The sequence below is a fragment of the Marivirga arenosa genome (assembly GCF_030503875.2).
GTDB lineage: Bacteria > Bacteroidota > Bacteroidia > Cytophagales > Cyclobacteriaceae > Marivirga > Marivirga arenosa.
In genome coordinates, this window is sequence record NZ_CP129968.2 from 749,730 (window position 1) to 865,072 (window position 115,343).

The following is a 115,343-nucleotide window of genomic DNA, read 5'->3' on the forward strand; positions in this document are numbered from 1 at the left end:
ACAGGTGGTAGTGTGAATTTTTCAATTGGACAATTAACATTTGACAATTATACTGGAGCAAATGGCACTGTAAATCAAGGAATACAAAATGCTTATGAAATTTCGCTTTTAACTAGCTCTGAAATAAGTTTAAAAAGATTTTCTTTTACAATATTTCCAAATCCAGTTAAGGATGTTCTTAATTTGGAAATTGGTAATCTAGATAATAAGAATATGACTTATCATCTTTATAAGAGCAACGGTAGACTTTTGGAAAAGAAAAATATTAAAAGCAATAATATCTCAATCGATATGAAAGAGAGGATTCCTGATATATATCTTTTAAAGATAAATAATGGAGACCAAGTTTTAAAAATTTTTAGAATAGTAAAATATTAAAATAATGAAATATGTACTAACAGTTTTATTTTGGCTATCATTTTGTATTTATGCCATGAGTCAAACTCCACATAAAATGAGCTATCAAGCTGTTGTTAGAAATAGTAATGGGGAATTGATAAGTAATCAAGTAATAAGTGTTCAAATTAGTATTTTGAAAGGATCAGTTGAAGGGGAAGCAGTATATAAAGAAACTCAAAATCCAGAAACAAATTCAAATGGTCTTATGAGTTTAGAGATCGGAGGAGTAAAGGCAGAGGTTGTTTTAGGAGATATATCTGAAATTAATTGGTCGAATGATACTTATTTTATCAAAACAGAAACTGATCCGAATGGAGGTATTGATTATACAATTAGTGGAACAAGTCAATTGTTAAGCGTTCCTTATGCTTTACATGCTAAAACTGCTGAACAAATATCTGGTGGAATTAATTATGAAGAATTAGACCCTGTTTTTCAAAATTCATTAGCATCAAAAATAAATGAAAGAGATACTGCAAGCTGGAATGCTAAGTTAGATTCTTTTATAGAGACTGATCCTGATTTTAATTCTTCCATAGCTTCAGGTATTTCTGAAGCAGACACTGCTAGCTGGAATGCTAAGCTTGAGGTAGAACAAGATGGTTCAATTGAAAATGAAATCCAGAGATTTAGAGTTTCAGAAACTGGGGATACACTATTCTTGAGTCAAAGTAATTGGGTGATAATATCAGGAATTAGTAATGATAATAATTTGGACCCTCAACCAATTGCTCCTCGAGTTTATAGTAGTTCGGTTTCAGTAGAATTAGTAACTGGTGGGAGAAATGTAACTTTAACTGCAATTATTGATAACGTAGATCATGTTGAAATAAATAGAGTAGGTTTGGCAGTTTTATCTCCTTCTCAGGAGATCTTTCATTCTCATTCAGAAGATTCGCCAACCCTTTCTGAAACTGATCCTGGTTGGTTTCCATATGTATATACCTTTTTCATTCCAAGTACAGCTCCTACTGGGGATTATACATGGATAGACTTTTCAATTGATTATGAAGGGGGGCAAAGTATTGGATTAGATGAGACACAATACTTTTTTATTGATAATGGTTAAGTAAAACTTTCTAAAGGCTTATTTTTGTTTAATAAATAATAGATCAGATTTTACCCCTCATATTCAAACTCCCCATGCTCACTTTTAATAGTGACTTTTTTGCTCTCAGATGCTTCTACTCGACCGATTACTTGAGCTTCAATGTTGAATGATTTTGAGATATCAATAATCTGTTGAGCATCTGCCTCATCAACATATAATTCCATTCTGTGGCCCATATTGAATACCTTATACATCTCTTTCCAATCTGTATTTGATTCTTCTTGAATCATTTTGAAAAGAGGAGGAGTAGGTAGCATATTATCTTTAATCACATGTACATTCTCTACAAAGTGTAATACCTTAGTTTGTGCACCGCCACTACAATGAACCATCCCATGCACTTTCCCAGGTAATTGTTCTAATACTTTTTTAATAACGGGGGCGTAGGTTCTTGTAGGAGATAAAACTAGTTTTCCGGCATCCAATTCTACTCCATCTATTTGGTCAGTTAATTTTTTACTTCCTGAATAAATCAATGCTTTATCTACGGCAGGATCGAAACTTTCAGGATATTTCTCCATTAAATACTTATCGAACACATCATGACGAGCTGAAGTAAGTCCGTTACTTCCCATCCCCCCATTGTATTCATTTTCATAAGTTGCCTGTCCATATGAAGCTAAACCTACGATTACTTGCCCCGCTTTGATATTATCATTTGAGATAACATCGGCTCTTTTCATGCGAGCGGTAACTGTACTATCTACTATAATTGTTCTTACTAAATCTCCAACATCAGCAGTTTCACCACCTGTGCTGATAATATTAACCCCATTGTCTCTAAGCATCTGCAAAACCTCTTCCGTTCCATTGATAATTGCAGAAATTACTTCTCCAGGAATAAGGTTTTTATTTCTTCCAATTGTAGAGGAGAGTAAAATTTTATCTGTACAACCCACGCACAATAAATCATCAATATTCATAATGATGGCATCCTGAGCAATCCCTTTCCATACTGAAACATCTCCTGTTTCCTTCCAATACATATAAGCAAGTGAAGATTTTGTTCCTGCACCATCAGCATGCATGATGGTGCAATAGTTATCATCTCCAGCTAAGTGATCTGGTACAATCTTACAAAAAGCTTGAGGGAAAAGCCCTTTATCTAGATTTTTGATGGCATTATGTACATCTTCTTTGGAGGCCGAAACTCCGCGTTGGTTATATCTATCAGACATGGATTTAAAATTTATCCAAAATTAAGGGGATTGCCTATTTTAAACTAATAATGAATAGATTTTATCGTTTATTGATCAAAACAGATTCTGTTATCTAGTTATACATACTTTCGACTAAGCATAGTTGTAATTTTAAATTAAAAAGCTGAATGCAATCTTCATTAATCAAATGAGTGCATTTTAAAAGGTTTAATAAAGTAAATAAGATTTACAGAATCAATAAAAAATTACATGATTTAAATGGATGGTGTGATTGATTTTCTTAATCAGTAATATTGTAAGTGTTTGAAATAGAATTTTTTATAAATTTAGTACTTTTAATATCATAAATAATTATATTGAAGATGTGTAAAATATTACACGATTAAATTTTATAACTAACCAAAATCACTAATTATGAAAAAGTATCACAAGGCTGGAGTAAAGCCATCACGATCATTGCAGTCCATTCAAATGTTTTCCTTTTCTCTGGTAGCATTTGCTTTATTTTTCACATCTTGTTCCCAAGAGAGTGAGTTTAACACAGATCAACCAATTGAACAAAAAACAAAAATTGAGTTAGCTCAATCTGATCAGTGGATAGAAATTCAAGCTGAGCCATCTAGCTCTTTAAGAACAACCGAAGCTGCAGGTGTAGATAGAGGGCGTTTTAATATTACTTTGAAATATGTAGTTCCTGTCACTGAAAGACAAGAACAAGTTTTTGAGGCTGCTGCTGCTCGCTGGGAAAGAATTATCATTAAAGATGTCCCTTCATTTACAGGAGTGCTTCCATCTGCTTTCGGTGGTTTTCCTCCTGCAGTCGATGGAACTGTGGATGATATTATTATCGAAGTTGCTCTAGCGCCAATAGACGGTCCTGGAAGAATATTAGGTCAGGCTGGGCCAAGGTTTGTGAGAACAATAGATAATTTAACTTTATCTGGTGTAATGTTTTTTGATGTTGATGATCTGTCATTTTTAGATGAGATTGACTTATTCGAAGAAGTGATAGTTCATGAAATGGGACATGTTTTAGGAGTTGGAACCTTGTGGAATTTTAATAGATCATTATTAGCGGATGCTGACACTAACCCTTACTTCACAGGAAAAAAAGCAAACGTACATTGGAATGCTGAAGGAGGAGATGGAGAATTACCTATAGAAAATATGGGTGGTCCTGGAACTGCTTTGGGTCATTGGAGAGAGTCTGTCTTAAATAATGAATTAATGACAGGGTTTTTGAATTTAGGTGAAAATCCATTAAGTAGAATAACTGCTGCGTCTATGAAGGACTTAGGCTATGGTGCAGCTGTAGTAGGTGATCAATATGATTTACCAAAAGGAGCGCCAGGTGTAGATGTTCAAGGAGGGGCTTCCACAGCAGAAGGTCTTGACATTGCAGCTATGGAGGTAACATTACTACCGATAGGATCAGTAACTACAAATTAAGATTTTGACCCGTCCTAAAATAAGTTGACGGTTTTTAAGATAAATTAATTAAACCTGTGGAGCTTTCTTCACAGGTTTTTTATGTATAAAACTAGGTGATTTAAAGTTCAAACTAAGATATTCTAGATCATTGTCAGGGTTCAACAACCGCATTAAACCCAACCAATAAGGTAATAAGATGATTGGTTAAAAAGCATTAACAAAGAAGAGTAAAATACACTATGAGGTGAAAAATAGAGTTGTTTCAGTTAATAATTAGTATTATTCTGAGCCTATACAGTTTTTTAAAATGAGTTATAAAACCTTTATGAAAAAGCTTTAAGCTATCCAATTATGTTGCAGGGTTTTAACCTTTTAAGATAAGAATTAAGCTATTGACTGAATGATGTAATCAGTAATTTTCATACATAACATACATAGCAACTATCCAAACATTATTTTATAAGGATGATTTCCGGGTAAAAATCAGTGTTTTGTCATAAAATTACTCCTTTTAAATTACGTCCTACCTAATGAAAGTGTGAGCTTTCAAACTTGCATAAGCCAATATTTTTAAGCTATTTCAAAGCTGTTAAAAAATTAAGTGTATGATCAATAATATTAAGAAGAGTGTTCAAAGTTTTATTACTTCATTAAAGCCAACATATGCTGTTGAAGTAGATTTGTATCACGTTATCCCTGGTGTACCTGTGAAATCTAACAAGGAGCGTCATGATTTTGACAAGGGAGAATTTCAACAAGCCAAAACCTTTTTTGACAAAGCTATTGTTAAGACCTCTGATCTAAAGCTAGCGCCTGCTGAAATTAAATTGATAAAAGGTAAGAAAAAAGTTCTAGAATTTAAGCATTTTGGCCCCGTAGATGACATTAGGCCGTCAAAACGTAAAAGAAGATAATATTTTCAATCACTTGTTGAATAAAAAACCTTCATTGAAAAATGAAGGTTTTTTATGTCAAAGTTAAATTTACTTCTTCTTAAACTCAGTAATCGTTTTCTCAATGATATCACAACATTCGTTGATCTGCTCTTCAGTAATTACTAAAGGTGGCGCAAATCGAATAATGTTACCATGAGTTGGTTTTGCTAATAATCCATTTTCTTTTAATGCCATACAGATATCCCAAGCTGTAGAGCTATCTTCTGAATCATTGATCACTATGGCATTTAATAAACCTTTACCACGAACTAAGGTCACCAAATCAGATTTCTCGATGAACTTTTGCATACGCTCCCTGAATAATTCACCTAATTTACGAGCATTTTGAGCTAGTTTCTCATCTTTAACAACGTCAAGTGCAGTTACAGCAACTGCAGTTCCTAATGGGTTACCTCCAAAAGTAGAACCATGCGTACCTGGTGTTAGTACTTCCATAATAGGATCATTTGCTAAAACTGCCGATACAGGATAGAATCCTCCTGATAGTGCTTTACCTAATATTAAAATATCGGGTTCAACATAAGTAGGCTGCTTTTCGCAATGCCCCTGGCAAGTACAATCACCACAAACTGCTAATAAACTACCGGTTCTCGCAATACCGGTTTGAATTTCATCTGCAATGAACAATACATTATGCTTTTTACAGATCTCCTTACATTTTTTCATGTAATCATTATCCGGTCTGTAAACTCCAGCTTCACCTTGAATTGGTTCTACTAAAAACCCAACAATATTATCTTCGCCCTGTAAAATTTTCTCTAAGGCATCAGAGTCGTTATATGGTATTTTTACGAAGCCAGGAGTATAAGGTCCAAAATGATTTTTAGCAGTATCGTCACTTGAGAATGAAAGGATAGTTGTAGTTCTTCCGTGGAAGTTTTGTTCTGCTACGATTATTTTCCCAGCATTCGGAGAGATTCCATTTTTTTCATAAGCCCATTTTCTAGCTATTTTTAATGCAGATTCTACTGCCTCAGCACCAGAGTTCATGGCTAAAACTTTATCGAAACCGAAGTATTCACTCACATATTTCTCAAAAGGACCTAATATGTTATTATAAAATGCTCTTGAAGTAAGCGTTAAAGTTTCTGCTTGTTTTTTAAGTGTTTCTAATATTCTTGGATGACTGTGTCCTTGGTTCACTGCACTATATGAAGATAAAAAGTCATAATATTTTTTACCTTCAACATCCCATAGGAAAACACCATCACCTTTAGCCAATACCGCTGGTAAAGGATGATAATTATGAGCCCCATACTTATCTTCCATCTCAATGGCTTGTTGACTACTCTTGATTTCTTCCATCATAACATTTAAATGTTTAAAAATTCTTAAATTGCACACTCTTATAAATGTAAAACTAACAAAACAGGACGGCAATCCCTTAGAATTCCAAAAAAAATAGCTGGTATTTTTAAGGTAAGGTTTGTGATTATCAAAATATTGCCGATATTTGCAGACCAATTTGAAATCGACAACAAAAATAATTTAAATAGATATGGCACGAGTTTGTCAAATTACCGGAAAGAGACCTCAGGTGGGAAATAATGTTTCTCACTCCAACAATAAAACCAAAAGAAGATTCTTGCCAAACTTGCAGAAGAAAAGGTTTTACATTCCTGAGGAGGATAAGTGGATCACGTTAAAAGTGTCAGCTAGCGCAATCAGAACCATTAACAAAAATGGTATCACTTCAGTTTTGAAGAAGGCACGTGAAAACGGTAATGTATTAGTATAATTTTCTATTGCTCAAAATTTAAAGCACAATGGCTAAGAAAGGAAATAGAGTCCAAGTAATATTAGAATGTACAGAGCATAAAGAAACTGGTGCTCCAGGTACTTCTCGTTACATCACGACTAAAAACAGAAAAAACACAACAGAAAGATTGGAGTTGAAAAAATATAACCCGATCTTAAAGAAATATACTGTTCACAAAGAAATTAAGTAATCATGGCTAAGAAAGTAGTTGCAACTTTAAAAGATAAAGACGCTAAAGGTTACGCTAAAGTAATCAAAGCAGTAAAGTCTAAAAACGGAGGTTATTCATTCCGTGAAGAAATGGTACCTTTGGATATGGCCAAAGAGGCACTTAAAAAATAATTGTAGTTTTTAAGGTTAAAATTGATTTAAGTCCCTCATTAGGGACTTTTTTTGTTTATACCCTTTTACAACTATTCTTTTATATACTTTAGGTCAATATTTTCGTATTATTGTAAGCGGTTAAATAGCCCCGCATCTATAACATAAGTGGTATGAGTATTTTCAAAATTTTTTCCAAAGAGAAAAAAGAATCTTTAGACAAAGGTTTAGAGAAAACAAAAGAGAGTTTTTTTACTAAACTAGGACGTTCAGTTGTCGGTAAATCCCAAGTGGATGAAGATGTATTGGATGAATTGGAGGAAATTTTAATTAGCTCAGATCTTGGCGTTAATACCACTGTTAAGATTATTGATCGTATTGAAGAAAGAGTAGCTCGCGATAAATATTTGGGTACTGATGAATTAGATAAAATTCTAAGAGAAGAAATAGCGGGTCTTTTGGAAGAAAATAATACGGAAGATTTAAAAGATTTTTCTTTACCTCAAAATATTAAAAAGCCTTATGTTTTATTAGTGGTAGGGGTTAACGGGGTAGGTAAAACTACAACGATTGGGAAGCTTGCTGCTCAATATAAAAACCAAGGTAAAAAGGTAGTTTTAGGAGCTGCAGATACCTTTAGAGCGGCTGCTGTAGATCAGCTAAAAATGTGGGGAGACAGAATTGGTGTGCCAGTTGTTTCCCATGGTATGAATACAGATCCTGCATCCGTAGCATTTGATGCAGTTAAACAAGGAGTTGCAGAGGAGGCTGATATCGTAATCATCGATACTGCTGGAAGGTTACATACAAAAGTGAATTTAATGAACGAATTATCTAAGATTAAAAGGGTAATTCAAAAGTTCGTTAGTGAAGCACCACATGAAGTTTTATTGGTATTGGATGGCTCAACTGGCCAAAATGCCATGATCCAAGCTCGTGAATTTACGAAAGCTACAGAAGTAACAGCATTAGCCATCACAAAACTGGATGGAACCGCAAAAGGAGGTGTAGTAATAGGGATCTCTGAAGAATTCAAAATTCCAGTAAAATATATAGGTGTAGGCGAGAAAGTGGAAGATCTTCAAGTGTTTAATAAAATGGAGTTCGTGGATTCATTCTTTAAAAGAGTTTAACGAGGTTTTTCCATTAATTTTTTCTCTTTCCATTTAATTCTGTATACTAGGTAGTAATTGAAAGTCCAGCGATTATCAAACTCTGCTCGGCCGAAACCTGGTATATCGTAAGTTCGGAATTGGTCCGCATTTACAATTCTTCGATTAAGCTGTATTCTGAAGTTATACCCCATATAAAGGTTTTTCAAAATCATTACTCGTAACCCAGCAGTCATTTCAATCCAGCTTGCCTTAACATTTTTATTGGTTAAGCTTTCTTCATATAATCCGTAAAAAGGATTAGTGATATTGGTAATTAAAGTCTCAGAAAAATTAGATTTAGCATATCTTAAGCCGAATGTTAAAGTGTTATGGTCTGGGTCATATTGTAAGAAGTCAGCTTCTAAACCAATTCTGTAATAACTCCCTTCATTGCTGTAAGTAAATTCCTCACCGCTGTTTTGATATTCGTTGATCCCATATGATCCTACCAAATAAATTCTGTGAAAGTCGATGTCTCCTTGAAATTCGTAACGTGTACGTTTATCACCAAAAGCATTGACTCCTAAAGCAACCAAATCCGTTCCCACTCTTAGGCCCGTTGGGATATAAAAGGATTTAGGAACTTTTGGCTTCTGGATTTTAGCAAGTTCTTTTTTTACAGAATCAGATTCCTGTTCTGTAGCTTCTTGAGCAAAAACTGCAACGCTCAAAAAACTAAAAAATATAAAGCTTAATATTAGGCGCATTTACAGTTCTTTTTAAAGTATCATTTACAATTACTAATGAATCGAATGTTTGGAAAGTAGTATCCATACCTACAAACTCTAAGTCAATGCCACATTCAGGAGAGTCAACAGCATTTCTTGTTTCATAATTGAATTCAATGCTATCCACAAACGGGCCATAATAAAAATAAAAACTGGTTTGATTTGAACCTGGATTAAGTGGAAGTTCAAAAATACTTAAGGTATCACTTTGAAAAAATGTGCTGTCGGATTCAGGGCTAACAATACTATCGAAAATAACCTGAACTTGTTCTTCTTCACCTTCTTTGATTGTAAAGGTTTGAAAAGTAACAAAATCAACATTTAAGGTATTGCAGTTGCTATCTACATCACAAGCAAAAATGCTGAATATAAGTGCTATTAGAATGCTTTTCTTGATCATTGACTTCATTGGCCTGCAAAGATATTCAATATTCTGACAAGCTAAACCCAATATTAGATAATTGCGTGCAATTCATCACATATGAAAACAATTCCTCTAATAATTGATTAACTTTGCATCTTTAAATTTAACCTATTTTAAAATTACTTCTTTGGAATACTAGATGAAACAAATTTTAAGCCAAAGAGTAATTTTTTGGGTACAATATTAAAGAGGAGAAATTTTGAAGACGAAAGGATTAAAGAAAGATAAGGTAAATGTAGTCACATTAGGCTGCTCAAAAAACTTAGTAGATTCTGAGGTAATGATTACCCAGCTTAGGGGTAACGATATAGATGTGTCACATGAATCCGAAAAGGATGATTCTAATATTATAGTAGTAAATACCTGTGGATTCATAGATAATGCAAAGCAGGAATCAATAGATACTATTTTACGATATGCTGACGCCAAGGAAGAAGGCCTAATTGAGAAATTATATGTGACCGGCTGCCTTTCACAACGCTACAGAGACGATTTAGAAAAGGAAATTCCACAAGTTGATGCCTTTTTTGGTACTATGGAATTGCCTTTATTACTCAAAAAATTCAAGGCGGATTATAAACATGAATTAGTGGGGGAAAGAATTACCACTACAGCTAACCATTTTGCCTACATGAAAATAGCGGAAGGTTGTGATAGACCTTGTTCTTTCTGTGCAATACCATTAATGCGTGGAAAACATGTTTCTCGACCAATTGAAGAGCTAGTAAAAGAGGCTCAAAATATGGCTAGAAATGGCACTAAAGAAATATTACTAATAGCTCAAGATTCTACCTACTATGGTTTAGATATCTACAAGAAAAGAAATTTGGCTGAATTGCTTCGCCAACTATCTGATGTGGAAGGCATAGAATGGATAAGATTACATTATGCATTCCCAACTGGTTTCCCGGAAGATATTCTAGATGTAATGGCTGAGAGAGATAATATCTGTAATTATTTAGATATGCCGCTTCAGCATGGTTCTACCAAAATGCTGAAGGCAATGAGAAGAGGGACAACCCGCGAGAAGCAAGAAGCATTAATTGAAAAAATAAGAGAGAAAGTTCCAAATATTGCATTAAGAACTACTTTAATAACAGGCCATCCTGGTGAAACGGAAGAAGATTTTCAGGAATTAATGGATTTTGTAAGAAATACAAGATTCGATCGCTTAGGTGTTTTTCCATATTCTCATGAAGAAAATACGCATGCATTTAGTTTTGAAGATGATGTTCCGGATGAAATTAAACAAGAAAGAGCGGATGCCGTAATGGAATTACAGACTCAAATTTCTGAGGAGCTTAATCAAGCTAAAATAGGAAAGTCATTCAAAGTGTTAGTGGATAGAAAAGAGGGTGGGTTTTTTGTTGGAAGAACTGAACATGATTCACCTGAAGTAGATAATGAAGTATTGATTGATGCAACGGAAAGCTATGCACGAATTGGTGATTTTGTAAAAGTGGAAATTACCGATGCTACAGAGTTTGACTTATATGGTAAATTGAAATAATAATATTTAATATGAAGGTAGGCTGTATTGATTTTTTTGAAACTGGACTTTTTGCGCCAATTTTTAATGATTTTATTAAGCAAAAAGAAGAATTAAAAAGTTTTTACCACCGCTACCCAAATGTTGAATCATTTCAAGCTCAAATAGATGAAAAATCTGAGAGCTCTGTCAATAGAGATAAATTAGTCGAGGTTTTAGAAAAACAATATCAGACTGTTGAACAGCTTGAGGAGTTAGTACAGGATAACATTAAGAGTTTATCTGATTCAAAAACTTTCACCTTGACTACCGGACATCAGTTGAATGTATTTACAGGGCCATTATATTTCCACTTTAAGATAATTACGGTTATTAATGCTTGTAAGCAATTAAAGGCAAAATATCCGGATTATAATTTTGTACCAGTCTATTGGATGGCTTCTGAAGATCATGATTTAGATGAAATCAAATCTATTCAAATTGAAGGGAAGAAATACAAATGGAATACTGAGCAGACTGGTGCCGTTGGCAGAATGGCAACTGATGGTCTGCCCGAACTAGCAAAAGAAATTGCTGGAGAAGGAAGTATTTTTGATAAAGCGTATTCCAATGCTGAAAACTTAGCAGATGCTGTTCGAGCGTATGTAAATGCTATTTATGGTAAATACGGATTGGTAGTAGTAGATGCAGATGATCATGATTTAAAATCTGAATTCAAGCATGTTATCGAAGATGATGTTATAAAAAATACTGCTAATCAATTAGTGGAAGAGCGTTCTCAAGCTCTAGATAATATTGGGTATAAAACACAATCTTTTCCTAGAGAGATTAATTTCTTTTATCTCAAAGATGGAGTTAGAGAAAGAATAGTGAAAGAGGAGGGTGTTTATAAAGTACTAGAAACGGATATTCAATTTAGTGAAACTGAAATAAAAGCAGAGATTGATCAGTACCCTGAGCGATTTAGCCCCAATGTTATTTTAAGACCATTATACCAGGAGTGTATCCTTCCTAATTTAGCCTATACTGGAGGTCCCGCAGAAGTAGCTTATTGGCTTCAATTGAAACCAGTTTTTGAGTACTTTAAAGTTCCTTTCCCAATATTATTGCCTAGAAATTTTGGGATGATTATACCAAATGTAATACGTCATAAAATTAAAAAGTTAAAATTGGCAGATGTTGATTTGTTTACTGAAAGGGAGGAGTTGAAGAAGCAAATCACAAAAAGAATCACTTCTGTAAAATTAAATTTAAATGACGAGCGTCAGAAATTAAAACATTTACTGGCAGATATTAAGCAGTTTGCTGGAGATGTAGATATTACCTTGTCTCAAATGACAGAAGCTGAGACTGAAAAAATCAGCAACTCAATTGATAAGATTGAGAAGAAAATGATGGCAGCAGAAAAGCGCAAGCATGCTGATAAAATGAGGCAAACCGATGAAGTGAAGGATTATTTATTTCCTTCAAATGGTTTACAAGAAAGAAAAGAGAACTTTCTCCCGTTCTTCAAAGCCGACTCTCAATTTATTAAAGGATTGTTAAAGGCTTTTGATCCATTTAATTTGCAATTCCATATAATGAGATGGGATGGATAAAAAAACGCTTCGAAAAGTTTATTTAGAGAAAAGGAAATTTTTGAGTGAAGCAGAATATGAAAGAAGAAATATTTTGCTCTATGGTCAATTGGTAGATTTATTTAATGAACATCCATTTAAGAGTGTGCATACTTTTATCCCAATTGTTAAAAATAATGAACCAGATGTATTTCAGTTCATACAGTATTTATGGACTAAAAAACCACAAATCAATACCATCACTAGCATTACAGATTTAAATAGCACGAAATTACATCATTTTCAGATAGATAATACTACTACTTTTATAACGAATGAATGGGGAATCCCTGAACCTCAAGATTGCAATCAGTTTTCATTGAAAGATATTGATTGTGTATTGGTTCCCATGATTATTGGAACTAAAAGTGGACATAGAATAGGTTACGGTAAAGGATATTACGATAGATTTTTAAGCCAATGTAGTGCCAATACTAAATTTATCGGAATCAATCTTGGGCCACTTTTGGAAGGTGAAAAATTCATAAATCAATATGATGTTCCAATGGATTATATGATCACTCCTTTTGAGCGATTAAAAATCAATTGATTTTCATATTATAGAATTACTATTTCAACCCGATTTCTCAAATAAATTGAAACTTTAAAAAATTGTCTTAGTTCATAGGAATGAAAATTTAATGAGTAATTATAGAATGTCAATATCAATTGAAACTGTAAGGGTCGGGAAAGATTATTATCTGGTGAACTTTGGAGAAGTTCATGAATTTACGGTGACTAAGGCTACAGGATATAAAGATTTTGAATGTAAAGATTTAAATACGCTTGAAGCCTTTAATTTAAGTGAATTAACTGCCTACGGTAAAGGAAAGGATTTTGAATTCTACGAGTTAGAAGTATAGATTTAAACACCTTCCTCTAAATTAAAAACTCTTTTTATACTTCTCTGAGTTTTCTGATTCATCAGCATTATTAAATAATCACCAGTTCGTATTTTGAAATTATCAGCTGGATTTTTGTAAGCTGTTCTTTTTCCTTCTTCCACTCTTACCAAGCCCATAAGGATCACATTCTCATTTTTCTTCAATTCAAAAAACACTTTATTGTACTCCTGGCCGTTATAGGGGTTTTTTTCAAGCACTTTAAACTGCTTCATATCATACTCTTCATCGTTGGTAGGATAGGCCAAAATCTCTTCAGAATACAGCGCTACATCGGGCTCAAACATATAGCTTGCTAGCAGCCTGCTTGCAATTTCATTACGTGAAATGGCATGAGTTACTCCAGCACTTATGAATGTTTGCTTAAGATTCGAGTTTTCAAGTGTTACTATGAAGTTTAAGCCTGAGTATTCCTTTTTAAGATTTAGTATGTATACTAATTTTTCAGTATCATCCTCTAGGTTTATAAAAACTGTATTTGACTTCTGAATATTTACCTTTTCTAGTAATTCAAAATTTTCGTAATCAGAGTATAATACAAACAGGTTTTTGTTTTGATAAAGCTCCTTAAGTAGGTCAATGTTGTCTCTATTCCTGGTAACAATAGCTACTTTTCTTCCTGCTTTTATTAATTGATCGATAACGGTTTTACCAAAATGTGTCCAACCAATTACTACTATATGATCTTCAAAATTTGTTCCGTACATACCCAGTTTTTTATGTTCTTTAATATTTGCCATAATGGTTGAGATTTGACCAATTAATAGACCGTATACTCCTAAACTCAAAAATATTAGAATATAACCAATTGCTCTTCCGCCAGTTGAGGTGGGAACCATATCACCATAGCCAACAGTAGTTAAAGTGACAATTGAGTACCAAAATGCATCTGATAATGTCTCAATTTCCCCTTCCTCAGAGCGTAACTCAAATTCTAATAGATTAAATACTAGGAATAAGAAAATTGCTAAGAAGGCAATCAGATAATAGATAAGTCTTTTATAACTTCTAAAGCTCATTGTTATAGTTTAAGCCCAATCACTAATATATCATCAGTTTGTGGTGTGCTTCCTCTCCAATTTATAAATTCTTTTTCAATTAATGATTCTTGTTCATAAATCGGCTTTTGAGCAATCTTCTCAAGTAATAAACGAAAATTACTTTTCATATATTTCTTATTCCTGCTTCCGCCAAATTGATCTTGATATCCATCTGAGCTTAAATAAATGATATCTCCCTCATTATATTTAATTTCCTTTTTTGTAAAATCTTTTTCAGAAAGTTGTGTGCTTCCAACGCTATTTCGATCTGGTTCTATAATTGTAATATCTGAATTTTGATACAAATACAAAGGAATTTTGGTACCTGTAAATTCTAAGGTTTTCTTTTTTTGATCAATCATCAATAGGCCTATGTCTAATCCATCCGTATTAGAGCTGTTGATGTTTTCCTGATGAAGATTTTGCTGTATTTTTTGGTCTAAGAGTGATACAATTAAGTCAGGTGAAGTAATTCCGGTTTCAATCACAATTTGATTCAACAATGAATTAGCTAAAACTGTCATAAATGCACCAGGCACTCCATGACCTGTACAATCTACCAAAGCAACAGCGACCTTGTTTTCAATTTTTGTGTACCAATAAAAATCTCCACTTACGATATCTCTAGCTCTATAAAATATGAATGATTCTGGAAAAGACTCCTTTATGGTTTGTACTTGAGGTAATAATGAATCTTGAATCTGCTTTGCGTAATTGATGCTGTCTGTAATCTGTCTATTTTGTATACTAAGTTTATGACTGGTCTCTGCTAATTCTTCTTTCTGACTTTCAATTTCTTCTTTTTGTTCCTGGATTGCACTGTTCTGTTCTCTTAAGGCTTGGTTGGTTCTATTTTTAATTTTATTTCTACTGTATAAAATGATGATGAGAATAATTAATAAGACAAGACCAATACCTAATGCCGCTATGAAAAATGTTCTCTGTTCGGCTCTGAGTTCTTTAATGGCATTATCTTTTTTTAACAGATCAATTTCTTGCTCTTTCTGGTCGATTTTATAAATAGCCTCTATTTCCGCAATAGATTTAATGTTTTCAGCTTTATATTTTCTTTCAGATTCAAGCATATAAAGCTTCATATAGATAAGAGCATTGTTTTTATCTCCCATTTCATCATAAATTTTTGAGAGATCCTGATAGCAATCCTTAAGTATTGGAGTTGAATTAATTTTTTGAGCTATACTAATACTATTTTTTATAACGCTAACTGATTTCTGATACTCAGATCTTGATGTGAAAACCTCACCTTTTTCAATACCTATTCTTGCTAGTAGTTCCGGCATATTTTGTGATGCTGCTAAAACCTGAGCTTTGTTTAAGTAGCTTAAAGCTTCATCAAATTGCTTATTGATTACATATATTTTGCCGATATCAAAGAAAGAGTATGCTAGACCGATTTTATCTTGGCTTACTGAATCGATCTGCATAGCGTTTTGGAAGTTCTGTAGTGCTTTTTCAGTCTCACCTATTACTAGAAAGTAATTGCCAATATTGCTGTAAGTTGTGGCTATATTATAGGGTTGAGCATTTTTTTCGGCTAATTTTAATGCCTTAAATAAATACTCTTCAGCTTTTTTATAGGAGCCTAACTCTTGGTATATAAGTCCAATAGAGTTCATGGTCACCTCTTTACCTTTTACCATCTTAAGCTCTTCCTTAATTTTTAGGGATTGAACACAATGCTGGATAGCAAGATTATACTGCTCCATATAAGTGTATATATCACACATAAGTGAAAGAAGGTTAGACTGCAGCTCTTTATTATTAGTTTGATATGCTAAATCTAAGGCAGACTCTGCAAAACTTAGTGAAGTTTTATAACGATCGAAGAAAAAGTAAATGTTGGCTAATGATGCTGCGGCTTTTGATGCTCCAATAGCATTTTCTCTATTTTTAAAAATTTCGTATGCAGAAAGAAAATATTTTTCTGTCTGATTAGATTCATCTACGATATAATAGTAGTCACCTAGATAATATTGTGCCCAAGCAAAACTATTTGTAGAAGAATCCCCGTCTGATAAAGTAATAAGTTCTTCAGCATAAAGCCGCATGGAATTAGGATCTGATGTTCTATATTCTTCACATAGACTTATTAATACATTTATTTTATCGGGTTTATTTAAATTAGATGTAAGGAGATTTTCTAAACTATCGATATTTTGAGACGATAGCGAATGGGCAAATAATAAGAATATTATGATGGGGAAATAAGCTTTCATAAAAAGATAAATATAACAATAATACTCTTATTAGAATATATATAGTACTAACTATTGTTTTAAGATTATCTAAAAAGGCGAGTTTAATACTAGTGAATATATTGCCCTATATCTCTTTCAATATTTTCTATGATTTAGCATTAAATTTAAGAACTCTCAACTAAATAATCAGAGCTTCTAAGGTAGAAGTGAGGAATATTTTGTGGATGCTTTTATTATAAGTTTACTAATTCCTCATGTAGTTTTATTACTTGCAGAATCACAGATCTACTTTCATCATTATAAATGATATGGTCAGCTAAGTTTAATCTTTTTTGATCAGAGAATTGTTTGTTCATGATGGATAGAACACTTTCTTTAGTGCGTTGTGGGTCTCTTTTTAGAGTTCGTTCTATCCTTAATTCCTGATTGGCGTGTACATTTATAGTAGCATCTAATTGTTTATATGAACCTGTTTCATATAATAGAGCTGCTTCTTTCAATACATAAGCTTTATCGGAATGCTTGTCACACCAATATTCAAAGTCTTTTGCTACTGCAGGGTGAACTAAACCATTTAAGGTTTTTAATTTTTTATCATCATTAAATACGGCTTTACTTAAATATTCTCTATTTAATTCACCATTGTTTAAATACGCTTCATTGCCAAAGTTTATAACAATCAGTTTTTTGAGTTCAGGGTCATTTGATTGTAGCCATTTGGCCCTATAATCTGCAGGATAATTCGGAACCCCTAAAAGATTAAAGACTTCACATATCAAGCTTTTACCTGCTCCAATTCCCCCTGTGATGCCTATTTTTTTCATGGCTTTTCGTATTGAAGCTTGATGCTATCAATAGTTATTTTTTTATCCTTAAGAATTTGCGGTAAGGATAGAATTATAGGTTTAGTCACGCTGTCTTTTTGACTAATTTGTTCATAATCCACAGCGAGTCTAATACTATCTAAATTGTAGTTTCCAGCTAATTCTTCCTGAATTTGGAATGAAATTCTTGCTAAACTATCATTAAAAATATAGGCATTTGAATCTTCAGGAGCATTGATCTTTTCAAACGGTAGCATTAATTCCTGTTGGATAAATTTTGACACCCTAAATTGAACATTAATCTCAACCGGATTACGATTTACTAAACTTGAACCAAAGGTTGGTAAGTAAATGTCCTCATCATATTCCGATGAGATATTCTCTTCTTCTATTTCTATTTTTAGCTCTGAAGGAACATTTTTAATAAATCTTTCAGGCCCGGTAAATATTGCGGAGTCGTGTGATTTATTAATAGCAGAGGTTATTCTGTAGTCTTGGGCCAATGATATTGTAGTACTATCAATAAACAATTTTGCTTTGGCAGATCTTAAAGAATCAATTTCAATATTTAGAGTATCGGTTTCAATAAAATTTAATTGCACTTCAGTCATTTGGTCTGCAATTAAAGAATAAAGTGAGCTACCTAAAATATATTTCTGGTTTACAGGGTCTTCTAGTGGAACTTCTACTGGCTCAATTGTAAACCAAAATGTCTTTCTTAATAGATTCCATCCGCCTCCGTTCACATTAATGCTTACTCTTTGTGGTAATTCTTCAACCACCACTAAAGATGAATCTTGATAGGTGAACTTTATGGGGTAACTTATTCTGGTTGAATAATTATCATTTAGCGCATTGAAAAACCAAAAAGTGGTAGCTGTGACAAAGCACAGAACTACCACTTTTATAGTATCATTTGATTGAGGTAATAATAGATTACTCAACCAATCCCATATGTTTTCAAATTGCTTCAATAAATTATTTTTCTTGAAGTTTTTTACTTTGTTCTAATGATACGGCTGATTTTTCGAAAACCATTTTTGTACCCTTATCTACTTCTAAAACAATCTTATCTTCTTCTACTTGGTACACTTTTCCGTGTAAACCACCTATCGTGACAACTGCATCACCTTTCTTAATTTCAGATATAAATTTCTTCTGATCCTTTTGCTTTTTCTGCTGCGGACGAATCATGAAGAAGTAAAAAACTAAGATTATACCACCAAATAATAATAATTGGCTCATCCATGCATTGTCGCCACCTGTTGTAGCTTGCGCTAAAATTAATTGTATCATTAAATATTATTGTTTTACGGGTCCTGCACTTGAATTGTCAGCCTTAGGCTCAACAAATGCTTTAATTGTAATATTGTTAGTAGCAGGCCAAGTGTTAGCTGTAATTCTAACTACTTTGTTATCCTGATTCTTTTTACCTCTAGAGTTATACTTTACTTCAATTTCACCTTCTTCTCCTGGAGCAATTGGCTCATTTTTAGGGTAAGATGGAACAGTACAACCGCATGATGAAGTAGCATTTGAAATAATTAAAGGTGCTTCACCCGTATTTTTGAATTTAAATACTTTGGTTACAACATCACCTTCAGTAATTGTTCCGAAGTCGTGCGTTTTTTCAGTGAATTCCATTACAGGTAATGGTCCATCGGGTTTTTGGTTAGGAGTAGAAGTAGAAGCTTGTGTTGTATTTTGAGATGCTGTTTTAACAGCAGTACTGTTAGCAGCGGTTCCTCCATTTCCTTCTAAAGCAGCTACTCTTCTTTCCAGGTCAGTAACACGCTTTTCTAAATCGCCATTACAAGCGCCTAGCGTTAATAATCCTACTGCCACAATTGCATATACTAAACTTTTCATAGTTAAGAATTATATTTATTAGTTGAACTTATTTTTCTTCTTTGTTTTTAATTTGACCCAATAATGCGTCAACATCAGTTAATAATTGTTCTGCTTTTTGTTTAGCTGAATTTACTACTTTCTCCCCATCGCTACGTGCACTGCTTAGTCCTAAATCTTCACCTTCAGAAATATCATTTAATAAATCCTCTAGCATTTCTTTATATTTTCCTAAGCGGTAGCTTAACTTATCTCTTGTATTCTCACCGGTATCAGGAGCGTATAAAATTCCTACTATAGCGCCTGCTGCTGCACCGGCTAAAAATGCGAATAGATTGCTTCCTCCTTTACTCATAATTTTTTCCTTTAGCTGTAAATATACTGCACATTAAAAATGATTCAAATGTACATTAAAAGTTTTTTGAATTTTACGCAAATAGACCAATCAAGTTATTTGTTGTCGATTAAACCTCTCCCACTTTTCTTGATTTTACCTTCCTTTTCAAAGCTTGCTGAGATTTTATCTAATAATCCGTTTACAAATTGTTTACTTTTTTGCGTACTGTAATTTTTAGAAAGCTCAATATACTCATTAATCGTCACTTTTACAGGGATGCTTGGGAAATTCAACATTTCACTCACTGCCATTTTTAAAATAATCATATCTACTACGGCAATTCTATCCGATGCCCAGTTTTTAGCAAAATCTGACACTACTTTTTCATATTCACTTTCATGAGTTATGGTTTGTTGATATAAATCTTTAAAGAATTCGCTATCATCTTCCCAGTTAGCAGAAAGCTCAATTAATTCAATATGTTGTGTCATTTCATCAAACGACTTAATGCTCTTTTTTAACATCGATTTAAGAGCGGATTTATTTTCTTCCCAATAAAGGTCACGCTCAGCCATAAAGTTTGTAATGGCTTCACTTTTTAAAATTAGCTGTCTTGATATCTGGTTTAGAACCTCTACATCATCTTCAAAACTAGGATCATTTTTTAAAGTGTACTCTTTATAAAAATCTGTCTTCTTCAATTGATCTCTGTACCACTCTTGGACATCCAGCCTATCTTCTTCCCAAGTGATGTTGAAACGAGTAAACTCATTTTGCAAAGCATCATTTTCTTTCATGATTTTGATGGCCTTGTTATTATAAAGATTCAACTCACTTTCAAATACTTGTTTCCCACTATCGGCTAATCTTTTCTGCCTTTTTTCTACATCTTCTTTTGCTAAATCTGCAAATTCAATTAAAAGCTTTAGGGATAGATAGTAGTTTTCTAAAAGTTTGTTTACAGCTTCAAGCATATCCTTTTTAATAAAAGAGATATCCTTTTTTACATTAGTTTGAAATAAATCGATGGCATCACTAACTGCTGAACGAATTTCAGGATTGCTATCCTGCTCTTCTTTAATTTGATTAGATTGGTAGTTTGCCTTGAAAATTTTCTTTGCCGTTTTTGCATTTTGTTTCAAAAGCGATTTGTCTTGCACTTCCATTGAGTTTAAATCTGGAGTGAAGATTTCATCTATGTGGTCCAGCGCTAATTCAAAATTGGCATCTTCACATTTTTGAACTGCATATAGCGCTTGCATAACTTTAATTCGTAATGACCTTCTGTTCAGCATAAATCAGTAATAAAAAGAACGATAAAATAATAAAATAGGGAAGGCAGCATTCCACCTTCCCTGCAAAAATAATAATTCAATAATTAGTATGCTAATTTCACTTTGCCCATATCTGCCATTCGCTTGTCAGCAATTTCAATAGCAGCTTGGTGTGAAGTTTTGCCTTCAGCTTCGGCTTTATTCAAAATCTCTAATGATTTATCATAAATTTTTTCTGTTTGCTCTAGTGCTAAAGGCTTATTATAGTTTTTCATTAATTCAGGGAAGATGTTAATAATACCGCCAGCATTCACTAAGAAGTCAGGAGCGTAAAATATTCCATTTTCCTGTAAAAGCTTGCCATGCTTCTTTTCGTCCGCTAATTGGTTGTTAGCAGCTCCAACGATAACATTTGCTTTTAATCTTGCTATAGTATCATCATTGATCGTTGCTCCCATTGCGCATGGAGCGTAAATATCGGCATCAACATCATAAATTTCATCTGGCTTCACAACAGTTACTTTGTGTTTATCCGTAACTCTTTTAATGTTACTTTCATTAATATCAGTAATTGTAACTTTTGCACCATCTTCAATTAGGTGATCAACCAAATAGTGTCCTACCTGACCTACTCCTTGAACAGATATTTTCTTACCTTCAAGACTATCGCTTCCATAAGCTTTATTAACAGTAGCTTTTAAGCCCATGTAAACTCCATATGCAGTAACAGGTGAAGGATCACCACTACCATTCATTGATTCAGGTAATCCCATTACATATTTTGTTTCATATGATAAGTGAACCATATCAGCAGTACTCATATTCATATCTTCGGCAGTTATATATCTACCACCTAAGCTATCAACAAATCTCCCGAATCTTCTTAAGAAAGCTTCGTTTTTTAATTTTTTAGGGTCACCTATAATTACAGCTTTTCCGCCACCTAAATTAAGACCAGAAATAGCAGCTTTATACGTCATCCCTCTAGATAATCGGAGTACATCAATTAAAGCCTCCTGATCATTTTGGTAAGTCCACATTCTGGTACCCCCTAAAGCAGGACCTAAAATAGTATTATGAATAGCAATGATTGCTTTAAGGCCAGTAGGCTCATCATAGCAATAAACAACTTGCTCATGTCCCATATCAGCTATTGTATTAAAAGCTGAAAATTTATCCTGGGCTTCTTGATTTTTTAATTCTACCATCTTGGAATTAATTTAAAAATGTCTTTAGTCGTTTCTGTATCTCTTTTAGAGAAATTGTGTGCAAAAATAACTTTTATTTCTCTGCAAATCAATGTGCAGAGATTCTTGTAAATCCAACATTATTAGAGGTTTAATTTGTTTTAGTAAAATTATGAGTTGTAATACTGGTTTTTAGTAATATTAAATATTGTTATGCGGGCTAATTCAATATTTATTAAAGGAATATTGAGAGGTAAATATTTTTGAAAGAAGGAGATTTATTAATCTGAATAAATTCAAACCAATAGGAAGCTTATATATTTGTAATTCTAAATTCATCATTTTAGATGGGAAATTGTTTTGAACCATCTACCTGATCAAACGTTGATATTTTCGTGAAAGAATTAAAACACCTCAATAAATATTTAATAAAGTATAAAACCCTACTGATTTTAGGCATATTGTTTATGATAGTGTCTAATTTTTTTGCTGTGTTTCCTGCTCAGGTTGTGCGCTATGCCTTTAACTTAGTGAAGGAAAATATTGAAATGTATCGCATGTTCGAAAATTTCAATTTGCAGGATAACTACTACGAAATTTTTGCATCTGCTATTCTGATTTATGGGGGTATTATTTTGCTTTTAGCTTTAGGAAGAGGTTTTTTTCTATTCCTTGTTCGTCAGACCATTATTGTAATGTCTCGCCATATAGAGTACGATCTTAAAAATGAAATTTATAATCATTACCAAAAACTTCCTTTAAGTTTTTACAGAAGAAATAATACAGGAGATATCATGAACCGAATATCTGAGGATGTAAGTAAGGTGAGAATGTACTTAGGGCCTGCTATCATGTATTCGGTGAATTTGATTACACTTTTTTGTATTGTTATTCCAATCATGTTTTCAGTTAATGCCACTTTAACATGGTATTCATTAATTCCTCTACCATTCTTGTCCGTTAGTATTTATTTTGTGAATAATCTTATTAATAAAAGATCAGAAGAGATACAACGAAGCCAGTCACAACTTTCAACTTTAGTTCAAGAAGCATTTTCAGGAATCAGAGTATTAAAATCTTTTGTTAGAGAAGATGATTCGATAAATAATTTTAGTAAAGAGACTAATAACTATAAACACAAAGCGCTGAAATTAACATTTATTCAAGCCTTATTCTTTCCATTGATTATGGGAATGGTTGGTTTAAGCGTGATTTTGGTTGTGTATATAGGTGGGGTTGAGGTGATGAATGGAGCAATTAGTGCAGGTAATATTGCTGAATTTATTATTTATGTAAACCTTCTCACCTGGCCAGTAACCTCAGTAGGGTGGGTTACTAGTATTATTCAAAGAGCTGCTGCTTCTCAAAAAAGAGTGAATGAATTTTTGGATACCAAAACAGAAATTGTATCTAAGAAAAATATCGAAAAAGAAATTGTTGGAGATATCGTATTTGATAAGGTAAGTTTCACCTATCCTGATAGCGGTATTAAGGCATTGAAAGAGGTTAGTTTCTCGGTAAAGAAAGGAGAAACTTTGGCCGTTATTGGTACTACGGGCTCTGGAAAAAGTACGATTGCAAATCTAATTACCAGAATGTATGATCCTACATCAGGAAATATTAATATAGATGAAATTCCTATTGAAGATTATAAGGTTGAGACATTAAGAGGACAAATCGGTTATGTTCCCCAAGATGTATTTTTATTCTCAGATTCTATTAGAAACAACATCGCATTTGGTAGTGTAGAGCTATCTGAAGAGCAGATGTTGAAAGCATCTAAAGATGCTGATTTACATAACAACATTCTTGATTTTCCTAAAGGCTATGATACTGAATTAGGAGAGAGGGGAATTACACTTTCAGGCGGTCAGAAGCAAAGAGTGTCCATTGCAAGAGCCATTGCCCGAGATCCTAAAATCATGATTTTGGATGATGCTTTATCAGCAGTTGATACTAAAACGGAAAACGCTATTCTGAATGCGCTTAAGAAAATAATGGAAAAACGTACTAGCGTTATTATTTCTCATCGAGTTAGTTCTGCAAAATTAGCTAACTACATTATTGTTTTAGATGATGGTGTTATAGTTGAGCAAGGAACTGAACAGGAATTACTATCGCAAGAAGGGCCTTACAAAGAGCTATATCAAAAACAATTACAAGGCGAATCAGTATAATCTTGATAAAGCAAACTTATTGCGTTTGTTTGAATTCATTTAAAAATTCATGATATTTGAGGAAGAAGATTTTGAGATGGAGATTACAATAAAACCAGAAAACATACTGAGATCAAATGGCTTGCGGAAAACACAAATCCGCTTAGAAATGCTTCAAATTTTTATGAATTCGAATCATGCTTTATCAGTAAATGATCTGGAGCGTGATTTAAAATCAAGCCATGATAGGGTTACTATCTATAGAGCCTTAAATTCATTTGAGGAAAATGGGATTTTACATCAAACACCAGATCCAAATGGTAATATGCGCTATGCAATGTGTTCAGATAGTTGTCCTGAACATACTCATCAAGACAAACATGCTCATTTTATTTGCGAAAAATGTCAGCAAACGTATTGTTTGGAAGATGTGAAAATTCCAGATGTGGAGTTAGAGAATGGTTATCAGCTTAATAGTATTACTTACACTATGAATGGAATTTGCAAAGAATGTCAGCTTAATTAATGTTCATCTAATAACCAATTAATAGCTTCGTCTTTGTCTTGAAAAGTTTTAAAATCAAAACCTCTTTTTCTACAGATTGAAGCCCAGAAGCTACCTATTTCCTCAGTTCTAGGGTTGATTATTGCAGCCATTTTCACTTCTTTGAAATCAGTTAATTTTAGTTCAAAAACCTTCAAAAGATTGAATGCTTCATTATGTGGTAGCTTGAAAATGGTAAGTTGATAGTCTAATAGAATCAATTTTTTCTTAGAGCTTTGTATAGCATTATGTATTTTCTCTGCATTTTGTAAAACTGCTCCAAATTCAGTTCTCTCCCCTTGGCTGATTATATGCAGATAATGCTTTTCTTCACTTATTTTAATACTTCTTTTAAAAAAATTGGCCACAGTTGAATTGATAGTTTATAAAGCAAAATTATAGATAATTTCAGAGAATTTTGTCTAAATCCACTAATGAACTTACTAAAAACTAGTTTTTTAGTCAAAAAAATGACCCTTAATGGTAATTTAATTTATGGATGTAAGGAAATTCTTTTTCAATTTCACCAGATTCTTTCAATGATTTTGGGCTACCTGAGATAATATTTTCACCACATCTCGCGAGCCAAATTTCATCGGCTATTCCAATGGCAGTTTCCACTTGATGAGTGCTGATTAGGATAGTTTTTTGAGTTTGGTTGACTAAATTTCTTAATAGTTCTAATGTAGTATATCGGTTATTTGCATCCAGATGTACTGTGGGTTCATCTAAAAGCATAAGCTGTCCGTCCTGTGATAGTGCTCTAGCAATCATTGCCTTTTGTAGCTGTCCATCACTAATTTCTGAAATGTTAGCATCTTGCAAATAAGATATGTTACAAAGCTCAATGGCTTCCTCTACCTTTTCAATATCTTTTATGTTTAGTTTTCCAGTCCAGTTGGTAAATGGATATCTCCCCATTTTCACTAAATCAAGTACACTTAAATTACTGGCCTTAATAGGATCAGTTAATACTATACTGACAATTTGAGCAAATTCTTTTGGTTTATAAGAATTGATATTTTTTTGGAGTAATGAGATTTGCCCCGCTAAGGGATCTTGAAGATTTGCTATAGTTCTTATCAATGTACTTTTACCTACGCCATTAGCTCCAAGTAATGCAATGAATTTACCCTTCTCAATTTTTAGGTTAAGGTTTTGCATTAAGCTATTGTTTGATTTACCATTACGGTATCCAATAGATAAATTTTCAGTTTGCAGTATGTATTTTAAATCAACCAAAATTTCTACTCATATTTTTTCTTCTTACAATAAGCCATATTACAACAGGAGCTCCAAATAAGGAAGTAACAGCATTAATAGGTAAAACTAAATCTGAAAATGGAACTTGAGCGATCAAGTCACAAATCAGTAATAAACATGCACCTAAAAGTAAGGTAGCAGGTATTAAAACAAAATGATTAGAACTTCTGAATAAAATCCTGCTGATATGAGGAACGGCTAATCCTAAAAATGCTATGGGGCCACAAAATGCAGTTACAATCCCCGCTAATATACTAGTAGAGATAACTAAAAATAATCGGACATTTTTTATTCTTAACCCCATGCTTTGGGCATAATTTTCTCCCATAAGCAGTGCGTTTAAAGGCTTGGCTTGCCAATAGCCAATTGCTATTCCAATAAGTATAGTTGGGATAAATATTTTTAACTCTGACCAGCTTAAATTACCCGTTGTACCAAAGGTCCAGAACAGGAAATTTTGGATGTCCTCAGCAGTGCTGAAATATTGCATTACACTCACAATTGCTGAAGTAAATGCCCCAAACATTAAGCCTACTAAAAGTAATGACATGCTATCTTTTAGTCTGATGGAAACCAATACGACTAAAAGTAAAACGGAAAGTGAGCCTATTATAGAAGAAATAGTCATTCCCCAATAGGCTAAAGTGCCATTAACCCCTATTCCTAGGAGTACTAAAAATGCAACACCCAGACTGGCGCCAGAACTTATTCCTAATACAAAAGGTCCAGCTAATGGATTTCTAAACAAAGTTTGCATTTGTAAACCAGCAAATCCTAAAGCGGCTCCTGCGAAAATGGAGGTTAAACTTTTAGGTAGCCTGTAGGAATAAATAATATTATAAAATGCTTCGTTATCTGTGTTGTTTTGAAATATAATTGAGAACACATCAGCCAGTGAAATATTCACTGAGCCCAAACTTATAGATAGTAGGATTAGAACTATTAAGATCGGGATTATGAGCAATATTTTTTTATATGCTGGTTTTATTTTCAAGGATTCAATTTTTCAAAATATACGGTAGCAGTATCCTTTAAAACTTCAGGATGCATTAATTTTATGTAATCTTTTAGTACCCAATCAGCACGCATATAACCTGATTCTAAGAAATCATTTGCACCTGATTCAGTAACTCTCTTTGTGTATGAAAATACCTGTTCATTTTGAAAGGCTTCAAAAAGCGCATAATTTTCATTTGTATTTTCTAATTTTTTTAGACTAGTTAAAGATGCAGCACCAATCCAAATATCAGCTGATTGAGCAATATTCAAAACAGATTCAAAGCTTAATTCTAAACTGCCAGTTTCATTATTTTCTTTCCATAGGTAGTTTCCTGCAGCATCCTCAATAAATTTTGCAACATAGCTATTTCCTCCTGGCATATACCAAATATCACCATACATAATTCCAGTCATCACACTGGGTTTATTTTTTATGTTCTCGCTTAAGCTTTTTGCTGCTATATATTCTTGTTTGATATGATTAAATATACTATCTCCTTTTTGGTACTCATCAAAAAGAATTGAATTTAATTTTAACCATTCAGCTCTACCTAAAGGAGTGTTTTCTAAATAATCGGTATTTACAATTACGGATATTCCTGCTTTTTGCAAAGGTTTTAATTGCTCATAATTCCCACCAAAAGCATAGGCGGTAATTACATCAGGCTTCAATGAAATTGTTTTTTCAATATTGATTCCATTTTTCTGTCCTATATCTTGCAAATTTCCTTTTTCGGATAATTTTCTGAATTGCTTACTGTAGATTAAATCTAAGTTGGGGAAGCCTATCACACTTTCACTGTGGCCAATAGCTTCAATTGAAGGTAAATGAGATGTAGATAAACATGCTATTTTTTTAATAGGAATTTTGATGGCAGCATCAGCTTCGATAGATGGCTTTTCATTTTTATATAACACATAATTAAAAAAGTCTTTAGAACTAGGCTTTTTAACTTTTACCTGATAATAATCTTGAAATTCCTCAATACTTAAGGTTTGGCTGTACTCAGTAAGTTCTTTGCCTTTAGTTTGCTGCTGAATTTGTTTATTACTTTCACAGCTAAATAGGCTCATTAATAATATAAAAAGTGAAATTCTAATCTTCATTAAGGGCAAAAATAATCAAAATGATTCTATTGCCTATTCAATCTCATACTTATCCTATTTATAGCTCCGAATTCAAAATATTTTGCAATTTTTGCAATTCTAAAATTAGAAAGCTTGTATGAAAAATATAGATGTTTGTTTAACTCCTGAATTACTACATCAATATAATTTGGAGAATAAAATAGTGGTGGTGGTTGATATTCTACGTGCTACTTCTTGTATGGTAAGTGGATTCTCAAATGGAGTAACAGAAATCATTCCGGTTTCTACTTTAGAAGAATGTAAAGCATTACAAGAGAAAGGGTATTTAGCAGCTGCAGAGAGAAATGGAAGTAAAGCAGAAGGATTTGACCTTGGTAATTCTCCATTTGAATACCTTGATTCAAAAATGAAAGGTGAAAAAGTAGCGGTTACTACTACAAACGGAACCTTAGCAATTAACAAAAGCTTAGCAGCAAAAGAAATTTTAATTGGTGCATTTTTAAACCTAAACGCTCTAGTTGAGTATTTAAAAAATAAGGAAGAAGATATTATAATACTGTGTGCAGGTTGGAAGGGTAAATTTAATTTAGAAGATACTTTGTTTGCGGGAGCATTAGCTCACCAATTAAAAGAAGATTTTCAATTTGCTTGTGACGCGCCATTAGCCGCAGAAGCCATGTATCTCACAGCGAAAAAAGATATGATGAATTATATGAGAGATTCTTCTCACGCAAAAAGATTATCGAAATTAAATGTGGTAAAGGATATCGAATTTTGTGTTCAAGAAAGTATTTATGATATAATTCCATATTTAGATGGAAAATCATTAAGATTAAAAAAATAAAATCTGTAGTCATATAATCTTATTTATAATGATAATTAAAGATATAGTTAGCCTTCAAAAATGCTAGATATAAGCTATTCACCATATTGGCTAATTTTATGCTTATCACTTGGTTTAGGATATGCTTTCTTGCTATACAACAAGCATAAAGGGCCTTGGAAACCTATTTGGAATAAAGTTCTATTCGTTCTCAGAACAATTGCTATTACCTTAATTGCCTATCTTTTATTGGAACCCTTTTTGAATATTCGAAGAACAGAAAGTGAAGATTCTAATATTGTTTTCCTTATAGATGATTCTGAATCAGTTAATGAAGGAGATGATAATTTTAATAAAACATTTTCATCAATACTTCAACTAAAGGAAAAGCTCGAAGACGAGAAAGGGGTACACATTCCAATCTTAAACTTAAAAGGTGATATAATTACTAGTTCAGATAGCTTGGAAGGTTTTCAAAAATCTAGTCCCTTAAATCAGTCCTTAAAAAATATTTCAGATCTAATTGATGAAGCATTAATCTCAAGAGTGGTTTTATTTTCTGATGGAATTTATAATCAAGGCATTTCACCTGATTATTATGCCTTTCCTTTTGAGCTCTCAACAGTGGGTTTAGGTGATACTGTTCAAAAGAAAGATGTTGTATTAAAAGAGATCAGATATAATAAGGTAGCTTATCAGGGCAATGAATTCCCAATAGAAGTTGATATTTTACAAAGCGGATTTGAAAATCAAGTTGGACGTGTAAAGTTGCTTAAAGAGGGAAAAACAATAGATCAAGAGGTAATCAATTTTATAGGGGATGATAATTTATCGACTGTTCAGTTTTTAGTTTCTGCAGATGATTTTGGTTTCCAATCTTATACTGTTAGAGTGGAAGCCTTAGAAGGTGAATTTATACAAGAAAACAACAGCAAAAATGCCTATGTCAATATAATTGAAGGTAAAAAGAAGATTTTATTTTTAGCGCCCTATCCTCACCCTGACATTAAAGCATTAACCGCTTCACTTGATCAAAATACTAATTATGAATATGAACTAAATATCGCCTCGGTTAATAAAAAGCAGCTTAAAAATATAGCCGAATATGATTTAGCTATTTTGTTTCATTTGCCAAACCGAAATAATGTTTTCATTTCTGAAATTCGAAAGATAGCCAATGCAAATATTCCTATTTGGTTTGTAAATGGCCCAAATATGGCTTTTAATATTCATAATGAAGTGAATAAATCAACCGAATTAAGACCTTCTGCTGAGGTAGATGAAGCTTTCGCTTATATAAATCCAAAGTTTGATTTATTTCAATTGGAAAATGAAAAGCAAGAGATCCAATCAAAACTGCCACCAGTATATTTGCCGTATGTTAAACATCAATTTCATCCTTTGGCTCAGAGTTTTATGATGAAAAGAGTTGGGAATGTTAAAACTCAACAACCCATATTTGTTTTTTATAAAGATGATCAAACAAGGCAAGCTACTCTTCTTGCACAAAATTTCAGAGTTTGGAGAATGGTAGAATATTTAAATACTGAAAGTTATGATTTTTTTGATTCGTGGGTTTCTAAAACTATTCAGTATTTAACTGCTAATAATAAAAGAGACCTATTTAAAGTATTTCCAATAAAAGATGCCTTTCTAGATAATGAAATGATAAAATTCAATGTAGAATTGTACAATGAAGTTTTCGACAGGATATTTGATGTTCCCATCCGCTTGATCTTGAAAAATGAGAAGGATAGTATTTTAAATTATGAATTTACACCTGATAGGCTTAAGCCAAATTTTGATTTAGGAACTTTGGCCGAAGGAGTCTATGATTATACAGCTATTGGTAATTTGCAAGGTGTAAATTATACTTCTTCCGGACAGTTTGTGGTCGATCAATTTGATATTGAGAAGCAAAATTTAAAAGCCAATTTTAATCTATTAAGAAGAGTTGCCCAAAAGAATAATGGGAAGTTCTACAAAGTAGATGAATTAAGTAGTTTAGAAAGTGATTTGATGGCTAATGATTATCCTAAAGTGTTAAACGGTGAATCTGAGGTTATTCCAATAACTCAAAATATTATTCCTTATATAATTATTTTGATTTTATTGTTTTCTGAGTGGTTTATCAGACGATTTTTCGGGTCTTATTGATAAAAAACACCTTATTTGTATTAGATTCAAGCTTTGAAAAACCACATTTACCAATCAAAATCTTAATTAATCCTTTTGTTTTTAATAAAAAATTAAATAATCACTTTAAAATAAAGTACCTAAAGTATTGATATTTAGAAAAATATAATAATATTGCATCTGGCAACAAAGGACAATTATTAAAATGAAAAGAAAACTTACTAGTGCACTCATACTTTTAGTGTTAATATTAACCACATATTTTTTTGTTTTTGAGTACTACGCTAGCTCTCCTTTGATAGATAGCGCAAAGGTAGAATCTGATACTGCTCAAATCAATCTGGTCAAACCAGATCCTACCATCTTATACGGCATGGTAGTTGATTCTTTTCAGGTTGCAGAACATGCCGTAAAAAGAAACCAGAGTATTTCTGATATATTATTAGCATATAATGTTTCCCACCAAACCATTTTTCAATTAGCTAATGTTGCCAAAAATGTATTTGATGTACGTAAGATTGCACCTAACAAAAAATATACGATAATTTATCAAGATAATGACTCATTACCTTCTGCAAGGGCTTTAGTGTATGAACCAAACCCGGAAGAGTATGTAGTCTTTAACTTAAAAGATTCTATTAAAGTATATGTCGAAAAAAGACCAGTTGAAGTTAAAGAGAAAGCAATTAGTGGTACAATTCAATCTTCACTTTATGAAGAGATATTAAAAAATGGAGGAACTCCTGAATTAGTCGATTTAGTAGCTGATATGTATGGATGGCAAATTGATTTCACCAAAATTTATCCTGGGGATCAATTTAAAGTAATATACACTGAGAGAACAATTGAGGGGAAATCTGTAGGCATAGAAGAAATTATAGGTGCAGAATTAATTCATTATAATAATCCATTTTTATCCATTGCTTTCGATCAAGGCGATGGTATTGATTATTTTGACGAAGAAGGGAAAAGTTTAAGAAAAGCATTCTTGAGATATCCAGTGAAATTTACACGAATTAGTTCAAGATATACTAAAAGAAGATACCACCCTGTACAAAAGAGATATAAAGCTCATTTAGGGACTGATTATGCAGCACCAACGGGTACGCCAATTTATGCTGCTGGAGATGGTGTAATTCTTAAAGCAAGATATGAGAAATTTAATGGGCGTAATGTAAAAATCAGACATAATGCTACTTATTCTACGCAATACCTTCACATGTCAAGAATAGCAAAAGGAATAAAGCCAGGATCAAAAGTTAAGCAAGGCCAATTAATTGGTTATGTAGGTTCTACAGGTTTAGCAAGTGGACCGCATTTGTGTTATCGCTTTTGGAAAAACGATAAGCAAGTTGATGCTTTAAAAGTAGATTTACCTCCTTCTGAGCCAATTAAAGAAGATTATCTTTCAAACTTCATGAGATATAAAGGGTATGTGAAATCAAAATTAGATCAAGTTTCATACCCTGAGGCTGAAAGTGAAGTTCTAATGGCAAAAGTGAAGTAATTACTTTTAATAAGTTTGTAAATATTTCATCAACCAATAAATATAATTCTCCCCGAATTTTAATATAAGATAAGTAAGGTCTCGGATAGAAATCCTATTATTTCATCGAATATTTTTATGCAATTCAATTTTTAAAAGTAGTTTTGTACAATTATTTTTTAAAAATTTTAAAGAAATTGCAAAATGAAAGGTTTGTTCCTTATATTAAATTTTATTTTGATTTTTTCAATTCAGAATGCTGAGGCTCAATTAGGTGGAAATTGGGTAGATTTGGAAGGTAAAGTCATTAGTAAAGCTTTGGAAGCACCTATTAAGGCTACTTTGACTTTAGAAAGTTTACCTTATGGCGCTGATATAAGAGTGTTTCATTCTGATGAGGAAACAGGTGATTTTTCTTTTAAAATCAAAGAAAATAAAGCCTATAAAATAAAAGTTGAATCAAAAGGGTACATATCCTTAGAAGAAGAAATAAAAATTGAAGATGAAAATAATCCTGTAGTCTTCAGTCTTATGCCTTCTGGTGAAGGAACTATACTCAGACTGGATATAAACTTTAAGCAAAGTAAAGCTGAGATTCTTGAAGAATCTTATAAAGAGTTAGATAAGCTCATGCAAATGCTTAAAGAGTATCCGAATATGGAAATTCAATTAGAAGGGCATACAGATTTTAGAGGAAGTGCTTCTGCAAATATGAGATTAAGTGAGAAAAGGGTGAACGCAGTAAAATCTTATTTGACTTCTAAATCCGTAGATGCTAAAAGAATAAAAACTAAAGCATTTGGAGGTACTATGCCTTTAAGCCGAGAAAATACAGAAGAGGCAAAATTAAACAATAGGAGAGTGGAAGCTCGAATATTAAAGACGGAATAATAAAATGAAAAAACTATCTTTAGTAGCAGTAATCACTATTTTCTTTTCAAATATCGCTTTCAGTCAAGATACTAAATGGGCTGATAGAGTGATTGAGTATTCATCTCAATTGGAAGAAACACAATTTTCAGTTGAGCAATTATTAGGAAAACCTAATGTATATCCTTGGGGTGAGGGTAGTCCGAGTGCATGGACACCAAGCAGACCCGGAAGATCAGAATTTGTAAAAGTAGGGTTTGACAATCCTAAACCCATTCGTCAAATTGCAATTGCTGAATCATATAATCCTAGTGCACTCACAAAGATTTACTTTTACGATGAGGAAGGCAATGAATATCTAATGATTGAAAGAGAGCCTGTAATTGTTAATCAACCAGGTCGTTTTTTAAGGTTATTTACTGAGCTTACCGAATTTAACGTAGCTGCGGTTAAGTTGGAATTTGAAGGAGAAGCTGTACCAGGTTATTACAGTATTGATGCCATTGGTATTACAGATTCAGAAACACCTATTGACCTGCAGTTAGAATTGGTGCCGAATGTAAAGGAAGAATTAGTTTCAGAACGTTTAGATGAAAAGGTAAATAGTCCTTATGAAGAATTAAAACCAATATTAAGTCCTGATGGAAAGCAATTATTTTTCGGGAGAAAATTTCATCCAGATAATATAGGTGGGATAGAAGATTATGAGGATATATGGGTGAGTGATCTTGACAGTATAACTAATGAGTGGAAAGAAGCCCGAAATGTTGGTGAACCTTTAAATAGTGATGGACCAAACTGGGTGAGCTCAATCACGCCAGATGGGAATACTCTGGTATTGCTTATTGGTAATGAATATGATGATAAGAAAAAGAAATTATTTTCTGGTGTGTCTGTATCATCTAAAGAAGGCGATAGCTGGTCAAAACCTGAGAGCTTAAAGATTGATGACTTCTATAATATGTCTGAAAAGGCTAATTTTTATCTGGCAAACAGTAGAAAAACATTGATGATGTCAATCAAAAGAGATGATTCATATGGGGATAGAGATTTATATGTGAGTTTTGAAAAAAGAGATGGCACGTGGACTGCTCCAATGAATTTAGGTGATGTAGTGAATACAGCTACCGATGAGACTTCCCCTTTCTTAGCAGCGGATGATAAAACTTTATTTTTCTCCTCTTCGGGTTACATAGGCTTCGGAAAAAGTGATATCTATATGACTCAAAGATTAGATGATACATGGCAAAATTGGAGTGAACCCTATAATATGGGGCCACAAGTAAACTCAAGCGGTGATGATTTATTTTTCAGTATGCCTGCGGAAGGTAATTATGCTTATTACACAAAAGAAGATTCTGTTGGTAATATGGATATTTACCGTTTGCCAATGCCATTATTTAATGAACTTAATCCAGTTATTACAATTGCAGGTAGAGTTGTAGATGCAGAAACTCAAGAACCACTTGATGCAATAGTATCTTATGAAACATTAGATGGTACAGAGGTTGGTAGAGTACAAACTGACCCTACAACAGGAGAATATAAAATTGCTTTACCTGCCGGGCAAGAGTATCAATATATTGCAAGAGTTAAAGGCTATTTACCAATCAGTGAAAATGTTGATTTAACCAATCAGAAGGAATCAAAAAGTTTTAATAATGACATGATCATGGCTCCTGTTAAAGAGAAAGCTGAGATCGTTTTAAACAATGTATTCTTTGCATTTGATAGCTACGAGCTATTAGCAAGCAGTAAATCTGAATTAGATAGAATGGTTGAGGTGATGAATGATAATTCAGCTATTGAAGTGGTTATTATTGGTCATACCGATAGCACTGGTCCGGAAGAATATAACCAAATGCTTTCTGAGAAAAGAGCTCAATCAGTTGTGAATTATTTAACAAATAATGGTATCAAATCAGAAAGACTTGAGTATGTTGGTAAAGGTGAAACTGAACCCGCTTATCCTAACGATACTAGAGAAAACAGAGCTAAAAACAGAAGGGTTAACTTCAAAGTGGATAAGGAATAGAATTAATTCATATAAATTGAAAAAGCCGGTATAACCGGCTTTTTTTATGTCTAGTACTATTTTTTCCTTTTAAATCTATTTAAAGTTTTTTTTACGAAGCCAATAAAGAATTTACTTTGCCCCAGAAGGAATCCATAAAATAATAAGATGATAAAATAAACAGGTAGGATAAGTATATAATAAACCGTTGTAAAGATCCAGTTTCGTTCTTCTTTTGCAGCTATTAGTGATAAAACTGGTTCCTTTAAAAAAAGAACAGTAAAACCAGTACAAGCAAACACAATTAGAACAACGAATACTTGCCAACCAGATTTAAGATTCCATCTGTTTTTAAGTTTCTCAAACATTTAGAGCTAGTTTTAGCACAAATGTAATTTAATTTATGGAGTCTTTAGTTAACAAATTACCGCTAATGGCTAATAGGTTGATTTCTGCTTGTTTAGCAAGGTAAATAGCATTTAATAATCTGCTTTCTGCCTCAATAGAGTTTAATTGAAATTCTCTTAATTCAATAGAATTAGATCTTCCTACTTTGTATCTTTCTAATGCGATATCTGCATTTTCTTGAGCCACATCTAAATTTTCATTCTCAAGCTTTATTAAATCAATTTTATTTTTGTACCGCACGTAGGCTGATGATAAGTCACCTTGTAGTTGGTTTTCTAACTCTTGCATTGCAATTGTATTATTTTCTACTGCTATCTGAGTAGTTTGGTTTCGTCTCCGTCTATCTAAACGATCGAATATCCTCCATGATAAACTCAATCCATAGCTTAATCCTAATGCTTGGTTTTGAAGTAAAAACCCTGCCTGGGCATTTAAGTTAGAATAACCATAACCTAGGTTGAAATCTACTTGAGGAAGTAATTCTGTATTAACTGTTTTATTCTGAATTTTAAGAATATCTTCTTGCTGCATTAAAGCTAATAGTTCCTTATTTCTAGTGTTAAGGTCTTCTATTAATTGATTTAATTCTAAACTAGTATCAATAGACATGCTATCCGTTGCGATAAACTCCTGATTAGGATCTTGTCCTAAAAGTAAGTTTAAGGATACTCGTGCCTGCTGTACGAGTTCTTCCTGATTCATTAAATTACTTTTATCGGTATTTAAATCTACTTGAGCTGCCAATAATTCAGTCTTTGAGAACCGACCAACTTCATAATTAGCTTCTGCAATTTCAAGTCTTTCTTGTGATAGTTCAACAGCCGATTCTAATACACTGAATTGATATTGTTCAAATACTAATTGAAAATAGGATTGTATGATGCTTCCTAAGGTATTTTCTAAAACTGCCTGAGTTTCAAATCGAGTTTTGTTCCTTTCAACTTGTAATGCTTTGTAATCCAAAAACATTTTAGTACCATCAAAAAGGGTCCAAGTCAAATCACCTCTAACGTTAAATCGATTAGATTTTGCTCCATTAATTTCTCTTGGTGGCCCTTCGATAAATTGCTGGTTTACATCTTCAATATCAAAAGATTGTCCACTAGCAATGTCTATAACTGGTAGAAAAGCAGAATAAGCGTAATTTGAATTTAAAACAGCTTCTTTTTCTATATTTTTGGCCGTCCTGATGGAAAAATTATTCTCCATTCCAATACTTACAGCTTCTTCTAAGCTAACTTCCTGTGCTACTGCATTGAAGCTAAATAATCCTATAAAAATGAATGTGATATATTTTATCATAAAAAATTAAGATTCTACACGAGAAACACGTGCACGTTTACTAGCTAAATAAGAATAAATAGCAGGGATAACATATAATGTTAATCCAGTTGCGAAAATTAAACCTCCAATAATGGCAATTCCCATTGACACTCTACTTTCAGAACCCGCACCAAGTGCCAGAGCAATTGGTAAAATTCCCAGGATGGTAGATAAAGCTGTCATTAGTATCGGTCTAAATCGTGATTTAGCTGCCTCAACAATTGATTCAGTTACATTTAATCCTTGAGCTTTTTTCTGATTTGCAAATTCCACAATCAGAATAGCATTTTTAGAAACTAAACCTATGAGCATGATGATGCCAATTTGGCTAAAGATGTTTAGAGTTTCTCCAAATAACCAAAGTGATAAAAATGAACCTCCTACAGCTAATGGAACCGTAAATAATATGATTACAGGATCTCTAAAACTTTCAAATTGGGCAGCCAATACTAAATAAATTAATACAATTGCAAATCCGAATGCAAATAGTAAACTCGATGAACTTTCAAAATAGTCTAAGGACGCACCAGATAAAGAAGTGCTATAAGTCTCGTCTAATACTTCTTTTGCAATTGCATCCATAGCTTCAACACCATCTCCAATTGTTTTGCCTGGAGCTAAACCTGCAGATAATGTAGCCGAGATATATCTATTATATCGGTATAAGGATGGTGGTGTTGAGCTTTCACCTAATGTTACCAAGTTGTCAAGTTGTAACATTTGACCATTTTGTGCTCTCACATACAAAGATCGTAAATCTACTGGTGCATTTCTGTCGTTTCTTTGAACCTGACCTATCACCTGGTATTGCTTTCCATCCATAATGAAGTAATCAAACCTCTGTCCACTAAGGCCTAATTGCAGTGTTCGAGCTATATCTATTACCGAAATTCCCAATGATTTAGCTTTTTCTCTATCAATCTGTATATCAATCTGAGGCTTAGTAAATTTTAAATCCTGATCTACCACTGTAAAAGTTGGATCCTGCTGCGCCTTTTCTATGAATTTAGGTAAGGCTGCTTGTAGTTTATCTAGTGAAGTGGCTTGAATTACATATTGAATCGGTAATCCCCCTCTTCTACCACCGATGGTTTGTTGCTGGAAAGCAAAGGCTTTAGCTGCAGGGAATTGACTAAGAATAGGTGTGTATTCATCATATAATTGCTGTTGACTTTTCTCTCGGTCTTCAGCATCTACCAACATTATCCTCATAAATCCAGAGTTAGTACCCTGAGTACCAAATCCAGGTGATGTTACAGAGATCAAGCCATCAGTTGGTAAAGTATCCATGGTAACCTCTACCAAATTATTGATGTATTCATCCATATAATCGAATGTGGCGCCTTCAGGACCTGCAGCATTTACTGAAATCATTCCACGGTCTTCCAATGGCGCTAATTCAGAAGGTAGTGTTTTAAATAAACCATAAATTAAGGCACCTGCTCCTAAAAATAGAATTATTCCCATCCATCTCACTTTCATGAAAGCGTCTAAACTTCTTCCATACCCTTTGTTTAGCCAAACGAAGAATGGTTCTGTTTTTCTGTAAAACCAATTATGTCTTTCTCGCTTCTTCAATATTCGGCTACTCATCATTGGGGTTAATGATAAGGCTACAAATGAAGAAATCATTACTGCTGTTGCTACAACTACACCGAATTCTCTAAATAGTCTACCCGTAATACCTTCAAGAAAGATAACCGGCATGAACACTGCTACTAAGGCAACGGTTGTCGCGATAACGGCAAAGAAAATTTCTACAGAACCTTTTTTGGCAGCTTCCATTGGTTGCATTCCATCTTCCACCTTAGTATAAATATTTTCTAATACCACTATGGCATCATCCACTACTAAACCGATGGCTAGTACTATCCCTAATAAAGTCAAAACATTGATAGAAAATCCCGCTAGATACATGAAAAAGAAGGTTCCTATTAAGGCTACTGGGATTGTCGCAATTGGAATAACTGTAGTTCTCCAATCCCTTAAAAAGGCAAAAATGATTAAGATTACGAGAATAAATGCGATTAAAATGGTTTGCTGTACCTCATTTATTGACTCTCGAATATATTCTGTTTGATCAAATCCAATTCCCAAATTAATATCTTCGGGAAGGTCCTTCTTGATATTATCAACCCTTTTGTAAAACTCATCCACAATATCGATACTGTTGGAACCAGGCTGAGGAATTAAAACTACACCCACCATTGGTATTCCATCTCTTTTTAAAACAGTTCGCATATTTAGTGGGCCTAATTCTGCATATCCGATGTCAGAAAAGCGGACAAACGAATTATTTTGTTCTGCAATAATTAGGTTATTGAAATCTTCTTCGCTTTTAAGCTGGCCTTGTGTTTTCACTACCAACTCTATCATATCACCTTCAATACTTCCTGAAGGTAATTCAACATTTTGATTTTCAACTGCGCTTAAAACGTCTAATGGGGTTAATTGATAAGCAGCAAGTTTTATGGGGTCCATCCATAATCGCATCGCATACCTTTTTTCTCCCCATATTCTTACTTCACTAACACCTGATATTGTTTGAAGCCTTTCTTTAAAAGTATTTTCTGCAATAGCGGATAATTCTAAAAGACTTCTTTCCTCACTGTTAATGTTTAAGAATACAATAGGTTCTGAATCAGCATCTGCTTTGTTTACGGTTGGAGGTTCAGCATCTTCTGGCAATCTTCTTCTTGCTCCTGAAACCTTATCTCTCACATCATTGGCGGCAGCTTCTAGATTTTCACTTAAATTGAATTCAATGGTAATCCTACTTCTACCTTCAGCACTTGTAGAAGTAATAGTTCTAATCCCTGCGATACCGTTTACCGCTTCTTCAAGTGGTTCCGTGATTTGCGATTCTATTACATCTGCATTAGCTCCAGCGTAGTCAGTAGTAACTGTAATGATTGGCGGATCAACTGAAGGGTATTCTCTAACCCCTAAAAAATTAAATCCAATAAGGCCAAAAATTAATATTACCAGTGATAGCACTATGGCTAAAACAGGCCTTTGTATACTTATTTTTGATAAGGAAGCCATCTTAGTTTTCTAGCTTTTTAATTTCTACTTTTGCTCTATCTTTTAATTGAGGAACACCCGCAATTGCTACTGTATCCCCATTTTCAATACCTCTTAGTATTTCAACCCTATTTGCAGTTCTCGAACCTAATTCTACTTCTTTTAAATGAGCCATTCCATTTTCAATAACATATGCGGTATGTCCATCTGCTTTTGGCATAATTGAAGTCGTTGGAATTAAAATAGAATTTTCTCTATTTTCAAGACTTAGGTTAATTCTAATAAATTGACCTGGTATTAAAGTGTTATCGGGATTTTCAGTTTCAGCCCTAACAGTTAAGGTTCTTGTTACAGGATCAATTTGTGGCTCAATGGCATAAACTGTCGCTTCTCTATCTTTATTCTCGGCCTCTGAATTAAAAGTAATTTTACTTCCTTCTTTTACCAATCCGCTGTATCTACTAGGAACAGAGAACTCAATTTTAATAGGATTTACATTATATAATGAAGCGATTTGTGAGCTCGGTGTAATATAGCTTCCCTCACTAACATAACGCAAACCGATATATCCGGAAAAAGGAGCTCTAATTCTAGATTTATCAATTTGAGCCTGCAATGCTTCTATTTCTGCTTCAGTAGTTTTTAAATTGGTAAAGGCGATGTCATATTCTTCCTTACTGATTGCTTCCTTTTCCAGCAATTGCTTTTGCCTTTTCTCAGTTTCTGCATTAAGGCGTGCTGTATATTTTAATCTTTGAAGATCAGCTTCAAGATCAGCTACATTCGTTTGAACGAGTAACTTACCTTTTTTTACATATTGACCTTCTTTGAAATATATATGGTCTATTTTACCAGATATTTCGCTTGCTAGTTGCACAGATTCATTGGCTAATAATGATCCTGTTAAGACAATGTCATTTTTGAAAGTTTCATACTGAACCACTTTAGCATCTATCGTTATTTTAGTGCTAGCAACAACAGGCTCTGATGAAACTTGTTGCTCTTCTTCAGAGGAAAAAATATCTGGAAATACTAAGAATATGATAACGGCAACTATTGCGATAAAGGCAATAATTCGTATTGCAATTTTGTTCATAGTGAATAATTAAAAAAGTAAGCTAATTAATGTGCAAACATACAAACAGATAGAACTATGCTAAAGATGAAAAGTTGCCTATTTTGAAAGCTTTCACTTTAACGGCAGGAAATAGTGATGATTGGAAGGTAGGAATCTCTAACTATGGAGATAGAGATTCCTAATGGTAAGAATAATAAGGCTTTATTCTTTTATAAGTTTTTGAATAAAGTATCGATCATCTATAGATAAGATAATGAAGTACATACCCCCTTTGAGATGGTCGATAGAAATAGTATTTCTACTTGCATTAATATTATTTAATTCTTGCAGTTTGCTACCATTCGATGAGTATATCGTTGCGCTAATAGTGCTTGCAAATTGTAATTTTTCTGTTTTAATAAAGATTTGATCTTTAGCGGGATTTGGATATATCAATCCATCTATTGTTTTAAAATCAATATTAGCTAATGTTTGGCCTGTAGAATCTTCGACTGGTTGTAAATCATCGATGGTTCTTGGTGAGATTTGATAGTCATTACCAAACTGACCTACAAAGCCTGTTACATCATACAATCCAGTAGGAATATCTTCTCCAACTATTGGGTGATTACCAGAACCAATTCTAAAAATCAATTCATTGACACCGTCTGTAATTGTAAAATTACCGCTAGCACCGCCTCCAAGAAAGATTCCAGTCTCTACAAATTCAACATTTTTAACAGTGATCAACTGCGATTCATATTCTTCACCTACATTTGCAAGACTAATAACTTTTGGTTCAGGGAGGCTTACACCTTGTTTTAATATTGTGATGGTAATTGGTGATTCGGAAATTTGTAAAAGGTTATTAAACTCACTTAAACCACCAGTCACAGATACACTATCGCCCTGTTGAAGATTTTCAGATTCATTATCCGTATCAAAACTTCTCACTACAAGTCCTGCAGTACCGTCATAAATCACTCTATTGTTGCTGCTATTGTTACCTGCATCAATTACTACTCCTTGAACAGTAACCACTTCGCCCAGCGTAAATTCTCGTGCTTCAGCAATGGTCGTTATTTCTATAGCCCCTTCTTTTCCTGAAACTGAAAGCTCTTCCGAATCGCCATCGGTGCTATGTATTACTTCTATATTAACTTCTTGCTCTTCTTGATTAGGTTCAAATCGAAGGAATACGGTGAAAGTTTGCTCGCTACTGTTGTTTGAAGAAAAACCAATGCTATCTGTATAATTCTCTCCATCAGTAGAAAGGTAAAAAGGGGCTTCCACTTGCACAGAAACATCAGAAGTTAAATTATATGCATTAATTTCATATTGCTGTTCTAATGAAGAGCCTAGTTCAGCATTACCAAAATCAGCATTAAAATTAAGTGTATTTAAGATTAAATTTGGGCTAGTGGATCCTCCCCAGATTGCATTTACCCATTCCGGATGATCAATGAAGGGATTACGATTGCCTTGATATCCAAATGCGCCTTCATGTCGTGCTCTTTCTTCAGCATCCACTGGGTCTTGCTCATGCCATTTAATTAAGGTGAATAAAACGCCAAGGGCAGGTTCATTCGAAAAACTAATTCTATCAACTAATTCAAGGTCAAGAGATTCACTTTCATATCGAGTAGCCATGTAGAAAAGAATCCTTGCTACATCTCCCTTAATTTCATCTCTAGGATCCCAAAAGTCGTTAGTGGTATATGTATCAGGAGCTTCGCCTTCTGCATTTTCTGGAATATTTTCTACATCATTAAAGTCCTTATTGCTTTTTGAGCTGTTAACCGTTGCATCTGATGGCCTCAGGTTGTGTACATCTGTGTAAGCGGTATCTTGAGTGCTAAAACCATGAGAAGAAGGCCAAGTATGCTCTCTGTTCCAAAAATCAGGTTCATTGTTTGAGGCAAAGTTGGCTTTCGGGATGGAGGCATTCTTGTAAAAGAGTATAATGTTATCTGGGGTATTAGGGTCTTCATCAAGATCTCTGAGTATTACATCTCTAAACTCACTATAAGTTTTCACCTCATGCCCCCGAAGTATTTGATGCAGCTTTATTTTTAACTCATTACCACTTAATCCCTCTGTTCCATCATAATAGCCATCAGGCTGTGCTATCACAATTGTGCTCAAAATGGATAAAATTGTTAGGAGTAGTATTTTTTTCATATAGAATAGAATTTTCATTTTGAAATTAATAGAGACTTTCCTGATTATTATTTGTATAAAAATCAAGAGTTCAAAGTTAATTGGTTCTGTTAAAACAATCTAAAAAACTGACTGGTCTGTGTGTTTTATTTTTATAATTCTATAAAAATGTGGGTTCTTTATATTTATAGTAATGAGTATAAAAAAACCCGAGGTAGCAATACCTCGGGTTTTCGTTTTTTATTTAACTCTTGAAAAATGAGTTATTCTTCCCCTACTTCAACATTATCGATCGTTACTCTGGTTGCACCTGCACCAGAGATATATCTGAAAGCAAATCGATAAGCATCATTATGGAATTCAGAAGGAATTCCTACTGCCTGGTCAGAAAATACGTTATTTTCGCTTGCTGGTGGTGGAAAGTTAAATTCTAATTGAGTCCAAGCACTAGCGTCAAATGCACCGTCAGCTTCATAATCATCTTCAGCTATAACCCATATTTCAGGACTTGGTCCGTCAAATCTACTTGCATACTTAAATTTCAATGTATTAAGTACCACATCATTTGACTCTTGTACTGGTGAAATAATCCAAGAATCTACTTCTTGTGGACCACCAGAGAATCCGTTTGCTTGGATACCTTGGCCATCAAAACCAAAAGAAGTACAACCCCAACCAGAACCACCTGCTAATACTACATTCTCTACTCTCCAGTCAGCTAATACTGCACTACATGCATCGAAGTCGCCACCAAAGTCAGCCGAAAAATCAATATTGAATCGGATAGGAAGTAATACTCTGGAAATGACATGAACAGTTCCATTACCTTCGCTATTTGACCTTAATATTTCTAAATCTGGATTAGCATTTATTACCAAACCACCATCACGTGCTACTGGAACGTTAATACCAGATAAAGTAGCGATAGATCTGAAAGATCCAGTCTCGATCTGATTTAGGCTTAGATTAGCTAAAGCAATATGCGTTTCTAGTATTTCTACTAAGTTAACAGCATCATCAGCTAATAAATCCTCCACGCTATCATAACCTAATTGGGAAGCCAATATTGCAAAAGCATTGTTTGTAGGTGCAAAAACAGTTCTTTGCTCTTGCGTTTTGTTGCTCGTTAGAGCACCAACCAAGCCATTTTCATCAGCTAAGCTTATGAATGAACTCAATTCGCCAGAGGCATTTTCTTCGTTTATTACTGTTAAAAGAAGTGGATCGTCTGTAATCCCAACATCTGATGAATCATCATAATTTTCGTCTATACAAGAAGTTGAAAAAATCAACATTCCTGCGAACACGAATGATGCATATTTTAATATATTTTTCATTTTACTATTTTTTAAATTTTTGTCTCAATTAAAAGATGTATTTAACACCAAACTGTGCACTCCAAGTTTGACCAAGATCAAAGTTTGGAATGGTTACATCCGTTGGATAAGTTGACTCTCCTTGAATAGTATTGATGGTAAATTGAGCATTTCCATTAGCATCAGTACCTTCAAAGTTCATTAAGTTTCTTTGTACAGTTTGTCTGCTTACACCCCATGAGTCATTCATCATGTTCAATACATTTAAAATATCAGCTCTGAATTCTAATCTATGCTCAGATGGATCCTTAGTTAAGTTGATTGTTTGAACAACTGATAAGTCAAGTCTGTGTAACCATGGTAAAACTGCACCATTTCTTTCCGAAACCGTACCTCTATTTTCGCTTAAATATGGATCATTCTCAATATAGTTATTCAAAATGTTCCATTGCTGCTCAGCAGTTTGCACAATTGATCCACCAGCTATTCTGTCGATAAGCTGTGCATCTTCTAAACTTTCTGGGATATACATTAATGAAGATCCACCACCTTCACCAGTAATGTTACCACTGTAAGTATAAGAGTATCTTCCTTGTTCACCAGCTGAATAGTATAAGTTGAATGAAGTGTTGTTAGATTCATTTAGACCTTTTGTGTTGAAGGCAATTAAACCTACTACTCTATTTGGTTGATCATTTCTTGAAAATCCTTCTTCCGGATTGTTTCTTCCTTGCTGAACGTCAGCTGGCCATAAGGAAGCTGCTTGAGAACCGCCACCAAGTCCAAAGTCTCTACTTTGACTTCTTGTATAATTAAAGCTGGTAAAAATACCTTTACCCCAATCCTTTTGAACTCCTAGAGTTAAAGCAGCATAAGTCCTGTCGTCAATATTAGTTAAATAATATAACTCATTGATTTCGCCACCTAGTGCTACTTGATCGTAAGTTGGATATGCATTACCGCCAATATTTACTGACTCACCAGTAGGAACACTTGAAAGGTTAGCACTGAATGGAGTGTTGTAATCTTTAGAGAAGATACCTTCAACAGTGAATACAAATCCATTATAAACATAATCTGCCGCTAAGTTGCTTCTCCAAGTTTGAGGAAGTTGAAAGTTAGGGTCAGTTATTGATAACGAGCTAGAAACAGTAGGTTCTTGTACTGATGGATCTGGTCTGTAATAGTTAATATCCGCTTGGAAACCTTCCCATGTTGGGTTTCCATCTTGTCCCCAATCATCTTCCAATAGACCAATGAAACCTCTTGTTACACCATTACCATTAATTTGGTTAGATAAGTGAACAAATATTGGGCGACCTGTGAAAATACCTGTTCCACCACGTACCTGTAAGGTTTTGTCACCAAAAGCATCCCAGTTAAAACCTAAACGAGGAGAGAAAACAGGGTTAATTGAAGGGAAATTATCGACACGAGGTTCAATAAATTCACCTGGATTTCTTGGGTTTTCTACACTAATCCCTAATGCTTCTACTCTAGGGTTTCTAGGAGCATCAATTGGGTAGAAAGGCAATTCAACACGTAAACCTGCTGTTACTTTTAAGTCGTTTGTTGCTTGATATTCGTCCTGCACATAAATACCAACTTGTCCAAATTGAGTTCTATCTGTTGGTAAAACATTTGGATTTTCTGCATCGTACGTAAATCCAATTGCAAAACCTGCTGGACGAACGCTTGGGTCTCTATCAATTACTGCAGCTACGAAATCATCATATGAATTCCATCTGTACCATGAATCCCAAGTTGGGTTAAAGGCATTATCGAATGTCATGTATTCGAAGTTCACACCCGCAGTGAAAGTATGATCACCCATGAAATAATTAAAATTATTTGTGATGTTAAAGGTTTTGTTATCCAATAAGTTACCTCTAGTGAAAAGTTCAGTTCCTAAGGAAGCGAAATATAATGGAGTAGAACCGTCATATTCTAATATTTCAGACATTGGGAAATTTTGATCTCCAGGAATAAATCTTTGGGATATGGCGCTGGTATATCCAATATTCAATTTATTGGCCATATTGTTACCAATGTTTGAAGTCCACTCTCCAACAATAGATTGAACGTCTTCTTCACTTCCGTAATTACCGTTTCTGAAGGTAAGCGCTTCATTACCAAATCTACTTGTATTTCTAAATCTTTCACTAGCAGGAAGTCCACGAATACTGTTTCCGTTGATTCCAACATCTCTTCTTTGTTGGAAATTGTTGTAACGCACCATGATTTTGTTGCTCTGGTTCAAGTTGTAATCTAATCGAAAGTTCAACCTTGTAGCTACATCTTCAAATGGATAGTTTTCGTAAGCACCTGTTTCATATCCATAAATTTCTTGCATTTGCTCTTGCACGAATTCAGCTTGATCAGCCGTCATTCTTGCAATACCTAATTCTAAGTCAGGCAATAATCCTTGCTCAGGTCTTGCCGCTCTTCTAGTATCACCAGGGATAGCATTATCCTCAAATTCAAATGAACCAAAAAAGAACAATTTATCTTTAATGATCGGTAAACCTAAAGTTACACCGTGAATTTGTGTACTTGATTCAGAAAAAGGTACGTCCTGACCACCATTTAAAGTAGTTCCTTGAGTATTCTGATTTCTGAAAAGTGTATAAGCCGTTGCTTGTATAGAGTTAGTACCTGACTTAGTAACCGCATTAACACTTGCTCCTGTAAAACCACTTTGAGTTACATCATAAGGAGCGATGTTTACCTGTACTTCTTCAATTGCGTCAATTGAAATAGGATTTCCACCCGCAAACTGAGAACTTCCCAAGCCAAAGTTGTTGTTGTATAAGTTACCATCAATGGTGTAATTGTTGTATCGGTTATCAGCACCACCAAAACTAGTTCCATTTGATTGAGGATTCAATCTTGTGAAGTCATTTATACTACGGTTAATGGTCGGCATTGAAGCGATTCTTTCATTTGATAAGTTGGTAGAAGCTCCTGTTCTATCACCATCAATTACTTGACCTCTTTGTGCTTCAACAAGTATTTCACTTAATTCTTCAACACTAGTTGTCATAGCAATATTGAGGTTCAATGTTTGACCTAAGTCAAGATCGATATTCTGAAGCTCATATTCTTGAAAGCCAATAAATGAAACTTTAAGTGTGTATGGTCCACCCACTCTCATGTTTAGCATTCTAAATCTACCACTGACATTTGACACGGCTCCATAGGTAGTACCTGAAGGAGTGTGTATTGCTTGGACAGTAGCGCCAGGTAATTCCTCTCCTTTGTCATCTTTAATCACACCAGTTATTGCTGATGTAGTTACCCCTTGTGCAAAGGCTGAACCTACTGCTAAAGCAAGCAGCAATGTCACTACACATAAACTCTGTAAAATTTTCTTCATTTTGTAATTTGTTTTTTGAATTTACTGCAAAATTAAATGACTAATCACTTAAGCGTCTGTGTTCTAAGTTAATTATTGATTATGTATGCATACTATTTTGTTAACATTAAGTTAACATTGGTATTTTACTATGAAATTCTGGTTTAAAAACAGGAATATCACCGTTCAAAACATTGTACTTACTAGATAGGAATTTGATTGTTAACTTCCACTTTAATAAAAATTTTATGAGAAAGATTTACCTATTATTTATTTTAGTTTTCAGTTCTAGTCTCACTGTGGCTCAAAAGGATTTATCCTATTTTCTACCCGATAGTTTAGAGTATGATTCTTCAATTCCAACACCCGAAAGTGTGATTGGGCATCAGGTAGGAGAATGGCATGTTACTCATGATAAGTTGGTATATTATATGAAGGCACTGGCTGCAGCTTCTAATAGAATTACCATTATTGAAAGTGGTAAAACTTATGAGGATAGGCCTCAATTGCTTTTAACGATTACACATCCTGAAAATCATAAAAACATTGATCAAATAAAGCGTGATCATAAAAATCTAACTAATCCTGAATTATCCAATGGTTTAGATGTGAATGAAATGCCATCAGTTGTGATGATGGGTTTTTCTATTCATGGCAATGAACCGAGTGGTAGTAATGCTTCTATGCTTACGGCTTATTATTTGGCTGCTGCCCAAGGTTCTGATATTGAAGATAAGTTAAAAAATGTAGTAGTACTTTTAGATCCATCATTTAATCCAGATGGTTTAAATAGATTTGCTACTTGGGCTAATATACATAAAAGTGAAAATTTGGTTACTGATCCAAATGATAGAGAATTTAACGAAGTTTGGCCTGGAGGCAGAACCAATCATTATTGGTTTGATATGAATAGAGATTGGTTGCCAACCCAATTGGTTGAATCTCGAAATAGAATTGCTCAATTCCATGCATGGAAGCCGAATATTTTAACAGATCACCATGAAATGGGAACCAATAGTACATTCTTTTTCCAGCCAGGAATTCCAGAACGTACTCATCCGATTACACCTCAAAAAAACCAAGATTTAACTGCTCAAATTGGCGAATATCATGCTGATTTTTTGGATAGAATAGGTTCACTTTACTACAGTAAGGAGAGTTTTGATGACTTTTATTATGGGAAAGGATCTACTTTTCCGGATGTACAAGGGGCAGTTGGAATTTTATTTGAGCAAGCGAGCTCTCGAGGTCATGCACAAGAAAGTGTAAATGGAGTTCTTGAATTTCCTTTTACAATAAAAAATCAATTCACGGCATCATTAAGTACATTTCAAGCTGCTTATGAAATGAGAACTGAATTGTTAACATTCCAAAAGGATTTTTATAAAAATTCAAAGCAGATGGCATCGCAGGCAAGTGAAAAAGCATGGGTGGTATCTGATCTAGATCAATCTAAGCTTTTCCGTTTTGCAGAAATGCTTGATAGACAAGAAATTGAAGTTTATAAATTAGTAAAAAATACAGCAGGCTTTGATTCTGATAACAGCTTTATTATTCCTACTAATCAAAATCAAAGCAGATTAATCAAAGCAATTTTTGATGTGAGAACTAGCTTTAAAGACAGCTTATTCTATGATGTTTCTGCTTTTAATATGGGGATGGCCTTTAATCTTGATTATAAAAGTTTAGATAATAAAGGGTTCAATAGTAGCCTTTTAGGGGAAAGGTTCACAGCTGATCAAAAACCAATTTCCAATATAATAGGAGGAAAAAGTGAATATGCTTATTTAATGGAATGGCATGATTTCTATGCTCCAAAGGCTTTATATAAGATTCATAAAGCTGGATTAAGAACGAAGGTCAGCACTGAAGAAATAGTATTATCTAATGGAGAAACTTTAGCCATCGGTACTATTTTAATTCCTGTTAAGCAGCAGAATCAATCCGCAATCCAGATTTATCAAATCATAGAAGAAGCTATAACAGAAACTGGGGTTAAAGTGCATGCACTTAACAGTGGGAATACAAGTGGAGTTAATTTAGGAAGCCCCTCTTTTGAACCCTTAACAAAAACAAGTATAGCAATGGTTATTGGTGAAGGGATAAGTCCTTATGATGCTGGAGAAATATGGTTTTTAATGGATCAGCATTATGAAATGCCGATTACTAAAATTGATGTTAATGATTTCAGAAGAGCGGATTTAAGCAGATATAATGTTTTAATTATGCCAGATGGTAGATATGGGAGTATGGGTAGTCAAATGCCAAAGATACAGTCTTGGTTACAAACAGGCGGCACATTAATTGCCTATCAATCTGCAGCAAAATGGCTCTCAGATCAAAAATTAACTAAAGTTAAATTCAAAAAAAATAAGGCTGATACAATTGGATATGAAGCTTATGAGGATTTAGGCAACAACAGAGGAGCTCAAGTGATTGGTGGTGCTATTTTTGAAGTGGAATTAGATTTAAGTCATCCGATTGGTTATGGATTGAAAAAGGAAAAGATGCCTATTTTTAGAAATACAACATTGTTTATGGAGAAATCTAAAAATCAGTATGCTAACCCGCTTAGATACACCCAATCGCCATTGTTGAATGGTTATATTTCTGAAGAAAATGCTGAGAAATTAAAAGGAACTTCAGCTGTAAGCGTAAGTAGAGTAGGAGCTGGAAAGGTGATTTCTTTTACAGATAATACAAACTTTAGAGCTTTTTGGTATGGTACTAACCGATTATTTATGAACGCAGTTTTCTTCGGCCATACCATTAGCGGAAGTGCTGCGGAATAGAATTTACATTTAGTTTAATGTTATATAAAGGATGGTCTATAAGCCATCCTTTTTTATTTATTAATATTTATAAAATTTAATTTTCAACACTGCTGCTGAAATAATCTGTAAGTTCATTTAATGTACTTTCAGTTACTTCCATATCCTTAACAATAATTCCCTTGTCTAAAATGACAATACGATCACAAATCTCAGTAACATGATTAAGATCATGACTGGAAATCACAAAGGTGACTGATTTTTCTTTTTGAAATTGTTGAATGATCTTTTTCAATCTAATCTGACTCGTAGGATCTAGATTTTCGAATGGCTCATCAAGTATAACTAATTTAGGATCTCCAAGAAGTGCAGCTGCTATCCCTAATTTCTTTTTATTACCCTTAGAAAGATTTCTGATGTACTTTTTCTTACCAAAAATTTCATCATTAAATAAGGGTTCAAATAGTTTTAAATGTATGCCAACATCTCCCGCACTCACCCCTCTTATTTTAGCTAAAAATTGGAAATACTCTTCAGGAGTTAAATAGTGGATTAAAAATTTCTCATCAATGAATGACCCTGTTATGTTTTTCCAGTCTTCTTGATCTTTTACCGATTGATTATCAATTTGAATTTCTCCTTCACTAGCACGGATAAGGTCGAGCATCAAACGTAAAAGTGTTGTTTTACCTGCTCCATTATTTCCTACTAAGCCAAATGATTGTCCTTCGGGAATATTTATTTCCGGTACATTTAAAACCGTTTGTTTATGGTAGCTTTTTTTAAGGTTATGTATCTGTATCACTTCTATATAGTTAAATCGTGGATGAGTTTATATTTATCTTTCTTTAATTTATTAGCTATCGCATTAAAAAATGGTTTTCTCAACACAATGCCAATGAGTCCTGTAACGGCAATAGCTAAAACACCTATCTGACCATTCCAGATATATGAAAATGGGGCGTAAACTATCATTGGTCCTAAAATAAGAGGAATTCCCACTACAAATTGCGCGGCCCCTACTCCTTGATAATTCATCATAGAGCTCTTATCTAATTCTATAGGCTTTGGACCCCATAAGCTCATACGCATGATCAGCATACTATTTATTCCTACATTATACAGTGCAGTAGCAGCCATTATCAGCATAACTTCATATCCATAATAAAAATAGGGTAGTGATAAGATACTAGTAATAATTACAGAGTAAACTAGCAATCTGTATCGGGACTCCACCCACAGCTTATATGGATTGATCTGAGTCAGGAAAAAGTCCATCTGGTTAGTATTCCAGCTCCATAAGAACTGCCCGTACTGAATAATGAATATTCCTGTAAAGAAAATGCTAACAAAAATCGCCATGAATTCTGATTGCGTTTCTTTTCCCATACTGAAAATGAGAAGTGGGTAGAATAAAAAAATACCAGCCATCATCACACTTGATCTACTCCTTTTATGACGAAGGATTAATTTAAGTTCCTGACCTATCAAAGTGTTAAGCAAACCTTTGCTTTCCCAATTTCTTAATTTTCCAGTAAATTTTTCACCAGACATCATTTTGGCATCGAATAAATCTTCCAAATAAAGATTTTCTAAGAAGAATTTATAGCTTGTATAAATTACGAATAGTAGTATTAGAATTGGGGCGATCAATAAAATGGGATTGTTGGTTATTGCAGATGCCCACTGCCCCAAAGGGATTAAATCAAAGTTTAGATAATTATTTTCAATGTAATTAATGGCAATAAGTGAAAGTAATACAGTCCAAAATAGATTAGAGTTCTCTAATTTCTTTTTAATTAATATATTGAAAAAATGAAGGATTAAAGAGGTAGATAAGGTGAAAAGTAGCCAAACTAAGCCTTTGGAAAGTCCGATAGAAGGAATTACTGTGCTGACTGTCAAACCAATAAAAATCGAGGGAGCCAGGAGATTATACGGACTTAAAATCGATCTGAAAACAAGAAATTTTGAAACTAGATTTTTCGAAATAGGTAAGTGAAGGTAGGGCTCTATATCTAGAGCTGGTACATTTTGCATCAGATAACGAAGTCCGAGCTCACTAATAAAATAATAAAGTAAAAATTGATTAATTAATATTGTGGGCTCGGTATCGATACCAAAGCCATCAAGCAGTTCATTAAAATTTGAGCTCACAAATATCAGGTTCATTAATAGAAATAATCCCAATAGGATCAAGAAGATCTTAATACCTAAATCTTTTTCGAAAGCAGGAGATCTTCTAAAGTTTAGCCACTGATGCTTTAAAATCCATTTCATAGGTCAAGGTTAATAGTTATTAGCAGCAAAGTATTAGTTTTATAAGCACTTTGCAATTGGAGAAAGTATTAATTTATTTTATTTCTTTTTTGTTCGTAAAGTGATATCCAATCTTTAACGGTCATTTTAGTGGCAAGATCAGCTATTAAATCGAAAGGAATTTTCTTAGGGTTTTTAAAGCGAATACAACTTTTTCCCATATCTAATTTAGTAGTAATTCGCTCCGAATATTCTTTTTTAAACCATTCCATTAATTCAGGGCTAGTATAAATACCACTATGATAGAGGGCTATAAAATTTTTTTGTGAGGCTATGTTTATAAAGGGTAAAGGAAGTTCAGGATTTACATGGTAACCATTTGGATATATATCATGAGGAACTACAAAGCCTATCATTCCATATGATATTTCTTCTTTGAATCCTTCAGGGAGGTTTTCCTTAATTATATCCCTTAACTTTTCAACATATGGTCTCCTGTCTTTAGGAATAGCATTTAAATATTCCTCAACAGTTTTTACATCATAATTCATTAGGTATAGATTTTTATTGAATATAAGCGTTTCAAAATTTTTTGAATCAATTCTCTCAATAAATCTGTGGCAATTACCAAAATAAGCTTTACGTCTTTATGAGAAAATTATCAATTACTATTCTATTACTATAGATGTTGATTGTGAGGATTTTTGTAAAGATAATGGCTATGAAAGAGAGGCATTTCTGTTTCTAATTCAGGTGGGGATTCCTTTAGTAAGTATAGATGAAGTGGTGAACCAGACTCTTAGAAAGCAATGAACCAGGTAAAAAGCTACCTGGCTCTTATTCTTTTAAATTACACCTTGGGCTTTCATTGCACTGGCAACTTTAAGAAAGCCATAAATATTAGCTGCAGCTAAATAATTATGTTGATTTAATTCGTATTCTTCAGCTGTTTTAACGCAATTGTCATGTATATCCTTCATAATATTTTTTAGTCTATTGTCTACTTCATCATGTGACCAATATACTCCAATTCTATTCTGACTCATTTCTAAGCCTGAAACGGCAACTCCACCTGCATTAGTAGCTTTACCTGGAGCATAAAGAATTTCAGCTTCACAAATAACATCAATGGCTTCGGCTGTTAAAGGCATATTAGCACCTTCGGTGAGCAGTTTTGCACCTGATTTTTTAATGTTTTCAGCATCCTTTTTATTGATTTCATTTTGAGTTGCACATGGAAATACGCAATCCGCTTTGGTTTCCCATAAAGGGTTATAGTCTTTATCTGCATCATTTTCTACATATTTAGCATTGGAGTATTTCTCTAAATATTCTGATATTCTGCCCCTATTCACATTTTTAATTTCTTTGATGAATTCGAGCTTTTCTTGATTTATTCCTTCATCATCAATAATGTACCCTGAAGAATCAGAAGCAGTGATGGGTTTGGCGCCTAATTCAATTAATTTTTCTAAAGTGTATTGTGCCACATTTCCTGAACCAGAAACCACACACTTTTTATCCTTCAAGCTATCATCATTTTTCTCCAACATGTATTGGGAAAAGTACACTAAACCATAACCCGTAGCTTCAGGTCTAATCAAGCTACCGCCCCATTCTCTCCCTTTTCCCGTTAATACTCCGGTAAATTCATTTCTAATTTTTTTATAAGCACCGAATAAATAGCCTATTTCTCTACCTCCAACGCCAATATCACCAGCAGGTACATCCGTAAAATGACCGATATGTCGATATAATTCACTCATAAAAGCTTGGCAAAAACGCATAATTTCAGCATCCGATTTTCCTTTCGGATCGAAATCAGCACCACCTTTACCACCGCCTAAAGGAAGACCGGTTAATGCATTTTTAAAGATTTGCTCAAAGGCTAAAAATTTAAGTATGCTTTGGTTTACTGAAGGGTGAAACCTTAAACCTCCTTTATAGGGGCCTAAAGCACTGTTCATTTGTACTCGGAAACCCCTGTTCACTTGCACTTCCCCATTGTCATCAAGCCAATTGACTCTAAATGAAATAAGTCGCTCAGGCTCAGCCATTCTTTCTAAAAGGCGTAGATGATGAAATTCAGGGTGTTTTTTAAAAACAACACCGATTGATGAAATTACTTCCTCTACTGCTTGAATAAATTCCGGTTCATTCGGATTTCTTCTCTTTATTTTTTCGAGTAATTCATTTTCAGACATAAAAAATAGTTCAATGTTAAAGATTGATAAATATGCTAAAAAAAAGTTTAGCTGTGTGTATCTAATTTATTTTCTTATTTAAAACATATTTTTAAGACGGTAATCAATTAAAAATGATACTTCAAACTCTATCTAATTTGGGTTTGGTCTGATTTTTGGTTTTGATTTTTCGAACCAACATCAAACGTTATGAAGCAGTTAGTATATTTTGGTATTCTTATCCTTTTTTTATCCTCTTGTACAGAGAGAGGTCGATTAGAACGCAGAGCTGACCGAATTGAGGGAAAATGGTATTTTGATAGAGCATTTTATAAAGAAGATAATGCTTTATTTAGGAACAATTTAATGGAAGATTACAGAGGGGATCAAATCATTTTTCATGAAGATGGTTTTGCTGAATACTATGATGCTTCATTGGATGCATATTTTGGTGGAGATTGGATTTTAACTTTACACAAATATAACTATCACGATGGTAGTGAAAGAATTTATACCTTAGATATGGAATTCTATGATTATATCCATCGTGATAGATTTAGCATTTATAGTGATGCAGTTAAAATTGGTATTAATAACTTAAATCTTGAGTCCTATGACGATTTTGGAACTTATACTTTTAAATTAAATAAGATCGATTAAGCTTTTGCTGATAACTTTTTCACTAATGCAGTTACCCATGATCTGGGCGTAAAACGTACGCTAAAGGCCATTAATTTATTTTGGAAACCATGGATCGCAACTCTTTTTCCATTTAACATAGCATGATAACCATATTGGGCCACCTCAGCTGAAGTTGGAAGCTTTTTGTTCTTCACTAATTTTGAATCACCTAAATCGGCAGCACTTTGAAAGCCAGAGGCCGTAGGTCCAGGGCACAGAGCAGTAACAGTCACTCCCGAGCCTTTTAATTCTTCAGCTATTGCTTCTGAAAAAGCTAATACATAATGTTTAGTCGCATAGTAAACCGCCATTAAAGGCCCTGGTTGAAATGAAGCCGTAGAGGCTAATTGCATAATTTTGCCAGATTTTCTTTCAAGCATTCCATCTAAGTATAATCGAGTAAGTATCGTTAGGCTGGAAATATTTAAATCAATCATTTGAGTAGCTTTATTGAGATCTGATTTACTGAACTCTTCAAAATCTCCAAAGCCGGCATTATTTATCAAGTAATCAATTGAAATGTTATTTTTTTCAGTAAACTCAAATAGATCATAAGCCGATTGGGTTTCCGACAGATCAAAAGCAGCAACTGTCACTTTAATTTTGTGACGGCTTTCTAACTCTTTTTTGAGATCCAAAAGCTTTTGTTCTGATCTTGCGACCAATACTAAGTCATCTCCTTTTTGTGCGTGAATTTTTGCTAGCTCTAAGCCAATGCCTGAAGAGGCTCCTGTAATTAATGCAGTTTTCATATTGTTAATTGTTATAGATTGAATATTCATTCGGTTTTTGATAAAAAAATTATTTCTTGACTGCTTTCCAAGCGAAATTTGCCAAGTCTGATACTGTGCTTTTATTTAAATTCCCAACACTGTGAAATATTTTAGCTGCAGAAACCACGGTTCCATGCACCATTTCAGTCATAACCTCTACATCAATAGAAGACATATGTCCGTATTCAATTCCTTGTTGTAAGAAGTTGATAATAGGTTGGTAATGCTTTCTTTGTTCTTCTTTGGTTTCTTTTTGAATGAAAGGAGATTGAGCATATTGTTCCAAAAATTGAAATCGCAATCGATTATTTGCATAAAATGTAAATAATGCTGTCCAAATCGATTTAAAATCTTCTTCGAAACTGTTCCCACTTAGTTCAGCTGCTTGCATTGACTTTCCCATTTTTTCTTTTGATTCGGAATACAATGCTTCTAGCAGCACTTCTTTATTTTCAAAGTGATGATAGATGGTGCCAGCTGCAACTTTAGCCTTTTTGCTAATCATTGACATAGGGGTAGCATGAAAACCGTTTTCGGTTATCAACTCCAAAGTTGCTTGTAATATGAGTTCTCTTTTGTTCATCAGTGCAAATATACGAATGAATGTTCATTCGGCTTCAGGTTAAATGATTTTTTTTGAGAAAAATATGTAGACCACATAGTTTTGTCGATAAAACTAGTAAAGAGCCCTATAAGATGTTCAGTTTTCTCAGTTCGATTTACTTGAAGGTTATAATTTCTCTTTTAAGAATTCTGCAGTATGATTATTTTTAATTTTTATCATTTCCTCAGGTAAACCTTCGAAAACTACGTTTCCGCCTTTTTCACCTCCTTCAGGACCAAGGTCTATTATCCAATCGGCAGTCTTGATCACTTCCATATTATGCTCGATAATAATAACCGAATTACCTTGTTCAATCAATGCATTTATTGATTCTAGTAATTTTTTGATGTCATGGAAATGTAAACCAGTAGTTGGCTCATCAAATATGAAAAGATTATGATCATTTTTGATGCTTCCTCCTTTTCCTAAATAAGAAGCCAATTTTACTCTTTGCGCTTCACCACCACTTAATGAGTTAGAAGATTGTCCTAAACGAATATAGCCAAGACCCACATCGTAAAGAGGTTGTAGTTTATTGATAATAGGGTTATTGCCTTCAAAAAATTCTAAACTTTCCTCTACTGTAAGGTCTAAAACTTCTGCAATATTCTTCCCTTTATACGTAATTTCTAAAATTTCATTTTTGAATCGCTGACCTTTACAACTCTCACAAGTTAACTCTATGTCAGCCATGAATTGCATTTCAATTTTTTGAATACCTTCTCCCTGGCACATTTCACATCGTCCACCATCTACATTAAAGCTGAAAAATGCAGGTTTATATCCTCTTTGCTTAGCTAAAGTCTGGTCGGAAAATAATTGACGGATTGCATCATAAGCTTTTACATAAGTTACTGGATTTGATCTGGAAGACTTTCCTATTGGATTTTGATCCACAAACTCGATGGATTTTACTTTTTTGTAGTCCCCTTCAAGTTTTTCAAATTTACCTGTGCTCTCAGTGCTTCCTTGGCCAATCATTTTCGCTAAGGCAGGATTCAATATCTTTTTGATTAAAGTAGATTTACCTGAGCCGCTTACACCAGTCACAACCGTAAGTACTTCAAGTGGAATTTTCACTTCCTTTATGTTAAGATTATTTTCTTTGGCTCCTTTAATGGAAATGCTGTTTTTCCACTTTCTTCTTGATTTCGGTACGACTACTTCATTGCTGCCATTTAAGAAGCGTGCTGTATGAGTATTATCGGCTTTTTTTAAAGCTTCAAGATCGCCTTGAAAAACCAAATTCCCCCCATGAGCTCCAGCATCTGGCCCTATGTCGATAATCTCATCTGCCTCGACCATTACCTCTTCCTCATGCTCTACTACAATAACAGTATTGCCTAAATCTCTAAGCGTTTTCAACACTTTTACCAACCTAGCGGTATCACGAGGATGCAGACCGATTGAGGGTTCATCCAAAATATACATGGACCCAACCAAAGCACTACCTAATGAAGTAGCCAACTTAATTCTTTGAAATTCTCCACCAGAAAGAGTTGAGGTTAGTCTGTTTAAGGTTAAATAACCTAAACCTACTTCCATCAAATATTCTAATCGGCTATTTATTTCTTTCAGGATTCTCCCAGCAATTTTCTGCTCGCTTTCAGTTAGTTTTATTTCATTAAAAAACTTTAATAACTGGTCAATTGGCTTAAGTACTAATTCTATGATAGATTTATCATTGATTTTTACATAGCCTGCATCCTTTCTTAATCTAGTACCTTTACAATCAGGACATGTGGTTCTTCCTCTATAGCGTGATAACATCACTCTATATTGAATTTTATGCATTTTTGATTGTAAATGATCGAAGAACTTATTCAATCCTTTGAAATATTTATTTCCTTCCCAAAGTAGCTGGTATTCTTCTTTCGTTAGTTCTTCTATAGGTCTGTGTATCGGGAAATCAAATTCAATACCATGTTGGATTAGTGGCTGAACCCATTTTTTCATGGTTTCTCCTTTCCATGGTGCAATAGCCCCTTCGTATACAGATAAACTTTTGTCAGGAATTACTAAATCTTCATCAATGCCCAATATTTTACCAAAACCTTCACAAGTTCTGCAAGCCCCATAGGGGTTATTAAAGCTAAAAAGGTTTATAGAGGGTTCCTCAAACTGAATACCATCCAATTCAAATCTATCATTGAATTCTTTTTTTCCTTCAGATTCTACAAAATCAATGATGCACTCTCCATGCCCTTCAAAAAATGCAGTTTGAATTGAATCTGCTATTCTAAATTGGTTGTCTTCATCTTCTTTTTGAACAGAAGTTCTGTCGATCAGAATAAATAAATCTTTTCTTTTTAAAGACTGATTTTCTTCAAGTATATCTTCTATATATAATGTATCCTCTTTGTGAACTACTCTAGTGTATCCTTTACTTAATAAGAGTTCTAATTCCTGCTGAAGTGTCCTTCCTTTAGGAACAATTAAAGGTGCCAGAATCATAAATTTTTCACCTTCTTTATGAGCATGTATAGTATCAGATATGCTTGATACAGTATCTCTGGTCACTATTTTTCCGCTTTTAGGAGAATAGGTGATCCCTATCCGCGCAAAAAGTAATTTCATATAATCGTAAATCTCAGTAGTAGTACCCACTGTTGACCTTGGGTTTCGAGTATTTACTTTTTGCTCAATCGCTATGGCGGGTGAAACTCCTCTTATGTAATCAACTTCAGGTTTTTCCATTCTACCCAAGAACTGTCGGGCATACGAACTTAGGCTTTCTACATACATTCTTTGGCCTTCAGCAAACAAAGTATCGAAAGCCAAGGAAGACTTCCCTGAACCTGACAGCCCGGTAACCACCACTAATTTGTTTCTTGGAATGGCAACACTAAGGTTTTTTAGATTATTAACCCTAGCCCCTTTAATGATTATATATTTTTTAGGATCAAGCTCTTCAAATGCAACTTGACCTTTAGTATTTTCCTTTAATTCCATAAGCGTACAAAGATAAGAGGCTAACTTGAGAAATGTGAATTTGTTGTTAAAGTTAGTGTAGATCTTAAACCCTAAATAAAAAGATAAAAATTTTTCAGAAGATATGACCCAATCCAAAAATATTATGTGTGTAGCATATTGAAAGGAAAAAACTATATCTAAACATTATGAAAAATTTAAATCAAATTAAGAAATGGGGATTGCTATTTGCAGCTTTCCTAATTGTATTATCATGTAACGATGAAGATCCAATTGTTGGTGAACCCCCAATTGCTGATGCGGGAACAGATATCACAGCATCAGTTGGTAGCAACGTTACTTTAAATGGAAGTAGTTCATCAGATCCCGAAGGTGGTACTCTTACTTTTAACTGGGAATTAACTCAAGTCCCAACAGGTAGTTCAGCAACTGTATCAAATGCTACTAGTGAAATTGCAATTTTCGTTCCTGATGTGGAAGGAGATTATGTGGCCACTCTTACAGTGGAGGATGCTGATGGAAATACAGCCACGGATGATGTGTTAATTTCTGCAACTGTGAATGATAATGAAGCACCTACTGCAGTGATTACTGACACAGAAAACCAATCAATACTTCCTGAAAATGGAAATGATGTATTAAATGTTGGAAATACATTTCAGTTTTCAGCTGAAAATTCTACTGATCCAGAAAATGATGCTTTAAGCTATTCTTGGGAAGTTACTGCTGCGCCAAACAACAGTACTCCTACACTGGCAAACGAAACAACTTCAGTGCTTGATTTTACTGCTGATTTAGAAGGAGAATATACTATTATGTTAACTGTGAATGATGGCAATGGAAATGAAAGCACTGCTGAAGTAAGCATCACGGCAGAAGTATCACCTGTAATTATTGATGCAGATGTAATTGAAGATACTACCTGGGAGGATGTTTACGAAGATCCTAGCCTTCCAGATTATCGCATAATAGGTAATATTAGTGTATCGGCTTATCTAACAATTGATCCTGGTGTAAATGTTATTTTAGATGAAAATGTACAAGTATTTGTAGGTTCAGGTGGGGTGTTAGATGCAAATGGAATCTCAGGTAATATGGTTCAATTTTCTTCTTCTAATGTAGAAGCAGGCCAACATTGGAAAGGACTATTTATACAGTCTTCTGATCAAAGAAATAGCTTAGAATATACTATAGTAGAATATGCTGGAAATTCTGAGATGTCTTTTGCTAGTGGAACAGACTACAAAACTAATATTGGATTAGATGCAGGAGGATACTTAAATGTGCAGAATTCACAAATTACAAATAGTGATGGCTATGGACTACTGATACATGATGATGAAAGTGATTTAGGAACATTTAGCACGAACTCATTCAGCAATAATGTAAGAGCTATGGGGATAAGGGCATTACATGTATCAAAAATTGATGAAGCGACTTCTTTTTCAGAAAATGCCTCTGCAGATGTTGAAATTTTCCAATCTACCTTACCTAATACTGAAACAGTAAATTGGAACAAATTAAATGGAGATTCAAAGTATAGAGTAAGTGGCGAGTTAAATATTGATGGAAACCTTACTATAAATGCAGGTGCATATTTAACGTTTGATCAAAATGTTGCCATGAACATAAATTCAGGAGCTAGCATAAATGCCTCAGGTGGTACTTCAAATAAAATAGTTTTTACAAGTTCAAATATTGATGGTGGATTATTCTGGAGAGGTATTTTAATTAAATCATCTAATCAAAACAATGTTTTGAGTAATGCTGAAGTGTCTTATGCTGGTAATAGTGAATGGGCGTTTGCAAGCGGTACAGATTATAAAGCAAATATAGGTTTAGATGCTGGAGGTCAATTAAATCTTCAGAACACAACTGTGTCAAATGGTGATGGATACGGTCTGTTTATCCATGATGATGAATCAGATTTAGTGTCTTTCGAAACTAATAATTTCAGCGGTAATCAGACTGCAATTGGATTAAATGCATTGCATGTTTCCAAAATAGACGGAGCAACTACTTTTTCTAATAATTCATTAGGACAAGTTGAAATTTTTGGTTCTACATTGGCAACAACAGAAACCGTTACTTGGAATAAATTAGATGGAACTTCTAAATATACAATAACTGGAAATGTTACAATTGATGGTAATCTTACAGTAGCGGCTGGAGCTTATTTTGAAGCTAGAGAAAACATTTATATTCAAATTGAAGGATCCATCATTGCAGAAGGGACTGATACTAATAAAATTACTTTCACTTCAACCTCAGGGGTAAAGTGGAACGGAATAAGAATAGCTTCTTCAAATGCTAATAATTCTCTCGATTATGTGGTAGTAAGTAATGGTGGTTTTTCAGAAATGCCATTCCCAAGTAGTTCAGATTATAAATGCAATGTAGGGGTATTTAGAAGTGCGGTAATTAATATAACGAACTCAGAATTTTCTGGTTCAAATGGTTATGGAATTGCAATTGATCAAGATGGCGGAACATCTGTAAATGATGTGGAATCGGCAGCTGCAAATAATACATTTACTAATAATACTGCAGGTTCTGTATTATTAGACTAATAATTTAAGGGCAATTAATTAAATTGCCCTTTTATTTCAAACTAAACTTTTATGAAACGAATAACTATTATTTTAATAGCGATTATTAGTATCGTTAGCATTGATGCAAATGCTCAAAAATCTTTCGAAAAAGGCACCAATTTATTGAACGCAGGCTTTGGATTTGGCTACTATGGTTACGGTTTTGGGGTTGGAGCAAGGAGCTTTTCTGTTCCGGCTATTACCGCAAATTATGAAGTAGGTGTGGGCGATTTCATTGGAGTAGGCCCTTATGTGGGTTTTGCGAGCTGGAATTACCGAAGTGCAGGTTTTGAAGGAGGCTACTCCATTTTTGCTTTTGGAGGTAGAGCTAGTTTTCACCTTACCGATGTATTGTTGAATGATGCTCTAGATTTAGGGGTCGATCCGAATTTGGATTTTTACGGCAGTATTATATTTGGCTTTAATGTAGATGGATATACTGGTGATTTCACTAATACTTATAATAATGGTCTTAGTGTTAGCTTTGGTCCAATTTTAGGATTTAGATATTATTTTAATGACAGTTTTGGTGCCTACATTGAAGGTGGTCGTGGAACTTTCAGTTATGGTACTATAGGCATTACCGTAAAAATGTAAATTATATAGAAACGAGACCTAAGCAGGTATAAGCATTTGTTTAGGTGTTGTTTTTTCATTTTAAGCTGAAAAGCCGTCTCATATTGAGCCGGCTTTTCATTTTTAAGACTAATCTTAATCTTCTCGTAATTCTCTAAGATATAATTGAATGGTATTTTCTAAACCAAAGTATAAGGCATCGCAAATAAGGGCATGCCCAATACTTACCTCATCCAAAAACGGGATTTTTTCTCTTAGGTATCTAAGGTTTTCTAAACTTAAATCGTGACCTGCATTAATTCCTAATCCAACTTCTTTTGCTTTATTGGCAGCTTCTACAAAGGGAAGAACTGCTTTTTCTTTGTCTTTAGGGTATAGGTTCGCATAAGGTTCTGTATATAATTCTATTCTGTCAGTACCAATTTTAGCAGCATTTTCAATTAAATTCAGATCTGTTTCTATAAAAATTGAGGTTCTTACTCCCATGCTTTTTATTTGCTGAATCACATCTTTGAGCTGATCATAATGCTGAACGGTATCCCATCCTGCATTTGAGGTTAAAACTCCCGGAGGATCAGGTACTAAAGTCGCCTGAGCGGGCTTATTTTTTTCTACAAGTTCTAAAAATCGCTCATCAGGATAACCTTCTATATTAAATTCAGTCGTGACTATGGGAGCCAAGTCATAAACATCCTGTGTGGTAATGTGGCGTTCATCAGGTCTGGGATGGATAGTAATTCCTTGTGCTCCAAACCGTTCGCAATCTTCTGCGACTTTTACTACATTAGGGTTGTCACCACCTCTAGCATTACGTAATGTGGCGATCTTATTGATATTGACGCTTAAGCGTGTCATAATTTTATTTTAATATGGTAACTTTGCAGCAAAGTTAAGGTTTAAAAAAATACTATGAGCTTAAAACAACAAATTGATACCGATATTAAGACCGCAATGCGATCTAAGAACAAAGAAGAGCTTCAGGCATTGCGTTCAATTAAATCTCTAATTCTTTTAGCAGAGTCAGAAAAAGGAGCATCAGAAAATCTTTCTGAAGATGCAGAAATGAAATTGTTGATGAAAGCAGCAAAGCAAAGGAAAGAATCAGCAGAAACCTATAAATCAAATGGAAGAGAAGAATTAGCAAATGCTGAATTATTAGAATTAGAAGTAATTGAAAGGTATTTGCCTAAGCAGATGTCTGAAGCGGAGCTTAAAGAAAAATTAACTGAAATAATAGAAGAATTAGGAGCTTCAGGCCCACAAGATATGGGGAAAGTAATGGGGACTGCTACCAAAAAACTAGCCGGAAAAGCGGATGGAAAAATGATCTCTCAACTAGTTAAAGAAATACTTAATTCTTGAAAACCTTAGATATATTATTATTAATCCCACTTCTATTTGGGGCTTACTTAGGATATAAAAAAGGATTGCTTTTAGAAATTGTTTCATTAGTAGCGCTAATTGTGGCTATAATTGGTGCATTTAAGCTGCTTGACTTCGGAATGGATTTGCTTCAACCCTACTTTGAGAACTGGGAGCAAGCCTTACCAATAATATCGTTTATTCTTTTATTCGTAGGTATTTTATTGCTGGTGAATTTGGTAGGGAAGGTTGTGAAGAAAATTTTAGATATGACCTTATTAGGTGGTCTTGATAATTTTGCCGGATCTGTAATTGGCTTATTAAAATGGGCCTTCGGTGTAAGTCTAGTTCTTTGGTTAGGTGAATCAATTGAGATTAGTATATCTGCTGATATGGCAGAAGGAACTTATATTTATCCAATAGTAGCTTCTATTGCACCATTTGTAGTGGAATTAATTTCTGATTATATGCCATTTATTCAAGAGGTTTTTGATCAATTAAAATCACAATTTTTATAAGCTTAGTATATGATATTGATATTGGATAATTTTGATTCATTTACTTATAATTTGGTTGATTACTTTAATCAATTAAATGTTGATTGTGAGGTAATTCGAAATGATATTCATCCAGAAAAAATTAATATATCTAAATACGATGCATTGGTTTTATCACCCGGTCCAGGCAGACCAGAGGATGCAGGATATTTATTGGATTACATAAAATCTTTTGAATCTAATTTACCAATATTAGGAATCTGTTTAGGACATCAAGCCTTAGCAAAGTATTTCGGTGGGGAAGTTGTAAAGGCACTTAAACCTATGCATGGGAAGCTGTCACAAGTCAGAATTCTGGAGCAAAATCAATTGTTGGAAGACATGGAGAGCTCTTTTGAAGTTGTTCGGTATCATTCATTAGTAGTAAATATTGAAGAAACATTACTACTACCATTGGCTGAAACGGCTGAAGGTGAAAATATGATATTTAAGCATTGTAATAGGCAAATTTTTGGTATTCAATATCATCCTGAAGCAGCATTGACCCGTTATGGATTAAAGATTTTAGATAATTGGGTTAATATCGTGAAGGCTAAAAGCTTAGCATTTGTAAATAAAATAGCTTAGATTAAGTGAAAATGATATTTTTATCTTAATTAGTTTCTTTTCGTTAAAGGAATTATAAAATTTGAATAAACTTAGAGGAAGGTAATCCTCAACGCTTTAAAAATAATATGAAAATACATAAAGAAGGAGAATATAGTTATATTGATGAAGGCCAAGGTGAACCATTAGTACTTTTACATGGTCTTTTTGGCGCACTTAGTAATTGGGAAGGAGTTGTAAATAAATTTTCAAAGGAATATAGAGTACTCATTCCTTTACTACCTATTTATGAAATGCCCATTAAAAAAGCAGGCCTTGATGCTTTAACCGACTTTGTTGAAGGCTTTGTTGAGCAGAAAGGATTATCAGATATGAATTTAATAGGTAATTCTTTAGGTGGACATGTTGCTTTGATTTACACTTTAAGGCATCCTGACCAAATAAAAAGACTTGTTTTAACTGGAAGCTCTGGCTTATTTGAAAATACAATGGGTGGTTCATTCCCTAAAAGAGGGAGCTATGATTATATCCAAGAAAGAGTAGCTTACACTTTTTATGATCCAAAAACCGCAACCAAAGAATTAGTAGATGAAGTTTTTGAGACTACTAAAAGTATACCGAAATGTATGCGTATAGTAGCGATTGCAAAATCTGCTCAAAGACATAATATGCGTGAAGAAATTAAAAAAATTCAGGTACCTACATTGCTAGTTTGGGGCTTAAATGACACCATCACTCCGCCAATGGTAGCGCATGAATTTGATAAATTAATACCAAACACTACCCTTAAATTCATTGACAAATGTTGTCATGCACCTATGATGGAGCATCCGGAGATATTTAACAATTACCTTGAGGATTGGTTAAAAAGTACAGAACGAGTAGAAATGAAATGATAGTAGATTTGATAAACGATATGATCCCACCACTTAAGGTGACAGACGATGCAGCTAAAGCATTAGTTTGGATGGAAGAATTACGTCTTCATGCTTTACCTGTAATAAAAGATAAAACCTTTTTGGGTTTCCTTACAGAGGATATGATTATTGATCAGAATGATGTAGGAGCTAAAGTAGGAGACTTTCTTTTAAGAGGAGAGGATTGTTTCGTTTATGATTACCAACATACTTACGAAGCGGTTAAAAAAGCAACAAACTTTGAATTTGAATGTGTAGTTGTTTTAAATGAAAAAGATGAATTTTTAGGCGTTGCAGTTTTGTCTGATGCGCTGTCAATTTTTTCTCAGTCAGCTTCAATTCAAAGTGAAGGAGGTGTTATTGTTTTATCTATGAACCAAGCCGATTATTCATTAAGTGAAATAAGCCGTTTAATTGAATCCAATGATGCTCGAGTAATGGGTTCAAGTCTGAATATTGATAAAAATGAACCTACAAAATTTAGATTAACCCTTAAAATTAATAAGGTTGATCTTACCCACATCATCGCTACCTTAGAAAGATTTGGCTATAAAGTGGTTGCTAAATATCAGGAGGTAAAATCAATATCTAATGAGAAAGAAAGATTAGATATGCTAATGCGTTATTTAGATGCCTAATACCATTAAAATTGCTCTTCACGGTAAAGTATTTAATGATGAGGTAAAGCCTCACATTAAAAGAGTTGTAGATGTTTTAATCTCTTCTAAGGCAGAGTTGATTGTTTCAGAGTTATTTGCTGAAAAATTTAATACTGCATTCCCTGAATATGCCAATTTTGATATTTTCACTCAACTTAGCGAATCAGATGAGGTTCATTATTTGATCAGCTTGGGAGGTGATGGTACTCTTCTGGAAGCAGTCAATTATGTTGGTGCTTTAGAAACTCCAATTTTAGGAATTAACACAGGAAGATTAGGTTTCCTAGCCACTACTCCAAAAGATAAGATTGATAAAGCATTATCGGATTTATTAAATAAAAACTATAAGGTAGATAGCAGAGCTTTAATCCATCTTGAAACTGATTCCAACGTTTTTGAAAAAAAGCCTTTTGCCTTAAATGAATTTGCAATTTTAAAGACAGATTCTTCCTCTATGATTACAGTTCATACTTATGTAGATGGAGAATATTTGAATTCATATTGGGCAGATGGATTAATAGTAGCAACCCCTACGGGCTCTACAGGCTATTCTTTAAGCTGTGGAGGGCCAATTATTCTTCCACATTCTAATAATTTTGTAATCACACCAGTTAGTGCTCATAATCTGAATGTTAGGCCTTTAATCGTTTCAGATCAAAGCGTTATATCCTTCAAAATAGAGGGAAGAAGCAATAAATTCTTAGTATCCCTCGACTCAAAATCACATTCTGTCGATTCTTCTATAAAATTGTCAGTTAGAAAAGCTGATTTTAAAGCTAAATTGATTACGTTTGATCAATTGAACTATTTTGATACGCTAAGACAAAAATTAAACTGGGGATTAGATTTAAGGAATTGATTACCACGAATTTAATTTTTTATATTATTTTTGCTCTTTAAGTAGAGAACCAATATTAGGATGAGAAAATTATTACTAGCTTTTACAATTATAATGTCTGCAGCAATAGTGTTGCCAGATAGTGTTGATGCTCAAATTTTTGGAGGCAAGAATAAAAGAAGGAAAAGTGCTAAAAGAATTGGTTCATTTTCAGGTTCTAAACGTTTGTTCAATCCTGAGATTTCTTATTACTCATTCGGAGGAGGAATAAACGCATTAAACTATTTCGGTGAAATCGCACCAACTTCATCCGCTGCAAGTACCGACATTTCATTTACACGCCCAGGAATCAACTTGTTTATTCAACAAAGATTTGGCGATAGGTATTCTTGGAAAGCAAATTTAATGTGGGGTCGATTACAAGGATCAGATCAGGAAACAATTGGAGAAGGTAACTTCACTACTGAGAATGCGAATCGATACTTAAGAAATTTAGATTTTAGAAATGATATTATTGAATTGACCGCACAAGGAAGAGTAGATCTTTTCAAGCATTCGGGTCGATTCTCATCTCGTCCACCTTTCAATGTGTACGTTACTTTTGGTGTTGGTGTCTTTTATCATAATCCAAAGGGCTTGGCTCCGGAATATTTTTCCACTGATGCTTTTCAAGTAGATAACCCAGGTGACTTTGAAGGTACAAGGTATTATCCTCTTGAACAATCAGGTCAATGGGTAAGTTTAAGAGAATTAGGTACAGAAGGACAATTTGCAGATCAGGCTACTAGAGATGAGTACAAAAACGCTTTTGGTAAAGATTTACCTGATCCTTACAGTAGATTCCAATTAGTAATCCCCTTAGGAATTGGTGCAAGATATAAGTTGACAAATAATTTAGATATTGCACTTGATTTAAGTTACAGACATACATTTACCGATTATTTAGATGATGTAAGTGGTGAGTATGTAGATTTAGGGGTTTTTGGTAATCCATCCGATCCTAATGCTGCTTTAGCAATGGCCATGTCGGATAAGTCAAATCAATTTGATGCTAATACTTTTATAGAAAGTATTCAACCAGTTCTTTATACTCAAAGAATAGATAATAAAACATCCTCTTTAAATCCTGATTTCACGTGGAGAAGAGCTGCTGGATATGGTTCCAACGGAGGGTTTGGCAATGATGATCCTAGAAGAAATATAAGAGGTAATCCGCGAGATAATGATATTTATATTGTAACAAATATATCTGTTTCATACATTTTGAGCGGTGGGCTCGTTAAAGGAGCAAAGTTTAGATAATATTTATGTTAAATTTCTTCTTTAAGTCATACAAAACGAACATTGGCCTATTCTTAATTTCATTTATTTTATTTTCAAATACTATAAATGCTCAATCAAAAGAATTTGGAGGAGGGATTGCCAGTTTTAATTATACAGGTGATCTCATTAGAACTTATAATATTACCAATCAATCAGTAGGAGTTAATTTATTTTACTCTAGAAATTTTAAAGAAGGCTTCGGGGCTAAACTGAATTTCGGTGCAGGTAGAATAAAAGGAAGTGACCAAAACCCAATTGATCCACAAGCGCAGGTAAGAAATGCTGCTTTTCAAGATTTTATAACCGAGATTTCAGGAGTAGCAACTTATGATTTTCTTGATTTTCGTACAGAAAGAGCATTGGTGAAATTTACACCCTATTTAGCTGCTGGGGTTGGTTTTTTTCTTATCAACAGAGCTGATAAAAATGCAGATTATAGTGATATTCAGTTAATGATTCCGTTTGGAGGAGGAATAAAATATAGCTTGGGCCCCCTATGGACATTAAACTTTGAGTTTTCTGCAAGAAAATTATTTTATGATTATTTAGATAACATTTCAGTGGAACAGATTACTGATAAAAGAAATTCTGATTTTCAGTTTGGGAATTGGAATGATAATGATTGGTATTATTTCGCTGGCTTATCAATAAGCTATACCTTTTGGGGGATAAATTGCCCAGTTCCGCTTAAAAAATAACTGTAGAATTTCCACACAAGTTTATTAATAATAATGATTTTTGTACCTTGCGGCCTTATTTGGAGCAGTTGATTGAACATGGAAAAAAATTTGGATAAAAACAATTTACCAAAACATGTAGCCGTTATTATGGACGGTAATGGGAGATGGGCAAAAAAACAAGGTGCAGCCAGAGTTTTCGGTCATAAAAATGCTATTAAGTCTGTCCGTGATACGGTTGAAGGATGTGCAGAGTTAGGGATTTCACATTTAAGTCTATATGCTTTCTCAACTGAAAACTGGGGAAGACCAAAAATGGAGGTTGATGCTTTAATGCAATTATTAGTGTCAACTATTAAGTCTGAAATGAAAACTTTAATGGAAAATGATGTCAGATTGTCTTCCATTGGAGATATTAAAAAGTTGCCGACTAAGTGCAATAATGAATTGGAATCTGCGATTGAGCAAACAGCTAACAATAAAGGTTTAAATTTGATTTTAGCATTAAATTATAGTGGGAAATGGGATATTATGCAGGCATGTAGAAAAGCAATGACTGCAACTGAAAATAATAAGCTAAAAGCTAAGGACTTAACAGAGGTTGAGTTTGAAAAATTTTTATCTACATCAGGAATACCGGATCCTGAACTATTAATCCGGACGAGTGGTGAATATAGGATTAGTAATTTCATGCTTTGGCAATTGGCTTACTCAGAAATTTATATTACTGATATATTGTGGCCAGATTTCCGAAAGGAACATTTACATGAAGCATTATTGAATTATCAATCTCGAGAAAGAAGATTTGGAAAAGTATTAAGTGAATGAAACGACATCTATTAGTAGTAATAGCTATTCTTATAAGCGCAACATCTGTTTTTGCGCAGGTCAATCCATCAATGGATTACAGTAAGCCTCGAAAATATGAAGTAGTTGAGGTTGTAGCAAATGGATTAGAATATTTGGATGAAGGGGCGGTTGTCGCCATTACAGGAATTTCCAAAGGAGATAGAATTGATATCCCAGGTGATGATATTTCCTTCGCCATCAAAAAAATGTGGAGGCAAGGTCTTTTTGCAGATATTGCCGTTAAATATGAAATAGTTGAAGAGGGTAAAATCAAATTGATCCTCGATTTAACGGAAAGACCGAGGTTAACGAAATATTCATTTCAGGGCATCAAAAAATCAAAAATATCTGAAGTATCTGATGAGTTGAGCTTGGTAAAAGGAAGAATACTTACCGATGCCTCAGTTAAAAATGCCGAATTAAATATCAAGAAGTATTTTATTGATAAAGGTTTCTTAAATGTGGAGGTTGGTTCAATTCAAAGACCTGACAATCTTGTCGGAAATGGAGTTGAATTAATCTTTCAAATAGATAAAAAGAATAAAGTTAAGGTTGAAGATATTTATTTTGTCGGGAATGAGTCTTTTGGAGACAGAAGGTTAAGAGGTAGAATGAAAAATACAAATGAGAAATTGAGATTCACCTTATTTGAAGATGTTGTCAGTCGAGCCATTCACTCTAAACCTAAAAACTGGTTTCAATTTTTATTTAAGCAAGATTCTGTTGGCTTAAATAAAGCTTTAGATTACTTTGGTGAACATGTAAATGTGAACTTCTTTAAATCTTCAAAACTTGTTAAAGCTGATTATGAAGAAGATAAAAATTCATTAATTGAATTTTATAACAGTAAAGGATATAGAGATGCTGAGATTACATACGACAGCATATACAAACAAGGAAGAAATATTGCAGTCGAAATTGGAGTAGATGAGGGACAAAAGTATTATTTCCGCGATATCAACTGGACGGGTAATTTCAAGTATAATGATGAGGTTTTAAGTTCAGTTTTAAATATTAAAAAGGGAGATATATACAATCTCGAAAAGATAAATAGGAAATTAAATTACGACCCTACAGGAAATGATATTAGTTCTATTTACATGGATAATGGTTACCTATTCTTTAATGTAACACCAGTAGAAGTAAATGTAGAGCAAGATTCAATTGATATTGAATTACGAGTTTATGAAGGTGCTCAGGCAACAATTAATAAGGTAACCATAAAAGGAAATACAAGAACGAAGGATCATGTGGTTCTTAGAGAATTAAGGACCATCCCGGGAGAAAAGTTCAGTCGTCAGAAATTAATTAGAACACAGAGAGAATTGTCTCAATTAGGATATTTCAATCCAGAAACCGTTAATCCTACTCCGGTTCCAAATCCGAATGATGGAACAGTTGATATTAACTGGGAACTTGAAGAAGTTTCAAACGATCAAATCCAATTATCTGGTGGATGGGGAGGTTTTATCGGGTTTGTAGGTAGTTTAGGAGTTACTTTTAACAATTTCTCCTTAGGTAATTTCTTAGACTTTGGAAATTGGGATCCACTACCGGTTGGAGATGGACAGATTTTATCTTTACAATTTCAGGCAAATGGTAGGCAATTCCAGAGTTATAATTTCTCATTCACAGAACCTTGGTTAGGAGGTAAAAAGCCAAATGCCTTAACTATAGGAGGTAGTTATTCTTATCAAGGTGATTTCGTGAATTTCAGAGATCCAAGATCAGGGATTTCTGGCTCATTCAGAATTTTTAGAGGGTTCGTGAGTTTATCAAGAAGATTAAAATGGCCTGACAACTTCTTTACATTGGCCAATTCATTGGAGTATTCTCGTTATACTTTAAATAATTCAAGAAGAATTGGATTCCAATTGGGATGTACTGATTGTGAGGCTAATAATATCAACTTTAAAACTACAATTGCTAGAAATAGTGTAGATAATCCAATCTATCCAAGAAGTGGTTCAAATGTTAGTTTATCAGTTTCATTAACTCCTCCATATAGTTTATTGAATAATAAAAATTACGATGAACTATCATTTGAGCAAAGTATTAACTTCCTTGAATTTAATAAATGGATGTTTGATGCTTCATTCTTTAATAAAATTGCAGGTGATTTAGTTATAAACACAAGAGCGAATTTTGGAATAATATCTAGTTATAGCGATAAAGTAGGAGTTGGGCCATTTGAAAGATTCATTTTAGGCGGTTCTGGTTTAGCAGGAGGTCAAGGATTTATTTTAGGTAGTGATATCATTGCATTAAGGGGTTATGAGGATAATTCATTAAGGCCGACTGAATTTGTGCCTTCCTTTGAGAATGGATCAATGACAAGACGTCAAGTCAGTGGAGGAACTATTTATAATAAGTTTGTGATGGAGCTACGTTATCCAGTATCATTAAATCCTTCTGCAACAATATTTTTATTAGGATTTGGTGAAGCAGGAAATACTTGGACTAGTTTTAGTGAATATAATCCTTATGATCTAAAACGTTCAGCAGGTTTTGGAGCCAGAATTTTCATGCCAGCTTTTGGTACTATTGGTATTGATTGGGGATATGGTTTTGATAATGCTCCAGGCACAAATGTTAGAAGTGGAGGCCAAATTCACTTTACTATTGGTAATCAGCAGAGATAAATTGGTATGAGATTTGTTAAAGTCCTAATAACAATTGTAATTTTGGGTATTGCCTCGCAAAAGGCGCTGGCTCAAAAATTTGGTTACGTGGATTCTAAATTCATTTTAAGTAAAATGCCTGAGTATGCAGAAGCTAAACAAGAAATTGATGCTTTGACAAGTGCATGGCAAAATGAAATAAAGCAAATGCGTAAAGAGATTGAATCGAAATACGCTGCTTTAAAGGCAGAAGAGGTTTTACTAACAAAAGAATTAAAAGAAGAGCGCTTAGCCGAAATTGAAAAAAGAGAAAAGGAAGTTGAAGAGTATCAAAATAAAGTATTTGGATTCAATGGATTATTATTTCTCAAAAAGAAAGAATTAATAAAACCAGTTCAAGATAAAGTTTTTGAAGGGGTTGAAATAGTAGCAAAAAAGGAAAGGCTACAAATAGTATTTGATAAGGCAGGTGAGTTAATTATGATTTATACAGATCCTGTACATGATTATACAGACTTAGTTTTAGAAGAACTAGGACTAATTGATGAAAACGATTTAAATAAGAATTAATAAAGTGAAAACAAATATGAAAAAGGGATTAATATTAATTTTAGCATTGGGTTTATTTTACACTGCAAGTGCCCAAGAAACAAAAATAGGATTCACGAATGCTGATTATGTATTGAGCTTAATGCCAGAATCTAAAGAAGTGCAATCTCAAGTTGCTGCTTACGAAAAGCAATTTTCAAATTCTATTCAACAAAAATACCAAGATTTTCAGCAGCAGGTTGCAGAGTATCAGCAAAATGCTCCTACTATGACTGAGCAAATGAGAGCTGAAAAAGAGCAAGAATTACAAGGCTTACAGCAATCATTACAAAAATTTCAGCAAGATGCTGAGCAATCAATTGCTCGTAAGCAACAAGAGTTGTATCAACCGTTATATGAGAAAATTCAAAATGCTATTGATAAAGTAGCTGAAGAAAATGGATACACTCATATCGTAAGAGCTGAGGCATTATTATATATCTCTGACGAAGAAGCGGGTGATATTTCACCAATGGTATTAAATAAATTGGGTGTTGAAGCTCCAAATGCATCAGCAACTGATGAATAAGATTGATTAGTTAATCAATTAAATTATAAAGATATTAGCCTTGAAGAAATTCAAGGCTTTTTTTGTTTTAAGGTAATATATATGGCTATTTTTCCTCCATTTTTAAAAGAAGGTGATCTAATTCTGGTGCTCAGTCCATCAGGAGTAGTAGATAAAAAAAAAGTAGAAAATGGTATTGAGATTCTTAAAGAAAAAGGATTCAAGATAGAGATTAGTAAGAATACCTTTAACGCATATTTTAAATTTGGTAGCAGCCATGAAAATAGATTATCTGATCTTCAAAACGCTTTAGATCAACCTGAAGCCAAAGCAATTTACTGTGCCAGAGGAGGATTTGGCATCACTCATATATTAGATGATTTAGACTGGACAAAGTTCAAAGAGAACCCGAAATGGATTATTGGCTTTAGTGATATTACTGCTCTTTTAAATGTCACGTATAAAAAGGGATTTGCCTCTTTGCATGCAAGTGTTTTACAGGGCCTTTCAAAGCTCGATAGTCAATATCAAACCTCTATTTTTGATTGTTTAAAAGGTAAGGTTGATAAAATGGAAGCTAAGAGTAAATTCAATAAAAATGGAGAGGGAACAGGATCATTAATAGGAGGTAACTTATCTTTATTAGTAAATCAAATTGGGACAAGGTCTGAATTAGATTATAGGGGTCAAATCCTCTTCATTGAAGAAGTGGCTGAACCACTTTATCATATCGATAGAATGTTTCTGCAATTAAAAAGAGCGAATAAGCTAAAAGATTTAGCAGGCCTAGTAGTTGGTCAATTTACCAATTTGATAGAAGATAAAACTATATATGGTCAATCTCTTGAAGAGATTATTCTGGCTCATTGCAAAGAGTATGATTTCCCAATTGGATTTAATTTTCCTTTTGGGCATGGTGAGGATAATCATCCAATCGTTCATGGGGCAAAAGTAAATATGAAAGTGAGAGATAAGGAGTCGGAAATCTCTTATGGTGTTTCACCCCAATAAAAAGCCAGCTAACAAGCCAATCAACACCACATAAGGAGCTGGAATTTTGGTAAACAAAAGAATTCCTACTGTTCCTAGTATTAGGCTAAAATTCAATAGATTTGCTTGAACAGGTTCAAATAGTAGGAAAATTGCGGCTACCACCATCCCTGAACTGACCGCAGTTATTCCTTCTAGAGAGGCTTTAATGATTCTGAATTTTTTCAATTGGTCCCAGAATCTTATTAAGAAAATCATCATCAAGGTACCCGGTACGAATATTCCCACTGCGGCTAAGAAGCCCCCTAATATTTCACCCCAAACTCCATATTCACGCATCGACAAGGTGCCGATGTAACTAGCAAATGAGAAGGTAGGGCCAGGTATCGCCTGTGCAATGGCGAATCCGCTTAGAAATTCTGAAGAACTTAAATAATCCTTAAAATCTACAAACTCCGTATACAAAAAAGGAATTAATACCTGGCCACCCCCAAATATTAGACTCCCATTACGGTAAAAATTCTCTAGCAGTCGAATTGGTAAAGATTGAGTAAATAAACCAATGAGTGCAATCAATATTAAAACACTAATCCAAATGATTAAGGCTGTCCAGCGAATCTTGATTTTCTCTTTTTCTTCTATGGGTTGAGCTTTATACTTTAGTCCAGTAATGAATCCGCCCGCTAAAATTAATAGGGGGAATAAATAAGGGGAATTGATCAAAACCGTGATGCTAGCAGATACCACAAGTAAAATGACACTGGTTTTAGTATGAATCACCTTTTTAACAATTCTGTAGGCAGCGGCAGCCACAAAACCTACTGCAATCGGTTGAACAAAGGTTAGAAAATGAGTGGATAGCTCATTTTCATCAATATTGGACATTAATATTCCAAAAGCTGTCATTAAAGCAACTCCTGGAATTGCCCAAACAAATAATGTGATAAAAGCAAAAGGTGCTCCTCCTATTTTAGTGGCTAAACCTGTAAGAATTTGAGTAGAAGATGGCCCCGGCAACATCTGACACAGGGCATTCATTTCAATTAATTCTTTTTCCGTTAAGTAGCCTCTTTTATAGACCAAATAATCTAAGAATAGCGCAAAATGAGCAGTGGCACCTCCAAAAGTGGTGAGAGATAGGATAAAAATATCCTTCAAATAAATGAGATATCGGATATTTCTAACCACTAATTACTTCTTCAGTAATCCGATTTCAGCTAATCGTTCTTCTAAGAATTGTCCAGCTGTCATATCATCATATTGTTTTGGGTTTTCTGCATCTACACAACTATCTAAACAAGTTAAATCCATGCTCGATTTAGGATGCATGAAAAACGGTATACTATACCTAGAAGATTTCATTTGCTCTTTAGGTGGGTTAACCACTCTATGAATTGTAGATTTTAATTTATTGTTCGTTAAGCGAGCTAGCATATCGCCAACATTCACGACTAATTGATTGGGTAATGCTGTAATTGGAATCCACTCTCCATCTCTTCTTAATACTTGCAATCCGTCAGCACTAGCCCCCATTAATAAAGTAATTAAATTAATATCACCATGTTGTGCAGCTCTTACTGCATCTTCAGGTAAATCTTCAGGATTTTCTATTGGAGGATAATGAATAGCTCTTAGGATACTATTTCCATAGGTTACATGAGTATCAAAATAATTTTCATCTAAGCCTAAATAAAGAGCGATTGCACGAAGCATTTCAAAGCCTGTTTTTTCAAGTTTCTGATAAGCCTCTTTTGCTAATTCGGCTAGCTCAGGCACTTCAGTTGGCCACAGATTGTCAGGGTACTCTTTTTTTAATTCATGATCCTCAGGTACAAATTGCCCTACCTGATAGAATTCTTTCAAGTCTGGTACTTTATGTCCTTTTGCTTGTTCTTTCCCTTTACTTGTGTAGCCTCTTTGTCCAGCTAACTCTTCTTTTTCGTAGGCTTTCTTTTGTTCACTATCTAAAGCGAAGAATTTTTCAACTGCAGCATATAATTTTTGGCTTAGCTCGTCACTTAGGTAATGACCTTTAATCGCTACGAAACCTATGTTGTTGTAAGCTTCGCCTAATTCTTTTACAAACTGCTCTTTAGTTTCTGCAGTTCCATTTGTGAAATCTTCCAGATTCAAGGAAGGGATTTCGGTATATAATTTCTTGCTCATAACACTATCCGGGGTTTAACTGTTGATAGTGTAACATAATCACACTACCTTAGTACACTTTACTAAGGTAAAATAAATCAAAAAACATAAAACCATGAAAAAAGCCACAATAAGATTTACTTTTTTATTCGCGATAGCTACAATTTTTGCATGTAGCACTGGTAATAAAGAAGAAAAAGCACAGACAGAAGAAGAAAATACTGAGTTTAAAGATGTTGAAGAAACTACTTCAAAAATCATGTTAACTCCGGTAGAGTCACCTCAATTTGATGACTCCATGTTGGAAATGTTAAGCCCAATGGAAAATGAAGTAATTGCAGAAGCAGGTGCAATAGATTTTTCTTACAACGTAAAAAATTACGAATTAGGGACTCAAACTATTGATGCAGATATTAAGAATTGTGCCAATTCTGGAAAGGGACAGCATATCCACTTAATTTTGAATAATCAACCGTATACAGCGCATTATGAAGCTGAATTCACAAAAGACCTTGAGGAAGGCCATTATGTAGCCCTATCATTCTTGTCAAGATCATATCACGAAAGTGTAAAAAGCTATGGCGCTGCAAACATTCGTCAATTTACGGTAGGTCGAGAGCCTAATGAGGATGAAGTTGCAGACTTATCTGCACCTCACATGTTCTACAGTAGACCTAAAGGAACTTACGTAGGAAAAGATGCTGAAAAGGTATTGTTAGATTTTTATTTGTTAAATACTGATTTAGCCTTAGACGGAAATACTGTAAGAGCTACCATTAATGGTCAAGAATTTATGTTAGATAAATGGCAGCCATATTTCATTGAAGGAGCTGAAATGGGAGAAATGACGGTTAAATTAGAATTATTAGATAAAGAGGGGAATTTAGTTGACAGTCCTTTCAATCCAGTTGAAAGAACCGTGATGTTAAAAGAAGGGGATGCTTCTTAATTAACATTCGAAAGCATTATAAAATAGCTCGCAATTTATATTGCGGGCTATTTTTTTGTGTTTTTATATTTAAGTGAATTATTAGCACATCAAAAGCGAATTACTTAATTTTAGCCCTCAGTTTAAACGCCCTCAGAAAAAACGGAGTTTAAGGAACAAAATTCTTATAAAATAAATAATTGCAATGAATTATCCGGTAAGCGATCGCATCAAAAATATGTCAGAGTCTGCTACTTTAGCCATGGCAGCAAAAGCTAGAGAATTAAAATCTCAAGGTATTGATATTATTAGTTTAAGTCTGGGAGAGCCAGATTTTAAGACTCCCAAGCATATTCAAGAAGCAGCAAAGAAGGCGATTGACAGTGAAAAATATTTTGCTTATCCACCGGTTTCAGGCTATCAGGATTTAAGAGAAGCTATTGCCAAAAAGTTAGAAACGGAAAATAACGTTCCCTCAACTCCTGAACAAATCGTGGTGTCAAATGGAGCCAAGCAATCCATTGCAAACTTAATGCTTTCCATTTTGAATCCTGGCGATGAGGTAATTGTGTTTGCTCCATTTTGGGTAAGCTATACCGAATTAATAAAATTAGCAGGAGGAACTCCAGTATATGTTACCGGAACATTGGAAAACGACTTTAAACCAACGGCTGAGCAATTAAATGATGCTATAACCGATAATACAAAAGCAGTTTTATATTCATCACCATGTAATCCTACTGGTAGCGTTTTTTCTAAGGAAGAATTAGAAAAGCTAGCGATGGTACTTCGTCAGTATGATGACATTCTGGTTCTTTCGGATGAGATTTATGAGCATATCAATTTTGGAAATGAAGGACACGTTAGTATGGCTTCTTTACCAGGAATGGCCGAAAGAACGGTTACCATTAATGGATTTTCAAAAGGCTTTGCTATGACGGGTTGGAGAGTCGGATATATTTCAGCTCCATTACCCATTGCAAAAGCGGCCACTAAAATACAAGGACAAATCACTTCAGGTAATTCATCGATTGCACAAAGAGCAGCATTAGCAGCCATAACGGAAGATTTAACCCCTACCTTAGAAATGACTAAAACCTATCATAAGAGAAGAGATATGGTTTTAGAATTGTTGAATGAAATGCCTGGCGTAATAACTAATGTCCCTAAAGGTGCTTTCTATATTTTTCCTGATATCAGCAGTTTCTTTGGTAAATCTGATGGAGAAACTAAGGTTATGAATGCTGATGAATTAGCGATTTATATTTTAAATAAGGCCAACGTATCAGTTGTTACAGGAACAGCATTTGGCGCCCCTAACTGTATTAGAATTTCATACGCAGCTTCTGATGAGGAATTGAAAGAAGCCATGAAGCGAATGAAAAAAGTATTGGCTGAATTAAAGTAATAATTCTATGTTATTTAAACCTGTCAGGTTTAAATTGGGGAAAGCATCAATATTTGAAGGTAATGATGGTTTTGAAAAGAGCAAACCTGACAGGTTTCATTATCAATATAAACTAGGTGAACGGCAAATAATTATTTAGATGGTCATAAAGGATATTCCTAATCTTTTTAAGGCATTTCAAAAACTTAAGGTTTTGGTGATAGGCGATGTGATGATTGATGCCTATATCTGGGGCACTGTCTCTCGAATTTCACCTGAAGCACCAGTGCCTGTTGTGAATGTAAAGAAAAGAGAAAAAAGAATGGGGGGCGCAGCAAATGTTGCCCTCAATCTACTTTCTTTAGGTGCTGAACCAATTCTTTGCTCTGTTCTGGGAGATGATGATGAATCCTTGATTTTTCAGGACTTATTAAAAAACAGGAATATTACCGATAAAGGCCTAGTGAAAAGCAAGGACAGAATAACTACCATTAAAGAAAGAGTGCTTTCGGGTTCACAACATTTATTAAGGGTAGATTCTGAAAGCCTTGCACCTTTAAATGAACTAGAAGAGGAATTACTTTCAAACAAAATTATTGAATTGCTTCCTGAAGTGGATGTCGTAGTTTTTGAAGATTATGACAAAGGAACGATTAATGCTTCTGTTATTCGAAAAACAGTAGAAAAATCCAAAGCATTGGGAAAACCCATTGTGGTTGATCCCAAAAAGAACAATTTCTTTGACTATAAAGAAGTGGATTTGTTTAAACCAAATTTGAAAGAGTTACAAGAAGGAATGCATGTTGATTTCTCTAAATCAGATGATGTTAGTTTAAAAAAGCAAACAACACTTCTAAGAAATAGACTTTCTTCAAAAATGGTCATGACAACATTATCTGAAAGAGGGGTTTACATTCAAACAGATACAGAAGATGTGTTAATTCCTGCATTCAAACGTAGTATTTCTGATGTATCAGGGGCAGGAGATACCGTGATCAGTATTGCTTCATTATGTGTAGCACTTAAGCTAAATCCAGCTTTTACTGCTTCTTTATCCAATTTAGGAGGAGGAATTGTGTGTGAAGAATTAGGAGTAGTGCCAATTGATGCCAAAAAGTTGGAAGTAGAAGCAATAAAACATAATTTACAATTATAATAAATGTCTTAAAGCTTAAAGCAAAGCATTTCAATCAGCATGAAATTTTCTAGACTAAAAAACTCAATTACAGAATGGTTAAACAATGCCATTTACAACAGTAGATCTGCTGTATTGAGCACATTAGTTTCTCTTAAAGCTTTTATATGGCTTACAGCTGCGGTTTTGCTGTTCTTCGTTTTTGGTTTTGAAACGGAAGCGAATGAATTGGAACAAGTTTTCTTAGGTTTAGACATTGTTCTCATCATTTATTTCTTTTCTTTCATCATTCGACTTCTCTACGAATTTAGGAGGACTGAATTTCTGCTCAATAATAAACTAGAGGCTGTTCTGGTATTGATAATTCTAATTAATACTATTAGTAATTACTTTTTTGACAATCAAATTATAAAATATCTGGCAGACACCTTCGGTTTCAAAAACTATGAGGATGCTTATTTAACTTTAATTACCTTTTATTTTCTAGTGCTGATAGCGTATGAATTCGTTAAAGCAAGTACTGTATTGTCAAAACTGAAAACGAAACCAGCAAGAACCTTCATTTACAGTTTCTTGCTATTAATTGCTTTCGGAACAGGGGTTTTGATGCTACCTGCCATGAGTGTGAAAGATGGGCCTATGCCATTGATGGATGCTTTATTTACAGCAGTTAGTGCCAGTTGTGTAACAGGTTTAATAGTAGTGGATACTGCCACCTATTTTACCATGAAAGGTCAGTTTGTGATTATGATTTTATTTCAACTGGGTGGCTTAGGTATTATTTCATTTACCTCCTTTTTTGCTACTTTCCTGAAAAGTGGAGTGGGAATCAAACAGCAATTAATGTTACAAGATTTCTTAGTTAGTGAATCATTATTTTCAGCCAAAGGACTTTTAAGGAAGATTATTGCTATCACTTTAGTTATTGAAATTATTTCATTTATCCTGATCTTTTTTAGTTGGGGAGAAAGTGTTGAATTCAATTCAATGGGACAGAAAATATTCTTTTCTGCATTCCATGCTGTGAGCGCCTTTTGTAATGCTGGCTTTAGTTTATTCACCAATGGCTTATTTGAAAATGAAGTAGCGAATGGTTACATCTTGCACATTATCATTGCATTGACTTTAATATTAGGGGGCTTGGGATTTTCTTCTATTCAAGATCTTTTCTCAAGAAAGAACTTGAGAGATCGCTTCCAAAATCCATGGAAAGACTGGAATTTGAGTACTAAAATTGCGGTCTATACTTCTTTGGTTTTACTAGCTTCAGGTACAATAGTTTTTTACTTATTGGAGAGAGGAAATACACTTGATGAAAAGAACTTTATCGAATCCTTAATTACCAGTTTTTTCCAGTCAGCTACTGCAAGAACAGCAGGATTTAATACTGTTGATATAGGAGCCTTAAGAACACCAACCCTTATAGTGATGGCATTCTTAATGTTTGTAGGTGCATCCTCCGGTTCAGTAGGAGGTGGTATTAAAACCTCTACCTTTTATTTATTGATAGTTTCGGTATTTGCTACCTTAAGGGGACGATTAAAGATTGAAATTGACAGGAAATTCATACCAAAAGAGTTATTGTTTAAAGCCTTATCTATCTTTTTCTTTGCGGCTTCCCTTAATTTAATCGCTATTTTCCTGTTAACTATTACGGATAGTGATTATACCTTAATGCAATTGATTTTTGAGCAAGTATCCGCTTTTGGTACAGTAGGTTTAAGTACTGGAATTACAGCTGATTTATCCTTTGCGGGTAGAGTGATTATAATCCTTTCCATGTTTATTGGTAGAGTAGGAACCTTAACATTTGCACTAGCATTAAGTAGTAGAAAATCTACCCAGAGCTATAAATACCCTAAGGCTCATCTAATGGTAGGATAATTTATTTGAAGTCCAACTTGTTTTACTTTTTATGGGTCTTAACTTTGGTATATCAACCTTAAACTAAAAGTTATGAAATTTATTAGTTTAGCAATCATTATTGCTAGCGTTGGTTTTTGTACACCTAAGTGTGACGAAACAGCACCTTCCGATGTCTATACATTTCCAGATAATATGGAAGAATTAATCCCATATGAGAACCAGGAGAAATTTACGCTTGTCCATAATTCAGGTACTGAAATTCTTTTTGAGGTGCAAAGGAATTCAACTGTTGAAACTATAAGCTGTGATCACTGCTGTGATTATTTTACATATGAAAGCGAAGATTTAAGGGTATTTTCTGATTATCCATTTTATGATATCCAATTTAATATAAATGCTGAGGAGGAAGAAAATTACAGCTATGGTATTACTATTGGAAGAGAATACTTTTCATTAAATGAGAGAATACAAACTGTTGATTCAGTAAGAATAAAGGATCAGTACTTTCATGATGTATTTAAAATGAAAAGTGATAGCTATAGGGAGGAATATGAAATAGAAATAGATAGTTTGTATTTCAATTATTCTATTGGTATTCTTAAAATAGTGCAAGTAAATGGAGATACGTATGAGATTCAATAAATTATTTCTGTACGCTTCATTTTTGTTCTTGATATCGTGTAATGGCGCAATTGTGTATAAAGAATTTGATCTTCAGGCTGAAACAGAAGCTTGGATAGTTCAAGAAGATGATTTTAGTTTTCAAATGGTAGATGAAAATGGCATTGTCAACAATTGGAATCTGACAGAAGAAGATAATTATTATAGTGAGTCAAGTGGTACTTTTTTGTTTATCCCTACAGACAAGACAATGCGCGAAGTTCATTATCAGAAATTCAGAAGTGCCATTTTAGGAGATTTTAGTTTTAGTGCGGATGCAGGCTTTTCTGAGGTTAATCCCTGGATTTCATTTAATATGCCTCATTTGTATTTTGAATTTGATGCAGTAACTCATAAGCCAAATAGGTTATATTTATCCCCCAATAGTGGTGAGTCCTTTACCTGGGCTGATTATGAGGAAGTGGATCAACCTTTTGATTTTAAGGTAGTGACTGATTTAGAAATTAAGGGTGATACCTATCCAGAGGAAGTTGCAGTTTTCGAATTAATTGATCAGATGGGGATATTAGAATCAAAGAGTATTGTAAAATTTGCTTTTTCAAAAGATATAGGCCTTATCTACTTAGAGTTAAAAAGTGGCTTAAAATATTATAGAATTTAATTTTCAAAGTGTCATTCTGACATAAGAATTACTTTGGTCTTATTTTGGCTTAATCAGGCGTATGAAAAAAATCGAATTTTATAAATATCAAGGCACAGGAAATGATTTCGTGGTGGTGGATAATCGTGAGAAAAGCCTTGATAGAAATGATAGATCTATAGCACAAAACCTTTGTGATCGGAAATTCGGAGTGGGGTCTGATGGCTTAATTTTAATAGAAAACCATTCAGAATATGATTTTGAAATGGTGTTCTTTAATCCGGACGGTTCTCAAAGCATGTGCGGAAACGGGAGTAGATGCGCAGTAAAATTTGCTCAGTTTTTAGGCATTATTCAAAATGAAACTACTTTTCTGTCAACTGATGGTATTCATGAAGCTTCCATTGAAGGAGATATTGTACGCTTAAGTATGCATGATGTTGATCAAAGCAGAATGCAGGATTTTTCAGATCATTTAACCATCAATACTGGCTCCCCTCATTATGTTCTATTTACCAGTAATTTAAAAGATAAGGATATAAAGGAAGAAGGATCAGCGATTCGATACAGCAAAGAATTTGCAGCTGAAGGGATCAATGTTAATTTTGTTGAGAAGCAATCAGAAAGTGAAATTTCCGTTCGTACTTATGAGCGGGGAGTTGAAAATGAAACATTATCTTGTGGGACAGGAGTGACGGCTTGTGCCATTGCACATGTGATGCATGGCGGTAAATCTCCTGTTAAAATTGAAACCTTAGGTGGTAGCTTGAGTGTTGAATTTAAGCTAACTGAAGGAAAGGCAGAAAACGTTTATTTAATCGGACCAGCAAAGAAAGTTTTTAAAGGTGAAATCGAGCTTTAAAAATTCATATAAATCATAAAAAAGCGTGTAAATTAGCGCTTAGTTAAAAAATATTACAGCAAAAAAGCATGTTTGACTTTATAGCAAAAGGACTAACCAAAGTATTCGGAACCAAATCCGATAGAGATATAAAAGAAGTTTTACCTCTAGTAGAACAGATCAATAAAGAATTTGCGCAATTAAAAGACTTATCTCATGATGAGTTGAGAGCCAGAACGAATAGCGTAATGGATAAAATCAATCAATATTTAAAAGAGATTGATGATCAAATTGCTGCACTTCACACTAAGGTGGATGAAAATCCTGATATGGATTTACACACCAAGGAAGATTTGTTTAATCAGATCGATGATTTAGAAGAAAAAAGAAATGAAAAGTTGGAGGAGGTGCTACTAGACGTACTTCCTGAAACTTTTGCCATAGTAAAAGACACAGCCAGAAGATTCATGGAAAATGAACAGCTGGAGGTTACTGCTACTATGTTTGATAAAGAAATGTCCGGTAAAGCTGAACATGTTAACTTAAGCGGTGATAAAGCCATCTGGAATAACAGCTGGAAAGCGGCAGGAAATGAAATGACCTGGGGTATGATGCATTATGACGTCCAGCTTATTGGGGGTATCGTATTGCACAAAGGTAAAATTGCGGAGATGGCTACGGGTGAAGGTAAAACCCTAGTGGCTACTTTACCAGCCTTCCTAAATGCATTAGCAAAAAGAGGGGTTCACGTGGTAACGGTTAATGATTACCTTGCAAAGCGTGACTCTGAATGGATGGCGCCTATCTATCAATTTCATGGAATATCTTGTGATTGTATCGATAAATACCAGCCTAACTCTGAAGAAAGAAGAGCGGCCTATCAATCAGATATTGTGTATGGTACGAATAACGAATTTGGCTTCGATTATTTGAGAGATAATATGACGCGTGAAACCAAAGAGTTGGTACAAGGTAAACACCACTTTGCTATGATTGATGAGGTAGATTCTGTATTAATTGATGAGGCTAGAACTCCATTGATTATTTCAGGTCCAGTACCTAAAGGAGATGTTCACGAATTCGATCAGCTAAAGCCAAGAATTGAAAAGCTTGTTACGGAACAAAGAAAATTAACGGCTAATTATTTACTTGAAGCTAAAAAGCTCATCAAAGAAGGAAATGAAGAAGAAGGTGGATTAGCTTTATTTAGAGCTTACAGAGGTTTACCAAAGTATAAGCCATTAATTAAATATTTAAGTGAGCAAGGTATCCGTCAGATTCTACAAAAAACGGAAAATATTTATTTAGCAGATAATGCTAAAAGAATGCCTGAGGCGGATGAGCCATTGTTATTCACCATTGAAGAGAAAAATAATAATATAGACCTTACTGAAAAAGGGATTGACTTAATCACCAGAGACGGTGAAGATTCTAAATTCTTTATCCTTCCTGACATTGGGGTTGAAATTGCACAACTTGAGAAGGACGAATCTTACTCTAATGAGGAAATGTTAGAGAAAAAAGAGGAGCTGATTAAAGATTATTCCGTTAAAGCAGAAAGAATTCACACGGTAAACCAGTTACTAAAAGCCTATACTTTATTTGAAAAGGATACGGAATATATTTTAGTAGATGGTAAGGTAAAGATTGTAGATGAACAGACAGGTCGTGTGATGGAAGGAAGAAGATATTCTGACGGACTACACCAGGCGATTGAATCTAAAGAAAATGTAAAGGTTGAGGATGCTACTCAAACCTATGCGACTATTACCTTACAGAATTATTTCAGAATGTACCACAAATTATCAGGTATGACCGGTACTGCAGAAACAGAAGCGGGTGAGTTCTGGGATATTTACGAATTGGATGTGGTGGTTATTCCTACTAACAAACCAATTGTAAGAGACGATAGACAAGATAAAGTGTATAAAACGGTTCGCGAGAAATTCAATGCCGTAACTGAAGAAATTGTAGCCATGAGTGAAGCTGGAAGACCTGTTTTGGTTGGTACTACTTCCGTTGAGATTTCTGAGATCTTAAGCCGTATGTTGAATATGCGTAAGATCAAACACCAGGTATTGAACGCAAAACAACACGCTAAAGAGGCAGATGTAGTAGCAGAAGCTGGTAAACCAGGTACAGTTACTATTGCCACTAACATGGCGGGTCGTGGTACCGATATTAAGCTAGCTAAAGAGTCGAAAGAGGCAGGAGGTTTGGCCATAATCGGTACTGAAAGACACGAATCAAGACGAGTAGATAGACAGTTAAGAGGTCGTTCAGGTCGTCAGGGAGACCCAGGGTCATCTCAATTCTTTGTTTCCTTAGAGGATAACCTAATGAGGATGTTTGGTTCGGATAGAATTGCCAAGTTGATGGATAGAATGGGACTGGAAGAAGGAGAGGTAATCCAGCACTCTATGATTTCTAAATCAATTGAAAGAGCACAGAAGAAAGTAGAGGAAAATAACTTTGGTACTCGTAAGCGATTATTGGAGTATGATGATGTGATGAATTCGCAGCGTGAAGTAATTTATAAGAGAAGAAAGAATGCACTTTACGGAGAAAGGCTTCAGCTTGATATCATGAATATGTTGTTCGATACCTGCGAGGATATCGTGAACAACGCAAAAGCTACCAATGCTTTTGATGATTTCAGATTAAGCATCTTAAGTACTTTCGGTGTTGATTTTGAGATCACTCAAGAAGAATTTGATAGCATTAAGGAGGCAGAACTTACTGCAAAGTTATATGATTATGTTTACAGCTCTTATAAGGCTAAAAACGAGAAAATTAGAGAAAAAGCTTTTCCTATCTTAAAAGATATTTCTAAGAATAAAGGGGCTACCGTTAAAGATATATTGGTGCCTTTCACGGATGGTAAAAAGCAGATTGGGGTAGTAACCAATCTTGAGAAAAACTTAGAGACGGAAGGCCATGAAATGATCCTATCAATGGAGAAAATTTCTACTCTTGCTGTGATAGATGAAAATTGGAAAGAGCATCTTAGAGAAATGGATGACTTAAAGCAATCTGTGCAGAATGCGGTTTATGAGCAGAAAGATCCGTTACTCATTTACAAATTCGAAGGTTTTGAATTGTTCAAACGCTTTATCGGTAAATTAAATGAAGATATTAGCTCATTCATGATGAAACTTGATCTACCAGTTCAGGATAGTTCTGAAGTTCAAGCTGCAGCGCAACGCAGACAGAAACAAAACTATAAGGAAAGTAAGGAAGAATCAGGTTCTGTATTAAGTGGAGGAGGTCAGAATAAAAATAGACCAGCAGTTGATAAACAGATGCCTGCAAAATCTGAAAAGATTGTGGGAAGAAATGATAGAGTAAGCGTACAATATCAGGATGGAAGTGTGAAGAAAGATGTTAAGTTTAAGACGGTAGAAGAGGACGTTAAAAACAATAAATGTGTATTGTTAGATGAATAGGTTTGGAAACATCATAGCGGTAATCACTTTAGGCTTCTTTATTTGGGGCTGTGTAACTACTCAACAAACTTCCACTGCCAGTAAATCTTACAGTGAGGACTTAAGTCTATATCGGCCTAAAGTAGATACTTCTGTTAGCATGGAAGTAGAAAAAGCGAACTTTAGAAAAACGAGTGACGATTTTACAGCTCAAGCAGATGTTACTGAGCTATTGAATAAGAAGCTTGATACTTTAGCGGAGAATAATAAAGAGATTCGCTATGTAAATGGGTATTCTATACAGATTTACAGTGGAAGCAGCAGTGCAGAAGCCTATCAAGCAAGAGATACGGCAAGAGTCGTCTTACCTGAAATCAGAACAGATGTGGAATACCGACAACCCATTTATAAGGTGAGGGTAGGTCGCTTTACTGAAAGATTGGAGGTGCAGAGAACTTTATTGAAGTTAAAACCTAAGTTTCCAAGTGCTATCTCAGTACCTCAAAGAATTTATATTAATTAAGAAGAAATAATTAAAACCTGTCCAGGTTTATGACGCTCCATCATAACTGATTCAAGCGTCCGCTTGGATCAATCCAATCATGGATCGTTAAAACCTATCAGGTTACATTTTAGAAAGTAGTGGATTATAAGTAGTTTTCTCTAGCGGGATAAAATAATATTTCTATCACCATCTTCTGGATGATGATGATTGATGGTGCCTCTGGCATTGGATATTTCAGTAATAATTTTTTTCGCTTCAGCGAAAACTCTTTTGTTTTCTTTTGCATCTGTTGTGGTTAAACAATAATTATTTATTAATCTGTACTAACGTTAGAAAACTTTCACCGCAAAAGTGATAAGAGAACACAAAAGAAAATAACCAAGGTTATTTTTTTATATTGAATAAAGTATGAGGTAGCTAAACTCAACTTAGTTTAATTGGTTATTCAATAGATTTCAGTCGGTGTACCACAGATTGGAATATAGAAAGCTGGAAACCCATTAAAAATTTCCAGCCTAAGACTTAAAATCAAAATATAAAATGGATTTAAAATCAAGGATTCAATCATTAGCTAAAAGTCAATTTGAGGAAGTAAAAGGATTAAGAGAGCACTTACATGCTAATCCTGAGTTGTCTTTTGAAGAATTTGAAACAGCAAAATTCATCAGCAAAACGCTAACAGATTGGGGAATTGATCATCAAACCGGAGTTGCCGATACGGGTACAGTAGTATTGATTAAAGGTAAAAACTCAGACAGTAAAGTAACGGCTTTAAGAGCAGATATTGATGCCCTTCCCATAAAAGAGCAGAATGAGGTACCTTACAAGAGTAAAAATGAGGGCGTGATGCATGCATGTGGGCATGATGTACATACTTCCTGCATGCTAGGTGCAGTTAAAATATTAAATGAACTTAAGGACCAATTTGAAGGGACTATAAAAGTATTATTTCAACCAGGAGAGGAAAAAGTACCGGGTGGTGCTTCAAAAATGATTAAAGAAGGAGTTCTTAAAAATCCTGATGTTAATAATATTATTGGGCAACATGTGATGCCATTAATTGATGCTGGTAAAGTGGGTTTCCGTTCTGGTATGTATATGGCCAGTACCGATGAACTTTATCTTACTATTAAAGGAAAAGGCGGTCATGGTGCTATGCCTGAGCAAAATGTTGACCCCGTTATCATTTCAGCCAATATATTAGTGGCATTGCAACAAATTGTGAGTCGACACGCAAGCCCTAAAGTGCCTTCCGTAGTTTCTTTCGGGAAAGTAATAGCCGAAGGTGCTACTAATGTTATTCCTAATGAGGTTTATATAGAAGGAACATTCCGAACTATGGATGAAGAATGGAGAGCTGAAGCGCATAAAAGAATGCGAAAAATGATTGAAGGCATGGCAGAAAGCATGGGGGCTACTGCTGATTTTGAAATCAGAAAGGGCTATCCATACCTCATCAATGAACCTGAATTGACCGATAGAGCAAAAGCCAATGCCATAGAATATTTAGGAGAAGAAAATGTGGAGGATTTAGACCTCTGGATGGCAGCAGAAGATTTTGCTTACTTCTCTCAAGCCACAGATGCCTGTTTCTACCGATTAGGAGTTAGAAATGAAGCCAGAGGCATTACTTCTTCCGTTCACACCCCAACTTTTGATATTGATCCTGTCGCTTTAGAGACCGGCATGGGTTTAATAGCTTGGTTGGCCATAAAAGAATTAGAGAGTAAGTAATTTTCTTTAGAGAGACTATAGGATTTATAACTGTAGATTTATACGTTTATTAAACGTTTAATTACTACTTCTTTCTAGAAAAACTATCCTCATCTCCCTTCTAAAGAGCTTTTTGAAGCTAACTTAATTATTAGTAGATTGCTGAAAAATAAAAAGTAGATACGTGTACCTCGAGGTGCACGTGTTCAATTGTTGTAGAGCATAATGGAGTTCAGAATAGACATATATAACCAAATAAGGAATGAACATATGCAAGTTCAATCGGAATATTGTATTTATTCAGCTTTATATGAAACAGGTGAAACAATAGAAAATATTGTTGATGACTTGCATAAGGGAGAAGCCCTTGCGATTGAATTAATTTGGCCAGATAACGACTTACCTTTAATTAGATTTGAAAATTTATTTGGTGAGGGAGATCGCGGAGTAATCAATGATTTGAACAAGAAGTGCAAACTTATTTCTAAAAATCAGGATGATTTTGAATTAATATCTGGTTCTGACATTATAATATCTATTGGTGAAATAGACTCAATGACCGATGAAGATGCAGATGAACTCAAAGAATTTATACGCCAAGAATTCTCAATTGATATTCATTCTTTAACCAAAACGGTATCTATTTACGAATGGGGAGCAAGTGGATATTTTGTTGATTTTATAATAAACCTAACTGCAGGATTTAGTCAGGCAGGGATGCAAAAAGTTTATAAATTCTTAAAAACCAAAGGTTATGACTACGCACAAGTAGATCAATTTGACTTAAGTAAAGTCAAGAAATATTTAGAAAAAAACTATGAAATTAACCCAACTAACCTAAAACTAAAGTCAACAAGAACCTATGAAAATGGTAAAACTAAATTAGTTTTTTCATCAAGGTATACTGATTACACAATTACTATTGATAATAAATCAAATGTCTTGGAGAGTCATGTAAGACAGCTTAACCAAACCAATATATAAACACTCGTAATATACAATGCAGAAAATAGATTACGGAGATGTAAATAAATTTTTAGTATCAATCGGACTTGTACTTATTGGGTTAGCAATCTTAGCTCCATATCTTTATTTAAAAGAAGACTTTGGTATTTATATCACAAAGGAACAGTTGTTAAAATTTGAAGAGCCTATTAAAAACCTGATTATTAACAAACAATTTCAAATAACAAAAATACAGCGTTTAGTACCTTGGGCATCTCTTGGACTACTAATCTTAGGACTAACCTCTAGTATAATTGGACTAGTAAGATGGTTTAAAAGACAGGCGAAGATTGATGAAAAGTTTGACAAAGAAATTCAGAAGCTCGACTTAGAGATAGAAAGTTTAACTCCAGAAGAAAAAATAGAAAAAGCAAAAAATGAAGTCCAAGAAATTCAGTTAGCAGAGCAGCTAGAATTCGAAGATACTCAGTCTAATATAAGTCATTCTTCGAATAAGCCTTATTTAGATTATATGAAGATCGAAAATCAATTATATAATCTATTTAAAAATCTAAAAAGCCCTAATTTTGAAATTTATTCTGAACAAAAGTTAGGAGGTATATTCAATATTGATATGCTCCTGAAAGCAAATACAAACAAATTCTCAGATAGATTAATAGAAATTAAATATTATAAAAACAAACTCCCTGTAATTAGTATTCAAAAATCGTTAGATCAACTAAATACATATATTTCTTATTACAAGAAAACAACTAATAAACGTGTAATACCAATCTTATTAATAGTATATAATTCAGAAAATAATAGTGATGATATAATCCATTCATGCGGGGACAGAATAAATAAGTACTCAACTGACATTCCTAATCTTCAAAGATTAAAAGTGGAATTTATCCCAGAGCACGAACTGCAATCTTTTAATGTTTCTAAATTATTAAAAAGGTAAACGCTCTACAACATAACCTATGAAAGAATGGGGTTTTATCGGTCAGGAAAGTTTGGTGGCACTTGGAAAGTCCGCCACAAGTTTTAAATTTAAATCAAGGCGTGGCTATGTGCGAAACGAGAGGTTAGTGCTTCTAATCCCCACTCATCATAGCTAGGCGTTGAAATTAATTGTGGTACGGTAAAGAGACATCGTTTACAAAGTTAAAGGGACATAGTTTACACTTTTTAAGCAGTAATTTGATTAAAAAATCAGATTGCTATGCCTTGGAAAGAAACAAGAACTATGGAACAGAAAGTAGAATTTATTTGTGAGTGGCGTACTCAGAAGTACAGCATCACCGAACTTTGTAAAGCATTTAATATCTCCAGGCCAACAGCCTATAAGTTAATAAATCGCTTCCAAAATGAAGGACTGGAAGGGCTTGTAGAGCAGTCTAGAACGCCTCGGGCTCATCCTAATAAAACCAGTGCAGCGATTGAAGAAAAAATCATTCAAATAAAGGAAAAGTATGCACGCTGGGGAGCTAAAAAGATTAGGAGATTATTGTTTAACGAATGCTGCAAGGAGGATGTACCCAGTGTGGTTACAGTTCACAAAATCCTTAACCAGCATGGGTTTGTGAAGCCTCAAAAAAGGCTCAGGAGAGTGAAGCCTGTTTTCCCCATATTTGATCCTCAGGAATGCAATGAAGTTTGGAGTGCTGATTACAAAGGGAAGTTTTTAATGGGCAATAAAATATACTGCCATCCCTTGACAATTGCAGACTCCAGGAGCAGGTTTTTGTTTACAGCCAAAGGACATTATAAAGAGAACTTAAAGGCAGTTAAAACAGAGTTTACAAGGGTTTTTAGGCAATATGGGATCCCAAAGCAAATCCATACTGATAATGGAAGTCCGTTCGGATCGGTAGCTTCCATTCAGCGCTTTACCCAGCTCTCTTATTGGTTCATTGAATTAGGTATAATTCCTGTATTTTCTGATCCTGCACACCCGGAACAAAACGGCAGACATGAACGCATGCACCGTGATTTAAAAGCCTCTTGTGCAAAGCCTTCAGCCTACGATTTGAAGGCACAGCAAAGACGCTTAAACAACTTTGTAAAGGAATACAATCATGTACGTCCACACGAAGCTTTAGGGATGGAAACCCCAGCTTCTGCACATAGCTTTTCAACCCGCCCTTTCCCTGAAAAGATACTCGTTTATGACTACGATTCAGACATGAAAGTGTTAAAGGTAACGCAAAACGGAGCCGTGCGATGGCGGTCCTATTACTGGGTATATCTGACAGCAGCTTTAAAGGGAAAATATGTGGGAGTGCTAGATATGGATAATGGAATTTGGAGGGTATTCTATAGAAGCTTATTTTTAGGATACTTTGATGAAAAACATTTAAGAGACAAACAAAAATCAATAAGGCTGAGCCAAAATATAGTGTAAACCCTAACCTTTAACTTTTGTAAAGCATGTGCCTTTACAAACAATAAACTTTAGAAACATTAAAGCTTCGATTCCTTATTAGTTTTCATCAAAAAAATCAGAACAAGATCTTATTAATTCTTTGTAATCGTTTGGGAATTTTTCTGTTATCGGAAGCGTAAAATAAATTGTAATTGCTGGAGAATTTTGATGTAGCGTACTATCAAAACCTATATTTTTAAACTTAAAATTTCTAAATTTTAAAGATTGTTGATAAACATCCTTATTTAACAAATTTTCAAAAGCCTTAACTACCCAATTAAACCGAGTTCTATTCGGAAAAGAATAATAAACTTCACGTATTTCTTCTTTACTTTCTTGAAACCAAACCCCAAAGTGATGAACAAATTGTTCTGCCTTGATTAACTTTTCCAAAAAAGGCATTAAATCGCCATGAGTCACAGAAAAAGTATGATTTAAATCAAAACTTTTGTAATAAACATAATTACAATTGTCATAGTGCATTTGATTTTTCCAGCGGTAGCAATCAATATGAGAAACGCCTTGATGGTGAATATACAAGCATTTTTCAAGTAGGTTTATATCAGGTATTCTTATACCTTGATACATTGATGTAGCGAAAGAATGTTTATGTATTCGAATTAGCTCCTCTGGGCAATTTAACTTGTGAAGTAACTTATTTAAGTTTTGATATGCATTATAATCTTCATTTGGGTAAACATATAGGGTAGGTTTATTGCGAAGCTCAAACTTATCTGCGGTTAAAGTAACCGACCATTCTAAATACTGTTTTGCTTTGGGATCATGTAATTGATTTAATAAATTAAAAGAATGATATGCTAATGTTTCATTTCTGCTTTGTTTCATAAATGATGTAATAAGACGACTTAATTTAATATATCGGTGTAACTCGAATGAATTACACCGAATGAAAAATATAGTTGTATTGCTACCAGTGATCCCAATGAGTCACTGCATGCCAAATGCTTTTGGCAGCACTTGCAAATGCTCCACCAATGGCGTTAAAAGCACTTTCGATGGCGCTATCAGCAAAACCAGCTGCACTTAAGATATCCTTAATAGCTGTTGGTGCTAAGCCAAATACCGAATTAAGAGCAGTAGCGATATCTTGTACACCAAAACCAATACCTTTTAAAGCAGCTGTTACTACCGTGTCGGAGGCTCCAATTCCATCTTTTAGTGCTGTAGCAATTTCATTAGCAGATGCCGAAAATGCATTTTGAATTCCTGACGCAATTTCATCAACTCCATATCCAACACCATGCATTATCGAAGCAACTTCAGTTTCTGATTGATTGAACGCTGTTTTTAAACCTTGAGCAACATCTTTAACCCCTTTAATAACTTCGTTTTTTACAAATCCAGCCCATTTGGATGCATTTAAAATAAATGCTTTGAATATATCACCCGCGTGAACTAATACATATTTACCCACAGCATCAATTAAAGCTGAAATAGAGTTTATATTAACATCAGCATTGAAAGGGCCAAAACTTAAGTCTAAGCCTTCAAAAGTAAATCCTCCCTGAACACCAAATCTTACATCAGAAGTAGATGTTGAAATAGCCAAACCTAAGTCACATGCTGCATCTAGGTCTATTGATCCCAAACTGAATCCTGCCACAGAAGGTAGGGGAACATTTAGGTCAATTCCATAGGTGAACTTACCAGAGAAATTGTGGTAGTCTTCCAACCTACATTGCATTTTAGTTTCCATTACCGCACCATAGTCAAGCTCAAATGAAATACCATCCTTACTGATCTCAGCATCAATTTTCTCGTTTACTAGTTCGAATAAACTGATTTCAGCATCTAAAGAAAAGTAAGGAGAGGATGAAGTACTTAAAGTCATGGATGGTCCGCCAGCTGCAATAATTTGTTTGCTTGTTGCATTAGCAATTACTTTCTTTTCTGCTGCAGTTTTAGGAATGGTATTGTTTGGAATAGGATTACCATTAACATCATACTTAAGGTTGATTGCCTTACCATTTCCTGTTAATTTTAATAGCTTACCAAAGCTTAGTGGAGACATAGTAATATCGCCTGATATTCCTGAGCTTAGATCGATTTGCAGGTAACCATAAAACTGAAGATCAAGAATGCTCATGTATGCACTAAAACCATACCCCACCTTTGTTAACGAGCCATCGGGAAGAACAAGTGGCTCCATTAAATTTTCGGCCCAAGTGAAGGATAAATCTTGAAATGAAACAGGTAAATCTAAGTTGATTGTCGTGTTTGTAAACAATGTGATAAGCTCACTTAAATCCAGTTTTGGAACGTAAAACGATAAATATACCGGGTTAGGAACTTCTTCTTCCATTTCACAAATAATAGCAAATTTATCATCTGTAAGTGGAACTTGTCCTTTATTACCAATATGGAAGGTTCCTTCCACACCAATAGCAAAACCAGGTGGTTCAAAAATTACTCCTAAACCAACCCCAAAACTATCAAAATGTAGTCCCTTAATTCCTGGAGGGGTTAATAAACTTGTAGTATTTCCTTTAAGATTAACACCAACTTCGGCCTCAATGTTATCTATTGTCATAGCTATATCAGCATCAATAGTAGGGCTTTTAAAAATGTTAAATGGAATTTCAGCTTTTACCTCAAATACAACAAACTTAAATAAAGGGTTTAAACTCAGTAAAATAGTTGGTTGATCAATATCGAATGTTTTTCCTCCTCCAATTGGTATTTTAATATCATCAAGAGTGAATTTTAAACAAGTAGAACCAGTAGCTAGTCCACCATCATAAACGAACTCAATTCCAAATGTAATTTCTGGGCTTGGTAAAAACGATAAAACATGAGCTAAAACACCATCGGCCAATGTAACATCATTGATGTTTAATTTACCCCCAACCATGATTGCCTCAGAATTTTCCGAGCAATTGAAGTTGGAAACTGTTACATCTGGAATTCCAGGTGGCCAATCGAACCCCATATATTTAGCTAAGCTACTTAAACTATAAACCTGCTGTTGTGGAGGTTTATTTTTGGTTTCAGGTGTACGTGCAATAGCTACTACTGCTAACATGTATGAAATGAAAGTACAAGTCTGATAGTCTGTAGTTCCTTTAAAGAAATCATTTACCTTTTTTGATGTTCCTTTTCCTCCTTTTAAAATAGCTTGGAATGCCACACATTGAGGGTCGGATGGGGAGTCCTGTAGTAATTTGATAAACGCATTGGTTGAATTCATTATAGCTACATCTGCCTCCGTAACAGTAAAAGTTTGGGCTTCTATTCCCATAGAGAAAACTCTAGTGATGGGGTTGTAGTTATTATCGTAAACAATGTATGTTGAAATTGGACCGTGTATAGGTTCAAAAGTTTGATTTGCACCTGCTGCAACCTTTGAAATGCTTGTTAAAGTCCCAAAAAAGTTGGAGAGGTTTTTATCCTGTGCATCATTTTGGAACGCATCATAAACAACTATTCCTTCTTGCAAAGAGTTGGTGATTGTAATTTTTGAATAAGACATATCTTATGTATTTGTGGGGATTGAAGTTTTAAAGGTTTATGTAGCTTTCTACTCCAATCCCGTTTTGTTAGTAATTAGTTGGATTAAACACTTTTAATGACTTCTTCATTGCCAATGCTTTCTTCATATTCGTCAAGTGTAGTAGCTTCTTCTGGAGATTCATATTCCGCATCAATACCTTCCCATGTTTCACTATCAGTTTGAGCGGTTTCAATGGCTTCTTGAGAAGCCTCCATTTGCTCTCTTAATGATTCTTGATGTTTGGCATCAATTTCTGTAACGGCCTCGTTTAAAGCTGCCTTGGCGGTTGATACTTCTTTGATTGCATCTACAATTCCTTTTCCGTCTTCAACTGCTGTTTTAGCTGCTTCAACTTTAGCTGCTAAGTCTTTAAATGCTGCTTCAAATTTTTCATTAGGAACTAAACCTTTATCTGTAATTTCAATTTTAATGTCCGTAATTAGTTTATCTACAGTGTCAAGAGATGTGTCTAAGGATTCCTTAGAAGGAGTAACAAGCTCAGCTTTTATTTGAGCTACTTGTGTTTTTAAACAAGTCAGTAAGTCTGCATCAGTAATTTCAATAAATGGTTTATCTACAATTGCACTTATCTTTGCTTTTAAAGCATCGCTCAATGTTGCAGGAGAGGCTTTAGAAGTAGTAATCCCTCTTAAAGATTCTTGGTTAAGAATAGCATCATTAGCAATTATGCTTAAATGTGAAGCTCTAATTCCATCTGGGTAGTGTGGAGTGTCCGTCACTAAATTCCCTGTGTGCAATGCTCTACTTCCTGTACTAAAGTCAGTTCTTGAAGTATCGTAAGTTCTCAAACCAGGTGCTGGCTCTGTAGCTAGTTTTGTTCCGTCAAAGTATAATTCTCCGTCAACAATATTCCATTTATTGGATTTAGTATCTAGTCTTTCGTTTGAAAAACCTACGTATCTTTTCTCGCTGAAAAAAGCGCCTGTTCCACCGCTATCACCTCCCGATGAACTTGGGTTTCTCCCTAGTTCTAGCCTTACTCTTACAAACTTACGAGTCACTGTGTCATATTGGTAGTAAGAAGAGAATTTACCACTCCCTGGTTTGAATTGCCCTTTAGATGGGTCTGTGTTCCATGTAATAATCATGATAATTTGTTTTTAAAAGCACTGCAGTATTTGCAGTGCCTATGTGTTGAAAATTTGTTTTATCCTTCCATTGGAATTTCGTCAGACGAAGGCCAATCATCATCTTCAGAATCGAATCCAGAATCGTTAGATTCATCTTCCATTTCGTTATCGTGCTCTTCTTGAGCGCTATCCAATGCATCAGATTCGTTGGCTGCATCACTAACAGCATCCGATGATTCTTGTAATGAGTTAGTTTCCCATTCGGCCATTTCACCTTTACCGTTTTCAATAGCAGTATCCATATTTTTTGCAGCATCAGAAAGCTCGGTACTTGCATCAGAGAAGTCTCCGTTTTCAATTTTTTCTTGAGCGTCCTTAAAAGAGTTGTCCAAGTCTGATACTGCATCCTCATAATCCTGAGTAGGAGTGTAGCCATCTTGAACTTGTTCTTGAATTTCAGATTGAATAGAATCCATTGTATCAGTCATAGTTTCAGTCATAACGTCCTCTTGTAATGATTCAGATGTAGCGGAATAACTGTCTGATACTTCGCTAGCATCTGTATCGAAAGTAGACTCTTGACTACTTGCTTCTGATACTACATCTGAATCTGGAGTTGAATTGATTGTTGATTCTTGTGATTCAAAATCAGATTCTGAGTTAGCGTCTTCTTTAGCTTTGTTTATTTTCTCTTTAGCAGACTTGAACATTTTAGAAGCAAAATCTCCTAACATCAATAATCCAACTAATAGGCCAACACTTTGACAAATTTTCCCAAATGAAGCATCAAAAGATGATTGTTGTTTTTTCTTTGCTGGTTTACCTGGGATTTGACGAGCTGTTTGAGAAGAAACAACTTGTTTACCTGCAACTGTACCAGTTACTGTTGGTCCAACGATATAGTTTGAAACCGGAGTTCCGTTTTTCATGCTTGTTTGAATAACGTTCATCCAAACTGGAGTAAGAGACACTGCAACATCTTGTCCTGGATTACTGTCACCCATTGTACCGTCTCCATTCATTACAACTGTTGTTGTTTGAGGAGGGCTTGAAAAAACAGGATTTCCTTTAGCATCTTGGCTACAAAGTTTTAATGTAGCAGTATTGGCTGTTGCTGATGATTCAATGTTCAACGTAGCAATTAATACAGGAACGTAAGTTGAAGGAGGGTTTTTAGGAGCAGCTTCATATAAGAAGTATGGTCCTTGCCATCCCGAAGTATTCATTTGCAACCACGTTAAAATTGCATTCCATGAACTGAGTGTACAGTTTTTAAAGTTTTTTGTTCCTGTGAAAAAGCTGTTTACATCATCAACACTTCCTTTTTTTAATGCTCCATAAAGGTTTTTTGTAAGTGCTGAGTTAGGGTTTGCCATTGCAAATCTGTGGAATAAAAACGATTGAATCATTGATTGTTCATCACTTGAATCAACTGTAAATGCCAATGGAGGAGGGTTTCCAAAGCTAAACTGAACAGCAGCCATTACTTTAATAGGGAATCTGTCGAAGTAAAAGTTGTTTAAAGACTTAATTACTCCTGAGTTTGTAGCTTCTAATTGTGAAGCTTCACGAATAGTTTGAACACTTGTTGTTACACCTGGAGCTACTGTAGCCAATTTAGTATAGGTGTAAGGAACTGTTTGTCCTTTTTTTTCTTCATTAAATACATCATAAATATCTATGCTGTATGATAACTTGTTGGTAATTTTAACTTGCGGAAATTTTGTTGTTTTCTTAGCCATTACCGTTGAACTTTGCGATTTCATATTAGAAAATTAATTTAATCCCCTACTCTGTTTAAAATTGGCTTTTCGGAATCCGCCTTGGTAATCACAAACTAATAGTAGCCACTCAATCGAATTATTTGTTTTTGATTATATTGCTAATGTCTGATGTTATTAGAATAGATTTTAGAGTATATACACCCCTTTTAAAAACTAGGTATTTATACCTAATCTTATTATTATCTAGTATTTGGTGATCCAAAATTGAGAAATTAATGACTTGAGTTATGGCGAAATGTCAAGAGTATCTGATATTAGTACATAAGCGCACTAATTCTATGTAAAAAATAAAAAGGCAAAACAGAATATAAACGTAATAGAGGTTTATTGCTTCAATACAAGTTTTGTAAGTGGTAACAGGAAATATTATAGAATTTAATTCCTATATTATAATTATGTAAACCGTTGTATGTATTTAAAAAAAAATGATTAAAACTGAAAACTTCCATAAGGTTGAAATTACCTCTCAAGAAGAACTCAGGTCATGGTTATTGAAAAATCATGATCAATCTGAAAGTGTTTGGCTTGTTACCTACAAGAAAAGTGAGCCAGACAAGTACCTTTCAAGGTGGGATGTACTTGATGAGTTGATATGTTTTGGATGGATTGACGGTATTAGACGAAAGCTTGATGATAAAAAAACTATGCAATTAATATCGCAAAGAAAAGTTGAGCATTGGGCGAAGACCTACAAAGAGAGAGCTGCTAAACTTATTGACCAAGGTAAAATGCATAAATCGGGTCTAAAGACAATAGAAGACTCAAAATTGAACGGACTTTGGAATTTTATGGATGATGTTGATAATTTAGTTGTTCCCGAAGACCTCTCTCGGGAGCTTTCAAAACTTGAGGGAGCTTCAGAGTTTTTTAATTCAATAAATCCTTCGAGTAAAAGATTTGTCCTAAGATGGATTAAACTTGCTAAGACCGATAAAACAAGAAAAAATAGAATCAAGCAGATTACTGAACTATCTTCAAAAGGAGAAAAATTATCAGGAAGTTAAAAAAACAATAACTACAGCTAAAATCACATTAAACCCATTTGCTCACTACCCTAAAGTCGATTCTTTGCTGAATAGCCCATTACTTAGATTCTCTTTTTATCGCCAATTCATGATTAAGTGCACAGTTTCTTTCCGGTAATTTCTGTAAGTCAAGCTCCAAAAGCTTACTTAATTTGCCTATCGTTTCAGCTCAGAGAATGCCTATTTTATTCTATTTAGTTAGTAGCAGTACAACAGCCAAAAAATATCATGTATTAATGTAGATCTATAAAGAAAGCATGATTATCATAGCGCTATCAATTTTTATAACTATTATTTTTCCTTAAAAATCGTAATTTTTATTACATTCGATATTTAATTCTCATGCTGCCAATGAGATATGAAGTTTAATGAGGTAATCAATTTATGCTGCGGGTAAAGTTTTTATTGTTAATTATCATTTGTAGTTCTGCCTTACATGCACAAAATTTTAGGAAAAGTCTTAAAAGAGGCGATCATTATCTAAATATTAATAATTATAGCAAAGCCATAAGGTATTATAAAGAGGCTTTAAAATATAAGCCAGGGAATGCGGAGGCTACTTACGGACTGGGGTTATCCTACTTATTCGACTTTAAAAATGATGGGGCACTAAAAGAGCTTACTTTAGTGTGGCAACTCAATCCTGATATTGGAAATAACATAGAATATTATTTGGGTTTAGCTCATCAATACGATTATAATTTTGAAGAGGCTATTAAGTATTACAGACTTTTCGGAGAAAAGAAAAATAGAAACCGCTATGAAGCTGATTTACAAATTGAAGAATGCCTAATTGCCGATTCTTTATATAAAAACCCTCGATCTGTGGTGGTTGAAAATCTCGGTCAATTGGTTAATTCACGCTACCATGATTATACACCTGCCTTAATGGCTGATGGAAAAACGCTTTATTTTACATCAAACAGAGCAGGTTCTACTGGTGGTTTGAAATTAGATGATGGTACTTTTTATGAAGACATATATAGCTCTAGCCTACAGAATGGACAATGGAGCAAACCTCAAAAACTAGATAGGAACATAAACGGCAATTACCACGATGCAATAGCATCTGTATCTCCTGATGGAAAAACGCTTTTTGTCTATTCTGAGGAAGGCAACGGAGATATTTATTTTTCAAATTTACAAGATTCAACCTGGACTTATCCTCAACCGCTAAGCAATAAGATCAACTCCATTTTCTGGGAAACATCGGTTTCAATAACGGCTGATGGTCAAACCTTATATTTCACAAGCGATCGTCCAGGTGGATATGGGGGATTGGATATTTATAAGATTACAAAAGGAGAAGATGGGGAATGGGGTACTGCCCAAAACCTTGGACCTACCGTTAACACCGGAGCGTCTGAAGATGCACCTATGATCCACCCAGATGGCCACACCTTATATTTTAGCTCTTCTGGTCATGATGGAATGGGTGGATATGATATCTATTATAGCAAACTGGAAGGTGATGAATTTCAAGCTCCTGTCAATTTAGGCTACCCAATCAATACGGTTTATGATGACAATTATTTTGTGATCTCAGGCGACCTTAAGCATGCTTACTATGCTTCCAGAAAACCAGGAGGTTCTGGCATGGTGGATATTTATCATGTGGATATGGAAGCAAAAATTGAAGTTGAAGAAACTATCCAGGCCGAAGTTGAAGCCATACCATTATTAGTTGAAAATACTGAAATAGCTACTGAAGATGATATAGAAGTTGAGGTTGAGCTTCCGGAGCCAGAGCCTGAAGCTAAAGCTGTGGTTACTGTATTTAAAGGTAAAGTGCTGGATGCTAAAACAGGCTTACCAGTGGGGGCTGAAGTGAAGATGGTGGATAACAAAAATAATAGTGTTACTGCTCAAGCATTAGCCGATCCACAAACTGGTGAATTCGAGTTGATTGTTCCTCAAGGAGGTAATTATGGGGTGTCAACAAGTAAAAGAGGCTATTTATTTAATTCGATCAATTTTAGACTACCTGAATTTTCTGAGTATCAGGAAATAGATGTTTCAGTATTGCTGGATAGGGCTGAGGTAGGAACTAAAATGGTTCTGAAGAATATTTTCTTCGATATTGGTAGTTCTGCTTTAAGAACTGAGTCGCTAGGTGAGTTGGAAGTGATTAAAGACCTTTTAATGAATTCACCTGACCTTAGAGTACAGATCAATGGACATACAGATAATGTTGGGAATTCAGTTTACAACAAGCTGCTTTCTAAAAAAAGAGCTCAATCTGTGGTAGATTACTTGATTGCAAATGGTATTAATACTGAGCGCTTAGAAGCTAAAGGCTTTGGAGAAGAACAGCCATTAGTATCAAATGATGATGAAATAGGGGGTAGGGAGATTAATAGAAGGACCGAAATTGAGATTCTAGGAGAAAGTCAAAATGGTTAGTAAATGGTATTTAACTCCAAGTTAAATATATAAGCTTTAAATAGCTGGCCGAGCTAGGGTATAAGTGAGTACTTAAATGATGCCATGTAATTGAGCTTATCAGAATAAAAGCAAACAGAGTAGCAAACAAATACAACTAGTCAGATTAGTCCATTACAATTCTACATTTTCTTTAATAAGGAATTTTATATAAATTTATTATATCAGTTCAAATACAACCAAAGCTTAATTTTCATTTTGTTTTATGACTTGGTAATGGCTGATATAAGAGATATATAGTCATCAGGGGTTGATTATATTCAATTGTTAACAATAATTACGCAATGAAAAATCAAATACTTTTTCTGATACTCTTATCTCTCTATTGTATCTCTTGTAACAATGAAACTGAACAGCAAAGTGAAACAATTCATAAGTTTAAAATAAGTGAAATTGACAGCTTACTGAAAAGATATCATGAATTAAATAGATTTAGTGGAGTTGTATTAATTAGCAACAAAGAATCAAACCTATATAATAAGAGCTTTGGATTTGCCAATTATGAAGTCAAAAAACCATTCACTGACAGTACAGCCTTTAAAATAGGAGAAATTTCCGAATTAGTTACTTCTAGAATAATTAATGAAATGGCTGCAAATGGCGATTTCCAGTTGTCTGACGAAGTATCAAAATATCTTCCAGAAATGAAAACTGAATTGACCATTGCCGATTTACTGAATCATAAAACTAACTTTCCAGACATAGCTACTATTCAAAAACAGTACCCTAATCTGAAGTATTCTACTATTGAGTATGCTAACTTAGCTCAAGTTAATTCAAATAAACCGGGCAAAAGTGATTTAAACTTTAACATATTGGGACTTTTGATTGAAAAAGTCAGTAGGAAAAGTTTTCAAGAAAACATTTTTGACTATGCGAAAAGATTGTCTTTAAAAGACACCTATTTTCAAAAAACAGCTTCCACACAAGAAGCCACAGGTTATCTTTTCTATAACTTTCGAGGGAATGGTCTAGAATTACAAGAATCACCAGTTTACTCTTTGGAAGCTGCATTCAGTAGTAGAGGGATAAAATCAAGTGCTAATGATTTAGCAAAAATTATTTATTCAAAACCAGATATAAATGCAGAGATAGATGGTTATTTAAGTAATGATGGTTTTAGTTATTCTATATTCTATAGAGCAGATAATGGTATAGCAATTATTGTATTAAGTAATCGAAGACATCCTGTTGCGAAGGAAATATCTAATGCCATAAACAATATACTGAAGGGGATAAGTTATAAAGTACCTTTAAGAAGGAATCCTAAAGCTATTAATCCCGAAATACTGAGTAATTACATAGGGAAATATAAATTAAATGAGTTTGTCAAGTTTGAGGTAATAAAAGAAGATGATAGTCTTTTTGTGTTATTGGGTCCAAATAAAGTAGCTCTTATTCCTCAGTCAGAAAATCAATTCTATATGCTTGAAAGTGATGCTTCAATGCGGTTTGAAGAAGATTCTACCAATAAGGTTAATAGCGTTGTTTTATTAAATGGATTTATTAAAAGTGATGAAAGAGCCTTGAAAATTGACTATTACTAAAAAGATTAAAATATAACGGCTTGCTGAAGGTGCATCACAAGATACGCTTTTTAGCCAGTATTTGTACGTTTTTTAAGGCAACCTAATTAAATAGACTATAATTGAATGATGGGACCAGATAAGAATATAAAATTCCCACTTGAGAATTACGAAAGACTTTGTTTTTTAAAAAATGTTGTAAAAAATCCTAATATTATCGTTGGCGACTATACATATTATGATGACTTTGAAAATGTAGAAAATTTTGAAAAAAATGTAAAATACCTTTTTGACTTTGTAGGTGATAAATTAATAATTGGAAAATTCTGTATGATTGCTTCAGATGTTAAATTCATTATGAATGGAGCAAATCATCTGACAGACTCATTGTCAACTTATCCTTTTGCAATTTTTGGAAGAGGATGGGAAAATGCAATGCAAGGAAAGTCTTATCCACACAAAGGAGATATAAATATTGGTAATGATGTTTGGATTGGTTATAACGCAACAATTATGGCAGGTGTCAATATTGGAGACGGAGCAATTATTGCAACAAATTCGACAGTAACTAAAGATGTAGCACCTTATACAATTGTTGGTGGGAATCCCGCAACAGAAATCAAAAAAAGATTTCCAGAAGATGTAATTACAAAACTATTAGAATTAAAATGGTGGAATTGGGATATTGAAAAAATCACGAAGAACGTACAGAACTTAACAGGAAATAAAATTGAAAAGTTGATTCAATAAAAAAGAAAGAACTCAATAATAGTTAATACAGCAAAACCATAAGGCATTCTACATATAGAAAAGCTATTAAACTCTCATCAAAATAAATAAGAATATCCTGAAATGAAGAATAAAAGAAATAAGCTGATAATCATTAGAGTTTTACTGTTCCTGGGAACTGCAATATCTTTATTTTTTGTCCCATGGCCAATAGTTTTTGCTTGGTTGAATCCACTGCCCGATACTATCCAAGAACAAGTTGATAAAGCCTCTGACTATGGGTTTGATGGTATAATAGTTTGTGTAAATGAAAAGGGGAATCAAAGCCAAATTTATACTTCAGGATATAAAAACAAAGAGAACAAAATACCAACTGACCCTAATTCATTATTTAAAATTGCCAGTGTAAGTAAATTGTATCAAGCAGTAGCCATTTCTAAACTAGTGAGCGATGGTAGTTTATCTTTAAAAAAATCACTTATTGATTATCTGCCGGAATTAAAAGGCAGAATAGAATATGCAGATGAAATTACCGTGAGAATGTTGGTTCAGCATAGAAGTGGTATTCCTAACTATACGGATACATATATGTATTGGGCTGCTCCAAAGGAATCAGCTGAGGAAAATCTCTCCTTGGTTTTGGACAGGCCAGCAAATTTTAAGCCTGACCAATCCTATGAATATTCAAATACAAATTATTTGTTATTAGCTAAAATCATGAGTCGCATTTTGGGGTATCACTCTTTCCAATACATACAAAAAGAAATTTTAAATCCATTAAATCTGAAGGATACTTACAGTTCTTTAGAAGATGTAAATATTGATGAGGTGATGAGTGGATACTATGTGGGTTATGAATCAGATTTAAAGACAGATAATATAAGCTCAATGCTAGCCACGGCTGAAGATTTAAGTAAATTTATTAGAGCCTTAAATGATGGTTCTGTTTTTAGAAATAAGGAAGAGCAAGAATTATATGCCTCATTGTATCGATTTAATCATACTGGTTTGATCCCCGGTTACCAAACAATAGCAAAATACCATCCTGATATAGATGCTGTAATAATACAATTCACCAATACTGTAAACTTTGAAGGGTATAATTGGAATTTGTCTGAACTTATGTATAATCGAGTTTTAAAAATCGTACGTAAGAACAAGTGATTAAAATATAAAACCAGTAATTCAAAAATCATTTGAATTGCTTGACGGGAAACGAACAAATAAAAATTATTAATTATTTTAATGTAGTTTGCAGTAACAATAGGTAATTGTGCGTCACATAAAGAAAAATAATTATGACTACAATCAATGAACACAATCAGCTAATAAAAACTGCAAGAGTAACGGGTATTTGGTATTTATTATTGGCTATCACCGGAGTATTTGGGTTTATGGTTTTTAATTCTCAAGTCTATAGCCCTGATGCCAATGAAACGCTAAACAACTTGATTGAAAACCAATCTACAGCAAGAATTCGCTTATTATTTGAATTCGGAATTATTATTTCTCAGGCACTAACAGCCATATGGTTTTATAGATTATTTAAAGGAATAAATGATTGGGCAGCGCTAGCAACTGCTATCTGGGGTACGGTAAATTCATCTATTATCTTGATCAGCGCCATTTCCATGGGGGTTGCTATCAAATTATCTTCTTCTAATCTTATTGCAGACAATCTCATCATAATCGAAACTCTACAAGCAATCATAGCTAATGCATGGCTGATAGGAGGATTATTTTTTGGACTGTGGTTACTACCCTTTGGTTACATCATCACAAGTTCCAAAAGAATGCCTGTTTGGCTCGGAAGAATTTTAATCCTTGGAGGATTTGGATATATTATAAGTACATTCTTATCCTATGGAGGTTTTTCAGCTGATTGGGTTGGCTATTTTCAAATTCCAGCTTCAATTGGTGAATTTTGGATGATCGGATATTTACTAATTTTTGGTATTAGGCCAGCAGAGAATTCCTGATAAATAAGGTTTGTTAAAATGTCTGAATTTAACAACATAAATGTAAGTCGATTATCAAATCGTGATGAAGATAAAATTTATGCATTTCTTGATCTAATTTTCAATCGGGAACAGAATATCCCGATTGATCTTATTAGAATCAAATCAGAGAAAATTTTTTGGTGGGGTATTAAAAATGATGAGGAAATAATAGGTGTTGCTGCCACTTGGATTGAATCTGGTGAATGGCATTGGGGAAGATTTTCAATTCATCCTGAATTAAGAGGACAAGGCTATGGTGAAAAGCTAGCTAGCTTTTCAATAAAAGAATCTTTTAATTATAATATTGACCATTTAGTTATTGAAGCAAGAGATGCTGTGGTACCACTAATTCAAAAAATGGGGGGTACTATTATTGGAGAAACTCAACCTTTTTATTCGGAGAATATTACGCTTATGAAGTTGGAAAAAAGAAACTTTAACACTTTAAAAAGTTAAGCATGGTGTTTATGAATATTTACAAATAAAGAATAGATTCTTAGTTCCTAATCTGTATTCCATATTCATCTATAGTTACTTGTTGGAATAAGAAATTGCCCTATTGTTAGACCATAGCTAAGGTGACAAAAAACCTACTGAAAGAGAATAGAATTACTTTCTATCTTTCCCCAGAAGAACACTATATTCTTCTGGTGTGCCTGTAATTCTAAGATTCAGATAACGAGTTTTTTTATCTATATCCTTCTCAATAATGTCATCAATTTGAGTAGAATCCACTTTATTTTTCTTTCCGAATACTTTATTCATTCCCGCCTTAGTAATCACATTAATGGGTATACGAACATAATAATCCATTGAAAGGTCGGTATTTTGGTCTCCAGAAACTTCAAAATATCCTAAGCTTGAATTTATAGTCATGGCTGGAATCGAAAGAGAGCCTTGACTTAAATCGAGAGTATTCTGCAAAGTATCGAAGCGCACAATTGATAAATTCTTATCTGAAAAATAATCTGATAGGGCTTCAAAAGCTGAATAATTATTTATACTTCCTTCTACCACTTTCATTTCTATATGTAATTCGGAATCATCAATGATGGGAACCATGTCTGCATGTAAATGAATTTTTCCATTTATAGAACCCGATAGTCGACCGTGTAGATTTTCTGAAACCAGATGATCTTGACCAAAATTTTCAAATTTAAAAAGTAGCTGATCCAGATCAATATTATTCAATTCCATATTGGGGCTAAAGTAAATGGCTTTGGGATTGGAGCCATTGAAGTAACCGTTTAATCCAATAGATCCTCCAGCTGATTTTAAACTTAAAGTATCTAGATAAATATAATGATCGCTCTGCATTCTACCATTAAGAGCGAAATCCCTCAGATGTATGCGATGATAGTTTAGATCATCTATATTCAAATCGAAATCCATATCTTTAAATGGGACTTCAAAAATATTAAAGCCTGCTTCATGATCTACCTCTTGAATTTCTTCTCCTTCTGGTGGTGGATTGTAGGCAAATAGCTGATCAAAATCTAACTGAGTACTGCTAAACGATAAGGAATTGGGTATATCTGAAATACTATCATTATTGTAATGAGTGAAACCCAATCTGAAATCAGAGTTCCCTATTTTTCCAGAGGCATCTGTTACCTTGAAAACGTTGCTATCCATAAAAAAGCTACCTTTGAAATCTTCAAAGCGCATGGGATGTACTTTCATATTGCTTGCTAATCTATCAATATCTACTTGAGTACTTATTAATTTTTCATTGAATTTCATATCGACTAAACCATGAAGTTGCAATTCACTAAACTCTTCATGTCGATAGTCTTCTGGAACATAGTTTTCACCACCATAAGTAAAGAGGTCCTCTAATTGTATTAATTCAGAATTTAGATTAAAATCAATTTTGGTATCTCCAATTGGTGTTTCTTCAAACCAAAGGTCATAATTCTCTAGCTTTCCATTGAAATGAAAATCGCTTTCATCGATCATGCCAGTAAAATCAATGACTCTGAAATTAGCAGTATCAATGAAAACATCGGCATTAAAATCATGTAATTCATGAGGGTAGTTTGTAAGCTGTGCATGAAGTTTCTCTATAAAAAATTCTCCTAAAGGTAAATTGGGCGATTCCGTGAATGCTTTAGCAGAACTTTTAAAGGTAAATCGCATGGATAAGTCTTTTATTTTTTCCTTGAAGCCTGCAGCGCTATCCGAAGACGTACTACTTAGTTCTTCTATGTCCAATGTGTTTGAAGATATATTCAATACTGCATCAACAGGAATATTGGTATGATGAATTATGGCTGGTAAATCGGAGAGGCTTCCATTTATAGATATATCAGATTTTCCAATTTCGAAATCTAATTGATCAATTAAAGCCCTATGACCATCCATTTGTGCACGTATATTAACATTTTTGATGGGTAAAGGATATACGGAACTCTGTATATTAAGATCCTGCACTTTTAGCTTTGTAAAATAAGATTCGTTTAAGCGTTCAATACTTTTTTCTGGTTGAGTTAAATCAATAATGTCATGAAAGTTCATTTCCAGTGAGACAAATCCTGAAGATTCTTCCAGATTGTTAATGTTTAAGAATTGAGCTAAAAAGCCAAGATCAAATTCAGAAATCAGCTGAATATCAAATTCAGGAGATTCAAAATTCTTTATTTCTATATTACCGCTAAATACACCTGTTTCAGGTTTTGCACTAAAATCCTCTATAACTAGCTCCATCGTAGAAGGATCGCGTTTTTCCCCATTCGTAAAACGTCCTTTAAAATATAAATCATTTACGGCTTTATTAGAGGAAGTATTATTGATAAATGCTTCTGAACAACCAAAATCAACTTGGATTTGAGGAGAATAATTGTTTATAGACTTACCTTTAACGGTGGCATCAAAGTAAATTTTTCCACCATTATCATAACGATCTAAAACAGGATTGATCTCTTCAGGTGCAAAAGCAAGAAATAAGTCAAAATTTGGTTTGTTACCATTAAAATGTAAATCCAGATTCATATCATCATCCACATCAATAGAACCTTCCATCATGAATAGTGCTTTCTCTATTAAGAGTTCAGATGGTGTGATTGCTAGTTTGTTTTGTTGTGCATCAAACTTAAGCCTTGTTGATATTGAAACATGCTTATGATGTAAAAATGAGGTGTCATTATCCAATATTAGATTAAATAAAAAATTACTTTCAAGCTTAATCTCCATTAGTTCTTCTGTGGACATAAAACTAGAATTAGCCTTTTCTATAAAAGCTTCAATTAATATATTATTCTCCTCATTAAGCTTTAAAAGGTCAATATTTTCAAGCTCAATTGCCTGTAAATCAAGATGGGTAGATTCTGAATCTGTTGTCTCATCTTCATTCCCTTCATTCGTTATTGCATTTAATATATTGAACGATCCGTCAATATGTTGCACCAGTTTTAAGTAGCCTTCCGATAATTTTATTTTCTTAGCTTCATACGAACCATTTATGATTGACAAAATGTCAAATCCTAGATAAATATCTTCAATATGCAAAAGCATCTCAGCACTATCCTCTTTACTTTCAAATATTTTTACATCTTCTAAATCAATTGAAATATAGGGGAAGTTTTGAAATGGAGATATATGGCTGTCATAGATTTCAATACGGCCTTTGAAATCATGATTCACCTTGTTTACTATTTCTTTAACAACAGTATCTTGATGACTGTAAGCAAGAGTAACTATAACTGCTGAGGCAATTACAATTATCAATAGCATAATAAATATTATTTTAAACCATTTTTTTCCTGTGTTAATCATGTAGCAATTTAATAATTGTAGAGTTTATATTCCTCATGCATAGACTAATGTATTCATAAGAGGATAAAATTTAGTATTAATGAATTTAAGAATGTAATTTATTTATCTAAACGAAAGAAAGTTATGGGCTTAATTGAAGAATTACCATTACAAAATGGAAGGATAATCATTGTAACAGGAGCAAATACAGGCTTAGGGTTTGAAACCGCATTAGTTTTAGCTAAGAAAGGTGCTAAAGTAATTATGGCTTGCAGAAATGCGATTAAAGCCAATAAGGCAATAGATAGAATTAAAAAAGAGATTCCTATTGCAGATTTAGAGTTCATTCAAATTGACTTAAGCAGTTTAGAATCTGTTCGATCCTTCGCAAAAGAATTCCAATCTAAATATGATAGGCTAGATGTATTAATAAATAATGCAGGGGTAATGATGCCGCCTTATACGAAAACTAAGGATGGGTTTGAATTACAATTTGAAGCCAATCACTTAGGTCATTTTCTGCTTACTGGTTTATTACTTGATACTATTGTGAATACTCCAGATTCAAGGGTTGTTTCATTAAGTTCGATAGCACATAAAAATGGGAAAATTAATTTTGATGATCTGCAGAGTGAGAAAAAATATTCTGCATCAGAGGCTTATGGACAATCTAAGCTAGCATGTTTAATGTTTGCTTATGAATTACAAAGAAGGTTAGAAAGAAAAGGTTATAATAATACCATATCAACAGCTGCCCATCCTGGAGTTTCTCCTACTGAATTGAGTAGACATATGCCCAAATTATTATTTGTTATTTTAAAATATACCGTAGGCCCATTTTTGACTCATGCGCCAAGTGAAGGGGCTAAGCCTACACTCATGGCTGCGGTTGCAAATGGTGTAAAAGGAGGTGATTATTTCGGACCAACTGGCTTTAACGAAATGAAAGGAAAACCTGGCATTGCTAGTTCTACCGATTTATCGAAAGATGAGACTGTTGCAAAAAGATTATGGGAGGTTTCGGAAGAATTATCAGGCTTAAAATTTTTATAGGTTTTGAAATAAATGAACCAAATAATAAAAATTATCACAGTGGTTCTAACTTAATAAAATGATATGATCTCATTATTTTTATTATCTTGAAATCTATAAGATAGATTAATTAATGGATTACGATTATGTGATTATTGGGAGTGGCTTCGGTGGCTCTGTAAGTGCGTTAAGGCTTTCCCAAAAAGGGTATAAAGTTTTAGTAGTTGAAAAGGGGAAATGGTATAAAGCGAAAGATTTCCCAAAGACAAACTGGAATTTCAGAAAGTGGTTATGGGTACCAGCTCTACGATTTTTTGGAATCATGAAGCTTTCTATATTCAAACATATTGTAATCCTTTCGGGCACAGGTGTAGGAGGAGGATCTTTAGTTTATGCGAATACATTACCAGTACCTAAAACTACATTCTTCAAAACGGGTAGTTGGTCACAATTAAAGGATTGGGAAAACACCTTAAAACCTTATTATGATGAGGCTTTAAGAATGCTTGGTGCTGCTAAAAACCCCAAACTTTTTGATGGTGATAAAGGACTTGAAAAAGTAGCCGATCGACTCAATCTCAAATCAAAATTTGATGCCACCAATGTTGCAGTCTATTTTGGAGAAGAGAATGTAACTAAACCGGATCCATATTTTGGAGGGGAAGGCCCTGAAAGGACAGGATGTAATCATTGTGGTGCATGCATGACAGGCTGCCGGAATAATTCGAAAAATACATTGGATAAAAATTATCTCTATTTGGCTCAAAATAAAGGTGCTGAAATTTTAGCAGAGCAGGAGGTTGTTGATGTAAAAGCAATAAATGAAGAAAACCTTGATGAAGGATACGAAATATCCATGCAGTCGAGCACCAAGTTTTTTAAGAAAAATAAGACAGTAAAAGCCAAGGGCGTAATTTTTTCTGGTGGTGTGATGGGCACTGTAAAATTACTGTTAAGGTTGAAGGATAAATCACTTCCAAAGTTATCAGACCGAATTGGAGAAGATATTAGAAGCAATAATGAGACATTAGTTAGTGTTTCGACTTTAGATAAAGAAAAGGATTTTTCAAAAGGAGTAGCCATTGGTAGTATATTAGATACCGATGAAAACAGCCACTTAGAGATTTGTAGATATTCAGAAGGATCAAATGCCTGGAAATTGGTTCACTTTCCTTATGTAACAGGAGGAAATACATTTACTAGATTAGTCAAAGCTTTTTTTGCAGTGGTAAAGAGTCCGTTTAAGTATATTAAAACGTATTTTATAAATGGCTGGGCAAAAAAGACAGTAGTATTGCTTTTCATGCAAACATTAGACAGCACAATAAGATTTAGGAAAAATATTTTTGGAGGGATGAGTTCAACTATGAGTTCAGGTAAAAAACCTACTCCTTTTATTCCTGAATCTGAGAAATTAGTAAAAGAATACAGTAAGGCAGTTAATGGTGTAGGAACCTCATTCGCACTTGAAACTTTAGCAGGAATACCTTCTACAGCACATATTTTAGGTGGAGCAGTAATGGGACACAATCCATCAGAAGGGGTAATAAATGAAAAGAATGAAGTTTTTGGCTATAAAAATATGTATATCATTGACGGTTCTATGATATCAGCTAATCCAGGTGTTAACCCATCCTTATCTATTACTGCTATTGCAGAACATGCTATGGATCAAATACCTTCAAAGGCTAATAAATAGAATTAATTTAAAACCAATCTCTAATCATTTTTAGGCTGGTACATAATTATTATTTGAATAATAACAGCTAGGAAGATCAAAATGTAGATTTCGATTTGAGTGTACAACTCAACATTGCGAACTGCTTTTTGACTAATTGATAATTGCCTGTTTCCCTCAGTAA

The 115,343-nt window shown here is 34.0% G+C and carries 98 protein-coding genes (2 of these 98 cut by a window edge); 58 read left to right on the forward strand and 40 right to left on the reverse strand.

Features of this window, described 5'->3' with window-relative positions; translation table 11 throughout:
• Together QYS47_RS03235 and QYS47_RS03240 are read left to right on the forward strand one after the other, a co-directional pair.
• On the forward strand, positions 1 to 378 hold the 3' portion of the coding sequence (locus tag QYS47_RS03235) for a T9SS type A sorting domain-containing protein (protein ID WP_322347704.1). It extends 108 nt beyond the left edge of the window; 378 of the gene's 486 nt are visible here — the last part of the coding sequence; its start codon lies beyond the left edge, outside the window; it ends in the stop codon at positions 376 to 378.
• A 4-nt stretch (positions 379 to 382) separates the two neighbouring features.
• Positions 383 to 1,468 (forward strand): hypothetical protein, encoded by a 1,086-nt coding sequence (locus tag QYS47_RS03240; protein ID WP_322347705.1) that lies wholly within the window; start codon positions 383 to 385, stop codon positions 1,466 to 1,468.
• Between the two features lie 50 nt (positions 1,469 to 1,518).
• Here QYS47_RS03240 and QYS47_RS03245 read toward each other — a convergent pair whose 3' ends face one another.
• Positions 1,519 to 2,688, reverse strand: coding sequence for an AIR synthase-related protein (locus QYS47_RS03245; protein ID WP_322347706.1), 1,170 nt, complete (start codon positions 2,686 to 2,688; stop codon positions 1,519 to 1,521).
• Between the two features lie 396 nt (positions 2,689 to 3,084).
• Here QYS47_RS03245 and QYS47_RS03250 point away from each other — a divergent pair, with 396 nt between their 5' ends.
• Complete coding sequence (locus tag QYS47_RS03250; RefSeq protein WP_322347707.1) at positions 3,085 to 4,119, forward strand: leishmanolysin-related zinc metalloendopeptidase; 1,035 nt, start codon at positions 3,085 to 3,087, stop codon at positions 4,117 to 4,119.
• Positions 4,120 to 4,706: 587 nt separating this feature from the next.
• Complete coding sequence (locus QYS47_RS03255; protein WP_302127936.1) at positions 4,707 to 5,015, forward strand: hypothetical protein; 309 nt, start codon at positions 4,707 to 4,709, stop codon at positions 5,013 to 5,015.
• A gap of 69 nt (positions 5,016 to 5,084) precedes the next feature.
• Here the strand turns inward: QYS47_RS03255 and rocD are convergent, their stop codons facing one another.
• Positions 5,085 to 6,365, reverse strand: a complete 1,281-nt coding sequence (gene rocD, locus QYS47_RS03260) for an ornithine--oxo-acid transaminase (protein WP_322347708.1) — start codon at positions 6,363 to 6,365, stop codon at positions 5,085 to 5,087.
• Between the two features lie 190 nt (positions 6,366 to 6,555).
• Between rocD and rpmB the strand changes: the two genes are divergently transcribed.
• The 4 genes from rpmB (at position 6,556) to ftsY (ending at position 8,270) form a co-directional block, all read left to right on the forward strand.
• Entirely contained in the window at positions 6,556 to 6,795 is a 240-nt protein-coding gene (gene rpmB, locus QYS47_RS03265; RefSeq protein WP_302103280.1) for a 50S ribosomal protein L28, read from the forward strand.
• Positions 6,796 to 6,823: 28 nt separating this feature from the next.
• A complete protein-coding gene (gene rpmG / locus QYS47_RS03270; RefSeq protein ID WP_302103281.1) occupies positions 6,824 to 7,006 on the forward strand; it encodes a 50S ribosomal protein L33 in 183 nt (60 codons plus the stop codon).
• A 2-nt stretch (positions 7,007 to 7,008) separates the two neighbouring features.
• A complete protein-coding gene (locus QYS47_RS03275; protein ID WP_302127935.1) occupies positions 7,009 to 7,158 on the forward strand; it encodes a DUF4295 domain-containing protein in 150 nt (49 codons plus the stop codon).
• 152 nt (positions 7,159 to 7,310) lie between these two features.
• A complete protein-coding gene (gene ftsY / locus QYS47_RS03280; RefSeq protein ID WP_322347709.1) occupies positions 7,311 to 8,270 on the forward strand; it encodes a signal recognition particle-docking protein FtsY in 960 nt (319 codons plus the stop codon).
• On the opposite strand, the gene QYS47_RS03285 is transcribed toward ftsY, so the two are convergent.
• Complete coding sequence (locus QYS47_RS03285) at positions 8,267 to 8,998, reverse strand: DUF6048 family protein (RefSeq protein WP_322347710.1); 732 nt, start codon at positions 8,996 to 8,998, stop codon at positions 8,267 to 8,269. The two genes, ftsY and QYS47_RS03285, sit on opposite strands and share 4 nt — an antisense overlap.
• On the reverse strand, positions 8,967 to 9,428 hold the full coding sequence (locus QYS47_RS03290) for a DUF6452 family protein (protein WP_322347711.1): 462 nt from the start codon (positions 9,426 to 9,428) through the stop codon (positions 8,967 to 8,969). Before QYS47_RS03290 ends, QYS47_RS03285 begins: the two co-directional genes overlap by 32 nt.
• Positions 9,429 to 9,642: 214 nt before the next feature.
• Between QYS47_RS03290 and rimO the strand changes: the two genes are divergently transcribed.
• The 4 genes from rimO (at position 9,643) to QYS47_RS03310 (ending at position 13,411) form a co-directional block, all read left to right on the forward strand.
• Positions 9,643 to 10,953 (forward strand): 30S ribosomal protein S12 methylthiotransferase RimO, encoded by a 1,311-nt coding sequence (gene rimO / locus QYS47_RS03295; protein WP_322347712.1) that lies wholly within the window; start codon positions 9,643 to 9,645, stop codon positions 10,951 to 10,953.
• A gap of 11 nt (positions 10,954 to 10,964) precedes the next feature.
• Entirely contained in the window at positions 10,965 to 12,530 is a 1,566-nt protein-coding gene (gene bshC, locus QYS47_RS03300; protein WP_322347713.1) for a bacillithiol biosynthesis cysteine-adding enzyme BshC, read from the forward strand.
• Positions 12,523 to 13,098 carry a 5-formyltetrahydrofolate cyclo-ligase gene (locus tag QYS47_RS03305; RefSeq protein ID WP_322347714.1) on the forward strand — a complete coding sequence of 192 codons (576 nt, stop codon included), beginning with the start codon at positions 12,523 to 12,525 and terminating at the stop codon, positions 13,096 to 13,098. The genes bshC and QYS47_RS03305 overlap by 8 nt, the downstream gene beginning before the upstream one ends.
• 91 nt (positions 13,099 to 13,189) lie before the next feature.
• The gene (locus tag QYS47_RS03310) at positions 13,190 to 13,411 is read left to right on the forward strand and encodes a hypothetical protein (protein ID WP_308357793.1); all 222 of its coding nucleotides are present in this window, start codon (positions 13,190 to 13,192) and stop codon (positions 13,409 to 13,411) included.
• Between the two features lie 2 nt (positions 13,412 to 13,413).
• Here QYS47_RS03310 and QYS47_RS03315 read toward each other — a convergent pair whose 3' ends face one another.
• The 9 genes from QYS47_RS03315 to QYS47_RS03355 all read right to left on the reverse strand — a co-directional run bounded on the left by QYS47_RS03315 (position 13,414) and on the right by QYS47_RS03355 (position 22,200).
• Positions 13,414 to 14,469: a potassium channel family protein gene (locus QYS47_RS03315; protein WP_308357792.1), complete on the reverse strand. Its 1,056-nt coding sequence runs from the start codon at positions 14,467 to 14,469 to the stop codon at positions 13,414 to 13,416.
• A gap of 2 nt (positions 14,470 to 14,471) precedes the next feature.
• Complete coding sequence (locus tag QYS47_RS03320) at positions 14,472 to 16,727, reverse strand: tetratricopeptide repeat protein (RefSeq protein ID WP_322347715.1); 2,256 nt, start codon at positions 16,725 to 16,727, stop codon at positions 14,472 to 14,474.
• Between the two features lie 215 nt (positions 16,728 to 16,942).
• The gene (gene coaE / locus QYS47_RS03325) at positions 16,943 to 17,533 is read right to left on the reverse strand and encodes a dephospho-CoA kinase (RefSeq protein ID WP_308357790.1); all 591 of its coding nucleotides are present in this window, start codon (positions 17,531 to 17,533) and stop codon (positions 16,943 to 16,945) included.
• On the reverse strand, positions 17,530 to 18,507 hold the full coding sequence (locus QYS47_RS03330; protein WP_308357789.1) for a hypothetical protein: 978 nt from the start codon (positions 18,505 to 18,507) through the stop codon (positions 17,530 to 17,532). The genes coaE and QYS47_RS03330 overlap by 4 nt, the downstream gene beginning before the upstream one ends.
• Before the next feature lie 4 nt (positions 18,508 to 18,511).
• A complete protein-coding gene (gene yajC / locus QYS47_RS03335) occupies positions 18,512 to 18,829 on the reverse strand; it encodes a preprotein translocase subunit YajC (protein ID WP_308357788.1) in 318 nt (105 codons plus the stop codon).
• Positions 18,830 to 18,835: 6 nt separating this feature from the next.
• Positions 18,836 to 19,402 (reverse strand): DUF1573 domain-containing protein, encoded by a 567-nt coding sequence (locus QYS47_RS03340; protein ID WP_322347716.1) that lies wholly within the window; start codon positions 19,400 to 19,402, stop codon positions 18,836 to 18,838.
• A gap of 28 nt (positions 19,403 to 19,430) precedes the next feature.
• Positions 19,431 to 19,736 carry a YtxH domain-containing protein gene (locus QYS47_RS03345; RefSeq protein WP_308357786.1) on the reverse strand — a complete coding sequence of 102 codons (306 nt, stop codon included), beginning with the start codon at positions 19,734 to 19,736 and terminating at the stop codon, positions 19,431 to 19,433.
• 95 nt (positions 19,737 to 19,831) lie between these two features.
• On the reverse strand, positions 19,832 to 21,013 hold the full coding sequence (gene nusB, locus QYS47_RS03350) for a transcription antitermination factor NusB (RefSeq protein ID WP_322347717.1): 1,182 nt from the start codon (positions 21,011 to 21,013) through the stop codon (positions 19,832 to 19,834).
• Positions 21,014 to 21,096: 83 nt separating this feature from the next.
• On the reverse strand, positions 21,097 to 22,200 hold the full coding sequence (locus QYS47_RS03355) for a Glu/Leu/Phe/Val family dehydrogenase (protein WP_322347718.1): 1,104 nt from the start codon (positions 22,198 to 22,200) through the stop codon (positions 21,097 to 21,099).
• Between the two features lie 374 nt (positions 22,201 to 22,574).
• Here QYS47_RS03355 and QYS47_RS03360 point away from each other — a divergent pair, with 374 nt between their 5' ends.
• Together QYS47_RS03360 and QYS47_RS03365 are read left to right on the forward strand one after the other, a co-directional pair.
• Positions 22,575 to 24,356: an ABC transporter ATP-binding protein gene (locus tag QYS47_RS03360; protein ID WP_308357783.1), complete on the forward strand. Its 1,782-nt coding sequence runs from the start codon at positions 22,575 to 22,577 to the stop codon at positions 24,354 to 24,356.
• 49 nt (positions 24,357 to 24,405) lie between these two features.
• Entirely contained in the window at positions 24,406 to 24,861 is a 456-nt protein-coding gene (locus QYS47_RS03365; protein ID WP_302103299.1) for a Fur family transcriptional regulator, read from the forward strand.
• Here QYS47_RS03365 and QYS47_RS03370 read toward each other — a convergent pair.
• From QYS47_RS03370 to QYS47_RS03385, 4 genes are all read right to left on the reverse strand, one after another.
• Positions 24,858 to 25,247: a hypothetical protein gene (locus QYS47_RS03370; RefSeq protein WP_308357782.1), complete on the reverse strand. Its 390-nt coding sequence runs from the start codon at positions 25,245 to 25,247 to the stop codon at positions 24,858 to 24,860. The genes QYS47_RS03365 and QYS47_RS03370 overlap by 4 nt on opposite strands.
• 109 nt (positions 25,248 to 25,356) lie before the next feature.
• Positions 25,357 to 26,043, reverse strand: a complete 687-nt coding sequence (locus tag QYS47_RS03375) for an ABC transporter ATP-binding protein (protein ID WP_322347719.1) — start codon at positions 26,041 to 26,043, stop codon at positions 25,357 to 25,359.
• A 70-nt stretch (positions 26,044 to 26,113) separates the two neighbouring features.
• Positions 26,114 to 27,136: an iron ABC transporter permease gene (locus tag QYS47_RS03380; RefSeq protein ID WP_322347720.1), complete on the reverse strand. Its 1,023-nt coding sequence runs from the start codon at positions 27,134 to 27,136 to the stop codon at positions 26,114 to 26,116.
• On the reverse strand, positions 27,133 to 28,248 hold the full coding sequence (locus QYS47_RS03385) for an ABC transporter substrate-binding protein (protein ID WP_322347721.1): 1,116 nt from the start codon (positions 28,246 to 28,248) through the stop codon (positions 27,133 to 27,135). The genes QYS47_RS03380 and QYS47_RS03385 overlap by 4 nt, the downstream gene beginning before the upstream one ends.
• Before the next feature lie 118 nt (positions 28,249 to 28,366).
• On the opposite strand from QYS47_RS03385, the gene QYS47_RS03390 reads away from it, so the two are divergent.
• The 5 genes from QYS47_RS03390 to QYS47_RS03410 all read left to right on the forward strand — a co-directional run bounded on the left by QYS47_RS03390 (position 28,367) and on the right by QYS47_RS03410 (position 35,580).
• On the forward strand, positions 28,367 to 29,074 hold the full coding sequence (locus tag QYS47_RS03390) for a 2-phosphosulfolactate phosphatase (protein ID WP_308357779.1): 708 nt from the start codon (positions 28,367 to 28,369) through the stop codon (positions 29,072 to 29,074).
• Positions 29,075 to 29,134: 60 nt separating this feature from the next.
• Positions 29,135 to 31,210 (forward strand): vWA domain-containing protein, encoded by a 2,076-nt coding sequence (locus tag QYS47_RS03395; protein ID WP_322347722.1) that lies wholly within the window; start codon positions 29,135 to 29,137, stop codon positions 31,208 to 31,210.
• A gap of 184 nt (positions 31,211 to 31,394) precedes the next feature.
• Complete coding sequence (locus QYS47_RS03400; protein ID WP_322347723.1) at positions 31,395 to 32,696, forward strand: peptidoglycan DD-metalloendopeptidase family protein; 1,302 nt, start codon at positions 31,395 to 31,397, stop codon at positions 32,694 to 32,696.
• 216 nt (positions 32,697 to 32,912) lie between these two features.
• Complete coding sequence (locus QYS47_RS03405; RefSeq protein ID WP_322347724.1) at positions 32,913 to 33,566, forward strand: OmpA family protein; 654 nt, start codon at positions 32,913 to 32,915, stop codon at positions 33,564 to 33,566.
• 4 nt (positions 33,567 to 33,570) lie between these two features.
• Positions 33,571 to 35,580: an OmpA family protein gene (locus QYS47_RS03410; protein ID WP_322347725.1), complete on the forward strand. Its 2,010-nt coding sequence runs from the start codon at positions 33,571 to 33,573 to the stop codon at positions 35,578 to 35,580.
• Positions 35,581 to 35,636: 56 nt separating this feature from the next.
• Here the strand turns inward: QYS47_RS03410 and QYS47_RS03415 are convergent, their stop codons facing one another.
• The 7 genes from QYS47_RS03415 to QYS47_RS03445 form a co-directional block, all read right to left on the reverse strand.
• Positions 35,637 to 35,927 (reverse strand): DUF6787 family protein, encoded by a 291-nt coding sequence (locus QYS47_RS03415; protein ID WP_322347726.1) that lies wholly within the window; start codon positions 35,925 to 35,927, stop codon positions 35,637 to 35,639.
• Between the two features lie 28 nt (positions 35,928 to 35,955).
• Positions 35,956 to 37,269, reverse strand: a complete 1,314-nt coding sequence (locus tag QYS47_RS03420; protein ID WP_322347727.1) for a TolC family protein — start codon at positions 37,267 to 37,269, stop codon at positions 35,956 to 35,958.
• 6 nt (positions 37,270 to 37,275) lie between these two features.
• Positions 37,276 to 40,335 carry an efflux RND transporter permease subunit gene (locus QYS47_RS03425; protein ID WP_308357772.1) on the reverse strand — a complete coding sequence of 1,020 codons (3,060 nt, stop codon included), beginning with the start codon at positions 40,333 to 40,335 and terminating at the stop codon, positions 37,276 to 37,278.
• Position 40,336: 1 nt separating this feature from the next.
• Positions 40,337 to 41,410 (reverse strand): efflux RND transporter periplasmic adaptor subunit, encoded by a 1,074-nt coding sequence (locus QYS47_RS03430; protein ID WP_322347728.1) that lies wholly within the window; start codon positions 41,408 to 41,410, stop codon positions 40,337 to 40,339.
• A 183-nt stretch (positions 41,411 to 41,593) separates the two neighbouring features.
• Positions 41,594 to 43,552, reverse strand: a complete 1,959-nt coding sequence (locus QYS47_RS03435; RefSeq protein WP_322347729.1) for an endonuclease — start codon at positions 43,550 to 43,552, stop codon at positions 41,594 to 41,596.
• A gap of 242 nt (positions 43,553 to 43,794) precedes the next feature.
• Positions 43,795 to 44,868, reverse strand: coding sequence for a fasciclin domain-containing protein (locus tag QYS47_RS03440; RefSeq protein ID WP_322347730.1), 1,074 nt, complete (start codon positions 44,866 to 44,868; stop codon positions 43,795 to 43,797).
• 28 nt (positions 44,869 to 44,896) lie between these two features.
• Complete coding sequence (locus QYS47_RS03445) at positions 44,897 to 48,223, reverse strand: TonB-dependent receptor (RefSeq protein WP_322347731.1); 3,327 nt, start codon at positions 48,221 to 48,223, stop codon at positions 44,897 to 44,899.
• 227 nt (positions 48,224 to 48,450) lie between these two features.
• On the opposite strand from QYS47_RS03445, the gene QYS47_RS03450 reads away from it, so the two are divergent.
• On the forward strand, positions 48,451 to 50,994 hold the full coding sequence (locus QYS47_RS03450) for a M14 metallopeptidase family protein (protein ID WP_322347732.1): 2,544 nt from the start codon (positions 48,451 to 48,453) through the stop codon (positions 50,992 to 50,994).
• Positions 50,995 to 51,070: 76 nt separating this feature from the next.
• Here QYS47_RS03450 and QYS47_RS03455 read toward each other — a convergent pair whose 3' ends face one another.
• The 4 genes from QYS47_RS03455 to gdhA form a co-directional block, all read right to left on the reverse strand.
• Positions 51,071 to 51,778, reverse strand: coding sequence for an ABC transporter ATP-binding protein (locus QYS47_RS03455; protein WP_322347733.1), 708 nt, complete (start codon positions 51,776 to 51,778; stop codon positions 51,071 to 51,073).
• A gap of 2 nt (positions 51,779 to 51,780) precedes the next feature.
• Positions 51,781 to 53,253, reverse strand: coding sequence for a DUF5687 family protein (locus QYS47_RS03460; protein ID WP_322347734.1), 1,473 nt, complete (start codon positions 53,251 to 53,253; stop codon positions 51,781 to 51,783).
• A 68-nt stretch (positions 53,254 to 53,321) separates the two neighbouring features.
• The gene (locus QYS47_RS03465; RefSeq protein ID WP_322347735.1) at positions 53,322 to 53,783 is read right to left on the reverse strand and encodes an iron chaperone; all 462 of its coding nucleotides are present in this window, start codon (positions 53,781 to 53,783) and stop codon (positions 53,322 to 53,324) included.
• 294 nt (positions 53,784 to 54,077) lie between these two features.
• Positions 54,078 to 55,436, reverse strand: a complete 1,359-nt coding sequence (gdhA, locus tag QYS47_RS03470) for an NADP-specific glutamate dehydrogenase (protein ID WP_322347736.1) — start codon at positions 55,434 to 55,436, stop codon at positions 54,078 to 54,080.
• 189 nt (positions 55,437 to 55,625) lie between these two features.
• Between gdhA and QYS47_RS03475 the strand changes: the two genes are divergently transcribed.
• A complete protein-coding gene (locus QYS47_RS03475; RefSeq protein ID WP_322347737.1) occupies positions 55,626 to 56,075 on the forward strand; it encodes a hypothetical protein in 450 nt (149 codons plus the stop codon).
• Here QYS47_RS03475 and QYS47_RS03480 read toward each other — a convergent pair.
• From QYS47_RS03480 to uvrA, 3 genes are all read right to left on the reverse strand, one after another.
• Positions 56,072 to 56,848 carry an SDR family NAD(P)-dependent oxidoreductase gene (locus QYS47_RS03480; RefSeq protein ID WP_322347738.1) on the reverse strand — a complete coding sequence of 259 codons (777 nt, stop codon included), beginning with the start codon at positions 56,846 to 56,848 and terminating at the stop codon, positions 56,072 to 56,074. The two genes, QYS47_RS03475 and QYS47_RS03480, sit on opposite strands and share 4 nt — an antisense overlap.
• 49 nt (positions 56,849 to 56,897) lie before the next feature.
• Positions 56,898 to 57,452 (reverse strand): TetR/AcrR family transcriptional regulator, encoded by a 555-nt coding sequence (locus QYS47_RS03485; RefSeq protein WP_322347739.1) that lies wholly within the window; start codon positions 57,450 to 57,452, stop codon positions 56,898 to 56,900.
• Between the two features lie 147 nt (positions 57,453 to 57,599).
• Positions 57,600 to 60,425 carry an excinuclease ABC subunit UvrA gene (gene uvrA / locus QYS47_RS03490; protein ID WP_322347740.1) on the reverse strand — a complete coding sequence of 942 codons (2,826 nt, stop codon included), beginning with the start codon at positions 60,423 to 60,425 and terminating at the stop codon, positions 57,600 to 57,602.
• Positions 60,426 to 60,592: 167 nt separating this feature from the next.
• Here uvrA and QYS47_RS03495 point away from each other — a divergent pair, with 167 nt between their 5' ends.
• Together QYS47_RS03495 and QYS47_RS03500 are read left to right on the forward strand one after the other, a co-directional pair.
• A complete protein-coding gene (locus tag QYS47_RS03495) occupies positions 60,593 to 62,974 on the forward strand; it encodes a PKD domain-containing protein (RefSeq protein ID WP_322347741.1) in 2,382 nt (793 codons plus the stop codon).
• 51 nt (positions 62,975 to 63,025) lie between these two features.
• Positions 63,026 to 63,592, forward strand: coding sequence for a hypothetical protein (locus QYS47_RS03500; RefSeq protein WP_302127881.1), 567 nt, complete (start codon positions 63,026 to 63,028; stop codon positions 63,590 to 63,592).
• 114 nt (positions 63,593 to 63,706) lie between these two features.
• Here QYS47_RS03500 and QYS47_RS03505 read toward each other — a convergent pair whose 3' ends face one another.
• Positions 63,707 to 64,426, reverse strand: coding sequence for a pyridoxine 5'-phosphate synthase (locus QYS47_RS03505; RefSeq protein WP_322347742.1), 720 nt, complete (start codon positions 64,424 to 64,426; stop codon positions 63,707 to 63,709).
• 54 nt (positions 64,427 to 64,480) lie between these two features.
• On the opposite strand from QYS47_RS03505, the gene QYS47_RS03510 reads away from it, so the two are divergent.
• From QYS47_RS03510 to QYS47_RS03570, 13 genes are all read left to right on the forward strand, one after another.
• Positions 64,481 to 64,933, forward strand: coding sequence for a GatB/YqeY domain-containing protein (locus tag QYS47_RS03510; RefSeq protein ID WP_322347743.1), 453 nt, complete (start codon positions 64,481 to 64,483; stop codon positions 64,931 to 64,933).
• The gene (locus QYS47_RS03515; RefSeq protein WP_322347744.1) at positions 64,930 to 65,451 is read left to right on the forward strand and encodes a CvpA family protein; all 522 of its coding nucleotides are present in this window, start codon (positions 64,930 to 64,932) and stop codon (positions 65,449 to 65,451) included. The genes QYS47_RS03510 and QYS47_RS03515 overlap by 4 nt, the downstream gene beginning before the upstream one ends.
• Positions 65,452 to 65,460: 9 nt before the next feature.
• Complete coding sequence (locus QYS47_RS03520; RefSeq protein WP_302127877.1) at positions 65,461 to 66,057, forward strand: anthranilate synthase component II; 597 nt, start codon at positions 65,461 to 65,463, stop codon at positions 66,055 to 66,057.
• 107 nt (positions 66,058 to 66,164) lie between these two features.
• The gene (locus QYS47_RS03525) at positions 66,165 to 66,932 is read left to right on the forward strand and encodes an alpha/beta fold hydrolase (protein WP_322347745.1); all 768 of its coding nucleotides are present in this window, start codon (positions 66,165 to 66,167) and stop codon (positions 66,930 to 66,932) included.
• On the forward strand, positions 66,929 to 67,591 hold the full coding sequence (locus QYS47_RS03530) for a CBS domain-containing protein (protein ID WP_308357751.1): 663 nt from the start codon (positions 66,929 to 66,931) through the stop codon (positions 67,589 to 67,591). Before QYS47_RS03525 ends, QYS47_RS03530 begins: the two co-directional genes overlap by 4 nt.
• Positions 67,584 to 68,471 carry an NAD kinase gene (locus QYS47_RS03535; protein WP_308357750.1) on the forward strand — a complete coding sequence of 296 codons (888 nt, stop codon included), beginning with the start codon at positions 67,584 to 67,586 and terminating at the stop codon, positions 68,469 to 68,471. The genes QYS47_RS03530 and QYS47_RS03535 overlap by 8 nt, the downstream gene beginning before the upstream one ends.
• A 60-nt stretch (positions 68,472 to 68,531) precedes the next feature.
• Complete coding sequence (locus QYS47_RS03540; protein ID WP_322347746.1) at positions 68,532 to 69,752, forward strand: hypothetical protein; 1,221 nt, start codon at positions 68,532 to 68,534, stop codon at positions 69,750 to 69,752.
• A gap of 5 nt (positions 69,753 to 69,757) precedes the next feature.
• Complete coding sequence (gene porG / locus QYS47_RS03545) at positions 69,758 to 70,471, forward strand: type IX secretion system protein PorG (protein ID WP_308357748.1); 714 nt, start codon at positions 69,758 to 69,760, stop codon at positions 70,469 to 70,471.
• 78 nt (positions 70,472 to 70,549) lie between these two features.
• The gene (locus QYS47_RS03550) at positions 70,550 to 71,278 is read left to right on the forward strand and encodes an isoprenyl transferase (protein ID WP_308357747.1); all 729 of its coding nucleotides are present in this window, start codon (positions 70,550 to 70,552) and stop codon (positions 71,276 to 71,278) included.
• Entirely contained in the window at positions 71,275 to 73,941 is a 2,667-nt protein-coding gene (locus QYS47_RS03555) for a BamA/OMP85 family outer membrane protein (RefSeq protein ID WP_322347747.1), read from the forward strand. Before QYS47_RS03550 ends, QYS47_RS03555 begins: the two co-directional genes overlap by 4 nt.
• Positions 73,942 to 73,947: 6 nt before the next feature.
• Positions 73,948 to 74,490 (forward strand): OmpH family outer membrane protein, encoded by a 543-nt coding sequence (locus QYS47_RS03560; protein ID WP_308357745.1) that lies wholly within the window; start codon positions 73,948 to 73,950, stop codon positions 74,488 to 74,490.
• A 16-nt stretch (positions 74,491 to 74,506) separates the two neighbouring features.
• Positions 74,507 to 75,037 carry an OmpH family outer membrane protein gene (locus QYS47_RS03565; RefSeq protein ID WP_308357744.1) on the forward strand — a complete coding sequence of 177 codons (531 nt, stop codon included), beginning with the start codon at positions 74,507 to 74,509 and terminating at the stop codon, positions 75,035 to 75,037.
• Between the two features lie 81 nt (positions 75,038 to 75,118).
• Entirely contained in the window at positions 75,119 to 76,027 is a 909-nt protein-coding gene (locus QYS47_RS03570; RefSeq protein WP_322347748.1) for a S66 peptidase family protein, read from the forward strand.
• Here the strand turns inward: QYS47_RS03570 and chrA are convergent.
• Both chrA and QYS47_RS03580 read right to left on the reverse strand, forming a co-directional pair.
• On the reverse strand, positions 76,016 to 77,194 hold the full coding sequence (chrA, locus tag QYS47_RS03575; protein ID WP_322347749.1) for a chromate efflux transporter: 1,179 nt from the start codon (positions 77,192 to 77,194) through the stop codon (positions 76,016 to 76,018). The two genes, QYS47_RS03570 and chrA, sit on opposite strands and share 12 nt — an antisense overlap.
• A gap of 3 nt (positions 77,195 to 77,197) precedes the next feature.
• Entirely contained in the window at positions 77,198 to 78,172 is a 975-nt protein-coding gene (locus tag QYS47_RS03580; protein WP_308357741.1) for an isopenicillin N synthase family dioxygenase, read from the reverse strand.
• Positions 78,173 to 78,266: 94 nt separating this feature from the next.
• Between QYS47_RS03580 and QYS47_RS03585 the strand changes: the two genes are divergently transcribed.
• The 13 genes from QYS47_RS03585 to QYS47_RS03645 all read left to right on the forward strand — a co-directional run bounded on the left by QYS47_RS03585 (position 78,267) and on the right by QYS47_RS03645 (position 94,567).
• Positions 78,267 to 79,100, forward strand: coding sequence for a phosphopeptide-binding protein (locus tag QYS47_RS03585; RefSeq protein ID WP_302103356.1), 834 nt, complete (start codon positions 78,267 to 78,269; stop codon positions 79,098 to 79,100).
• A 184-nt stretch (positions 79,101 to 79,284) separates the two neighbouring features.
• The gene (locus tag QYS47_RS03590) at positions 79,285 to 80,487 is read left to right on the forward strand and encodes a pyridoxal phosphate-dependent aminotransferase (protein WP_322347750.1); all 1,203 of its coding nucleotides are present in this window, start codon (positions 79,285 to 79,287) and stop codon (positions 80,485 to 80,487) included.
• A gap of 139 nt (positions 80,488 to 80,626) precedes the next feature.
• Positions 80,627 to 81,622 (forward strand): bifunctional heptose 7-phosphate kinase/heptose 1-phosphate adenyltransferase, encoded by a 996-nt coding sequence (locus QYS47_RS03595; protein WP_308357739.1) that lies wholly within the window; start codon positions 80,627 to 80,629, stop codon positions 81,620 to 81,622.
• Between the two features lie 39 nt (positions 81,623 to 81,661).
• The gene (locus QYS47_RS03600; protein ID WP_322347751.1) at positions 81,662 to 83,485 is read left to right on the forward strand and encodes a TrkH family potassium uptake protein; all 1,824 of its coding nucleotides are present in this window, start codon (positions 81,662 to 81,664) and stop codon (positions 83,483 to 83,485) included.
• A 72-nt stretch (positions 83,486 to 83,557) separates the two neighbouring features.
• On the forward strand, positions 83,558 to 84,109 hold the full coding sequence (locus QYS47_RS03605; protein WP_302103360.1) for a hypothetical protein: 552 nt from the start codon (positions 83,558 to 83,560) through the stop codon (positions 84,107 to 84,109).
• Positions 84,096 to 84,749: a hypothetical protein gene (locus QYS47_RS03610; RefSeq protein ID WP_322347752.1), complete on the forward strand. Its 654-nt coding sequence runs from the start codon at positions 84,096 to 84,098 to the stop codon at positions 84,747 to 84,749. Before QYS47_RS03605 ends, QYS47_RS03610 begins: the two co-directional genes overlap by 14 nt.
• Before the next feature lie 61 nt (positions 84,750 to 84,810).
• Positions 84,811 to 85,590: a diaminopimelate epimerase gene (gene dapF / locus QYS47_RS03615; protein ID WP_302127856.1), complete on the forward strand. Its 780-nt coding sequence runs from the start codon at positions 84,811 to 84,813 to the stop codon at positions 85,588 to 85,590.
• Positions 85,591 to 85,658: 68 nt separating this feature from the next.
• On the forward strand, positions 85,659 to 89,015 hold the full coding sequence (gene secA, locus QYS47_RS03620; protein WP_322347753.1) for a preprotein translocase subunit SecA: 3,357 nt from the start codon (positions 85,659 to 85,661) through the stop codon (positions 89,013 to 89,015).
• Positions 89,008 to 89,517: an SPOR domain-containing protein gene (locus QYS47_RS03625; protein ID WP_302127851.1), complete on the forward strand. Its 510-nt coding sequence runs from the start codon at positions 89,008 to 89,010 to the stop codon at positions 89,515 to 89,517. The genes secA and QYS47_RS03625 overlap by 8 nt, the downstream gene beginning before the upstream one ends.
• 522 nt (positions 89,518 to 90,039) lie before the next feature.
• Positions 90,040 to 91,233 carry a M20 metallopeptidase family protein gene (locus tag QYS47_RS03630; RefSeq protein ID WP_322347754.1) on the forward strand — a complete coding sequence of 398 codons (1,194 nt, stop codon included), beginning with the start codon at positions 90,040 to 90,042 and terminating at the stop codon, positions 91,231 to 91,233.
• Between the two features lie 249 nt (positions 91,234 to 91,482).
• A complete protein-coding gene (locus tag QYS47_RS03635) occupies positions 91,483 to 92,196 on the forward strand; it encodes a hypothetical protein (protein WP_322347755.1) in 714 nt (237 codons plus the stop codon).
• A gap of 16 nt (positions 92,197 to 92,212) precedes the next feature.
• On the forward strand, positions 92,213 to 93,124 hold the full coding sequence (locus tag QYS47_RS03640) for a hypothetical protein (RefSeq protein ID WP_322347756.1): 912 nt from the start codon (positions 92,213 to 92,215) through the stop codon (positions 93,122 to 93,124).
• 261 nt (positions 93,125 to 93,385) lie between these two features.
• Positions 93,386 to 94,567, forward strand: coding sequence for an IS481 family transposase (locus QYS47_RS03645; RefSeq protein ID WP_322347757.1), 1,182 nt, complete (start codon positions 93,386 to 93,388; stop codon positions 94,565 to 94,567).
• A gap of 78 nt (positions 94,568 to 94,645) precedes the next feature.
• Here the strand turns inward: QYS47_RS03645 and QYS47_RS03650 are convergent, their stop codons facing one another.
• The 4 genes from QYS47_RS03650 to QYS47_RS03665 form a co-directional block, all read right to left on the reverse strand.
• Positions 94,646 to 95,434, reverse strand: coding sequence for a hypothetical protein (locus tag QYS47_RS03650; RefSeq protein ID WP_322347758.1), 789 nt, complete (start codon positions 95,432 to 95,434; stop codon positions 94,646 to 94,648).
• A gap of 82 nt (positions 95,435 to 95,516) precedes the next feature.
• The gene (locus QYS47_RS03655) at positions 95,517 to 98,078 is read right to left on the reverse strand and encodes a hypothetical protein (protein ID WP_322347759.1); all 2,562 of its coding nucleotides are present in this window, start codon (positions 98,076 to 98,078) and stop codon (positions 95,517 to 95,519) included.
• Positions 98,079 to 98,161: 83 nt separating this feature from the next.
• Positions 98,162 to 99,208, reverse strand: coding sequence for a hypothetical protein (locus QYS47_RS03660; protein WP_322347760.1), 1,047 nt, complete (start codon positions 99,206 to 99,208; stop codon positions 98,162 to 98,164).
• Between the two features lie 59 nt (positions 99,209 to 99,267).
• Positions 99,268 to 100,932 carry a hypothetical protein gene (locus tag QYS47_RS03665; RefSeq protein ID WP_322347761.1) on the reverse strand — a complete coding sequence of 555 codons (1,665 nt, stop codon included), beginning with the start codon at positions 100,930 to 100,932 and terminating at the stop codon, positions 99,268 to 99,270.
• Between the two features lie 467 nt (positions 100,933 to 101,399).
• On the opposite strand from QYS47_RS03665, the gene QYS47_RS03670 reads away from it, so the two are divergent.
• The 7 genes from QYS47_RS03670 (at position 101,400) to QYS47_RS03700 (ending at position 109,152) form a co-directional block, all read left to right on the forward strand.
• Positions 101,400 to 101,978, forward strand: a complete 579-nt coding sequence (locus tag QYS47_RS03670) for a YdeI/OmpD-associated family protein (protein WP_302127839.1) — start codon at positions 101,400 to 101,402, stop codon at positions 101,976 to 101,978.
• 405 nt (positions 101,979 to 102,383) lie between these two features.
• Complete coding sequence (locus QYS47_RS03675) at positions 102,384 to 104,402, forward strand: OmpA family protein (RefSeq protein ID WP_322347762.1); 2,019 nt, start codon at positions 102,384 to 102,386, stop codon at positions 104,400 to 104,402.
• A gap of 323 nt (positions 104,403 to 104,725) precedes the next feature.
• Entirely contained in the window at positions 104,726 to 105,988 is a 1,263-nt protein-coding gene (locus QYS47_RS03680) for a serine hydrolase (RefSeq protein ID WP_322347763.1), read from the forward strand.
• 105 nt (positions 105,989 to 106,093) lie between these two features.
• Positions 106,094 to 106,717, forward strand: a complete 624-nt coding sequence (locus QYS47_RS03685; RefSeq protein WP_302127831.1) for a CatB-related O-acetyltransferase — start codon at positions 106,094 to 106,096, stop codon at positions 106,715 to 106,717.
• 102 nt (positions 106,718 to 106,819) lie between these two features.
• Positions 106,820 to 107,860: a serine hydrolase domain-containing protein gene (locus QYS47_RS03690; RefSeq protein WP_302127830.1), complete on the forward strand. Its 1,041-nt coding sequence runs from the start codon at positions 106,820 to 106,822 to the stop codon at positions 107,858 to 107,860.
• 134 nt (positions 107,861 to 107,994) lie between these two features.
• Positions 107,995 to 108,675, forward strand: coding sequence for a DUF4386 domain-containing protein (locus QYS47_RS03695; protein WP_322347764.1), 681 nt, complete (start codon positions 107,995 to 107,997; stop codon positions 108,673 to 108,675).
• A gap of 18 nt (positions 108,676 to 108,693) precedes the next feature.
• Positions 108,694 to 109,152: a GNAT family N-acetyltransferase gene (locus QYS47_RS03700; RefSeq protein ID WP_322347765.1), complete on the forward strand. Its 459-nt coding sequence runs from the start codon at positions 108,694 to 108,696 to the stop codon at positions 109,150 to 109,152.
• 153 nt (positions 109,153 to 109,305) lie between these two features.
• Here the strand turns inward: QYS47_RS03700 and QYS47_RS03705 are convergent, their stop codons facing one another.
• Entirely contained in the window at positions 109,306 to 112,428 is a 3,123-nt protein-coding gene (locus tag QYS47_RS03705; RefSeq protein ID WP_322347766.1) for an AsmA family protein, read from the reverse strand.
• A 165-nt stretch (positions 112,429 to 112,593) separates the two neighbouring features.
• Between QYS47_RS03705 and QYS47_RS03710 the strand changes: the two genes are divergently transcribed.
• Entirely contained in the window at positions 112,594 to 113,502 is a 909-nt protein-coding gene (locus QYS47_RS03710; RefSeq protein ID WP_322347767.1) for an oxidoreductase, read from the forward strand.
• Between the two features lie 112 nt (positions 113,503 to 113,614).
• On the forward strand, positions 113,615 to 115,180 hold the full coding sequence (locus QYS47_RS03715) for a GMC oxidoreductase (RefSeq protein ID WP_308357719.1): 1,566 nt from the start codon (positions 113,615 to 113,617) through the stop codon (positions 115,178 to 115,180).
• A 20-nt stretch (positions 115,181 to 115,200) separates the two neighbouring features.
• Here QYS47_RS03715 and QYS47_RS03720 read toward each other — a convergent pair whose 3' ends face one another.
• Positions 115,201 to 115,343, reverse strand: the final stretch of a protein-coding gene (locus QYS47_RS03720; protein ID WP_322347768.1) for a chemotaxis protein. Its footprint extends 454 nt past the window's final position; only the last 143 of its 597 coding nucleotides appear in the window; the start codon falls outside the window, past its right edge; the stop codon is at positions 115,201 to 115,203.

Bases quoted from the DNA above. Each gene is read 5' to 3' on its own strand.
- QYS47_RS03240 (WP_322347705.1), top strand. From the start codon at position 383: ATGAAATATGTACTAACAGTTTTATTTTGGCTATCATTTTGTATTTAT.
- QYS47_RS03245 (WP_322347706.1), bottom strand. From the start codon at position 2,688: ATGTCTGATAGATATAACCAACGCGGAGTTTCGGCCTCCAAAGAAGAT.
- QYS47_RS03250 (WP_322347707.1), top strand. From the start codon at position 3,085: ATGAAAAAGTATCACAAGGCTGGAGTAAAGCCATCACGATCATTGCAG.
- QYS47_RS03255 (WP_302127936.1), top strand. From the start codon at position 4,707: ATGATCAATAATATTAAGAAGAGTGTTCAAAGTTTTATTACTTCATTA.
- rocD (WP_322347708.1), bottom strand. From the start codon at position 6,365: ATGATGGAAGAAATCAAGAGTAGTCAACAAGCCATTGAGATGGAAGAT.
- rpmB (WP_302103280.1), top strand. From the start codon at position 6,556: ATGGCACGAGTTTGTCAAATTACCGGAAAGAGACCTCAGGTGGGAAAT.
- rpmG (WP_302103281.1), top strand. From the start codon at position 6,824: ATGGCTAAGAAAGGAAATAGAGTCCAAGTAATATTAGAATGTACAGAG.
- QYS47_RS03275 (WP_302127935.1), top strand. From the start codon at position 7,009: ATGGCTAAGAAAGTAGTTGCAACTTTAAAAGATAAAGACGCTAAAGGT.
- ftsY (WP_322347709.1), top strand. From the start codon at position 7,311: ATGAGTATTTTCAAAATTTTTTCCAAAGAGAAAAAAGAATCTTTAGAC.
- QYS47_RS03285 (WP_322347710.1), bottom strand. From the start codon at position 8,998: ATGCGCCTAATATTAAGCTTTATATTTTTTAGTTTTTTGAGCGTTGCA.
- QYS47_RS03290 (WP_322347711.1), bottom strand. From the start codon at position 9,428: ATGAAGTCAATGATCAAGAAAAGCATTCTAATAGCACTTATATTCAGC.
- bshC (WP_322347713.1), top strand. From the start codon at position 10,965: ATGAAGGTAGGCTGTATTGATTTTTTTGAAACTGGACTTTTTGCGCCA.
- QYS47_RS03305 (WP_322347714.1), top strand. From the start codon at position 12,523: ATGGATAAAAAAACGCTTCGAAAAGTTTATTTAGAGAAAAGGAAATTT.
- QYS47_RS03310 (WP_308357793.1), top strand. From the start codon at position 13,190: ATGAGTAATTATAGAATGTCAATATCAATTGAAACTGTAAGGGTCGGG.
- QYS47_RS03315 (WP_308357792.1), bottom strand. From the start codon at position 14,469: ATGAGCTTTAGAAGTTATAAAAGACTTATCTATTATCTGATTGCCTTC.
- QYS47_RS03320 (WP_322347715.1), bottom strand. From the start codon at position 16,727: ATGAAAGCTTATTTCCCCATCATAATATTCTTATTATTTGCCCATTCG.
- coaE (WP_308357790.1), bottom strand. From the start codon at position 17,533: ATGAAAAAAATAGGCATCACAGGGGGAATTGGAGCAGGTAAAAGCTTG.
- yajC (WP_308357788.1), bottom strand. From the start codon at position 18,829: ATGATACAATTAATTTTAGCGCAAGCTACAACAGGTGGCGACAATGCA.
- QYS47_RS03340 (WP_322347716.1), bottom strand. From the start codon at position 19,402: ATGAAAAGTTTAGTATATGCAATTGTGGCAGTAGGATTATTAACGCTA.
- QYS47_RS03345 (WP_308357786.1), bottom strand. From the start codon at position 19,736: ATGAGTAAAGGAGGAAGCAATCTATTCGCATTTTTAGCCGGTGCAGCA.
- nusB (WP_322347717.1), bottom strand. From the start codon at position 21,013: ATGCTGAACAGAAGGTCATTACGAATTAAAGTTATGCAAGCGCTATAT.
- QYS47_RS03355 (WP_322347718.1), bottom strand. From the start codon at position 22,200: ATGGTAGAATTAAAAAATCAAGAAGCCCAGGATAAATTTTCAGCTTTT.
- QYS47_RS03365 (WP_302103299.1), top strand. From the start codon at position 24,406: ATGATATTTGAGGAAGAAGATTTTGAGATGGAGATTACAATAAAACCA.
- QYS47_RS03375 (WP_322347719.1), bottom strand. From the start codon at position 26,043: ATGCAAAACCTTAACCTAAAAATTGAGAAGGGTAAATTCATTGCATTA.
- QYS47_RS03385 (WP_322347721.1), bottom strand. From the start codon at position 28,248: ATGAAGATTAGAATTTCACTTTTTATATTATTAATGAGCCTATTTAGC.
- QYS47_RS03390 (WP_308357779.1), top strand. From the start codon at position 28,367: ATGAAAAATATAGATGTTTGTTTAACTCCTGAATTACTACATCAATAT.
- QYS47_RS03395 (WP_322347722.1), top strand. From the start codon at position 29,135: ATGCTAGATATAAGCTATTCACCATATTGGCTAATTTTATGCTTATCA.
- QYS47_RS03400 (WP_322347723.1), top strand. From the start codon at position 31,395: ATGAAAAGAAAACTTACTAGTGCACTCATACTTTTAGTGTTAATATTA.
- QYS47_RS03410 (WP_322347725.1), top strand. From the start codon at position 33,571: ATGAAAAAACTATCTTTAGTAGCAGTAATCACTATTTTCTTTTCAAAT.
- QYS47_RS03415 (WP_322347726.1), bottom strand. From the start codon at position 35,927: ATGTTTGAGAAACTTAAAAACAGATGGAATCTTAAATCTGGTTGGCAA.
- QYS47_RS03420 (WP_322347727.1), bottom strand. From the start codon at position 37,269: ATGATAAAATATATCACATTCATTTTTATAGGATTATTTAGCTTCAAT.
- QYS47_RS03425 (WP_308357772.1), bottom strand. From the start codon at position 40,335: ATGGCTTCCTTATCAAAAATAAGTATACAAAGGCCTGTTTTAGCCATA.
- QYS47_RS03430 (WP_322347728.1), bottom strand. From the start codon at position 41,410: ATGAACAAAATTGCAATACGAATTATTGCCTTTATCGCAATAGTTGCC.
- QYS47_RS03435 (WP_322347729.1), bottom strand. From the start codon at position 43,552: ATGAAAAAAATACTACTCCTAACAATTTTATCCATTTTGAGCACAATT.
- QYS47_RS03440 (WP_322347730.1), bottom strand. From the start codon at position 44,868: ATGAAAAATATATTAAAATATGCATCATTCGTGTTCGCAGGAATGTTG.
- QYS47_RS03445 (WP_322347731.1), bottom strand. From the start codon at position 48,223: ATGAAGAAAATTTTACAGAGTTTATGTGTAGTGACATTGCTGCTTGCT.
- QYS47_RS03450 (WP_322347732.1), top strand. From the start codon at position 48,451: ATGAGAAAGATTTACCTATTATTTATTTTAGTTTTCAGTTCTAGTCTC.
- QYS47_RS03460 (WP_322347734.1), bottom strand. From the start codon at position 53,253: ATGAAATGGATTTTAAAGCATCAGTGGCTAAACTTTAGAAGATCTCCT.
- QYS47_RS03465 (WP_322347735.1), bottom strand. From the start codon at position 53,783: ATGAATTATGATGTAAAAACTGTTGAGGAATATTTAAATGCTATTCCT.
- gdhA (WP_322347736.1), bottom strand. From the start codon at position 55,436: ATGTCTGAAAATGAATTACTCGAAAAAATAAAGAGAAGAAATCCGAAT.
- QYS47_RS03475 (WP_322347737.1), top strand. From the start codon at position 55,626: ATGAAGCAGTTAGTATATTTTGGTATTCTTATCCTTTTTTTATCCTCT.
- QYS47_RS03480 (WP_322347738.1), bottom strand. From the start codon at position 56,848: ATGAAAACTGCATTAATTACAGGAGCCTCTTCAGGCATTGGCTTAGAG.
- QYS47_RS03485 (WP_322347739.1), bottom strand. From the start codon at position 57,452: ATGAACAAAAGAGAACTCATATTACAAGCAACTTTGGAGTTGATAACC.
- uvrA (WP_322347740.1), bottom strand. From the start codon at position 60,425: ATGGAATTAAAGGAAAATACTAAAGGTCAAGTTGCATTTGAAGAGCTT.
- QYS47_RS03495 (WP_322347741.1), top strand. From the start codon at position 60,593: ATGAAAAATTTAAATCAAATTAAGAAATGGGGATTGCTATTTGCAGCT.
- QYS47_RS03500 (WP_302127881.1), top strand. From the start codon at position 63,026: ATGAAACGAATAACTATTATTTTAATAGCGATTATTAGTATCGTTAGC.
- QYS47_RS03505 (WP_322347742.1), bottom strand. From the start codon at position 64,426: ATGACACGCTTAAGCGTCAATATCAATAAGATCGCCACATTACGTAAT.
- QYS47_RS03510 (WP_322347743.1), top strand. From the start codon at position 64,481: ATGAGCTTAAAACAACAAATTGATACCGATATTAAGACCGCAATGCGA.
- QYS47_RS03520 (WP_302127877.1), top strand. From the start codon at position 65,461: ATGATATTGATATTGGATAATTTTGATTCATTTACTTATAATTTGGTT.
- QYS47_RS03525 (WP_322347745.1), top strand. From the start codon at position 66,165: ATGAAAATACATAAAGAAGGAGAATATAGTTATATTGATGAAGGCCAA.
- QYS47_RS03530 (WP_308357751.1), top strand. From the start codon at position 66,929: ATGATAGTAGATTTGATAAACGATATGATCCCACCACTTAAGGTGACA.
- QYS47_RS03535 (WP_308357750.1), top strand. From the start codon at position 67,584: ATGCCTAATACCATTAAAATTGCTCTTCACGGTAAAGTATTTAATGAT.
- QYS47_RS03540 (WP_322347746.1), top strand. From the start codon at position 68,532: ATGAGAAAATTATTACTAGCTTTTACAATTATAATGTCTGCAGCAATA.
- porG (WP_308357748.1), top strand. From the start codon at position 69,758: ATGTTAAATTTCTTCTTTAAGTCATACAAAACGAACATTGGCCTATTC.
- QYS47_RS03550 (WP_308357747.1), top strand. From the start codon at position 70,550: ATGGAAAAAAATTTGGATAAAAACAATTTACCAAAACATGTAGCCGTT.
- QYS47_RS03555 (WP_322347747.1), top strand. From the start codon at position 71,275: ATGAAACGACATCTATTAGTAGTAATAGCTATTCTTATAAGCGCAACA.
- QYS47_RS03560 (WP_308357745.1), top strand. From the start codon at position 73,948: ATGAGATTTGTTAAAGTCCTAATAACAATTGTAATTTTGGGTATTGCC.
- QYS47_RS03565 (WP_308357744.1), top strand. From the start codon at position 74,507: ATGAAAAAGGGATTAATATTAATTTTAGCATTGGGTTTATTTTACACT.
- QYS47_RS03570 (WP_322347748.1), top strand. From the start codon at position 75,119: ATGGCTATTTTTCCTCCATTTTTAAAAGAAGGTGATCTAATTCTGGTG.
- QYS47_RS03580 (WP_308357741.1), bottom strand. From the start codon at position 78,172: ATGAGCAAGAAATTATATACCGAAATCCCTTCCTTGAATCTGGAAGAT.
- QYS47_RS03585 (WP_302103356.1), top strand. From the start codon at position 78,267: ATGAAAAAAGCCACAATAAGATTTACTTTTTTATTCGCGATAGCTACA.
- QYS47_RS03590 (WP_322347750.1), top strand. From the start codon at position 79,285: ATGAATTATCCGGTAAGCGATCGCATCAAAAATATGTCAGAGTCTGCT.
- QYS47_RS03595 (WP_308357739.1), top strand. From the start codon at position 80,627: ATGGTCATAAAGGATATTCCTAATCTTTTTAAGGCATTTCAAAAACTT.
- QYS47_RS03600 (WP_322347751.1), top strand. From the start codon at position 81,662: ATGAAATTTTCTAGACTAAAAAACTCAATTACAGAATGGTTAAACAAT.
- QYS47_RS03605 (WP_302103360.1), top strand. From the start codon at position 83,558: ATGAAATTTATTAGTTTAGCAATCATTATTGCTAGCGTTGGTTTTTGT.
- QYS47_RS03610 (WP_322347752.1), top strand. From the start codon at position 84,096: ATGAGATTCAATAAATTATTTCTGTACGCTTCATTTTTGTTCTTGATA.
- dapF (WP_302127856.1), top strand. From the start codon at position 84,811: ATGAAAAAAATCGAATTTTATAAATATCAAGGCACAGGAAATGATTTC.
- secA (WP_322347753.1), top strand. From the start codon at position 85,659: ATGTTTGACTTTATAGCAAAAGGACTAACCAAAGTATTCGGAACCAAA.
- QYS47_RS03625 (WP_302127851.1), top strand. From the start codon at position 89,008: ATGAATAGGTTTGGAAACATCATAGCGGTAATCACTTTAGGCTTCTTT.
- QYS47_RS03630 (WP_322347754.1), top strand. From the start codon at position 90,040: ATGGATTTAAAATCAAGGATTCAATCATTAGCTAAAAGTCAATTTGAG.
- QYS47_RS03635 (WP_322347755.1), top strand. From the start codon at position 91,483: ATGCAAGTTCAATCGGAATATTGTATTTATTCAGCTTTATATGAAACA.
- QYS47_RS03640 (WP_322347756.1), top strand. From the start codon at position 92,213: ATGCAGAAAATAGATTACGGAGATGTAAATAAATTTTTAGTATCAATC.
- QYS47_RS03645 (WP_322347757.1), top strand. From the start codon at position 93,386: ATGCCTTGGAAAGAAACAAGAACTATGGAACAGAAAGTAGAATTTATT.
- QYS47_RS03650 (WP_322347758.1), bottom strand. From the start codon at position 95,434: ATGAAACAAAGCAGAAATGAAACATTAGCATATCATTCTTTTAATTTA.
- QYS47_RS03655 (WP_322347759.1), bottom strand. From the start codon at position 98,078: ATGTCTTATTCAAAAATTACAATCACCAACTCTTTGCAAGAAGGAATA.
- QYS47_RS03660 (WP_322347760.1), bottom strand. From the start codon at position 99,208: ATGATTATTACATGGAACACAGACCCATCTAAAGGGCAATTCAAACCA.
- QYS47_RS03665 (WP_322347761.1), bottom strand. From the start codon at position 100,932: ATGGCTAAGAAAACAACAAAATTTCCGCAAGTTAAAATTACCAACAAG.
- QYS47_RS03670 (WP_302127839.1), top strand. From the start codon at position 101,400: ATGATTAAAACTGAAAACTTCCATAAGGTTGAAATTACCTCTCAAGAA.
- QYS47_RS03675 (WP_322347762.1), top strand. From the start codon at position 102,384: ATGCTGCGGGTAAAGTTTTTATTGTTAATTATCATTTGTAGTTCTGCC.
- QYS47_RS03680 (WP_322347763.1), top strand. From the start codon at position 104,726: ATGAAAAATCAAATACTTTTTCTGATACTCTTATCTCTCTATTGTATC.
- QYS47_RS03685 (WP_302127831.1), top strand. From the start codon at position 106,094: ATGATGGGACCAGATAAGAATATAAAATTCCCACTTGAGAATTACGAA.
- QYS47_RS03690 (WP_302127830.1), top strand. From the start codon at position 106,820: ATGAAGAATAAAAGAAATAAGCTGATAATCATTAGAGTTTTACTGTTC.
- QYS47_RS03695 (WP_322347764.1), top strand. From the start codon at position 107,995: ATGACTACAATCAATGAACACAATCAGCTAATAAAAACTGCAAGAGTA.
- QYS47_RS03700 (WP_322347765.1), top strand. From the start codon at position 108,694: ATGTCTGAATTTAACAACATAAATGTAAGTCGATTATCAAATCGTGAT.
- QYS47_RS03705 (WP_322347766.1), bottom strand. From the start codon at position 112,428: ATGCTATTGATAATTGTAATTGCCTCAGCAGTTATAGTTACTCTTGCT.
- QYS47_RS03710 (WP_322347767.1), top strand. From the start codon at position 112,594: ATGGGCTTAATTGAAGAATTACCATTACAAAATGGAAGGATAATCATT.
- QYS47_RS03715 (WP_308357719.1), top strand. From the start codon at position 113,615: ATGGATTACGATTATGTGATTATTGGGAGTGGCTTCGGTGGCTCTGTA.